This window comes from Streptomyces sp. NPDC001348 (genome assembly GCF_053597535.1).
The window spans coordinates 1-113936 of record NZ_JBSFIK010000008.1; the positions used below are offsets into that span (position 1 = coordinate 1).

101 protein-coding genes and 3 pseudogenes (1 of these 104 running past the window's edge) are annotated in these 113936 nt (G+C 71.2%); 46 read left to right on the forward strand and 58 right to left on the reverse strand.

From position 1 onward, the window contains the following. From ACWC21_RS10635 to ACWC21_RS10685, 11 genes and pseudogenes are all read right to left on the reverse strand, one after another. Positions 1-123, reverse strand: a pseudogene (locus ACWC21_RS10635) (DNA-directed RNA polymerase subunit alpha); the annotation flags it as partial. 278 nt (positions 124-401) lie between these two features. Next, entirely contained in the window at positions 402-671 is a 270-nt protein-coding gene (locus tag ACWC21_RS10640) for an acyl carrier protein (protein WP_450880233.1), read from the reverse strand. Positions 672-812: 141 nt separating this feature from the next. Further along, entirely contained in the window at positions 813-2408 is a 1596-nt protein-coding gene (locus tag ACWC21_RS10645) for an acyl-CoA ligase (AMP-forming), exosortase A system-associated (RefSeq protein WP_450880235.1), read from the reverse strand. A 181-nt stretch (positions 2409-2589) separates the two neighbouring features. After that, a complete protein-coding gene (locus ACWC21_RS10650; RefSeq protein ID WP_450880237.1) occupies positions 2590-3597 on the reverse strand; it encodes a TauD/TfdA family dioxygenase in 1008 nt (335 codons plus the stop codon). Positions 3598-4041: 444 nt separating this feature from the next. Further along, positions 4042-7134 (reverse strand): Pls/PosA family non-ribosomal peptide synthetase, encoded by a 3093-nt coding sequence (locus tag ACWC21_RS10655; protein WP_450880676.1) that lies wholly within the window; start codon positions 7132-7134, stop codon positions 4042-4044. Positions 7135-7725: 591 nt separating this feature from the next. Continuing rightward, positions 7726-7884 carry an integrase gene (locus ACWC21_RS10660; RefSeq protein WP_450880239.1) on the reverse strand — a complete coding sequence of 53 codons (159 nt, stop codon included), beginning with the start codon at positions 7882-7884 and terminating at the stop codon, positions 7726-7728. A 207-nt stretch (positions 7885-8091) separates the two neighbouring features. Beyond that, positions 8092-11466, reverse strand: a complete 3375-nt coding sequence (locus ACWC21_RS10665) for a S8 family peptidase (protein WP_450880241.1) — start codon at positions 11464-11466, stop codon at positions 8092-8094. After that, positions 11467-12552: a CU044_5270 family protein gene (locus ACWC21_RS10670; RefSeq protein WP_450880243.1), complete on the reverse strand. Its 1086-nt coding sequence runs from the start codon at positions 12550-12552 to the stop codon at positions 11467-11469. Beyond that, on the reverse strand, positions 12549-13193 hold the full coding sequence (locus ACWC21_RS10675; RefSeq protein WP_450880245.1) for an RNA polymerase sigma factor: 645 nt from the start codon (positions 13191-13193) through the stop codon (positions 12549-12551). Before ACWC21_RS10675 ends, ACWC21_RS10670 begins: the two co-directional genes overlap by 4 nt. A gap of 581 nt (positions 13194-13774) precedes the next feature. Continuing rightward, a complete protein-coding gene (locus ACWC21_RS10680) occupies positions 13775-13963 on the reverse strand; it encodes a hypothetical protein (protein ID WP_450880247.1) in 189 nt (62 codons plus the stop codon). A 273-nt stretch (positions 13964-14236) separates the two neighbouring features. Then, a complete protein-coding gene (locus ACWC21_RS10685; protein ID WP_450880249.1) occupies positions 14237-14524 on the reverse strand; it encodes a hypothetical protein in 288 nt (95 codons plus the stop codon). A 192-nt stretch (positions 14525-14716) separates the two neighbouring features. On the opposite strand from ACWC21_RS10685, the gene ACWC21_RS10690 reads away from it, so the two are divergent. Together ACWC21_RS10690 and ACWC21_RS10695 are read left to right on the forward strand one after the other, a co-directional pair. Next, on the forward strand, positions 14717-15130 hold the full coding sequence (locus ACWC21_RS10690) for a hypothetical protein (RefSeq protein ID WP_450880251.1): 414 nt from the start codon (positions 14717-14719) through the stop codon (positions 15128-15130). 32 nt (positions 15131-15162) lie between these two features. Beyond that, a complete protein-coding gene (locus tag ACWC21_RS10695) occupies positions 15163-17139 on the forward strand; it encodes an NACHT domain-containing protein (RefSeq protein WP_450880253.1) in 1977 nt (658 codons plus the stop codon). A gap of 18 nt (positions 17140-17157) precedes the next feature. Here the strand turns inward: ACWC21_RS10695 and ACWC21_RS10700 are convergent. Continuing rightward, positions 17158-17517 (reverse strand): annotated as a pseudogene (locus tag ACWC21_RS10700) (NmrA family transcriptional regulator); the annotation flags it as partial. A 282-nt stretch (positions 17518-17799) separates the two neighbouring features. On the opposite strand from ACWC21_RS10700, the gene ACWC21_RS10705 reads away from it, so the two are divergent. Both ACWC21_RS10705 and ACWC21_RS10710 read left to right on the forward strand, forming a co-directional pair. Beyond that, positions 17800-18150 carry a hypothetical protein gene (locus tag ACWC21_RS10705; protein WP_450880255.1) on the forward strand — a complete coding sequence of 117 codons (351 nt, stop codon included), beginning with the start codon at positions 17800-17802 and terminating at the stop codon, positions 18148-18150. Positions 18151-18435: 285 nt separating this feature from the next. Further along, entirely contained in the window at positions 18436-18879 is a 444-nt protein-coding gene (locus ACWC21_RS10710; protein ID WP_450880257.1) for a peptidase inhibitor family I36 protein, read from the forward strand. Positions 18880-19020: 141 nt separating this feature from the next. On the opposite strand, the gene ACWC21_RS10715 is transcribed toward ACWC21_RS10710, so the two are convergent. The 4 genes from ACWC21_RS10715 to ACWC21_RS10730 form a co-directional block, all read right to left on the reverse strand. Continuing rightward, positions 19021-19761: an alpha/beta hydrolase gene (locus ACWC21_RS10715; protein ID WP_450880259.1), complete on the reverse strand. Its 741-nt coding sequence runs from the start codon at positions 19759-19761 to the stop codon at positions 19021-19023. Positions 19762-19964: 203 nt separating this feature from the next. Then, positions 19965-20303, reverse strand: a complete 339-nt coding sequence (locus tag ACWC21_RS10720; RefSeq protein ID WP_450880261.1) for a hypothetical protein — start codon at positions 20301-20303, stop codon at positions 19965-19967. A gap of 658 nt (positions 20304-20961) precedes the next feature. After that, a complete protein-coding gene (locus ACWC21_RS10725; protein WP_450880263.1) occupies positions 20962-21528 on the reverse strand; it encodes a hypothetical protein in 567 nt (188 codons plus the stop codon). Continuing rightward, positions 21491-22039, reverse strand: coding sequence for a hypothetical protein (locus tag ACWC21_RS10730; RefSeq protein WP_450880265.1), 549 nt, complete (start codon positions 22037-22039; stop codon positions 21491-21493). Before ACWC21_RS10730 ends, ACWC21_RS10725 begins: the two co-directional genes overlap by 38 nt. A gap of 282 nt (positions 22040-22321) precedes the next feature. Between ACWC21_RS10730 and ACWC21_RS10735 the strand changes: the two genes are divergently transcribed. Genes ACWC21_RS10735 through ACWC21_RS10745 form a run of 3 tightly spaced genes read left to right on the forward strand, consistent with a single transcriptional unit; the run spans position 22322 to position 25072 of the window. Next, positions 22322-22990 carry a DedA family protein gene (locus ACWC21_RS10735; RefSeq protein ID WP_450880267.1) on the forward strand — a complete coding sequence of 223 codons (669 nt, stop codon included), beginning with the start codon at positions 22322-22324 and terminating at the stop codon, positions 22988-22990. Between the two features lie 23 nt (positions 22991-23013). Then, positions 23014-23676, forward strand: a complete 663-nt coding sequence (locus ACWC21_RS10740; protein WP_450880678.1) for a response regulator transcription factor — start codon at positions 23014-23016, stop codon at positions 23674-23676. 13 nt (positions 23677-23689) lie between these two features. Beyond that, positions 23690-25072 (forward strand): sensor histidine kinase, encoded by a 1383-nt coding sequence (locus ACWC21_RS10745; RefSeq protein WP_450880269.1) that lies wholly within the window; start codon positions 23690-23692, stop codon positions 25070-25072. Here the strand turns inward: ACWC21_RS10745 and ACWC21_RS10750 are convergent. Next, entirely contained in the window at positions 25053-25964 is a 912-nt protein-coding gene (locus ACWC21_RS10750) for a COG4705 family protein (protein ID WP_450880271.1), read from the reverse strand. The genes ACWC21_RS10745 and ACWC21_RS10750 overlap by 20 nt on opposite strands. Before the next feature lie 442 nt (positions 25965-26406). On the opposite strand from ACWC21_RS10750, the gene ACWC21_RS10755 reads away from it, so the two are divergent. From ACWC21_RS10755 to ACWC21_RS10765, 3 genes are all read left to right on the forward strand, one after another. Beyond that, entirely contained in the window at positions 26407-27210 is an 804-nt protein-coding gene (locus ACWC21_RS10755; protein WP_450880273.1) for a COG4705 family protein, read from the forward strand. A 206-nt stretch (positions 27211-27416) separates the two neighbouring features. Continuing rightward, positions 27417-28520 carry a hypothetical protein gene (locus tag ACWC21_RS10760; protein WP_450880275.1) on the forward strand — a complete coding sequence of 368 codons (1104 nt, stop codon included), beginning with the start codon at positions 27417-27419 and terminating at the stop codon, positions 28518-28520. A 167-nt stretch (positions 28521-28687) separates the two neighbouring features. Then, positions 28688-29008, forward strand: coding sequence for a GYD domain-containing protein (locus ACWC21_RS10765; protein WP_450880277.1), 321 nt, complete (start codon positions 28688-28690; stop codon positions 29006-29008). 97 nt (positions 29009-29105) lie between these two features. Here ACWC21_RS10765 and ACWC21_RS10770 read toward each other — a convergent pair whose 3' ends face one another. The 4 genes from ACWC21_RS10770 to ACWC21_RS10785 all read right to left on the reverse strand — a co-directional run bounded on the left by ACWC21_RS10770 (position 29106) and on the right by ACWC21_RS10785 (position 32123). Beyond that, a complete protein-coding gene (locus tag ACWC21_RS10770) occupies positions 29106-29402 on the reverse strand; it encodes a GYD domain-containing protein (RefSeq protein WP_450880279.1) in 297 nt (98 codons plus the stop codon). 110 nt (positions 29403-29512) lie between these two features. Beyond that, positions 29513-30610 (reverse strand): AI-2E family transporter, encoded by a 1098-nt coding sequence (locus ACWC21_RS10775; RefSeq protein ID WP_450880281.1) that lies wholly within the window; start codon positions 30608-30610, stop codon positions 29513-29515. Positions 30611-30673: 63 nt separating this feature from the next. Further along, on the reverse strand, positions 30674-31288 hold the full coding sequence (locus tag ACWC21_RS10780) for a sigma-70 family RNA polymerase sigma factor (RefSeq protein WP_450880283.1): 615 nt from the start codon (positions 31286-31288) through the stop codon (positions 30674-30676). 166 nt (positions 31289-31454) lie between these two features. Further along, positions 31455-32123: a hypothetical protein gene (locus tag ACWC21_RS10785; RefSeq protein ID WP_450880285.1), complete on the reverse strand. Its 669-nt coding sequence runs from the start codon at positions 32121-32123 to the stop codon at positions 31455-31457. Positions 32124-32468: 345 nt separating this feature from the next. Here ACWC21_RS10785 and ACWC21_RS10790 point away from each other — a divergent pair, with 345 nt between their 5' ends. The 3 genes from ACWC21_RS10790 (at position 32469) to ACWC21_RS10800 (ending at position 35685) form a co-directional block, all read left to right on the forward strand. After that, positions 32469-33557 carry a chitinase gene (locus ACWC21_RS10790; RefSeq protein ID WP_450880287.1) on the forward strand — a complete coding sequence of 363 codons (1089 nt, stop codon included), beginning with the start codon at positions 32469-32471 and terminating at the stop codon, positions 33555-33557. Positions 33558-33709: 152 nt separating this feature from the next. Further along, complete coding sequence (locus tag ACWC21_RS10795) at positions 33710-34570, forward strand: SCO2400 family protein (RefSeq protein WP_450880289.1); 861 nt, start codon at positions 33710-33712, stop codon at positions 34568-34570. Between the two features lie 179 nt (positions 34571-34749). Next, positions 34750-35685 (forward strand): slipin family protein, encoded by a 936-nt coding sequence (locus ACWC21_RS10800; RefSeq protein WP_450880291.1) that lies wholly within the window; start codon positions 34750-34752, stop codon positions 35683-35685. Here the strand turns inward: ACWC21_RS10800 and ACWC21_RS10805 are convergent. Beyond that, positions 35639-36826: an MFS transporter gene (locus ACWC21_RS10805; RefSeq protein WP_450880293.1), complete on the reverse strand. Its 1188-nt coding sequence runs from the start codon at positions 36824-36826 to the stop codon at positions 35639-35641. The two genes, ACWC21_RS10800 and ACWC21_RS10805, sit on opposite strands and share 47 nt — an antisense overlap. 71 nt (positions 36827-36897) lie before the next feature. Between ACWC21_RS10805 and ACWC21_RS10810 the strand changes: the two genes are divergently transcribed. The 3 genes from ACWC21_RS10810 to ACWC21_RS10820 all read left to right on the forward strand — a co-directional run bounded on the left by ACWC21_RS10810 (position 36898) and on the right by ACWC21_RS10820 (position 39337). Continuing rightward, positions 36898-37899 (forward strand): ArsR/SmtB family transcription factor, encoded by a 1002-nt coding sequence (locus tag ACWC21_RS10810; RefSeq protein ID WP_450880295.1) that lies wholly within the window; start codon positions 36898-36900, stop codon positions 37897-37899. Next, the gene (locus tag ACWC21_RS10815; protein ID WP_450880297.1) at positions 37896-38405 is read left to right on the forward strand and encodes a glutathione peroxidase; all 510 of its coding nucleotides are present in this window, start codon (positions 37896-37898) and stop codon (positions 38403-38405) included. Before ACWC21_RS10810 ends, ACWC21_RS10815 begins: the two co-directional genes overlap by 4 nt. Before the next feature lie 65 nt (positions 38406-38470). Further along, entirely contained in the window at positions 38471-39337 is an 867-nt protein-coding gene (locus ACWC21_RS10820) for a MerR family transcriptional regulator (protein WP_450880299.1), read from the forward strand. Between the two features lie 115 nt (positions 39338-39452). Here ACWC21_RS10820 and ACWC21_RS10825 read toward each other — a convergent pair whose 3' ends face one another. The 3 genes from ACWC21_RS10825 to ACWC21_RS10835 all read right to left on the reverse strand — a co-directional run bounded on the left by ACWC21_RS10825 (position 39453) and on the right by ACWC21_RS10835 (position 41734). Continuing rightward, positions 39453-39644: a DUF397 domain-containing protein gene (locus ACWC21_RS10825; protein WP_389150580.1), complete on the reverse strand. Its 192-nt coding sequence runs from the start codon at positions 39642-39644 to the stop codon at positions 39453-39455. A gap of 191 nt (positions 39645-39835) precedes the next feature. After that, positions 39836-40693 (reverse strand): helix-turn-helix domain-containing protein, encoded by an 858-nt coding sequence (locus tag ACWC21_RS10830; protein WP_388802656.1) that lies wholly within the window; start codon positions 40691-40693, stop codon positions 39836-39838. A 285-nt stretch (positions 40694-40978) separates the two neighbouring features. Further along, complete coding sequence (locus ACWC21_RS10835; protein ID WP_450880301.1) at positions 40979-41734, reverse strand: GOLPH3/VPS74 family protein; 756 nt, start codon at positions 41732-41734, stop codon at positions 40979-40981. A 253-nt stretch (positions 41735-41987) separates the two neighbouring features. On the opposite strand from ACWC21_RS10835, the gene ACWC21_RS10840 reads away from it, so the two are divergent. Together ACWC21_RS10840 and ACWC21_RS10845 are read left to right on the forward strand one after the other, a co-directional pair. Further along, entirely contained in the window at positions 41988-44873 is a 2886-nt protein-coding gene (locus tag ACWC21_RS10840) for a D-alanyl-D-alanine carboxypeptidase (protein WP_450880303.1), read from the forward strand. Positions 44874-45062: 189 nt separating this feature from the next. Further along, positions 45063-46925: an MFS transporter gene (locus ACWC21_RS10845; RefSeq protein ID WP_450880305.1), complete on the forward strand. Its 1863-nt coding sequence runs from the start codon at positions 45063-45065 to the stop codon at positions 46923-46925. A 13-nt stretch (positions 46926-46938) separates the two neighbouring features. Here the strand turns inward: ACWC21_RS10845 and ACWC21_RS10850 are convergent, their stop codons facing one another. Continuing rightward, positions 46939-47778, reverse strand: a complete 840-nt coding sequence (locus tag ACWC21_RS10850) for a hypothetical protein (RefSeq protein ID WP_450880307.1) — start codon at positions 47776-47778, stop codon at positions 46939-46941. A gap of 90 nt (positions 47779-47868) precedes the next feature. On the opposite strand from ACWC21_RS10850, the gene ACWC21_RS10855 reads away from it, so the two are divergent. Together ACWC21_RS10855 and ACWC21_RS10860 are read left to right on the forward strand one after the other, a co-directional pair. Then, on the forward strand, positions 47869-48657 hold the full coding sequence (locus ACWC21_RS10855; RefSeq protein ID WP_450880309.1) for an SDR family oxidoreductase: 789 nt from the start codon (positions 47869-47871) through the stop codon (positions 48655-48657). A 221-nt stretch (positions 48658-48878) separates the two neighbouring features. Next, positions 48879-50450 (forward strand): sodium:solute symporter family protein, encoded by a 1572-nt coding sequence (locus ACWC21_RS10860; RefSeq protein WP_450880311.1) that lies wholly within the window; start codon positions 48879-48881, stop codon positions 50448-50450. A gap of 10 nt (positions 50451-50460) precedes the next feature. Here ACWC21_RS10860 and ACWC21_RS10865 read toward each other — a convergent pair whose 3' ends face one another. The 3 genes and pseudogenes from ACWC21_RS10865 to ACWC21_RS10875 form a co-directional block, all read right to left on the reverse strand. Then, the gene (locus ACWC21_RS10865) at positions 50461-51579 is read right to left on the reverse strand and encodes an ADP-ribosylglycohydrolase family protein (RefSeq protein ID WP_450880312.1); all 1119 of its coding nucleotides are present in this window, start codon (positions 51577-51579) and stop codon (positions 50461-50463) included. Between the two features lie 127 nt (positions 51580-51706). Beyond that, the gene (locus tag ACWC21_RS10870) at positions 51707-52045 is read right to left on the reverse strand and encodes a DUF6247 family protein (protein WP_450880314.1); all 339 of its coding nucleotides are present in this window, start codon (positions 52043-52045) and stop codon (positions 51707-51709) included. A gap of 343 nt (positions 52046-52388) precedes the next feature. Continuing rightward, positions 52389-52607: pseudogene (locus ACWC21_RS10875) on the reverse strand (ATP-binding protein); the annotation flags it as partial. A 113-nt stretch (positions 52608-52720) separates the two neighbouring features. On the opposite strand from ACWC21_RS10875, the gene ACWC21_RS10880 reads away from it, so the two are divergent. The 3 genes from ACWC21_RS10880 to ACWC21_RS10890 are packed head-to-tail and all read left to right on the forward strand — an operon-like array spanning position 52721 to position 54318. Beyond that, complete coding sequence (locus tag ACWC21_RS10880; protein WP_450880316.1) at positions 52721-53530, forward strand: helix-turn-helix domain-containing protein; 810 nt, start codon at positions 52721-52723, stop codon at positions 53528-53530. Beyond that, complete coding sequence (locus tag ACWC21_RS10885) at positions 53527-53715, forward strand: DUF397 domain-containing protein (protein WP_450880318.1); 189 nt, start codon at positions 53527-53529, stop codon at positions 53713-53715. Before ACWC21_RS10880 ends, ACWC21_RS10885 begins: the two co-directional genes overlap by 4 nt. Before the next feature lie 57 nt (positions 53716-53772). Beyond that, positions 53773-54318, forward strand: a complete 546-nt coding sequence (locus tag ACWC21_RS10890; RefSeq protein WP_450880320.1) for a DUF2165 domain-containing protein — start codon at positions 53773-53775, stop codon at positions 54316-54318. 29 nt (positions 54319-54347) lie between these two features. On the opposite strand, the gene ACWC21_RS10895 is transcribed toward ACWC21_RS10890, so the two are convergent. The 4 genes from ACWC21_RS10895 to ACWC21_RS10910 form a co-directional block, all read right to left on the reverse strand. Further along, complete coding sequence (locus tag ACWC21_RS10895; RefSeq protein WP_450880322.1) at positions 54348-55478, reverse strand: FAD-dependent oxidoreductase; 1131 nt, start codon at positions 55476-55478, stop codon at positions 54348-54350. Between the two features lie 151 nt (positions 55479-55629). Next, a complete protein-coding gene (locus ACWC21_RS10900) occupies positions 55630-58215 on the reverse strand; it encodes a bifunctional FO biosynthesis protein CofGH (RefSeq protein ID WP_450880324.1) in 2586 nt (861 codons plus the stop codon). A gap of 65 nt (positions 58216-58280) precedes the next feature. Next, the gene (locus tag ACWC21_RS10905) at positions 58281-58487 is read right to left on the reverse strand and encodes a hypothetical protein (protein WP_450880326.1); all 207 of its coding nucleotides are present in this window, start codon (positions 58485-58487) and stop codon (positions 58281-58283) included. Positions 58488-58627: 140 nt separating this feature from the next. Beyond that, positions 58628-59467, reverse strand: a complete 840-nt coding sequence (locus ACWC21_RS10910) for an LLM class F420-dependent oxidoreductase (protein WP_450880328.1) — start codon at positions 59465-59467, stop codon at positions 58628-58630. A gap of 142 nt (positions 59468-59609) precedes the next feature. Between ACWC21_RS10910 and ACWC21_RS10915 the strand changes: the two genes are divergently transcribed. Continuing rightward, on the forward strand, positions 59610-61133 hold the full coding sequence (locus ACWC21_RS10915) for a CehA/McbA family metallohydrolase (RefSeq protein ID WP_450880330.1): 1524 nt from the start codon (positions 59610-59612) through the stop codon (positions 61131-61133). Positions 61134-61213: 80 nt separating this feature from the next. Continuing rightward, positions 61214-61609 (forward strand): nitroreductase family deazaflavin-dependent oxidoreductase, encoded by a 396-nt coding sequence (locus tag ACWC21_RS10920; RefSeq protein WP_450880332.1) that lies wholly within the window; start codon positions 61214-61216, stop codon positions 61607-61609. 3 nt (positions 61610-61612) lie between these two features. On the opposite strand, the gene ACWC21_RS10925 is transcribed toward ACWC21_RS10920, so the two are convergent. From ACWC21_RS10925 to ACWC21_RS10960, 8 genes are all read right to left on the reverse strand, one after another. Beyond that, positions 61613-62158, reverse strand: a complete 546-nt coding sequence (locus ACWC21_RS10925) for a DUF3455 domain-containing protein (RefSeq protein WP_450880334.1) — start codon at positions 62156-62158, stop codon at positions 61613-61615. 191 nt (positions 62159-62349) lie between these two features. After that, on the reverse strand, positions 62350-63801 hold the full coding sequence (locus ACWC21_RS10930; RefSeq protein ID WP_450880336.1) for an aldehyde dehydrogenase family protein: 1452 nt from the start codon (positions 63799-63801) through the stop codon (positions 62350-62352). After that, entirely contained in the window at positions 63798-65528 is a 1731-nt protein-coding gene (locus tag ACWC21_RS10935; protein WP_450880338.1) for an N-acyl-D-amino-acid deacylase family protein, read from the reverse strand. The genes ACWC21_RS10930 and ACWC21_RS10935 overlap by 4 nt, the downstream gene beginning before the upstream one ends. Positions 65529-65537: 9 nt before the next feature. Further along, positions 65538-66656, reverse strand: a complete 1119-nt coding sequence (locus tag ACWC21_RS10940) for an LLM class flavin-dependent oxidoreductase (RefSeq protein WP_450880339.1) — start codon at positions 66654-66656, stop codon at positions 65538-65540. Between the two features lie 123 nt (positions 66657-66779). Beyond that, positions 66780-67550, reverse strand: a complete 771-nt coding sequence (locus tag ACWC21_RS10945; RefSeq protein WP_450880341.1) for an SDR family NAD(P)-dependent oxidoreductase — start codon at positions 67548-67550, stop codon at positions 66780-66782. Positions 67551-67585: 35 nt separating this feature from the next. After that, a complete protein-coding gene (locus ACWC21_RS10950; RefSeq protein WP_450880343.1) occupies positions 67586-68551 on the reverse strand; it encodes an LLM class F420-dependent oxidoreductase in 966 nt (321 codons plus the stop codon). Between the two features lie 115 nt (positions 68552-68666). Then, the gene (locus ACWC21_RS10955; RefSeq protein WP_450880345.1) at positions 68667-70136 is read right to left on the reverse strand and encodes an FG-GAP repeat protein; all 1470 of its coding nucleotides are present in this window, start codon (positions 70134-70136) and stop codon (positions 68667-68669) included. Between the two features lie 139 nt (positions 70137-70275). Beyond that, entirely contained in the window at positions 70276-71544 is a 1269-nt protein-coding gene (locus ACWC21_RS10960; protein ID WP_450880347.1) for an amidohydrolase family protein, read from the reverse strand. 232 nt (positions 71545-71776) lie between these two features. Between ACWC21_RS10960 and ACWC21_RS10965 the strand changes: the two genes are divergently transcribed. From ACWC21_RS10965 to ACWC21_RS10975, 3 genes are all read left to right on the forward strand, one after another. After that, complete coding sequence (locus tag ACWC21_RS10965) at positions 71777-74743, forward strand: AfsR/SARP family transcriptional regulator (RefSeq protein WP_450880349.1); 2967 nt, start codon at positions 71777-71779, stop codon at positions 74741-74743. A gap of 204 nt (positions 74744-74947) precedes the next feature. Next, on the forward strand, positions 74948-75130 hold the full coding sequence (locus ACWC21_RS10970) for a hypothetical protein (protein WP_450880351.1): 183 nt from the start codon (positions 74948-74950) through the stop codon (positions 75128-75130). A 228-nt stretch (positions 75131-75358) separates the two neighbouring features. After that, on the forward strand, positions 75359-76288 hold the full coding sequence (locus ACWC21_RS10975) for a hypothetical protein (RefSeq protein WP_450880353.1): 930 nt from the start codon (positions 75359-75361) through the stop codon (positions 76286-76288). 814 nt (positions 76289-77102) lie between these two features. Here the strand turns inward: ACWC21_RS10975 and ACWC21_RS10980 are convergent. Then, entirely contained in the window at positions 77103-78695 is a 1593-nt protein-coding gene (locus tag ACWC21_RS10980) for a FadD3 family acyl-CoA ligase (RefSeq protein WP_450880355.1), read from the reverse strand. A gap of 84 nt (positions 78696-78779) precedes the next feature. Between ACWC21_RS10980 and ACWC21_RS10985 the strand changes: the two genes are divergently transcribed. From ACWC21_RS10985 to ACWC21_RS10995, 3 genes are read left to right on the forward strand one after another with little or no spacing between them, the layout of a single operon-like run. Further along, complete coding sequence (locus tag ACWC21_RS10985; protein ID WP_450880357.1) at positions 78780-79934, forward strand: lipid-transfer protein; 1155 nt, start codon at positions 78780-78782, stop codon at positions 79932-79934. 7 nt (positions 79935-79941) lie between these two features. Further along, on the forward strand, positions 79942-80349 hold the full coding sequence (locus tag ACWC21_RS10990; RefSeq protein WP_450880359.1) for a Zn-ribbon domain-containing OB-fold protein: 408 nt from the start codon (positions 79942-79944) through the stop codon (positions 80347-80349). Continuing rightward, positions 80346-81137, forward strand: a complete 792-nt coding sequence (locus ACWC21_RS10995; protein ID WP_450880361.1) for an enoyl-CoA hydratase/isomerase family protein — start codon at positions 80346-80348, stop codon at positions 81135-81137. Before ACWC21_RS10990 ends, ACWC21_RS10995 begins: the two co-directional genes overlap by 4 nt. A 9-nt stretch (positions 81138-81146) precedes the next feature. On the opposite strand, the gene ACWC21_RS11000 is transcribed toward ACWC21_RS10995, so the two are convergent. The 3 genes from ACWC21_RS11000 to ACWC21_RS11010 form a co-directional block, all read right to left on the reverse strand. Continuing rightward, complete coding sequence (locus ACWC21_RS11000) at positions 81147-81743, reverse strand: hypothetical protein (RefSeq protein ID WP_450880363.1); 597 nt, start codon at positions 81741-81743, stop codon at positions 81147-81149. Positions 81744-81882: 139 nt separating this feature from the next. Continuing rightward, positions 81883-84231, reverse strand: coding sequence for an outer membrane protein assembly factor BamB family protein (locus ACWC21_RS11005; protein WP_450880365.1), 2349 nt, complete (start codon positions 84229-84231; stop codon positions 81883-81885). 178 nt (positions 84232-84409) lie between these two features. Beyond that, the gene (locus ACWC21_RS11010) at positions 84410-85132 is read right to left on the reverse strand and encodes a VOC family protein (RefSeq protein ID WP_450880367.1); all 723 of its coding nucleotides are present in this window, start codon (positions 85130-85132) and stop codon (positions 84410-84412) included. Between the two features lie 122 nt (positions 85133-85254). Between ACWC21_RS11010 and ACWC21_RS11015 the strand changes: the two genes are divergently transcribed. Then, positions 85255-85902 (forward strand): TetR family transcriptional regulator, encoded by a 648-nt coding sequence (locus tag ACWC21_RS11015; protein WP_450880369.1) that lies wholly within the window; start codon positions 85255-85257, stop codon positions 85900-85902. A 146-nt stretch (positions 85903-86048) separates the two neighbouring features. Here the strand turns inward: ACWC21_RS11015 and ACWC21_RS11020 are convergent, their stop codons facing one another. Beyond that, positions 86049-86501, reverse strand: a complete 453-nt coding sequence (locus tag ACWC21_RS11020; protein ID WP_450880371.1) for an Lrp/AsnC family transcriptional regulator — start codon at positions 86499-86501, stop codon at positions 86049-86051. A gap of 82 nt (positions 86502-86583) precedes the next feature. Between ACWC21_RS11020 and ACWC21_RS11025 the strand changes: the two genes are divergently transcribed. Together ACWC21_RS11025 and ACWC21_RS11030 are read left to right on the forward strand one after the other, a co-directional pair. Continuing rightward, positions 86584-87243, forward strand: coding sequence for a LysE family translocator (locus ACWC21_RS11025; protein WP_450880373.1), 660 nt, complete (start codon positions 86584-86586; stop codon positions 87241-87243). Positions 87244-87275: 32 nt separating this feature from the next. After that, the gene (locus ACWC21_RS11030; RefSeq protein WP_450880375.1) at positions 87276-87689 is read left to right on the forward strand and encodes an ASCH domain-containing protein; all 414 of its coding nucleotides are present in this window, start codon (positions 87276-87278) and stop codon (positions 87687-87689) included. On the opposite strand, the gene ACWC21_RS11035 is transcribed toward ACWC21_RS11030, so the two are convergent. Further along, the gene (locus ACWC21_RS11035; RefSeq protein WP_450880377.1) at positions 87686-88162 is read right to left on the reverse strand and encodes a nitroreductase family deazaflavin-dependent oxidoreductase; all 477 of its coding nucleotides are present in this window, start codon (positions 88160-88162) and stop codon (positions 87686-87688) included. The two genes, ACWC21_RS11030 and ACWC21_RS11035, sit on opposite strands and share 4 nt — an antisense overlap. Further along, positions 88159-89355 carry an acyl-CoA dehydrogenase family protein gene (locus ACWC21_RS11040; protein WP_450880379.1) on the reverse strand — a complete coding sequence of 399 codons (1197 nt, stop codon included), beginning with the start codon at positions 89353-89355 and terminating at the stop codon, positions 88159-88161. The genes ACWC21_RS11035 and ACWC21_RS11040 overlap by 4 nt, the downstream gene beginning before the upstream one ends. Before the next feature lie 114 nt (positions 89356-89469). Here ACWC21_RS11040 and ACWC21_RS11045 point away from each other — a divergent pair, with 114 nt between their 5' ends. Further along, positions 89470-90651, forward strand: a complete 1182-nt coding sequence (locus ACWC21_RS11045; RefSeq protein WP_450880381.1) for a thiolase C-terminal domain-containing protein — start codon at positions 89470-89472, stop codon at positions 90649-90651. A 50-nt stretch (positions 90652-90701) separates the two neighbouring features. Beyond that, a complete protein-coding gene (locus tag ACWC21_RS11050) occupies positions 90702-91370 on the forward strand; it encodes a pyridoxine/pyridoxamine 5'-phosphate oxidase (protein ID WP_450880383.1) in 669 nt (222 codons plus the stop codon). Positions 91371-91446: 76 nt separating this feature from the next. On the opposite strand, the gene ACWC21_RS11055 is transcribed toward ACWC21_RS11050, so the two are convergent. Genes ACWC21_RS11055 through ACWC21_RS11070 form a run of 4 tightly spaced genes read right to left on the reverse strand, consistent with a single transcriptional unit; the run spans position 91447 to position 93832 of the window. Further along, entirely contained in the window at positions 91447-92313 is an 867-nt protein-coding gene (locus tag ACWC21_RS11055) for a GNAT family N-acetyltransferase (RefSeq protein WP_450880385.1), read from the reverse strand. Between the two features lie 40 nt (positions 92314-92353). Beyond that, a complete protein-coding gene (locus ACWC21_RS11060) occupies positions 92354-92956 on the reverse strand; it encodes a GNAT family N-acetyltransferase (protein WP_450880387.1) in 603 nt (200 codons plus the stop codon). A 27-nt stretch (positions 92957-92983) separates the two neighbouring features. Continuing rightward, complete coding sequence (locus ACWC21_RS11065) at positions 92984-93382, reverse strand: Zn-ribbon domain-containing OB-fold protein (RefSeq protein WP_450880389.1); 399 nt, start codon at positions 93380-93382, stop codon at positions 92984-92986. Then, the gene (locus tag ACWC21_RS11070; RefSeq protein ID WP_450880391.1) at positions 93383-93832 is read right to left on the reverse strand and encodes a DoxX family protein; all 450 of its coding nucleotides are present in this window, start codon (positions 93830-93832) and stop codon (positions 93383-93385) included. 253 nt (positions 93833-94085) lie between these two features. Here ACWC21_RS11070 and ACWC21_RS11075 point away from each other — a divergent pair, with 253 nt between their 5' ends. From ACWC21_RS11075 to ACWC21_RS11095, 5 genes are all read left to right on the forward strand, one after another. Beyond that, the gene (locus tag ACWC21_RS11075; RefSeq protein ID WP_450880393.1) at positions 94086-95273 is read left to right on the forward strand and encodes a flavin-containing monooxygenase; all 1188 of its coding nucleotides are present in this window, start codon (positions 94086-94088) and stop codon (positions 95271-95273) included. Between the two features lie 503 nt (positions 95274-95776). After that, positions 95777-96310, forward strand: a complete 534-nt coding sequence (locus ACWC21_RS11080; RefSeq protein WP_450880395.1) for a hypothetical protein — start codon at positions 95777-95779, stop codon at positions 96308-96310. A gap of 255 nt (positions 96311-96565) precedes the next feature. Next, on the forward strand, positions 96566-98794 hold the full coding sequence (locus ACWC21_RS11085; protein WP_450880397.1) for an acetate--CoA ligase family protein: 2229 nt from the start codon (positions 96566-96568) through the stop codon (positions 98792-98794). After that, on the forward strand, positions 98794-99588 hold the full coding sequence (locus tag ACWC21_RS11090) for an enoyl-CoA hydratase/isomerase family protein (RefSeq protein ID WP_450880399.1): 795 nt from the start codon (positions 98794-98796) through the stop codon (positions 99586-99588). The genes ACWC21_RS11085 and ACWC21_RS11090 overlap by 1 nt, the downstream gene beginning before the upstream one ends. 41 nt (positions 99589-99629) lie before the next feature. Further along, positions 99630-100226 (forward strand): flavin reductase family protein, encoded by a 597-nt coding sequence (locus ACWC21_RS11095; protein ID WP_450880401.1) that lies wholly within the window; start codon positions 99630-99632, stop codon positions 100224-100226. A gap of 4 nt (positions 100227-100230) precedes the next feature. Here the strand turns inward: ACWC21_RS11095 and pglX are convergent, their stop codons facing one another. Continuing rightward, positions 100231-103713, reverse strand: coding sequence for a BREX-2 system adenine-specific DNA-methyltransferase PglX (pglX, locus tag ACWC21_RS11100; RefSeq protein WP_450880403.1), 3483 nt, complete (start codon positions 103711-103713; stop codon positions 100231-100233). Between the two features lie 191 nt (positions 103714-103904). Here pglX and ACWC21_RS11105 point away from each other — a divergent pair, with 191 nt between their 5' ends. Continuing rightward, positions 103905-104084 (forward strand): hypothetical protein, encoded by a 180-nt coding sequence (locus ACWC21_RS11105; protein WP_450880405.1) that lies wholly within the window; start codon positions 103905-103907, stop codon positions 104082-104084. Between the two features lie 190 nt (positions 104085-104274). After that, the gene (locus tag ACWC21_RS11110) at positions 104275-105672 is read left to right on the forward strand and encodes an AAA family ATPase (RefSeq protein WP_450880680.1); all 1398 of its coding nucleotides are present in this window, start codon (positions 104275-104277) and stop codon (positions 105670-105672) included. Between the two features lie 88 nt (positions 105673-105760). Here the strand turns inward: ACWC21_RS11110 and ACWC21_RS11115 are convergent, their stop codons facing one another. Further along, entirely contained in the window at positions 105761-107077 is a 1317-nt protein-coding gene (locus tag ACWC21_RS11115) for an MFS transporter (protein WP_450880407.1), read from the reverse strand. 71 nt (positions 107078-107148) lie between these two features. Between ACWC21_RS11115 and ACWC21_RS11120 the strand changes: the two genes are divergently transcribed. Together ACWC21_RS11120 and ACWC21_RS11125 are read left to right on the forward strand one after the other, a co-directional pair. Continuing rightward, the gene (locus ACWC21_RS11120; protein ID WP_450880409.1) at positions 107149-108144 is read left to right on the forward strand and encodes a GlxA family transcriptional regulator; all 996 of its coding nucleotides are present in this window, start codon (positions 107149-107151) and stop codon (positions 108142-108144) included. A 543-nt stretch (positions 108145-108687) separates the two neighbouring features. Next, positions 108688-108861 (forward strand): hypothetical protein, encoded by a 174-nt coding sequence (locus tag ACWC21_RS11125; RefSeq protein ID WP_450880411.1) that lies wholly within the window; start codon positions 108688-108690, stop codon positions 108859-108861. A 353-nt stretch (positions 108862-109214) separates the two neighbouring features. Here ACWC21_RS11125 and ACWC21_RS11130 read toward each other — a convergent pair whose 3' ends face one another. From ACWC21_RS11130 to ACWC21_RS11145, 4 genes are all read right to left on the reverse strand, one after another. Then, positions 109215-109790: an RICIN domain-containing protein gene (locus tag ACWC21_RS11130; RefSeq protein ID WP_450880413.1), complete on the reverse strand. Its 576-nt coding sequence runs from the start codon at positions 109788-109790 to the stop codon at positions 109215-109217. 377 nt (positions 109791-110167) lie between these two features. After that, complete coding sequence (locus ACWC21_RS11135; RefSeq protein ID WP_450880415.1) at positions 110168-111217, reverse strand: Zn-dependent alcohol dehydrogenase; 1050 nt, start codon at positions 111215-111217, stop codon at positions 110168-110170. A gap of 13 nt (positions 111218-111230) precedes the next feature. Next, positions 111231-112373 carry an acyl-CoA dehydrogenase family protein gene (locus ACWC21_RS11140; RefSeq protein WP_450880417.1) on the reverse strand — a complete coding sequence of 381 codons (1143 nt, stop codon included), beginning with the start codon at positions 112371-112373 and terminating at the stop codon, positions 111231-111233. A 110-nt stretch (positions 112374-112483) separates the two neighbouring features. Continuing rightward, the gene (locus tag ACWC21_RS11145; RefSeq protein WP_450880419.1) at positions 112484-113398 is read right to left on the reverse strand and encodes an SDR family oxidoreductase; all 915 of its coding nucleotides are present in this window, start codon (positions 113396-113398) and stop codon (positions 112484-112486) included. An 86-nt stretch (positions 113399-113484) separates the two neighbouring features. On the opposite strand from ACWC21_RS11145, the gene ACWC21_RS11150 reads away from it, so the two are divergent. Next, positions 113485-113936: the start of a cyclase family protein gene (locus tag ACWC21_RS11150; RefSeq protein ID WP_450880421.1), read on the forward strand. It continues 484 nt past the right edge of the window; only the first 452 of its 936 coding nucleotides appear in the window; it begins with the start codon at positions 113485-113487; its stop codon lies beyond the right edge, outside the window.

Sequence of the window (113936 nt, forward strand, 5' to 3'; positions counted from 1 at the left end):
GGTGCGGCGGAGCGAGTTGCCGAGGGTGTAGCCGAAGCCCGGCTCCAGCGGCTCGATCACGAACCGGGAGCGGAACTCGTCGACGACCTCTTCGGCCAGGGACGGACGCTGAGCGATCAGCACGAGGTATTGCCTCCAGTGTTTGGCGCCCGCTATGTGACGCTGTAGACACCACGAAGGGTACGGGCTCGGCCTCCTACGAGACCGAACCGCCCGGTCCAGCCAGGGCACCGCCTCCAGCCCGACGCATGATGACGCCTCGCCAGGAAGGCATCCCTGCGGAACACGTTCGGCGCACACGAGGACGGGAAACCCCGTGAACAGCTGAGAACCAAGGAGGGGCGTTTTCCACGCGGGTCACATTGCGCCCGGTTTCGGTACTCGACTCCGCGGAGCGGATCTCAGCGCACCTTGGACTGCACGAAGGCCGCGAGCCGCCCGAGGGTGTCGAAAGTGTCACCGACGACCTCCATCCCGATCTCGATCCCGAACCGTTTCTGCAATGCGACGATGAGCTTGACGACGGTGAGCGAGTCGAGCTCGGGAAGATTGCCGTACAGGCCCGTCTCCGGCCCGAGGTCATCGGCCCGGTCCTCGATGTCCAGCGTGACCACCACGACGGCTTTGACCTCCTCGAAGATCGCCTGCGAGATCTCTGGCGAGCGAGTCAACGGCTTCTCCTCATCGGTAGGTGCGGAACGGGGTGGCACCGGCGCGCTCAGCGGGCAACCCGACCGGGAGGCCGCCGAGCGGAACGTTTCGCCGGCGATCGCGGACCGGCTGATCGTTGGGGTGCTCGTAGGCGCCTGCGGTCATGCGGGCTCCTGAGGGCGGGAGGCGGTGAGCTCGTGGCGAAGGAATGCCCGGTCGAACTTGCCGTTCGGCGATCGAGGCAGGACACCGAGGACCACCACCTCGGCGGGCACCATGTAACCGGGTAGTTCCTGCCGCAGGCGTGCGGTCACCGCGGCCGGGTCGAAGCCGGCGGGATCGCAGGGTGTCACGACGAGGACGATCCGGTGGCCGAGTGCCTCGTCCTCGAGGCCGAGCGCGACGGCGTCGTGGACCAGACCGGTCTCGTACGCCACTTCCTCGATCTCTTGCGGGCTGACCCGGTATCCCGATGTCTTGATCATGTCGTCACGCCGTCCGACGAAGTACAGGAAGCCCTCCTCGTCGCTGACGACGACATCGCCGGACCAGACCGCCGGCTCGGGCATACACAGCTCGACCGGACGGTTCGGCGGCGGCCGGAACCGCTCGGCCGTGCGCTCCGCGTCGTTCCAGTAACCCAACGCGACAAGCGGACCTCGGTGCACCAGCTCACCCGGCTCTCCCGGACCACACAGGCCGCCGTCCTCCCGGACGACGAGGATCTCGGCGTTCGGGATGGCCTTGCCGATCGAATCGGGCCGCCGGTCGACCTCGCTGGGATCGAGGTAGGTGGAGCGGAACGCCTCTGTGAGGCCGTACATCAGGTATGGCGTTGCGGTCGGGAAGATCGCTCGCAGTTGTTGCAGGGTGACGCGCGGGAGTCGCCCCCCGGTGTTCGCGAAGTAGCGCACCCCGGCCACGGCCTCGGACGGCCACGTCTGGGCTGCGAGCTGGATCCACAGCGGGGGTACGCCCACCATCCCGGTGATGCGGTGCTTCGCGCACAGCCGGACGACATCTCCCGGCAGCAGGTAGTCGGCGAGCACCACATGGGCGCCGACGCAGAAGCCGGTCGTCAGTTGGCTCAGCCCGGCGTCGAAGCTCAGCGGGAGAACGGCCAGGATTCGGTCCTCTGCCGTGTTGTTCAGGTAAGTGCTGACGCTCTCCGCGCCGACGACGAGATTGCGGTGCGACAGCACGACGCCCTTCGGGGTCCCGGTGCTCCCCGACGTGTAGAGGATCGCGGCCACATCCGTGTCGACGCCGCCCGTCGGAGGACACACGGCCTGGCTCGCGGGCTCGGCGACCTTCGACCAGGGGAGCACGCGGTAAGGGGCTTCCTCGTCCGGAACAGGCGAGTCGCCCAGCACGAGGACGTAAAAGAGTGACTTGCAGGCGGCGAGCTCGGCGCGCAGGGTCCGCAGCCGGTCCGGGGAGGTCACCAGTACCCGCACGGCGCAGTCGTCGAGGATGTGCCTCACTTGCCGGGCCCGCAGCACGGGATTCACCGGGACGAACACGCCACCGGCCCGCGAGCAGGCGAACAGCGCCACGACGGTCTCGATCCTCTTGTCGAGGTAGACCGCGACGCGCTCGCCACCATCGAGGCCGAGGTCGCGCAGGCCGGCGGCCGCGCGCTCCGTCCGCTCGTGCAGATCGGAGTAGGAGATCGTGGTCGTGCGTGCGGTCACAGCGGGCGCGCCGGGGTTGCGTTGGGCGGACCTCGCAACGAGGTCCGGCAATCGGATGATCATTTCGGCGGATTCCTTTCTGCCCCTTCGCCCGGCAGCCGGCGAATCCCAGCGCTCTGCCCTGCGCCGGCTCGTCTCCGAGCGCGGGGCCGGGATCGCCCGGGCACTGGACGCGGGGTTCGACGACTCGCGCGGGGGACCCGGGCACCGGAGATGACCGCGAGCGGTCGCCCGACGGACGTGATCACCAGGCGTTCACCTCGACGGTCGGCGAGCAGTCGGCCAGGCGCACCGGGTCGGCCATCCCGACCAGGACTTCACGCGGTCCGGTGAAGGGCTCCCTGCTGTGTGCGCTGCGGATGTTGTCGACGAGCATCAGATCGCCCGCCTGCCAGGGCTCCCGCAGGGTCTTGGCCTTGTACACCTCGTTGAGCAGCTGCACGACGTCCTCGCCTATCGGTTCGCCGCCCCCGAAGCGGGTGGTGAACGGCAGCCCCTCGGCGCCGTAGGTGTCGACCAGGAACTCGTGCACCTCGGGGTCGAGCGTCCACTCGTTGAGGAAGGCGATCTGGTTGAACCAGCAGCGCCGCCCGGTGACCGGGTGCCGCACCACCGCGCTGCGGCGCTGCCAGGTGCACAGCCCTCCATCGGGTCGCCACTCGAACTCGATGGCATTGGCGCGGCAGTATCTCTCGACCGCGTCACGGTCCTCGGTACCGAACGCCTCGGCGACCGACGTGCCGATCTCCTCGTTGTAGTTGCGGACGAGAATCCAGCCCTCCCGCTCGAACCGTTCGACAAGGTCACCGGGCAGCGCGTCGAGCACGGCCGTCGAGTCCGCCACACCGGTCGCCCCGCCCGTGGTGGGCGCGGACAGGCACGCGAAGACCATCAGGCCGGGAAACTCGAGCCGGTAGCTCAGTTCGTGGTGCATGCACATCGGCTGGTTCGGCGGCCACTTCGAGGAGGAGTACACCCCCTCCGCGTAGGTCCGCCGGGAGGCGAAGGCCTCTCTCTCGGTCATCGGACCGGTGCGGGCCAGTGGGTGGAAGACGGCGACGGTCTCGGCCGCGTCGTGCAGCCCGAGGCCGCGGACCAGTACCGATCCGTGCTCGGCGACCACCGCGCGCAACGCCACGCGGTGCTCGGCTGCCCAGCGCACCGCGTCGCCGGCAGGCCTGGTGTGCAGGATCGGCGGTTTGCCAGGTTGCAGGTCCACCTCGAGCAGCGCCGCGTGGGAAGAGGCCGACATCTCGTTTCTCCTTGATTCCTCGATGTCCACTCAGTAAGGAGCCACCGATTCGGTGACACACGGCACGCACGCCCGGTGCCGTCTCGAGCCTGTCGTCGGCCGGCACGGCCGGATCGGCGAGGCCCGGGTGAGGTCCTCGAGGGAGACTGCGCGGTCCGGGGCGATCGCCGGCCGCACCGCCGAACAGCGCCGTCGGCACCTTCGTGTGCGTGGCCGGCGCCACCGAGTACAGCGGCAGCTCCAGCTCATGGACCAGCCGGCGCACGCCTGCCGCGAGGTCGTCATCAAGGGGCGCGATGTGCCCGGCGGCGCCCGGTGCCGGGGCGAGCGTCCTCCGCGGATCGCGGTCGCGCCGCCCGCGCGCGGGACAGCCCGCCGGAACTCCCGGCCGGTTGCAATCCGATTGCCCATGGAGTCGTCCCTACGTTCCACGTTTGCCGGGTGTCAGTCGTCGCGGACGAGCACGGCGGCGCGGTCGTCGAGGCTGATCCCGCGCGCCTGGAGTTCAGCCGGCTTCTCGCGCATCCTCTTGGCCGGGTTCCCGCCCCACAGTGCGTGCGGTGGCATTTCCTCGCCCTTCATGAGGAAGGATCCGGTGGCGAGCACCGCACCGTCGCCCATCGTCACGCCGTAGTGGACGAGTGTGCCGACACCGAGCGTGCAGCCGGCACCGATCACGATGTGGTCCGACTTGAATCCTCCGTCCTCCTGCGAGTGGCACTGAAGGACGGTGTCCACATTGAAGGTGCAGTCGTCCCCGATCGTGGTGAACGTCCGCTCGGGCACGCGGAGGCCGTCGTCGAAGACCCGGCGGCCGATCCGCAGACCCAGCAGCCGCCAGATCACGTTCTTGAGCGGGGTGCCGTTGAAGAGGAGGACATAGCCGAGGCTGGTCACTTTCCAGAAGCGTTCGTGCCGCCAGAAGGCGCGGTCGTAGATCGAGCAGCCCTGCGGCCGCAAGGCCTGCAGCGGAATGATCATCCGGTCGACCAGGACGTTGTAGACGACGGTGAAGACGAAGACCGCGGCAGTGGCCAGTGCGAACGCGAACGCACCCAGGGAGGCCCAGAGGTCGACGGCCGCCAGGTAGAACACGGCGACGAGGAAGACGAGGAGCCAGCGCGCCAGCAGGAACAGCGCCATGCTGATGGTGTTGTAGACGTTCTTGGCCCGGAGGCGGCGGCGCACCTCGTCCTCGTTCGCCACGTCGAGCTGCCTGTCACGCCTGACCGACCGCGGGATCTCGAAGCTGGGCGCGCCCAGCAGACCCACACCTTCCCGCACCTGTCCGTCGACGGGAGCCATGACCTTCGTCGCGAGGAGGCAGTTGTCGCCCGTCTTGCCCTGCGCGGGATAGGCGATCTGGTTCCCAAGGAAGTTCTCCGCCCCGATCGACACGCGGGACAGCCGGAACGACGTGTTCGAGAAATCGGCGTTGATGATGGACAGGCCGTCCGCGACCATCGTTCCGCTGCCGACCGCGCTGAGGAACGGGGTGTCGTGCTTGACCATTTCACCGAAGTTCGAACCGGTCTGCCGCACCCCGCGAAGGTCGTAGCCCAGCCACCGCAGGTAGGGGATGACGTAGGAGGTGCCACCGAAGAGATTGAGGTGGAACTTGCTGTTGCTCGTGCGGGCGATCGCGCGGTGGATCCAGTAGTGGAATCCGTACAGCGGGTAGACCTTGTCCGGCTTGATGAAGAGGTTCAGCAAGCGTGGAACGGTTCCCAGGAACACGAGGCCGACGAGCGCGGCGCCGAAGAAGGTCACGGCGGATATGACCAGCGCGTCGTCGCGGTAGAACGCCCAGCTCGTGAAGGAGACCGGTCCCGCGGCCGACAGCTTGACGAGCTGCGGGATGTTCCTGAGCGCGAGGACGGCGATGACGAACGCCAGCGGCGTACCCACCAGAAGCAGGTTCAGCAGCTGCACGGTCGCGAAGACCACCCGTCGCCGGGTGCTGACGTCCATCGTGGGGATCCGCTGGCGGTCGACGTCGGTCGGCTGTGCGGGGGAGCCGCGCCAGTACTCCCCGTCGGGCACGGTCTGTCCGGAGTGCAGCGAGGAGGAGTGCCCCAGTTGGGCCCCGTCACCCAGCGAGGTACAGATGTCGAGCACCGTCATCTCGCCGACGAGCGCGTCCTTGCCGAGGCTGACCGGGCCCGTCTGGATGACGCCGTCGTAGGCCCGGTAGCCGTTGAAGAACGAATCCTTCCGGATCACCGCGCCGTCGCCGATGCTGAGCAGGTCGGTGCACACGGGCACGTTCCTGGAGAGGACGACGGCGCCGCGCCCGACCTTCGCGCCCAGTGCCCTCAGGTAGAGCACGTAGAGCGGTGAACCGACGAACAGCGCCATCGGGTTCCGCTGGACCAGGGTCTTGACGAGCCAGAAGCGGAAGTACGCCATGTTCCAGACACGGAGCTGCTGCCGCTTCCACCGGCCGATGAGCAGCCACTTGAGCAGGATCGGAAGGGCGCAGAGGCCGAGGAACATCGCGGCGCCGTACGCCACCGCCCGCAGGTAGATGTCGACCGGATTCGGGCCGGCCGAGACCCATTCATAGCCCTTCACCGCGACGACCGCGGTAAGACCGGGGTAGCCGAGGAGGAACAGGAGCTGCAACGCCCCGCAGAGGACGTACTCACCGTTCCGCGCCCGCCGCGGCGGCTCACTGAGAGCCGGCGTAGTTGCCGACTGCGCGGCGGGCCTGGTTTCGGTGTCGGTTTTGGTGTTGGTGTCCGTGAGGGCGGCTGCGAGCCTTCGAACCGTCGGGTGCTTGTACACATCCGGCATCGACACCGACGGCAGATCCGCCTGCTTGCGCACCCGCGCGCAGAAACGGGCCATCAGCATCGAGTCGGCACCGAGATCATCGAAGAAGTGACTGTCAACCGACACATGCCCGCTACCCACGATATCGGCCAGCACCTCAGCGAAACGTTGCTCGCATTTGGCCTCGGCGCTCCGATTGCCAGCCGGATCAGCGGCCAAGACATCGTTGACGAGGGCGGCTGCAAGCCTTCGAACCGTCGGGTGCTTGTACACATCCGGCATCGACACCGACGGCAGATCCGCCTGCTTCCGCACCCGCGCGCAGAAACGGGCCATCAGCATCGAGTCGGCACCGAGATCATCGAAGAAGTGACTGTCAACCGACACATGCCCGGTGCCCACGATATCGGCCAGCACCTCCGCGAAACGTTGCTCGCATTTGGCCTCGGCGCTCCGATTGCCAGCCGGATCAGCGGCCAAGACATCGTTGGCGAGGGCGGCTGCAAGGCTTCGAACCGTCGGATGCTTGTACACATCCGGCATCGACACCGACGGCAGATCCGCCTGCTTCCGCACCCGCGCGCAGAAACGGGCCATCAGCATCGAGTCGGCACCGAGATCATCGAAGAAGTGACTGTCAACCGACACATGCCCGGTGCCCACGATATCGGCCAGCACCTCCGCGAAACGTTGCTCGCATTTGGCCAGAGTGATCAGATCGCCAGCCGAATCAGCGGTAAGGACTTCGTGAGAATTTCCCATCAGCTGGGTCCCTTGCACAATGTGAGCAATCGATGCAGGCGCGCTGAAATACGTGAACAAGGTCAACGCGCGTGCATGGACTGCTATGGAAGCTGGGTCCGGAACAGAGCGACCCACCTGGACCGTGGCGGTTTTGGCTGGCCTTATCCAACGGTCTGATCCGGCCGACTAGATCGACAATATTGCTCGCGCGCAACACTTCCCCGGACCGCAGCGGCAACCCGAACAGTGGCCGCCAGAACAGAAAACCACGGTGTTTTTTCAGGGTACGACTGTGCGCGGTACGTGCAAGGGGGCGGGCTGACGCCCGCCGGGCTCGGAGAGGCGGGAGCGGGTGCGGCTGGAGGCGGCCGAGTGGTTCGAGGCCCGGGGAACGATCAGACAAGGACGGAAGACCGCATCTCGCTGACCAGCAGGAAGAGCGAAGCCAGGGAAAGGCCAGGCCAAACAGGGTGATCAATGGGGTCTCTCCTGAAGCGGGTGTCGCAGGTTCGAATCCTGCCGGGGGCACAGACAGAAGGGCCGGCTCAGGAGGGTTTCCCTCCCAGGCCGGCCCTTGGCCGCTTCAGGCCCCGTGCCCCACGCGTGCCGCTACGGGCCCGCCGGGTCCTTCTCGGAGGGCTCGGAAGCCACTCCCCCACCACCCCGGAGCATGGCCCCGAGCCGCTCGGCGATGGCCCGGTCCCGGTCGCTGGTCATGTGCTGGCGGATCAGGGCGGCTCGGGAGCTGCTGCGGCCCATGCGGGTCATCAGTTCCCGGGTGCCGGCTCCGGCCGTGGAGGCGAGCGTCTTGCCCGTGTGCCGAAGGTCGTGGAGGTGCGGCTCGGCTGAGACGCCCGCAGCCTTCCGTGTCCTCGCCCGGTCGTCCCTCCGCCGCGGTTGCCCGCCTCTGCCGACCGACGAAGACGGGTGTCGCTGTCGGCAGCGGCGAAGTGCTCCAGATGGTGCGTGACCACGTCAGGTCAGGAGGTATGCCTTCAGGATCGTCACCGCGTAGGTGTTGCCGGTGGTGTCGGTCAGGGTGGATTCGAGGGAGACCGAGCGGGCGTTTGCCGGGTGGGTCAGGGTGAGGGTCCTTTTGCCGTGGGTGGTGGTCACCGGGGCGGGGGACCAGGTCTTGCCGGCGTCGTAGGAGACCTTCACCGTCAGGGACTTCAGGTCGGTGGCCGCCGGACCCTGGAGGGAGAGGGGGATCGTGGCGCGGCGCCCTGCGGGGGCCGTGCCGGTCGGGGTCAGCTTCGGGTGGAAGCGGACCGTGGAGAGGGGCAGGGAGCCGGAGTCGGACGGGCTGGACGTGAAGGTCCAGGCCGCTGTCAGGCGGCTCGTGGTCGTGGCCACGCCTGGCGGGCGCGTCAGGTCCGTTCGGATCGTGTAGCGGGCCGGGACGGACGGGAGCTTCTCCACGGTCTGGCAGAGGTCGCCGTCGTTGTCGAGCAGGGTGCTGCCGTCCGCGGTGACCGTGGTGTGGCGTTTCGCTGTGGAGAAGGCGGGGTGTCCGGTCCCGTCGGCGAGGTCGGGGACGCACAGGTCGAGGGTGTCGCCGTCGCGCCGTGCGCCGTACGGGCCGCCGGTGATCGGGCTGAAGACACCGACGTTGTACGTGGCCGCGTAGGTCCGGCCCGCCTGGTACGACTTCGCGCTCTCCGTGCCGTAGAAGACGTCATCGTCGTCTCCGGAGGCGTTTCGCTGGCCCAGGTTGGCCGTCCACTTGAAGCCCTTGGGCGTGGTGACGTAGATCTTCGCGGTCGCCGGCAGCGGGAAGGGGTCGCTCACCGTGCCCAGCGACAGGGTGGGGCCGCTCCACAGGACGTTGACGATGCCCTTGCGGTGTGCGACGGAGGAGCCGAAGTTCCGCTTCAGCAGGGCCAGTTCGTTCATGCGCGTGGTGTGCCGATAGCCGGTGGGGAAGCGGTCGGGCAGGTTGTAGAGCAGGTGGTAGGTGGTGCTTCCCTTCTGCCACAGGCCGCCGAGCTGCGTACTGAGCCTCCCGGCCGGGGAGGCGGGGCCCAGGGTCGCGGTGCGCAGGTTCTTGAACGCCCCCAGGAACAGGGTGGTGTTGTGCGGCTCGCTCCCGGTGTCCCCGGTGCCCACGGCGAGGTTGAGCTGGCCGTCGGACATCTTCGCGCCCTGCGGCGCGGTGATCCCGACCGGCTTCGCCTTGCGCGCGTCGAAGACGACCGTGGTGTCCCCGGTCAGCGAGAGCCGCGGCCGGACCAGCGCGGAGGTGCCCCTGGCGTCTTCCATCAGGGTGTCCACGACGTAGTCGCCCCGCGGGACCCGCACCCGGTACACGCCCTTGGAGATCTGCTCGGAGTCCTCGAGGTTCGTGGTCCAGTACTTGCCCGAGTACCCGAGGATCTCGGTCAGCGGCGCGCTCACGGGCTTGCCGCCGCGGTCGAGGAACTTCAGGGTGAGGTCGTGTGCCTCGGCCTCGCGTACGACGCCGAAGGCGGTCCGTACGGCCGCGGGGTCGGCGCCGTTCCGCGCGGTGGCGACCAGCGTGCCCGAGTAGGCGCCGTCCGCCGCCTCGACGCGGGTGTCCGCGGTGAGGTCGACTCCGGCGGTGCCGCCCGCCGGGACGGTGAGCCGAGTGGTGCTCAGCGTGAACATGCCTTCGGGGGACGTGCTGCCGCCGGGGCCGGTCGCGGTGGCCGTCAGGTCCAGGGTGACGGGGTGGTCGCCGTCGTTGCGGTAGGTGATGTGCTGGGTGACCGGCCGGTCGTCGGTGTGGGGCCACAGCTGCTTGCCGAAGGACACGGAGGTCTGTTCGCTCGCCACCGCCCCCTCCAGTGCCCTGGACACGTCGACCCGTCCCGTCCCCTGCTGGTAGCCGGTCGCGCCGGTGGTCGGGGTGGTGGACGCGGTGAGCGCCTGCTTGATCCGTGCGCCGGTCCAGTCGGGGTGCCGCTGGGCGAGGATCGCGGCCGCCCCCGCGACATGCGGCGTCGCCATCGACGTACCGGACATGGAGACGTAGCCGTCGGCGGCCGGGTCGCCCATGTGGCCGTGCGCCGCCCTCGCCGAGACGATGTCCACGCCCGGCGCCGTGAGGTCCGGTTTCAGCGCGCTGTCGGCGGTCGGGCCGATGCTGGAGAAGTCGGCGAGCCGGTCCTCGCCGTCGACGGCGCCCACGGTGAGCGCCGACTCCGCGGCCCCCGGGGAGTCGACGGTTCCCGCGTCGGGGCCCTCGTTGCCGGCCGCGGCGACGGTGAGCATGCCGGTGCTCTTCGAGAGGGCGTTCACCGCCGCCTCGACCGGGTCCTCCCCCGGGGTGTCCTCCTGGCCCAGGCTGAGGTTGGCCACCTTGGCGCCCTGCCCGGCGGCCCACTCCAGGCCGGCGATCACGCTGGAGTCGCTGCCCTCGCCGCTGTCGTCCAGCACCTTGGCGTTGAGGATCCCGGCACCGGGCGCGACGCCCTTGTACCGGCCGCCGGACCGTGCGCCCGAGCCCGCCAGCGTCGCGGCCACATGGGTGCCGTGGCCGGCCATGTCGTCGGTGCTGCCGGTGCCGGTGAAGTCCTTCGACGCCTTCACCGCCGAGGCGAGGTCCGGGTGTGTGGTGTCGACGCCGGTGTCCAGGACGGCGACCTTGACGCCCTTGCCGTCGTATCCGGCCGCCCAGGCGGCCGGGGCGCCGATCTGCGCGACGCCGCCGCCCGCCTCCCCGGCCTTCGCGCCGTCTTCGTCCGCCGACGCCTTGAACCGGCCGTCCAGCCAGACCCGCGCGACTCCCTTCCCCTCGGTGAGGGCCTGCCACATGTCGTCGGCCCCGGCCTTGGGCACGGTGATCGCGGCGCCCGCCACGCTGGGCAGCTCCCGGCGCACGGTGGCGTCCGCGTCCGCGAGCAGTGACTTCTGGGTGCTCCTGCGCTGGGCGGACTTGCCCTCGTACGACACGATCAGCGGGAGCGTGCCGCGCCGGGTGTCGTCGTAGCCGGCGCGTATCAGGCCGCTGACGTCGAACAGCCGTTTGTCCAGGAGGCCTTGGCCGATCAGGGCTGCGGCGTCGGCGGGAACGACGTACTGATCGCCCCCGACGCCGCGCACGGACACCGGGACGTGCTCGCGGCCCGGTGCCCGCCGTACGCCCGTCACCCGGCCCCGGGCGTCCAGCCGGACCCGGTCGCCGGTGAGGAGGGTGACGTACCGGCCGGCCGCGGAGACGGAGCCCGCGGTCCGCGCGCCGAGGGCGGAGCCGCCGGGCGCCGCGACGGTGGCGGTGTCCTGCGTCCGTACGCCGAGGCCGGAGCCCGTGGCCGCCACCGAGACGCCCGTCATCAGCCCCGCCACCAGCAGGGCGGCCAGCGAGGCGCTTGTGGTTCTGTCGCGCATTCAGCTCGCCTGCCCGGGGAGCTGCTTGTTGGCGTCGACGACCGCGCGCTCGGTGATCGCGCTGGTGTGCGTGACGGTACCGACCTTGAGGGGATTGTCCGCCGTGGCCTTGACCACCACGATGCGCTCGCCGAGGAACCGCAGCGTCTTCTTGTCGAAGATCCACTCGGTGCGCTCGCCGTTGCCGGAGTCCTCCCGCGCGATCGCGACCCCGTGCCGGCCCGTGGCGTCGACCGCGTCGTTCACCGCGACGACGCCGGGGATCTTGGCCGCGGCCTTGTAGAGGGCGGCGCCGACCTCGGCGGGCGGGTAGCTCTCGAACAGCAGATCGCCGATCGCGACGAAGGCGGCCTGGTCGCGCGGGACTTCGGGGTCCCGGACGGCGTCCGACTCGCGGTAGATCCGCTGGAGCAGCGCGTCGGGGTCGGTCGGCAGCCCGGCCAGGGCGTTGTAGGCGCCGCTGAACGGGGTGTCGCCCTTCAGGGTGATGCCCTTGTCGCTCGTCTTGCCGGCCTCGATCAGCCAACCGTCCCTGCCGTCGAGGGAGTTCCAGACCTGGCGGGAGTGCAGCTCGTCGCTGACCGCCTCGCTCTTGTCGCCGACGGTCTTGATGTAGCTGTCGGCCACCTTCGAGGCGATGTAGATGTACTGGCCCTTGCGCGGGGCGGGCGCGGAGGTGTCGGCGGCGGCCAGGGAGATGCGCTCCAGGAGCTGGGGGGCGCCCTTGGCATCGGCGGCGCCGATCCTGGTGGTCAGTGCGGGGCCGGTGGCCAGGGCGGTCCCGCCGTCGTCCGCGCCGCCGCCGGTGAGGGCGAGGCCGCCCGCGACCGCGCCGGCCAGGGCGAAGGCCGCGGCGGGCAGGAGGATCGTACGGCGCAGGAACGGGTTGGAGCGCTTCACGGGCGCGACCGGAGAGGTACCGGACGTACGGGAGGAGGTGCGGAGGTCTTCGTGGATCCGGGCCATCATCTGCTCCTTGTGGAACTGGTGGCGGCCCGCCGGCAGATCCCGCTCGGCGGAGGGCAGCAGACTCTGCGTCTCCGTCCACTCGGCCGGGTGGGGCCGGTGGGAGGGGCTGGCGTTCATCGGTTTCCTTCCTGTGCGGACCGGACCGCGTATCCGCGATCACCTGTTATCTGCCGGTTCGTGCGGGTGAGTTCCCGTTTTTCTCCGAGCAGTTGTGCGTCGGCGAGCTTGCGCAGCTTGGCGCGGGCACGGGAGAGGCGGGAGCGGACGGTGCCGACCGGGACACCGAGGGCGCGGGCCGCCTCGGCGTACTCCATCCCCTCCCACAGGCACAGCGTCAGGACCTCACGCTCGGGGCGCTTGAGCAGGCTGAGGGCGGCGAGCGTGGCGTTGATACGGCGCCGGTCGTCCAGGCGTCCGGCGGTCTCCTCGGCGTGGTCCTCGACCCGTTCCTCGGCGGCGTGCGCTGCGGCCGCGGCGCTCGCCGCGTTGCGGTAGCGGCGGTTGCTGCGGTGGTGGGAGCGGGCGACGTTGGTGGCGATGCCCAGCAGCCACGGCCGCAGCGAGCCACCTTCCGCCTCGACCGAGGCCCGGCGCCGCCACGCCTCCATGAAGGTCGTCGACATCACGTCCTCGGCCAGCGACCAGTCGGCGGTCAGCCGGAAGGCGTGGTTGTACACCGCGCGGGCGCACTCGTCGAAGAGTTCCGCGAAGGCGTCCGGATCTCCGTTTCGCACCCGGGTTCGCATATCTGTGGTCACGTCTTGAACTGACGGTCGGTGCGGGCGAGTTCCGGTGAGACACGTCACAGCCGTCGCACAGGTCACCGGGGCGGTGACCTGTGCGAGGACTCGGTGGACATGGCAGCCGCTCAGCCGCGCACCGCTCAGGCCGCGAGGCCCGCAACCGAATGTGTAGAGGGCCGGTTCGACGAACCAACGGCAAGAGTTCGGGTCAGGGCCGTGGACGGCTGCGGCCGGCAACGGAGCGAAGAACTCCTCGGGCAGGCCGGCGCGTTCGAGTAGTGGTTTGCGCGCCGCATGCGCCAGGTGTCGCGCGCGTCGGTCTTCCGGCACGCCGGACGCGTCGCCGACGTCCAGCAGTCGAGCCGCTTCGGCCACGGATGACGGGAACGTGGGTGCCTGTGCCTCGTGGCGCTCTTCATCGGCCATGGGCCGCGTTCTGGGCCGAGCCGGTGGGCCGGACCACGGTGATCGCGGACGGGGCGGCGGTCAGCCGTTGTCGCGATCAATTGAGCAGGACGGGAAGCGCGCGGACCGACTGCTCGACGGGCCGCGAGCAGGGCGCTGCAGCAGAGCCGTGTGCGCTGCGAGCCGTCAGGTCAGTTGCCGGTCTTCTTGTCGAACCAGCCGAGCGACCGGACGACGGACGAGCCGATGAAGAGGATGCCGAGAGGAACGATGGTGAACCAGATGGCAGCGGCTTTCATGGCCGCGAGCAGGGCGATGGCGCCGATGGCCAGTGCCAGGAGCAGGAGCATGCCCACGAGGACACGAATCTTGGAAACCAACGGAGGACTCCCCCATGTTCGGCTGGGCTCTACGGACCGGACGGCGTTCGCTCCCCGTTGGACCGCCGGCGGCGGTTGCCCGGCGGGGAGGCAGCAAGCTCCCGGGGCGGCACCACGGCTCCGGCAGGAAGCTCGTGGGGCCAAGTCTCCCAACGCTGTCTTCCGGAGGGGCCAGTAGAACTACGTAATCGAGTACGTAGGTTCACCGGCCGGGGCGGGGCGACCGGAGAGCGGTTCCCCTGGATTGACCACTGCCCGACTTGCGCCTTTTGATCAGCCGAGACCACGATGGGCGGCCCACAACTCCCCGGCACGGCCGGCGGCGTCGGAGACCAGAGCCGCCAGTTCGGGTTTGTCGGGAACGGGGAACGAGACGTATGCGCCCCGGCCACCACCGACCGGTCTGCCATACGCCTTCACGGCGAGGTGACCGTCCGGGAGAAGCCTGACGTTGAGCGTGGTCAGCGTGAACGCTTCACCGCGCCGGGTGTCCGTCCAGCGGAGTTCCTGCGGGATCACGACATTGATCGCCAGAGCACTTACTTCCAGATCACCGCTCATGGACGGATGATCCCACGCGCGTCGACGCGGATGGCCCCAACCGGCTTGCGCGGCAGGCAGTTTGCTCACGACTCGATACGCACCCCCGGCGGGAACGGGTGGCTGGACTTCCGGCATATCGACCACGAGGCGTAGTGGCTTCCCTACACTGAGTTCCGGCAACGTGTGCGAAAGATGCGGGTTGGGGCGGGGATGAGTACCGAGATCGTGCAGATGGTGCAGCAGGCGGGTCCGTATCTGTCGGCGGCGCTGGCGGCGTATGGGGACGCGGTGCTGGTGCGGGCGGAGAGTGCGGCGGTGGACGCGACGGCCGATGTGGGGCGCCGGATCCTGGGCCTGGTCTGGCGCCGCCGGGACGAGCCGGGGCGTACAGCGCTGGAGGAGGCGGTGCGGGAGGCGGCCACCGATCTCGAGGACGAGGACGCCGCCGCGGCGCTGCGCCAGGAGATCAAGCGCACGCTGCGGGAGGATGCCCGGCTGCTGCGGGAGGTCGCCGCTCTGCTGCCCGCCGCCGGGCCGGTGACGATCACGGCCGGGAAGGGGGCGATCGCCGCGCAGCACATCGGCATCGCGGTGACGGGCGACCACAACGAGGTCAACAGGTGACCGCCGCACCCCCACCAGGAGGACCGGGCTCGGTGACCGCCTCCGGGGAGCGTTCGATCGCCGGGCAGAGCATCAACATCGCGGTGACCGGCGACAACAACCGCATCCTCGCCGGGAATCCGTCGAGGATCGACGCGACAGCGGCTGAGCTCGCGGGCGCGGTGCTGGCCATGGAGACCCAACAGGTGAGCAAGCTGCTCGGTGAACGCGGGAAACGCATCGACCTGGTGTACCAGTACGTGCCGGAGCCCGGGAACACGGCCGCCGGAGCGGACGCCCAAGGCCAGCTCACCGACATCCTGGGCTACTACAGAAAGCTGTGTCCGCGCCGGCTGGTGATCACCGGTGCGCCAGGTGCCGGAAAAACGGTCCTCGCTCTGCAACTCATGCTGGACAATCTGGACTCCCGCGACGCGCTACGGGTTCCGGTGCGGTTCTCCCTGACGGGCTGGGACACCGTCCTCCCCCTGGAGGACTGGCTCGCCGAGCAGATCAGCGTCCGTTTCGGTATCGCGGCACGGCATGCGAAGGCGCTCGTGGGACAGCGCCGGGTACTGCCGGTCCTGGACGGCCTGGACGAGATGGATGCTCCTGGCACCCCCGTCGAGAACCGTCGTGCCGCTCGCGCCCTGGATCACCTGGACTTCTATCAGGATGCCGAGGGAAGCGCTCCGGTGATCCTCACCTGCCGTACTGACCAGTACAAGGAACTGGCGGATTCCGAAGCGGGGATGCGTGACGCGGCGCGTGTGGAGATCCGCCCGCTCAGGCACGAGCAGATCATCGCGTACTTGACCGACCGCATCGCCAACCCGACCCGCTGGCGACCGGTGCTGGAAGCCATCGCCGACCGGGACCGCGTACTGACGAAGGCGCTCAACAGCCCTTGGCGGCTCAATCTGGTGACCGCTGTCTACGAACGAAACCGTCTCGTCTCAGAGTCTCACCACCTTGCCGATCCGGCTGAACTGCTCACCTTCGCCTCGGCGGCCGACATCCGGGACCACCTGCTGTCCCACTACATGTCCGCGACCCTTGGGCGGCACCCGGACGGGGACCGGTACAGCCCGCAGCGGACACACCGCTGGCTCGCCGAGCTCGCCACCGGGCTCGCCGCGGCGGAGTCCGCGGGCAGGGGCGGAACGGACATCGCCCTGCACGAGTTGTGGCCCCTTGCGGGAGTCCATCGCGTCCGCCTCGTCGACGCGCTCCTGACCAGCCTGCTGTGCTTGACCGCTCTCGCGTCGGTCCAGGGCATGCTCAGTCTTTTCCCACGGCCTGGAGTCCTCGCACCCCCCGTGGAACTGTTCTGGCTGCCGACCCTGTGGAGAGCTGGGAAGGCATCCGTACCGGCACCGAGAACCCTGCAACTGCACCGGCTGCGCTTCCGGATGCAGCGTCGGCACATGCGTCTCCCCCTTGTGATCGGACTGCTCGGCGGATCGCTCGCCGGTCTTCTCGGAGCAGTCGAGATCTCCTACGCCTTCGACTGCCCCTGGGGGGTGGCCGGCGCCTACGGTCTCGCGGGCGGCTCGGTCGTGGGATGTGCGCTGGGTCTGGCGGCGGCGCTCACCGCTCCCGTGGCCGACGCGGCGCCCACGAAAAGCTATGTGCAGCCCACCGATCCCCGTCAGCTGGTCAGGGAAGACCTGGTCACCGGTCTGCTGGTCGCGGCGTCCTTCGGAGCGGCGGTAGGGCTGGGGCTCGGGCCGGCCCTGGGACTCGCCGTGGCCTGCACCTTCGGGCTCGCGGTGGGGCTGATGTTCGGCCTCTACTGGTGGGCAGGCGCCGGCCGCCGCTACCTGGTGGCACTTTTCTGTCTGCGCGGGCGAGTGCCGTGGAGACTGGGTGCTTTCCTGCACTGGGCGGCCGAAGCGGGGCTGTTGCGGATCTCCGGCGCGGCTTATCAGTTCCGTCACCGTGAACTGCAGGATTGGCTGGTGGGCCACCCCGACCCGCAGGAACACCGGCAGCCGCCCGCCGGGACGTCCTTCCGTGCCCACTCCTGAAGAGGGTGTCGCCGGCAGCTACGTGAAGGCCGCTACGTTGCGTGCGGCCCACTCGGCGAAGGTGCGGGGCGGGCGGCCGAGGACCTGCTCGACGTCGGGGCTCACCCGCTGCTCGGCGGCTTTCGGCTGGCCCAGGATGTCAAGGGTGGTCTCCACGATCGGCTCGGGCATGAACCGCAGCATCCGCGCCCGAGCCTCCGCGCGGCTTTGCTCGACGAACCGCACCGGCTCGCCCAACGCGTCCGCGATGGCCATGGCCTGCTGCCGAGGTGAGATCGGCGCCGGCCCGGTCAGCTCGTACACCCTGCCGACGTGGCCGGCGTCCCGCAACGCCACGGCGGCGACCTAGGCGATGTCGGCCGGGTCGATGGCCGGCAGTGAGCAGGCCCGGCAGGACTACGAGGCCAGGGAGCTGCGGCCCCGTAGCCGTCGGGACTGAGCGGGTGCTGACGGTGTCCACCACCGCCAATGAGACCGGGGACGCGGCAGCCGGCCTCGCCCCTCTCGAAGGCACGAGCCCCTTCCGGGTTCCGTCCTCTGCCCGGCTGGGTGCGGCAGCCGCGAGCACTGACGTCGATGCTGATACTCAGGTCCCGGGGCCGTGGCTCTGAGTAGCCGTACTCGGGCCTGCGGCCGTCCGTCCGCCTCAGCATGGTGACCATGGTGGAGTGGGTTCTGGACCTTGGCCTGACGGTTGTGACGGCAGGGCTTGAAGTGGCGGCCCTGGTCGCCTTCTGGTTCGTCGAAAGCGTGAGGAAGTGGGCTGCCCAGGGAGGGCCGGTTCCCGGTGCGACGAGTCGCCTCTTCCTGGTACTGAGCGCGGGCTCGGCTTCCTCGGCGCTGATCGGCTACGGCTTCGCTCGGGCCGGTCTGCCGCTGGCCTGCGTGTCCCAGGCGGTCCTGGCCGCACTTCTCGCGCTGCTGCTGGTCCTCGGCGCGGCAACCGAACTCCGCCGGCGGATCAGCGGATACCGGTTACGGCGTCGTGTTCGGCGAGAAGAATGCGGCTGACACCCCAGCGGAGGGCTCCAGAGTCGGACCTGCCGCTCAACTCCCCCGTTTTGAACAATCCTTGACGAGTACTCGGAAATCACTTGATCGGAAACTGGCCAACTCCTTAAGCTGCCGACCGGTCGTCTTCGGTCACCCCATGCGCAACCGGGGTCACAGCCGAAGGCGCCCGAGCAGGAGTTCCGTCGCCCATCGGCCGGCGGCGCTCCGTCCGGAGCCGCCCGGCAACGCGGCGCAGCGGCACCAGCGGGACCATCGGTGCCTCGTGACAAGGGGGAGCAGGACATGGCAGGTACGAAGACGAAGAAGAAGACCCTCGTGGGTCGCCTCGGTCGCGGCGCGGCCCTCGGGTTCGCCATGACGTCCGCGATCGTCGCCCTCGGCGCCGTTCCGGCTCAGGCGCAGGAGGGCACCGCGGTCACGGTGAAGGACTGGAGCTGCGACTCCGGCCGCATGTGCATGTACGAGGACGCCAACTACACCGGCAGCAAGTACGTCAACTGGAAGCCCACCGGCACCAACCAGAAGTACCAGATCGACGGTTGGGACGGTGACAACGAGATTTCGTCGCTGATCAACAACACCAACTACAAGATCCGCGTCTACGACAACGACGACTACACGGGTTACTCGATCTGCGTCCAGGCGCATACCTCCATCAACAACCTGAAGAACGGCTGGGTCTTCAACGACGAGGCGGAGAGCGCCAAGACCGTCGCCAGCTGCTAGGTCGTGTCCGGCAGCGCGGGCCTCTGCCGAGTCGGCGGAGGCCCGCGGCTTGAGCAGCGGAGGAGCGCCGGGACCTGCCCTGGAGGAGCAGCGTCCTGGCCGGCATGACTTACCGTCTGCTGTCGGCCCGGCCGCCCGGCCTCACCTCAGGTGACGGGTGAAGAACCGGGCCGCGGCGTCCCCCGCGAACCGGGGGACGCCGGTGTGTCCGCCCATATGGGCGTGCAGGGACTTCTCCTGGGAGCCGAAGGCGTCGAACAGGTCCAGGGCCGCCTGCCGGTCGTTTCCTTCGTCGTCCCACTGCAGCAGGACGTGCAGGGGAATGGTGACCTGGCGGGCCTCCTCGAACACGGCGCGGGGCACCAGGCTTCCGGCGAAGAGACCGGCGGCCACGATGCGCGGCTCGACCACCGCGAGGCGAACGCCGATGGAGATCACTCCTCCCGAGTACCCGACCGGACCGCCGATCTCGGGCAGCGACAGCAGGGCGTCAAGGGCGGCCTGCCACTCGGGGACCGCCTTGTCGACGAGCGGGAGGACGAGGGCGTCGATGATCTCGTCACCGACCGGCTCGCCGGCTTCCCTGGCCCGGCGCAGGTCGGCGCGGGCCTGGTCGACGGCGGCCCAGCGGGGCCGGTCACCGCTCCCGGGAAGCTCGATGGTGGCCGCGGCGAAGCCGTCCGCGGCGGCGTGCCGGGCCCGCCCCACCAGCCGGGGGTACATCTTGTGCAGTCCGAGCGGGGGGTGGCCGAGCAGGATCAGCGGCGCCGGCGCGGAGGCGGACGGGGGCGTCCAGAGGATGCCGGGGATCTCGCCGAGGGTGAATTCGCGTTCGAGGACGCCGTCGTCGAGGTGTTGTGCGGAAGTGAACTGAAGGGCCATGGTCGTGCCTTTCGGGAGTGCGCTCGAACGGCGCTCCCGGGCGACCTATCGCCCGACCGTGACCCCGGAGGAGAGCACCCACGTCGATACGTTCACGGGTACCACCTCCTCGTTCTCTCGCACGGCCTCCGTGAAGGTAGCAGCGGCCGCCGTGGTCCGCCAATCGTTTTCCGTACGGGCTCCATTGGCGCCGTAGGCGGTACTCAGGCCGCCTGTCCTCGCTCCCCGCCGGTTGCCGACGGGATCGCCCGGAGCTTCGCGTGGAGCCGCACCCAGGACAGGTCCGGGCCCTCTAGCACGACGGCGGCACTCCAGACGGGGGGCAACTCGGTGAACTCCATCAACGGCTCGCGGTGCATACGGACCACCCGGGCCGCACGGACCACGGCTCCCGGCGGGGTGTCGACCGGGAGCACCGAATCCCCGAGGAAGACGCCCCGCTCCAGACTGACACTGCGGGCGTGGCAGACCACCCGGTGCGCCGAAGGACGCTCGTAGATGATCAACACGTCCAGCAGCCCCTCGGGCTCAGTGCTCGTCATGGTGCGGGTGTCTCCGTCTGGGCCTGGGCGGATGGGGCGGCGACGCCGACTGCGCCCATCACCCAACCTCGCTCCTCATCCGGTTGTCCAGCGCGCTCACCGACTCCGCATGCGCCGGAACCCTTCGGCGGTGTGGATGTCCGGTCGCCCGAGCAGCGAAAAAGCAGGTGCCGCGATGGCGGCGGTGCTGACAGGCTGCGCCCATGACCGGTGAGGCTCTATGAGGACGCGAACCCTTGGGTTCGGCCTGTACGCGGACGAGCAGGGACTGGCATGGGTCAGGGAACTCGTCGCGGATGCCGTGGGTGGCCGGAGCGCCCGGATCGTCAGCGAGACCGTCGCGCGCACCTTTCCCGGCAACGGGCTGTCGACCGCTGACGTGTACGGCTTCCTGGCGGAACAGTGGGCCTTGGAGCGCCCTGGTCGGAACAGTGGTGCGCGGGAGCCGGTCGAGCTGCGCTTCCGCTTGGTGTGTTCCCTGCGGACGTGGCGAGCGGTCCGCCGGACAGTGATCAGGACCTTGTGTCCGGATGGCATGGCGCCCCACACGTGCCGTGTTCCCTGGTTCGCCGCCTGAGCCGGTCTGCGGTGCCCCGCCGTCCATCGGTTCGGACCGTACCGTCGGCCTGACCCGCCGCGAGCGCCGGCCGGGACACGCTCAGTTCGTGCGGGTGTTGGGCAGGTGCGGCCCGATGTAGCCGACGATCACCTTACCGGTGGCACCGGATGTGTCGTCGTAGAAGTGTATACGCGGCGCGATCCTCCCCTTGTTGTCGATCTTTATGTGGGCTTCCATGAAGACCCTGCGGGAGGCGTCGACCTCCGGCGGCACGAAGAGCATCCTCTGCTGCCGGAACCTCCTGTCGTTGCGCACGGAGTCGGACTCCACCATGGCCACCCGTGTCACCGGATAGGTGCGCATGCCCTGGGGAGCGGCCTCGCAGAAGTCCCGGAAGGTCCCGCCGAAGCCCTCGTCGCCGGCGCTGCTCGCGCTGTAGGAATCCAGGGCGAGCAGCGCGCCCCATGCTTTCGACGCCCAGGTGGAGCTCTTCAGGTCGTCGTCGAGGTCATCCGCCTTGCTCTTGTCGTAGGTGAGGATCAGATGCTTCATCCGGTCGTGAACGAGCTCGTTCAGTTCCGCGAAGGAAACGGGCACCGACTCCTCGGCCGGAGGCATGTACGTGCCCTCAGTCCGGCCGGACTTGACCAGTCGCTGCCGCAGCACCGTCTCGCGTACCTTGTCGAGACAGGGTTTTCTGGACCAGGATTTCAGAACCGTTTACCTTGTTCAGAGCCGGCGCACTGCCGGCGTTTTCCGCGACGACCCATTGTAGGATTTCATTCACGCCGCGAGAATCCACCAAGCGCACCTGGAGGTCGGAGACATCGGGCAGCGGGGTGATCCTGCAGCTCCACTGTCCCGTTTTGCCGGCGACGGAACACGGCTCATGCGACGGCCACAGCGTGTCGTTCTTGACGTTCCTCACGAAAGCCCAGAGGGATCTGCCCTGCAGCGCGCCGTCGAACCTCCCCGAGACCTCCAGCGTCGGATCCTGCGAGATCTCGCTGCCGGCAGGTGTCACCACTTCTGCCGTGACCTTCTGCGGGTAGGACACCTCTTTCGCGCCTCCCCCGGGATCGTCGTGCGTCTTTATCGTCAGGACGGCGGCGAGCAGCGTGAAGACCGCGGACAACAGTCCTGCGATCGCGATGGCCAGCGGGGTGTGATTCTGCACCCACACCGAGACACGCCCCCCGCTCCCCTCGGAAATACCCGCGGGTCCGGCCTCCCCCTCCGAGGATGCAGTCATTTCACTTCCCCCCATCCGCCCTCCGTGCCTGGAAAATACCAATCCAGAAGCACGGACGGACGGTCGAGTCGGAAAATGCAATCTAATGCCCTTGGCTGTTCACATTTTTATGCGTCCAGACCGATGGGAACGCCCCTCGCCCGCCACTCGTCTACAGTGGACGAAACGTCTACATGACTGTAGTCACTCATAGGAGGCTCCAGGCCGATGACCACACCGCTGCTCCTCGCGTCGCAGTCGGCCGTCAACCCGCTGGACGCCCGGTCGCTGCTGGCCGCCTTCGGTGTCCTGGGCGTCGGCGTCGTGATGTTCGCCGAGACCGGGCTGCTGGTCGGCTTCTTCCTCCCCGGGGACTCGCTGCTGTTCACCGCGGGCCTGCTGTGCACGGGTACGGCCGACCGGACGGTGCAGTTCACCCTGGCCCCCCTGCTGGTCGCGGCGGCGGCCGGCGCGCTGGCCGGCGCGCAGTGCGGGTATCTGATCGGCCGGAAGGCGGGCGGAGCCCTGCTCGCCCGCAACCGCTCGCAGCGGCTGCACGAGGGAGCGCAGCGGGCGGAGGAGCTGCTGGAGCGGTACGGATACGCCAAGGCGGTGGTGCTGGCGCGCTTCGTGCCGGTGGTGCGGACGGTGCTCAATCCGCTGGCGGGCGCGCTGGGTGTGCCGGTGCGGACCTTCACCGTGTGGCAGGTGACCGGTGGCCTGGTGTGGAGCGTCGGCCTCACCCTGGCGGGGTACGCGCTGGGTTCCTCGATCCCGAACGTCGACCGTTACCTGCTGCCGCTGGTCGCCTTGATCGTCGTGGTTTCGCTGGTGCCCCTGGCGGCCGAGGTTGTCCGTTCCCGCCGGGCCGCCGGGACGCGGGAGGAGCGCGGATGACCACGGCCCCGAACGGGTCCTCCGTGCGCCACAGGATCCTGGTCGTCGAGGACGATCACGCGCTGCGGGACGTGCTGCACCGTGGTCTGGACGACGAAGGGTACGACACCGTCCTCGCCTCCGACGGCGCGACCGCCCTGCGGCTGGCCACGGCCGACATCGCGGCGGCCGTCCTGGACGTCGGGCTGCCCGACGCCGACGGGCGGGACGTGTGCCAGGCGATGCGCGCCAACGGCTTCCTCGCCCCCGTGCTCTTCCTGACCGCACGGCACCGGCTCACCGACCGGCTGTCCGGCTTCTCCGCCGGCGGCGACGACTACCTGCCCAAGCCCTTCCACCTCGCCGAGCTCGTCGCCCGGCTGCGTGCGGCCCTGAGACGGGCCGCACCGGCCACGGCGGCCACGACCGGGGACCTGGTCCTGGACGCGGTCGGGCACAGCGTCGCCGTGCACGGTGTGCGGTTCGCGCTGACCCCGACGGAGTTCCGGCTGCTCGCCACACTCGTCGCCGCGGCCGGCAGCACCGTACGCCGTCGCGAGCTGGTCAGGGCCGGCTGGCCCGAAGGCGCACAGGTGAGCGACAACACTCTGGACCAGTACCTGACCCGGCTGCGCCGCAAGCTGCGCGAGGCCGGCAGCGCGCTGACGATCCGTACCGCACGCGGGGTCGGACACCATCTCTCATGAACCCCGAGCCGTCATGAACGCCGGCCATGTACTGCGCCGCCTGGCGCCCCGCACACTGCGCGGGCGGCTGTCCCTCGTGGCACTGACCACCGCCGCGCTGCTGATGGCCGTCCTGACCGTGGTGTTCAACGCCGTGATGGACCGTCACCTGCAGCACCAGGCGGACGACGAACTGCGCAACCGGGCCGCCGCCGTGGCCACGACCGTCGACACCAGCGGTCCCCGGGTGCGCGTCCTGGAGACCGTCAACGACCGGCTCCTCGACGCGAACGTGTGGATCTACGCCGGAACGCGACTGCTCGAGAAGCCTCCTTCGGCCATGGCGGACAGCCCGCTGACCCCCGCCGTCGCCCGGCTGGCCGGACAGCGCGGGCATCTCTGCGAAACCGTGCACGCCCACGGTCTGCGGCCCGTCCGGCTGTGTTCCCGGCCCGTCCCCGGCCCTCGCGCCACCGCCACCGTCGTCACCGCGCTGGACCTCGGCCCCTACCGCAGTTCGGCCGACACCCTGCTGCTGGGGTCGCTGATCCTGGACGCGATCATGCTCGCCTGCACCTACGCACTGACCCGCCTGGCCGTCGGCCGGGCCCTTCGCCCCGTACGGACGATGACCGACCAGGCCACCCAGTGGAGCGCCGTGGGCTCCGACGACCGCTTCGGCGCGGCCGAGCACCCGGTCGAACTGGCCCGTCTGGGCGCGTCACTGGACGCGCTCCTGGACCGCATCCGCACCGTGCTGCGCCACGAACAGCAACTGACCGGTGAGCTGTCCCACGAACTGCGCACCCCGCTCACCCGGATCATCATCGAACTCGACTGGTGGCGCTCCCGCCCCCGCACGGAGGCCGAGACCCGCGCCACCCACGAGACGATCGCCGACGCCGCCCAGTCCATGCGCACGATATGCGACACGCTCCTGGACGACGCCCGCGAGAGCGCCCTGAACGCGTCCACGGCCCCCGGAACGACGGACATCGTCCCCGTGCTGAGCCGCCTGGTCCAGCACGTGGACGCGGCGGGCCGGGTACGGACCGCCGTGGAGACCGGAGCGCCGGTGCTGGAGGCGGGGGTCGCCCCCGCCCTCCTCGAACGGATCGTCAGCCCTCTGCTCGCCAACGCCGCCCGCTACGCCCGCTCCAGCGTGACCGTGTCGGCGCGGCGCGGTTCGGGCGCCGTACTGATCGATGTCGTCGACGACGGGCCCGGGGTGCCGGAGTCGTTCACCGGCGAGCTGTTCCAGCCGGGCCGGCGTGCGGAACCCGGTGACGGTCACGACGGCGCGGGCCTCGGGCTGCCGCTGGCGCGACGCCTGGCCCGCGCCGCCGGCGGTGACGTGTCCTACGACCCCGTGCACACGCCGGGAGCACGGTTCACGGTCAGCCTTCCTGCCGGGTGACCGTCTCCTCCGCACCGGCGCGCGGGGCGTTGGTCCGGCGTTCCTGCACCTGGGCGTAGGCCATCAGGCCGAACAGGACGGCGAGCAGGACGGCGGACGAACCCGCGGTGCCGAGGTTCAGGCCGCCCTTGGCGACCGGCTTGGTGAGGAAGTCGCCGGCGGTGGCACCGAGCGGGCGGGTGAGGACGAAGGCGATCCAGAACAGCAGCACGTTGGGGACCGCGGGCACCTTCATCAGGGCGAGGAGCACCAGCAGCACGCCGGTCACCAGGGCCGCGCCCCCCAGGTAGCCGAGGCCGGAGCTGTCGGACAGGAAGTCGCCCATGGAGGTGCCGAGGGTGTTGGAGACGAGGATCGCCGCCCAGAACAGGGCCTCACCGCGGAAGCTGACGATGTCCCGGATCTGGAACGTCATCCCGGACACCTTCCACACCGCGAAGATGACCAGCAGGATCGAGATCAGGATGGCGGCGCCGGTCGGGTAGCCGAGGCCCAGGCCCTGCGGGCCCCAGCCGAGTGACTTGGCGCCGTTCGACAGGAACTTGGCGCTCGCGTCGCGGTTCATGAAGTCGGACATCGTGGTGCCGGCCATGCTGGTCGACAGGATCACGGTCCAGTAGAAGAACGGGTTGTAGTGCGAGGAGCGGAGCTGGACGACCAGGGTCACCACGAAGATCAGGAACAGGGCGATCGTGGTGAGGAAGTAGCCGATCTTCAGGGTCTGCGCGAACAGGTCACCCGCGGTCTCACCCAGGGTGGTCGCGGCGATCTTCATGATCCAGAACGCCAGGGTGACCTCGGGCAGTTTCTTCATCACCGACTTCGTTCCGCTCGCCGCCGACCGGTGCGTACTCGCGACGTCGAGATCGGTGAGGATGTCCGGATTCTCCAAGGCTGGGCACTCCTGTTTCCGTGGGGGGTACGGCAGGGCGCCCGTTCCCCGGAGGGAAACGGGCGCCCTGTGACATGAGCCGGCCGTGAGCGACGGCCATGGCCAGCTGACTCTGCCAGTCAGATCCTGAAAACATCCTGAACGCCTGCGGCACTGGTCAGGCCACTGGAGGGGGCGACGCTCTCCGGCTCGGCCGCGCCTTGCGCGTCAGAAGCCTCCCGACCGGACGGAAGCCGCGCTCGGGGGCCGGAGAGCCGTCCGGGCGAAGCGGTCGACGAGCCCGCGGCCGATGCGCGGGGCGCGCACGGAGTTCCCGGACACCGGCGCCGTTCAGGTTGCTTTCAGGCTCGGGGCCGCCTGCGGCAACTGATGCCACAGAAGCGCAAAAACAATGGCAAAGGGACCTGGGCGACGCGGCGTTCACCGTGTCATCGTGCGGATCATGACCGCGAAGCACGCCCTTGACGACCGGCCCCCCGTCTCCCTACGGCAGATGGTGAGCAAGGTGCCGGAAGTGACCGTCTACTTCTGGATGATCAAGGTACTGACCACCGGCATGGGCGAGACGGCGTCGGACCTCCTCGCCCGTGTCCTCGGCCCGGTGCCGGCGGTCGCGCTCGGCGGCCTCGCCCTGGTGGCCTCCCTGGCCGTGCAGTTCACCCTCCGCCGGTACGTCGCCTGGGCCTACTGGACCGCCATCGTCATGGTCAGCGTGTTCGGCACGATGGCCGCCGACGTGCTGCACGTCGGCCTCGGCGTGCCCTACACCGTGTCGGCCCCCGCCTTCCTCGTCGCGCTGGCCGCGGTCTTCGGCCTCTGGTACCTGAGCGAGGGGACGCTGTCCATCCACAGCATCCACACCCGCCGCCGGGAGATGTTCTACTGGGCGGCCGTCCTCGCCACCTTCGCGCTCGGCACGGCCGCGGGCGACCTCACCGCCACCGCCGGACTCGGCTATCTGGGGTCGGTCGTCCTCTTCGCGGCCGCCATCTGTGTGCCCGCCCTGGCCCACCGCTTCGGCGCCCTGACCGCGGTGACCTCCTTCTGGACCGCGTACGTCATCACCCGTCCGCTCGGCGCCTCCCTCGCCGACTGGATGGCGATCGGTCCCGTCCGCGGCGGGCTCGGTCTCGGTCTGGGGCCCGTCACCCTCGCGTGGACGGTCGCGATCATCGGATTCGTCGGCTTCCTCGCGGTCTCACAGCGCGATGCGCAGCGCGACGTGCGCGACAACCCCGTCATCTGACCCCTGAGCCCGCCGACTTGCCCGGTCACCCGCGCCGGCCCCGCCCCGCCCTCGATCGTCGCCCCGAACTCGACGGCCACCGCGCGCCGTTGCCGGATCCGCGCCGGGCCCGAGCCACGACGGCGATCCCCTTCCCCGTGTGATGATGCACTGACAACGACCGGGCCCTGGGGAGGGGTCGGGCGCGGGAAGGGGCGGCAGCGCGCATGGGCAAGGGTGGGGCGTCCATACCGGACGAGGAGTGGGAGCGCTTCCTGAGGGAGGCCGAGGCCGGGAGCGAGGGGGCGCCCCGGGAGCCGTCCGCGAGGGCCCGGATGGTGGGGCGGCGACTGCAGGAGGAGACCGGCCCGGCGGACGGGTGGCGGACTCACCGACCGGTCCCGCGGACCCGGCGCAAGCTGGGGTACGCGGCCGGTGTGCTGGTCGCGGTCGCACTGCTGGTGGTGGCACTGGCGCCGGGGCGGCTGGCCGGCTGGTTCGGAGTCGGGGACGCGGACGGCGGGAACGCGCCGCTCGCCGCGGAGTCGCAACGCCCGGACAAGCCGCCGGCGACCGAGGCGGCGGCCCAGCCGCCCACCCTCGACCAGCCGTTCCGGGGCTCGCCCGCGGTGCGGTGGGCCGACGGGACGGCGGGGATCAGCATGCCCGCGGCACGGGCGACCGGCTGGATGAGCAAGGCGCGGGTCGCGCAGGCGCTCCAGCGGTCCCGGGACTTCCTCGCCGAGTCCAGTCTGGACCGCGGTGTGCTGGGCGGGGAGCGGCCGCGGAAGGCGATCGCGTTGATCAATCCGCATCAGCGGGACGTCCAGGACTACCTGGCGACCGCGTTCCGCGCGCCCAGTCGCGAGAACGATCCCCTGCTGCTGTTCAGCCGGTTCGAGAAGGCGAAGGTGCGGCTCGTCGGGGACGTGGTCAAGACCCGGGGACGCGTCACCTACCGGGAGGGCCGGCGCGGTGCGCTCGAAGTCGCCACGGATGTCACGTACGTCTATCCGGTGGTGCGCGCCGCGGCGGGCAGCGACGAGGTCGTACGCACCATCGTGCGCCGCGAGGTCGTGATGAGCTGGGACGACCCGGCGAAGGTGGTCACCGAGCCGGGGACGTTCTCCCTGGTCTCCTACAAGGTGGACACCACCAACGGCGGCTGCGACACCTTCACCGGCTACCTCACCCCGAAGTTCGGCAGCGACCGCGCCACCTCGAGCCCCGGAGACGGAGCCGAGATCGATCCGTACGACCGCAGCAAGTCGTTGGACACACGCATGCGGGAGAACGGCGACGCCGGATGCGGGACCGCCACCCGGTCGTGAGCGGCGGCCCGCCGGCCGGTGGGCGAACGCGCCGCGGTCCGGCCGCCGGCCCGGGGCCCGGGGCCCGGGCCGGTCGGGTGAATCCAGCCGTCCGGTGAGTGGCGGCCGAGGTGAGAGCGGGAAGGCCCATTCGGAACACCGGACCAGCGATGGGCGGGAGCGTCCCCATGCCGAAGTTCCTCATCCAGGCCACCTACACGCCCGAGGGCAGCAAGGGGCTGCTCAGGGAAGGCGCGAGTGGCCGCCGCGCCGCCGTGGAGCAGGTCGTCACCGGCCTCGGCGGCAAGGTCGAGGCCATGTACTACGCCTTCGGGCAGGACGACATCGTCCTCGTCATCGACCTCCCCGACCCGGTGTCCATGGCCGCCGTCAGCCTCACCGTCAAGGCCGGCGGGGGCCTGCAGACCCGGGCCACCCCCCTCCTCACCGTCGACGAGATCGACGCGGCCGCCCGCCGGCAGGTCGACTTCCGTGCCCCCGGGGCGTGACGCGTGACGGGCGGTCCTGAGCGGGGCGGGAGCCTCCCTCGGCCTCATCCCTGCCCTCGGCCCGGGATGAAGGGAGCGCCCTGCATCGCCAAGGCCGTCAGCCGGCGGCCTTGGCGATGATGCCCTCCATCTCCTCCCGGCCGAAGGCCCGCAGGGTCGTGGTACGGACGTTGCCCACTCCGCCGAGCTGCAGGAGTGCCGCGGTGGCCGTCTCGTCGTCGGGCGCCTCGACGACGGCCACGAGGTCGTACGAGCCGACGGTCCAGTAGATGTTCACGAGCTTCGCGCCGAGCTTCTGCACGGCGGCGCCGAAGGCCTCGGCTCGCTTCGCGGTGTCCTTGTAGTTCCGGACTCCCTGGTCGGTCCAGTTCAGCAACGCGATAAACGTCGGCATCTTCTTCCGCCTTCACGTGGGAAACACCTCGCGAGGCCCATCCTCGGCATCCCGGACGGGACGCGCATGAGGTGTGCGTCCGAACGAGCGCCTGCGACGCGAGCCGGTCCTCACTCCTTCGGGGCGGGACGCGCGGACGGGGCGTCGTCGCCGCCCATGGGCAGTCTCAGGGGACGGCCACCGCGGTGCTCCCAGATGTCCTGGAGGACCACTTTGATCATGCCGGCGACGGGAATGGCGAGGAGGGCGCCGAGGATCCCGGCGAGTTCGGCGGCGAACAGGATGGCCAGCAGCACGGTGAGCGGGTTGAGCTGCACCGTGCGGGACAGGATGACCGGCTGCAGGAGATGGTTCTCGACCTGCTGGTAGACGATGAAGAAGGCGACGACGCCGATACCGGCCGGCACCGAGTGGACGAAGGCCGCGAGGCCGGCGACGACGGCACCGAGGGTCGCGCCGACCAGGGGGATGAGGTCGGCGATCGCGACGAAGAGGGCGATCAGCGCGGCGAACGGAACCCCGACCACCCGTAGCGCGGCGTATGTCAGCAGCCCGCAGATGAGACTGATCAGCAGGTTGCCGGTGAGGTAGCCGGTGACCGTCCGGGCGCAGGCGGCGCCCACCCGGCGGATGCGGGCCGCGCTCGGTTCGTCGACCAGGGCGAGGGTGCCGTCGACGACCTTGGGTCCTTCCAGCACCATGAGATAGGCCAGTACGAAGATCGTGACGGCGCCCGCCACGGTGGTCGCGGCGCCGCGGACGAAGGCCAGGGCGGGCGTGCCGAGGCCGGTGGCGAAGTTCCGGATCTGCCCGCGGTGCTCCCGGACGTACTTCAGGGCGTGGGTACGTTCGAGCAGGTCCCCGATCGGTCCGCGGCCGGCGCGGGCGTCCTCGATCAGGCCGGGCAGTCGGGCCGCCAGCCGGCTGCCCTCCTGGGCGAGCGGGGTCACGAACAGGGCGATCAGTCCCCCGATGACGACGGCCGCGACGAGGAACACCAGCAGGGTCGCCGGCGCCCGGCGGCAGCGGGACATGCGCCGCTCGACCAGGTCGACCGCGGGGTAGACGGCGACGGCGAAGAACAGCGCGACCACGGTCCACACCAGTACCCGCCGGACCTGCACCACCAGCTCCAGCGCGAGGTAGGTGGCCAGTACCAAGCCGATCGCCGTGAGGATGGTCCGGGCCGGCACGGGTCGGGACTGCATGGACGACTGAGTGCCCGCCGTTCCCGGAGGCAAACGGCCCACGGCACGAACGTCCAGGGCTGCTCAGGCCGCCACGGCGGCGGGTTCCCCGGACTCGTCCAGCAGGTCCATCAGGGTGGCGCGGGCCCGTGCCACGCGGGAGCGGACCGTGCCGACCGGGCAGTCGCTGACCTCGGCGGCCTCCGCGTAGGGCAGGCCGAGCATCTGGGTGAGGACGAACGCCTCCCGCCGCTCGTCGGGCAGCGCGGTCAGCAGGTCCAGCAGGGCGATGCCGTCGTCGAAGCCCGGCAGGTCGCACGGCTGGGCCCGCTCCACGGCCAGCTGCCAGTCGGGGGCGTCGGCCCGGCGCGGGCGGGCGGCGGCGAGCCGGTAGCTGTCGATGACCGCGCGGCGCGCGATGGACAGCAGCCAGGTCCGGGCCGAGGAGCGCCCCTCGAAGCGGTGCAGGCTGCCGAGCGCCCGCAGGAACGTGTCCTGGGCCAGATCGTCCACGGCCTGGGGGTCGCCGCAGAGGTGGGCGACATAACGCCGGACGTCCCGGTCGAGGGCGCGCACGAACTGCTCGACCGCGTCGGCGTCACCGCCCCGGGCGGCCAGCGCCCATGCGGTGATCGATTCGTCGCGCGTCGCCGTCCTGTCGCTTGTCGCGGGCACGGCGGGCAGGGCAGAGGTCATCACCTGGTGTCCTTCTCGGGTCGACCGTGATCCGGAGGGCGCGCGGCAGCGCACGGTCCGGTGAAGTGGGGGAGACGGCCCTACGCCGGTGCGGCGCCGTGACGCCGGTGCGGTCGTACGGCCGTGGCCCGAGGCGCGCCGGGGAGGCGGCCTCGGCGGGCAAGCCGTCTCAGACGGCTGCCGTGCCCACGGGCGGACCCCGAGAAGTGAGGGAACGGACGAGCAGAAGGCCGCGCGGCGCCCGGTCCGAGCGGCGGCGCCGCATGCGGACGCGGGGGCGGTCCGGGGTGACGGGCAGGGCCAGCAGCAGACGCAGCGGTGCCGCCAGCCGTCCGGCCACGGCCCGCAGGATCCGGAAGGCGGCCTTCTCCCCGTGGGCCAGCCACAGGCCGCACAGCAGCGCGGCGAGCAGGTGGGCGGCGAGCATGCCGAGCGACGGCGAGCCGATGTCCGGGGAGAGGCCCGTGCCGCTCGCGCCCATGTGCGTCATGGTCACGGAGTCCATCCGTGCGGAGCCCATGTCCATGGGGCCCATGCCACCCATGCCCATGCCGCTCATGCCCATGGCGAACGAGCCGCCGGAGGCCGGCCGGGCGTGTGAGAAGGCCTCGTGCAGCACCGCCTGCGCGGCGACCACGACCGCCACCACCGACGGCAGCCCGCGCTCACGCCCCGCCAGACACCAGCCCGCGGCGCCCGTCACGACGCCCGAGCCGGCCAGCGTCCACGCGGGCACGTCGCTGCCGGACATCAGCACGTGACCGAGGGCGGCGAGCAGCACGCACACCGCCGCGAACACCGCGGCGCGCAGCGTGCGAGCACACCACCCAGCTGTCATGGCGCCTCATCCTGGCATCCGGACTCCGGTCGTCACACGGGTGTACGGAAAGCCACGGGCGACCGCACTCAACCCACGGCCGGTGATCCGGGTCACGGCAACTCGCCGGAACTCACCGGCACTTGGATCCGACCCCTATGGGGGGCCGTGTTGCCTTCCCGCGTGCGCGGCGGCCGGTTCGGTCAGCCAACCGTAAAGAACCTTGACAGGGGATTGGTCTAGTCCAACTATGGTCGCTGTTCGCCCCTGGTCAGGGAGAACCCTGACGCCCCACCGGTCCGGCGGACGTTCTCAGTGCTGCCCTTCCGCTGTCTTCGCCTGCTCGTCCTCACTCTGGGAGCGTCAATGAGACGACCTGGTCCCGTCCGCCCGCTTCGCGCCCTGCTGTCCGGCGCGACCGTATCCGTCCTGTCAGCCGGGCTGGCCGCCCTCGGCGGTGGTGGCGCGGCCGCCGCGCAACCGGCCCCCTCGCCGACCGCCCGCCCCATGCCGGCGCACGTGGCGGCGCCGTACTTCGAGTCGTGGACCGGCGAGAGCCCGGCCGCGCTCGCCGCCCAGTCGGGCAACAAGTACCTCACGATGGCGTTCCTGCAGACCGCCGCCGCGGGCTCGTGCACGGCCTACTGGAACGGCGACACCACACAACCCGTCTCCCCCGCGGCCTTCGGCGGCGACATCGCCGCGATCCAGGCGCGCGGCGGCAACGTCATACCGTCCTTCGGCGGCTACGGCGCCGACACGACCGGCACCGAACTCGCCGACAGCTGCACCAGCGTGGACTCCATCGCCAAGGTGTACGAGCGTCTCGTCACCACCTACGGCGTCACCCGGATCGACCTCGACGTCGAAGCGGACTCCATCACGAACTCCGCCGGGATCGACCGCCGCAACAAGGCGATCGCCCAGGTCCAGCACTGGGCCGAACGCACCGGCCACCGGGTGCAGTTCTCCTACACCCTGCCGACGACGAACACCGGCCTCGCCCCCAGCGGTGTCGCCCTGCTGCGGAACGCCGTCGACAACGGCGCGCGCGTCGACGTCGTCAACATCATGACGTTCGACTACTGGGACGGCGCCACGCACGACATGGCCGCCGACACCGAGACGGCCGCCGCCGGTCTGCACTCGCAACTGGCCGCCCTCTACCCGAAGAAGAGCCCGGCGAAGCTGTGGAGCATGATCGGTGTCACCGAGATGCCGGGCATCGACGACTTCGGCCCCGAGGAGACCTTCACCACCCAGGACGCGGTCACGGTGAAGGACTGGGCCGTCGCCAAGGGCGTCAACGCCCTCTCCTTCTGGGCGCTCCAGCGCGACAACGGCGGCTGCGTGGGTACCGCCGGCGCGAACGGCTGCTCGGGCATCGCCCAGGACACCTGGTACTTCAGCCACGCCTTCGAGCCGTTCACCCGCGGCGCCGGGGGCACCGGATGACCCCCGGGGGATCCTCGCAGGAGCATCACACAGACTGCACACAGTCTTGCGTTTGACTCGTTAGCGTGCCTGTTATCCGATCCCACGTGCGAACGTGACCTGTTCGCGATCCGGTGGGACGACTGCACGTCAACCGAGGAAGACCGGAACAGATGGACTACTGCTCGTCGTGCCGCCGGCATCTCAACGGCGCCCTGATGTGCCCCGGATGCGGCGCGTACGCTCCGGACATCGCCCCGGTCATCCCTCCCACCGCCACCGACGGCTACCCCGTCCCGGGCCTGGCCGCGCAGGCGGCGCCGGGCACCGCGGCCTGGGAAGCCATGGACGAGGCGCCGCGGTCCGGCCCGTCCGACGGTCTCGAGGACGTGCCGCCCGCTCCGCAAGGACGGGCGGCACGGCGCCGTCAGCTCGCCCGCTGGAAGAAGAACCAGCGCCGGGCCGTGGTCGCGACCGCCGTCGCCCTGGTCGGAGGCGGCCTCACCGTCTCCGCCATGGACCGGCAGTCCACCCACCGGGACCAGGCCTCCACGGCGCCGGAGACCCCGACCACACCGGCCGTCGAGGAACCGACGTCACAGCACATCCGCCCGGCGGCCCCCGGACCCGCCACCCACCGGTCCACCCCCGCGGCCGGCCTCCCGCGGACCCGCTCCGTCCCCGCCCAGCCCGGCACCACCCCGCCGAGCACGCACGTGGACGCCGCGCCCGCCGCGCACGGGCCCTCCACCGCGTACACGGTGCACACGGCCCCCACCCGTCGTACGGCGGCCACGCCGGCGCCAGCACAGGGCAACGGCTCCTCTTCCTCCGGCTCCTCGTCCTCCGGCTCCACGTCCTCCGGCTCCACGTCCTCGGGCGGGACGACCACCGGCACCAACGACACGGCCCCGCAGCAGACGTCCGCACCCGCTCCCGCGAACGGCACGGACCAGGGGACGTCCCAGACGGACCCCGCCACCTCGACGCCGTCCTCGCCGCAGCTCTGCCTGCTGGTGGTGTGCGTCGGCTGACCGCGGACGGGACTCCGTCGAACTGCCGGAGTCGCCCGAGTCACCGGAGTCGCCGGCCACGCCGAGGAGTTCGTGATTCCTTTACGCATTTCTGACGCCCCGCACCGCATCCGCGGGCCTTCTCCGGATGTCCTCATCCGTGTCTCGTACTACCGAGTCAGCAGAAGGAATGGAGTGCCATGGAAGGCACCGTCGTCGCAGTCGTGTTCGTGGCCCTGCTGGCCCTGCTCGTGCTGCGCAGTGGGATGCGTGTGGTCAACCAGGTGGAACGCGGCGTCGTGTTCCGCATGGGCAAGGCGCTGCCGGAGTACCGGCAGCCGGGCGTCACGTTCCTGATCCCGTTCGTCGACCGCATGCGGAAGGTGAACACTCAGGTGGTGGCCATGCCGGTGCCCACACAGGAGGGCATCACCAAGGACAACGTGTCGGTGAAGGTGGACGCCGTTGTCTACTTCCGGGTGGCGGACCCGCTGCGGGCCGCCATCGAGGTGCAGGACTACGTCTTCGCCGTCGGACAGGTCGCCCAGTCGTCCCTGCGGTCCATCATCGGCAAGAGCGACCTGGACGACCTGCTCTCCGACCGGGAGCGGCTGCACGAGGGCCTCGCGCTCATGATCGACAGCCCGGCCGCCGGCTGGGGCGTCCACATCGACCGCGTCGAGATCAAGGACGTACAGCTGCCGGAGTCGCTGAAGCGGTCCATGTCCCGGCAGGCCGAGGCCGAGCGGGAGCGGCGGGCGCGGGTCATCACCGCGGACGGTGAGTTCCAGGCCGCGCAGCAGCTCGCCAACGCGTCCCGGATCATGTCCGACACCCCGGAGGCCATGCAGCTGCGTCTGCTGCAGACCGTCGTGGAGGTCGCCGCCGAGAAGAACTCGACGCTGGTGATGCCCTTCCCGGTGGAGCTGCTGCGCTACTTCGACAAGGCGGCCCAGCAGTTCGCGGCCCCGTCGGCCCCGGCGACCCCCGCGAACCCCGAGCCCCCCGCGAGCCCCGAGGCCCCGGCGAACCCCGAGGCCCTGGAGGCCGGCGCTCCCCCGGCTTCCCCCGCTCCCGTGCTCCCGCCCGCTACGCCGGCTGAAGCCGTTCCGGCGCCTGCCGCCGAGCAGCCGTAGCCAGCGCCAGCGTCACCCCGGTCGACGCCAGGGCCATGACCGTCATCGCCGTGGCGGGCGAGGTGATTTGCGCCACCGAGCCCGCCAGCGAGGCGCTCACGCCCTGCATCGTCAGCATGCCGGCCGAGTGCAGCCCGAGGGCGTGCCCGCCGAGCTCGTCCGGGGTGAGGGCCACCAGGCGCTCCTGCTGCACCAGACCCGCGCCGAAGCCGACGGAGGCGACGGCGGCGAGGGCCGCGGCGAGCGGCAGGGGCGGGTGGCCGAAGAAGACGAGGTACGGCGCCGCCAGCAGCAGGAGCAGCGGTACGGCCATCCGTGCCCGCACCCCGGGCGGCAGCAGCCGGCCCACGGTCACGTCCCCCACGAGCATCCCCAGCGCGGCGCAGGCGAACAGCGTGCCGGCGGCGTCGGGGGCGTAGGAGACGAAGAGGGACTCGCAGCCCACCACCAGGCCGTTGGGGATCCACAGGCCCAGATAGACCAGCCGGCGCGGGCGGTCCGACCACAGCAGGGCGTTGGTGCGCCAGGTCGCGGCGACGGAGGGGCGGCCCGCGGTGCGCGGCGGGCGCCGGGTCAGGCCGAGGCGGGCACCGAGCGCCGCCGCCGTGTACAGGGCCGCCGACGTCAGCAGGGTCACGCGCGGGGACAGCGCGGCCACGAGGACGCCACCGGTCGCGTACCCGGTGATCTGCGCGACGCCGCTCATCATGTTGAAGACCGAACGCCCCAGCAGATAGCCGTCCTTGGCCAGGATCTCGTTCAGCAGGCCCCAGCGCACTCCCCCGCCGAGCGAGGCGACCAACCCCTGGACGAGGAGGACGGCGAAGACCGCCGCCACCGGCAGTCCGGGAAGCGCCAGGAGCGCGGTGCAGGCGGCGAAGAGCAGGGGGATGCCCGTCATCGCCGCCCGCGGCGGCAGCCGGTCCGCGCCCGACAGGAAGAGGGACGCACCGAGCACCTGTGCCAGGGAGGGCCCGAACATGCTGACGGCGGACAGCAGCGGCGAACCCGTCGTCCGTAGCACCAGTGTCCCGAGCGCCAGCCCGCCCACCGTCTGGGCGGCGGTGTGTACCGCGCCGGACAGGAAGAGCGGGGTGAACTCGGGCGTGCGGAAGAGGTCTCGGTAGCTGCGGGAAGTCATGCGGGGAGTCTGGGAGGAGCCGTTCGGCGGGCGTTACAGTTTCGCGTCTGCGCGAAACGTCCGGGGGTGTCATGGGCTGGTGGCAGGTCAACGCGGACACGCTCGCCCGCAGCCGGTTCGTCGTCTCGCCGCTCGCCGAGACCTTCGCGAGCCTGAATCTGCTGCACACGGGCACCGGCGGGCATCCGGGTGAGCAGCGGTGGCTGCGCGACCACCTGCCCGGCTACCGGGAGCGGCTGGCCGCCGACCCGGTGACCGCGCTGCTGGTACGGGCCGGTCTCGGCCGGGACTGGATCGCCGACTTCCTCACCCCCACGCCCCGGGACGGCGAGAGCGCCGAGGAGGGCATCGCCCGGGTGGAGGCCGCCCGGCCAGAGGAGGCCCGCGCCCATCTGCGGGTCTCGCTCGCGGGGCCGCTGCCCGACGTCCTGGACCGCGACGACCTGCCCGCCCGCGCGGCCGGACTGCTGGAGTACGTCTGGACCGAGACCGTGCGGCCGTACTGGGAGCGGCGCCGGCGGGTGCTGGAGGCCGACGTGGTCGCCCGTACGGACCGGGTGAGCCGGGGCGGCTGGGCGGAGGTGCTCGACTCGCTGCGGCCCGGCCGGACCCGCTGGCTGGGCGCCAACCGCCTGCAGGTCAACCTCCACGAGTATCCGCCCCGGGAGATATCCGGCGCGCTGTACTTCGTACCGGTGACCCCGAGGACGGGCTGGGTGTCCTGCGAGGAGCCGGACCGGTACGCCCTGGTCTACTCCTGTGACGGTGTGCTCGCCGGCCGGGACGACCGGGCGGTGCCCACGGCGCTGGGCGCGCTGCTGGGGGCCGCCCGGGCCGGGGTGCTGGTACTGCTCGACTCCCCCATGTCCACCACCCAGTTGACCGCCGTGACCGGCCAGGGGCTCGGTTCGGTGGGCCGGCATCTGAAGGTGCTGCTGGAGGCGGGGCTGGTGCGGCGCCGGCGGGCGGGACGCTCGGTGCTGTACGCGCGGACGGCCGCCGGGGAGGTGCTGGTGGAGGCCGCGGGGGCGCGGGATCCGCGGCCGGCCGGCGGGGCTAGCATCCGCCCATGACGACTACTGACCACACCGGCTCCGTACTGGACACCGGGATCGGCGCCCTCCAGGGCGGTTCCGCGGACCTCTCCCAGTACGCGGGCAAGGCCGTGCTCATCGTGAACGTGGCCTCCAAGTGCGGGCTGACCCCGCAGTACTCCGGGCTCGAGCGCCTCCAGGAGCGGTACGCCGAGCGGGGCTTCACCGTGCTCGGGGTGCCGTGCAACCAGTTCCTCGGGCAGGAGCCCGGCAGCGCCGAGGAGATCGCCGAGTTCTGCTCCGCGACGTACGGCGTCACCTTCCCGCTGACGGAGAAGGTCGAGGTCAACGGCGAGGGGCGGCACCCGCTGTACGACCGCCTGACCGGCTTCGCCGACGCGGAGGGGCACAGCGGGGACATCCGCTGGAACTTCGAGAAGTTCCTGGTCGGCCGGGACGGCCGGGTCGTCGCCCGGTTCTCGCCGCAGACCGAACCGGAGTCCGCGGAGGTCGTGGCGGCCATCGAGGCGCAGCTGTCCCGATGACCTGTTGACCTTGCCCCTGGGGCAGGGCCGAGCGTCCCTGTCACCGGGCGGAAAGGACCCGCCCGGTGACGGAGGATGCTCTCGTGGACGACGAACTGCTCACCATCGGCGCGTTCGCGGCGCGTTCGCGGCTGTCGGCCAAGGCGCTGCGGCTCTACGACCGCCTCGGGCTGCTGTCCCCGGCGCACGTCGACGAGGCCAGCGGCTACCGCTACTACCGCGCCGAACAGACCGGGCGGGCCCGGCTGGTGGCGCTGCTGCGGCAGCTGGACATGCCGCTCGCCCGGATCGCCGAGGTGGTCGGGGCGGACGGGGCCGAGGCGGCCGGGCTGCTCGCGGCGTACTGGGCGGGCGTCGAGGCGCGGGTGGCGGGGCAGCGGACGCTCGCCGAGTACCTCCGTGGACGGCTGTCGGGGAGGAGCTCCGAGATGTACGACAGGTTCGTGGTGGAGACGGTGGACGTGCCCGAGCAGGTGGTGCTCACCGAGAAGCGGCACGCGTTGGCGGACGAGCTGCCGGCGTGGATCGGGGCGTCGCTGGGGCGGTTGGAGGAGGCGGCCCGGGAGTGCGGGGGTGTGGCGGGGGCGCCGTTCGTCGTGTACTACGCCGAGGTGTCCCTGGAGAGCGACGGCCCCGCGGAGTCGTGCGTACCCGTCGCGGACGCGGCGGCGGCCCGGGAGTGGGCCGAGCGGCGGGGCCGGGCGTGGGAGACGGCGGTACGGGTGGAGCCGGCCCGGCGGCTGGCGTACACCCGGATCACCAAGGCGCAGGTGGCCAACCCGCAGATCCACGCCGCGTTCGAGGCGGTGGAGGAGTGGATGGCGAGGCAGGGCCTCGAGCCCGTGGGGCCCTGCCGTGAGGTGTACTTCGCCGACTGGGACGCGGCGGGGCCGGGGGACGCGGTGTGCGATGTGGCGTTTCCGGTGAAGTGACGGCAAGGGCGAGCCCCCTCGGCAAGGACGGCGGGCTGGTCGAGAGGGCTCTGGGTGGTGCTTGTGGAGTTGTGGTCGTCGGGGCCTGGCGGGCGACGTGGGTCAGGGAAGCCCCCTACGCCTTGACCGAGGCCACGAAGGCGTTCCAGGCAAGGGCGGGGAAGGCCAGGGTGGGGCCCTCGTGGACCTTGGAGTCGCGAACGACGAGTTCCGCGGTCGCGGGCGACTTGACCTCGACGCACGCCCCGTTCCCGGCGGAATAGGAGGACTTCGTCCACGTCTCCGTGGCGCCCTGAAGCAGTGCCATGTCCACTCCTGTTGCAATTGCTCTGTAGTGCGATTCACGCCAACCGTGTCGACCGGTTGGCGTGATCGACGCTACTCGGCAACAGCCCCTCCTGGAGTACTCGTTCACTCATCCGGATGGCATATTCCAATAGGGACTTACGCTGAGACGTGACATCGGTGTAAGATCCGGCGCCCCATGTGCCCAAAGAGTCAGCGAGCGTAGTCTTTGGCCGCGTCGGCGATGAACTGGCGGGATTGCTCCACATTCAGGGACTGTGCCCGCAGATGCTCGTACATCACGGCGTACTTCTGCACGTCCTGCGCCTTCTCCAGGTACAGGTCGCTGGTGACGCCCTCGAGGTACACCACGCTGGAGTCGGCCGCGTCGGCGAACTCCAGGATCGCGTACTGGCCGTTGAGCCCGGGATGCGCGCCCACCTCGAACGGCAGCACCTGCACGGTGACGTGCGGCAGCTGGGACATCTCGATGAGGTACTCCAACTGCTCCCGCATCACCAGCCTGCTGCCCACGACCCGGCGCAGCGCCGCCTCGTCGAGCACCACCCACAGCCGGAGCGGGTTGTTCTCGGCGGTGATACGTTCCTGTCGCCGCAGCCGCACCTGCACGCGCTTGTCGATGTCCGCCGTCGAGGTCTCCGGCAGCGCCCCCTGCACGAGCGCCTCCGCGTAGGCCCGGGTCTGCAACAGGCCGGTCACCAGCTGGGGTTCGTACACGCGCAGCGACTCCGCGTCGGTCTCCAGACCGATGTAGACGCTGTACGGGATGTCACCGAACGCGTGCCACCAGCCCTGCTGCCGGGAGTCACGGGCCATCTCCATCAGGGAGTCGACGATCCGCTGGTCCTCGACCTCGTACACCCCGCACAGGTCACGGACGTCGCGCTGGCTGATGCTGCGCCGGCCGTTCTCCAGGCGGCTGATCTTCGACTGCGACACCAGCAGTCTCTCCGCCACCTCCTCGGCCGTCATGCCCTTGAGCTCACGGAGCCTGCGCAGCTCCTGGCCCAGCCGGCGCCGCCTGACGGTGGGATTGACATTGGACGCCACGAGACGTGCACCTCCGGCTGACTGCCTGTACCTACCACTTTGCGTATCTGCTGTTGAGCAGACTGCCACCAAGGGGCTTCCTACCGCTGGGAAACGGTGGATATGCGGCGCGTACGCGTCAGTTCGGGCAAAGAAACGGGCGGACATGCGGTCGAGCGGGGTGGCGAGACCCCTGAGGTCTCACCACCCCGCTCGAACCAGCGGCTCCCGAACCGGGTCTGGGGACAGCGGTGCGGCGGTGCGTCTGTGCGGCGGTGCTGTGGTGCGTGGGCGCCGTGACCGCGGCTAGTGGGCCACGACGCGTGCCATGGATCCGCGGTGCGGCTGCATCGGAACGCCACGAGCGGGTTCCGGCGCGGTCCTGGCTCCTGGCCCGGCCTGGCGGCCGGCCGGGGCCGGGCTGCGGCGCGGCTGGGCGGCGGCGCCGTTCTGGACGTCCATCACGGCGTGCGCGACGAGACCGCCCATCGGGTCGTGCCTGATCAGGTCCCTGAGCCGGGACCTGGAGGAGCGTCCCTCGTTGCCCGGGTACAGGTGCTTGCCGAGGCCGACCGCGTGCGCCAGTGCGGCGAGCGCCGCGGTCCGCGGGTCCGGCGGTACGCCGGTGCGGATCGCGGAATCCAGCCGGGACCTGATCTCCCGACTGATGGCGGTGTCCGTCGCCTGGTAGCGAGTCGTCGGCAGCACCCCGCACATCTGACCCGGCACGGCGGCGACCATGCCGCACCGCTCCAGATGCGAGAGGTAGATCTGGCGGAGCCCGAGACGCGGCCCGCCGATCCAGTGGACGGCCCGTACCGGAGCGCCGCGCCTTCGCAGCAACTCCAACGCGCAGTCCAGTGTCGGATCTCCAGTCGGCCGTGGTGCCACCACGGCGATACGATCCCCGTCTGGGGCTATCCGTCCGGCCAGCGCCAGCTCCACTAGCTGTGCTCCGGCCAGACCTAGATCGAGCGACTGCGGCTGTGCAGTGGTACCCGTGGCCGGGTCCAGTGCCAGCAACAGAAGCTCCTCCGGAAGTGTTCTGCGGCTCCTGCCCATCCATGCCTCCCCGCGTGGATGAATGACAGGGTGACCCCTCTCACATTGGTCTGTCGAGAGCGCGTGACCGGTTCGTAGTGGAACCGGTAGGTATGTCGTTCTCGTCTACTGCAGGGGACATGCCCGCACACAGGACACTGGTACATGGTTCGGACAGTGGTGGGGGAGGCGTTGTCCGGGTCGGTGGCCGGTCGTCGTACGGCGGTCGGCTATGAAGGCGCATGACAGTCGTGCGGCACATGAGGAGGCATCGGTGGCGGGCGAGTCCCCCGACAGGTCGAAGCAGCGTGAGTCGTCGGTCGAACCGACGTCGGGGAAGGGGGGTCCGGTTCCCGAGGCACGCGATCCGCGGCTCGCGGTGTCCCGGAAGTCCGAGAAGCGCGGCGGCGTGGACACGGCCACCAGGGTGCTGTCGACCCGGAACCTGACGCCCGACGCCGAGGACTCCGCCGAGGACGCCGCCGCGGACGACGCCGAGGGTTCCGCCCCCCAGGACGACACCCGCCTCCGGGAGGCCGTGGCCGCGTGGGTGCGGTCGGGAGACTCGGCCGGCGAGGAGAAGGCGACCGGGGACGCCCCGGAGGCGGAGAACGCCGCGGACGACGCGACGGAGGAGCCGGAGGACGCGACCGGGGCCGCCGACAGGCCCGAGGACGCCACCGGGGAGGCCGACGAACCCGAGGACGCCGTCCCGGCCCCCGCCGAGCCGAAGGCCGCCGACCAGCGCGCCGACGCCGAGCCCGAGGACGCCTCCGCGGACACGGAGAAGCCCGAGGACGCCTCCGAGCCCCAGTACGCCACCGGCGACACCGACGAACCCGAGGACGCCGTCCCGGCCCCCGCCGAGCCGAAGGCCGCCGACCAGCGCGCCGACGCCGAGCCCGAGGACGCCTCCGCGGACGCGGAGAAGCCCGAGGACGCCTCCGAGCCCCAGGACGCCACCGGCGACACCGACGAACCCGAGGACGCCGTCCCGGCCCCCGCCGAGCCGAAGGCCGCCGACCAGCACGCCGACGCCGAGCCCGAGGACGCCTCCGCGGACGCGGAGAAGCCCGAGGACGCCTCCGAGCCCCAGGACGCCGTCCCGGCCACGGACGACGAGCCCACGGACGCCGTCCCGGCCAAGGACGGCAACGAACCCGAGGACGCCGTCCCTGCCAAGGACGGCGACGAACCCGAGGACGCCGTCCCGGCCAAGGACGACGACGAACCCGAGGACAGCGCGCCCGAGGACACCCCGGAGCCGCAGGACGCCGTCCCGGACCTCGACAGTCCGGAGGACGCCGATCAGCGTGCCGACGCCGGCGACGCCGAGCGGAAGGCGGAGACGGCGTCCGGTCCGGAGACCGACGCGGAGCCGGCCCCCGGGCCCGCCCGGGACACCGGCACGAAGGCCGACGCGAAGCCCGGCGCCGCCGCAGCAGCGGACGCGACGGCAAAGCCGAAGGCGGACGCGAAGGCGGACGCCACCCCGGAGCGGCCCGCCACCGACCGCGATTCCGGCCCGGACGCGTCCCCCGCGGCCGACGACGAGAGCCGCACGGACGGTGCTGGCGGGGACGAGAAGGCCGAAGACGACGCCAAGGCCGTGGATCAGCCCACCGCCGTCTTCAAGGCCCCCAAGCCCAAGCCGCGGGTCGACCAGCCCACGACCATGCTGAAGCTGGGCGGCAAGTCCACCGCGCCCGGGACCCCCGTGCCGGAGGCCGAGCGCACCAGCAAGTTCGTCGCGCTCAAGCCCCTCGACGACCCGTCCACCCGGAAGCCCGCCGCCAAGTCCGGCGCCGGGGCGGCTCCCGCGGACGCCACCACCCCCGTCCCCCAGCTCGGCCCCGAGCGCACCACCCAGCAGCCGCTCCCGCCCAAGCCGCCGCTGGACCTGCTCGCCGAGCTGACGAACACGCCTCCGCCGCCGGAGACCCCGGTCCGCACGATCGTGCGCCGGGTCAAGATCTGGACCCCGCTGGTCCTGCTCCTGGCCGTCGTGTTTGCGGTCGTACAGGCCGTGCGCCCGCTGCCCGCCCCCACCCTGGCCCTGACGGCCGAGGACACGTACCAGTTCAAGGGCGACAAACTCGCCCTGCCCTGGCCGACCGAGGGCCAGGGCTGGATGGACGTCAACGGCGTCGGCACGATGGGCACCTTCGGCAAGCAGACCCCGGTCGCCATCGGCTCCGTCGCCAAGACGATGACCGCGTACATCATCCTCAAGGAGCACCCTCTGAAGCCGGGCGCCGAGGGCCCCTCCATCACGGTCGACGCCACCGCCGAGAAGGAGGGCGGCTACAACAAGGCCGGCGAGTCCACCCTCGACACGGTGAAGAAGAACGACAAGCTCACCGAGAAGCAGGCGCTCTCGGCCGTCATGATCCCGTCCGCGAACAACATCGCGCGTCTGCTGGCGCGTTGGGACGCGGGCTCCGAGGCGGCGTTCGTCAAGAAGATGAACGCCACCGCGAAGAAGCTCGGCATGACGCACACCACGTACACCGACCCCTCGGGTCTGAAGGAGACCACCGTCTCCACCGCCGAGGACCAGGTGAAGCTCGGCAACAAGGTCGTGCAGATCCCGGCCCTGACGGCCATCACCAGCGCGGCCAGCTGGGACGACCCCACCGGCAAGAACTGGCCGAACCCCAACACGCTCCCCTACGTCATGGGCGCGATCGGCATCAAGACCGGCAGCACCACCGCGGCCGGCGGCAACCTCCTCTTCGCCGCGCGGAAGGAGGTGGGCGGTGAGACGGTCACCGTCGTCGGCGCGATCCTCGGCCAGCACAAGCCGGACATCCTCGCCACCGTCAACGCGGTCAGCAAGACCGCGCTGGTCGCCGCGAAGGGCGCGCTGACCTCGGAGAAGATCCTTGAGAAGGGTGACGTCGTCGGTTATGTGGACGACGGTCTCGGCGGCCACACCCCCATCGCCGTCACCCAGGACGTCACCGCGGTCGGCTGGGCCGGGCTGAAGGCGAAGCTGTCCTTCGACGCCGGCGCCGTACCGCACACCGCGAAGGCCGGCACCAAGGTGGGCACCCTCACCGTCGGTGACGGCAAGAGCGGCGCGGTGAAGGTCCCGGTGGCCCTGCAGAAGCAGCTCGGCGAGCCGGGCCTCGGCAGCAAGCTGACCCGCCTCGGCTGACCCGGGGCACACCGGTCGCCACCCTCGCACCCCGCCGACGAAGCCTCGCGGCGGGGTGCGTGCTAGCGTCACGAAACGGGGCGGGTTTCGCCGGTCGAGGGGACGCGGCCGCGAACCGGACAGGAAGCGGCCGGGTACACCGTGAAACGCGGCCGAGAACAAAAGACGGGACACGGGGAGTGCCTTCAGGTGGCCACTGCGGAGCCGACACGCGCCGACGACGCCGAACCGGGCCCGGGAACCGGCCCGCGAATACGCGCGTCCGCGGCCGACGGACCCACGGACGGCCCGTCCGGACGGCGGGACCGGCTGCGCGCCGCCGCTGAGGCGCTCCGGCAGCGGCTGCTGCTGCACCCCGCCCTGTCCATGACCGCGCTCGCCGCGGTGCTGCACGTCATCTGGTTCTTCACTTTCGCCAACAGCGGCGGCGACCTCGCGGCCCAGGACGCGTGGGCGGAGTTCGTCGGCCGGCACCCGGACTCGGCGTACAACCTCGCCTGGTACGGCGGCATGCACCCGGTGTCGTACAGCGTGGTGTCGCCGTACCTGATGTCGCTGCTCGGCGTCCGTACCACGATGATGATCGCGGGAACGGTGTCGGCGGGTCTGCTGACGGTGATCCTCATCCGCAGCAGGGTGGTGAAGAACCCGCTGTGGGCCGCGTCGGCCGGCGTGTTCGCCCTGGTCTGCAACGCGATCTCGGGCCGGGTCACCTTCGGTCTCGGCACGGTGTTCGCGCTCGGCGCGGTCGCGGCCGTGTTCTGCTGGCCGCACCGCTGGCGTCACAAACGCCGGGCGAAGGCGGCGGTCGCGGCCTCCCTCGCCGCGCTCGCCACGATGTCGTCGCCGGTCGCGGGCCTGTTCCTGGGCCTGGTCGCGGCGGCGCTGTTCCTGCAGAAGCGACGGCCGGGCGCCTGGGCGCTGGGGCTCGCGCCGTCGGCGGTGGTCGCCGTGTCGACGTTGCTGTTCCCCTTCTCCGGCACCCAGCCGATGACCATCGGCTCGGTGGTCATGCCGCTGCTGTACGGGCTGCTCTGCCTGTTCCTCGTCCCCGAGGAGTGGAAGACCGTGCGACTGACCGCCGCCGTCTTCAGCCTCGCGGTGGTACTGGTCTGGCTGTTCAGCTCGCAGATCGGGTCGAACATCTCGCGGTTGCCGATGCTGTTCGCGGGGGTGACACTGATCGCGGCGCTGCCGTTCACGGTGCCGCGCTCACGCAAGTGGTACACGACGGTGCTGGCGTTCCTCGGCTTCGTCGGCTGGATCGGCTACAAGTCGGTCGACGACATCATCCACACGACCCCCGACGCGGCCTGGGCGCGTGAACTCGCCCCGCTCGTCAACGAACTGCAGAAGGTGGGCGCCGAGAAGGGCCGCGTCGAGGTGGTCCCGGCCCGCTCGCATCGCGAGGCCTCCGCGCTCGCACCGTACGTCAACCTGGCCCGCGGCTGGCTGCGCCAGGCCGACATGGAACGCAACCCGCTCTTCTACGACGGCACCCTGAACTCGGCGAACTACCACGAGTGGCTCCAGCGCTGGGCCGTCCACTTCGTCGTCCTGCCCAAGGACGACCCGGACGTCACCGGCGGGGAGCGGGAACGGGCGCTGGTGCAGCGCGGCATGCCGTACCTGACGCAGATCTGGGGCGACGCCGACTGGCAGTTGTTCAAGGTGACCGACCCGACGCCGCTCGCCGAGCCGAACGCGGTCGTCGACCGGGCGGAGCAGGGCGAGATGACGATCGAGGTCCGCAAGGCCGGCCGTATCCTCATCCGCATCCCCTACTCGCCGTGGCTGAGCATCGTCGACGAGCACGGCAAGAGTCTGAAGCCGCCGCAGGAGACCAAGGCCTCCAAGCACCGGGCCGACGGCACGCCCAAGACGTACGACAACGTCAACGGCTGTCTGTGGGAGACGCCGGAGGACGCCAAGGGCGACAAGTGGACGATGCTGCTCGCGCCGAAGGCGGGGATCTACCGGCTGGCGGCGCCGTACCAGCTGCCCAGGGGGACGCCGTGCCCGGACGAGCTGAAGACCCCCCTGAGCCACTGAGCCGCCGGCTGTTTCAGCGGAGCCTGTCGACGTACATGTCCGTGCCCGGCACCGTGGGGACGAACGGGGCCACCAGTTCCACCCTGCCCAGCCCCGACTCGCCCACCTGTTCGTCCAGGCCCGTGAAGTACCGCTCCCAGCACTCCCGCGGGTCCGTCTGCAGGAACCACAGCAGGGTCAGCCGGGTGTCGACGCCCTCGACCTGCTTGACGTACGTCATACGGTCGCCGGGCAGGGGGGTGGGCCGGAAGACGGTCACCAGGGCGGCCGGGGAACCCGCGACGCGCCTGGGCAGGTGGCGGGAGCGCAGCCACTCCAGCAGTTCGGCGCGCTGCCCGGCGCTGTCGGCGTCGACGACTTCGAGGACCAGGCCCGCGTAGGGGTGGTCGAGGGCGTGGAAGTCGCGGGGTCCGGCCGCGCCGTCCCGGTAGACGGTCACCTCGTGGTCCTGGAACGCCGTGAAGACGTGGGTGCGGTCCTGGTAGACGCGGGCGTCGCGGTTGAGACGCTTGTTGATGGCGACGGTCCACTTCATGTGGTCGTCGTAGCGGCCGTCGGTGACCCAGTAGGTGGAGAGGTAGCAGCCGGCCGTGACGGGCTGGGCCACCGCCGACTTCTCCGGGTAGCGCAGGAGCTGGAGGTCCCGGGTCGCGACCCAGCGGCGGCCCGCGTACATCCAGGGCATGGCCATCGCACCGGCGTAGTAGTGGTCGTCCTCGTACCAGCGGTTGTACGCGTACTCGTGCCCCGGATGGGGCTCGACCATGGTGATCAGGGCGTGGCCGGGGTGCACCCCGTACGGCCCCAGGGCAGCCAGTTCCGCGTATGTGTCGCTGCGGGTGTCCTCGCTCATGCCGTTCCCCTTCCTTCCTCTTCCTTCCACCGCCGGACGCCCATACTCTGACGCCCCGTCAGGTAATTAGCCATCCCCCGGGAGGCCCGGATGTCACTGCTCGAGGGCAAGACGGTCGTCGTGTCGGGTGTCGGGGCCGGGCTCGGCCACCAGGTGGCGGCAGCCGTCGTACGGGACGGCGGGAACGCGGTGCTCGGCGCCCGCACGGAGGCGAACCTCGCCAAGAGCGCGGCCGAGATCGACCCGGAGGGGGCCCGGACGGCCCACCGGGCGACCGACATCACCGACGAGCGGCAGTGCGAGGCGCTGGCGGGGCTGGCGCGGGAGAGGTTCGGCGGGCTGGACGCGGTGGTCCATGTGGCCGCCTGGGACTCCTACTTCGGGGGGCTGGAGGACGCCGACTTCACGACCTGGCAGTCGGTCATCGACGTGAACCTGCTGGGAACGCTGCGAATGACCCGGGCATGTCTGCCGGCCCTGAAGGAGGGGGGCGGCGGATCGGTGGTGTTCATCGGCACACAGTCGGCGGTGGCCGCGCCCACGCAGGTCGCGCAGGCGGCGTACGCGGCGTCCAAGGGCGCCCTGACCAGTGCGATGTACTCGCTGGCGCGCGAACTCGGCCCGCACCGCATCCGGGTCAACACCGTGCTGCCGGGCTGGATGTGGGGTCCGCCCGTCCAGGCGTACGTCCAGTTCACCGCCCACACGGAGGGCGTGCCGGAGACCGAGGTCCTCGGTCGGCTCACCGGACGCATGGCCCTGCCGGACCTCGCGACGGACGGCGACGTGGCCGACGCCGCCGTCTTCCTGGCCTCGGACCGGGCGAGGGCGATCACCGGCCAGTCGCTGCTGGTCAACGCCGGGGAGCTGATGCGCTGACCACCAGCTGTTTCCAGCCACTCGCATTGTTCATATAGATGAACCCAGGTCAGTGAGCCGAACATTTTTACCCGCTCTTGACCCTACGCTCGCTTGTCGTGCCCGCGTAACCCCACCCACGATGAGCGGGCACTTCGCGGCCTTCCCCGTCCACGCTCCGCTTATGCGAAGTGCCAGCCAGCTGAGCGGAGTTCACAAGGCGGACCCTGGAAGGGGGGCGCATGAACAGTCTCGACTGGGTCGTGCTCATCGGCTACTTCGGCGTGATGATCGCGATCGGCGTCTGGTCGCACAAGCGTGTCGACAACGTCAGTGACTTCTTCACGGCAGGCGGCAAGATGCCGTGGTGGCTGTCCGGCATCTCGCACCACATGTCGGGCTACAGCGCGGTGTTGTTCACCGGGTACGCGGGCATCGCGTACACCTACGGCGTCACCTCCTTCGTCACCTGGTCCTTCCCGATCGCCCTCGGCATCGCGATCGGCTCCAAGGTGTTCGCCCCGCGCATCAACCGGCTGCGGTCCCGGCTGCGGGTGGCCTCTCCGCTGGAGTACCTGAAGAACCGGTACGACCTGAAGACCCAGCAGGCCCTGGCCTGGTCCGGCATGCTGCTGAAGATCGTCGACGTGGGGGCGAAATGGGCCGCGATCGCGACCCTGCTGTCCGTCTTCACCGGGGTGAGCCTGAACCAGGGCATCCTCATCACCGGCGCGATCACCGCCGTCTACTGCACGATCGGCGGCCTGTGGGCGGACGCACTCACCGAACTCGGCCAGTTCGTCATCCAGTTGCTGGCCGGCGTCTCCATGTTCGTCGCGGTCGTGCTGAAGCTGAACGACAAGGGCATCGGCTTCTTCGACGCCTGGGACCAGCCCGCCCTGCACGGCCACGGCAAGGGCCTGACCGGCCCGTACGGAACCGTCTTCCTGCTCGCCTTCCTCTTCATCAAGCTGTTCGAGTACAACGGCGGCATGCTCAACCAGGCCCAGCGCTACATGGCGACGGGCAGCGCGCGTGAGGCCGAACGCTCGGCCCGTCTGTCGGCGGTGCTCTGGCTGGTCTGGCCGGTCGTCCTCTTCTTCCCGATGTGGATGTCGCCGCTCCTCGTCCACGCCAAGAAACCGGACGGTTCCGACTCCTACGGCCTGATGACCGAACAGCTCCTCCCGCACGGCCTGCTGGGCCTGGTCATCGTCGGCTTCTTCTCCCACACCATGGCCATGTGCTCCTCCGACGCCAACGCGATCGCCGCCGTCTTCACCCGGGACGTCGCACCGGTGGTGTCGCCGCGGGCCCGGGCGTGGGGCGAGCGGTCGGGGCTGATCGCGGCCCGCGTCACCACGGTGGTCTTCCTCGGCCTGTCCATGGCGGTGGCGACCCAGGTCAACTCCCCCGCCTTCAAGGACATCATCACCGTCGTCATCAAGTGGGTCGCCGGTCTGATGGGCCCGATCGCGATCCCGATGATGCTGGGCCTGCTGCGCCCCTTCCGCCGCTCCGGCCCGACCGCCGCGCTCACCAGCTGGTCGATGGGCCTGCTCGCCTTCTGGCTGGTCAACTACCCGATCAACTGGAACGTCGACGGCGGCGTCCCGCTGCAGTACCAGGTCTCGGTCCCGCTGGCCGTCTCCCTGGTCCTGTACGTCCTCGTCGGCTACCTGAAGCCCGAGGACACCCCCGAACGCCTCGCCGTCCTCGAGCGGATCAACACCGACGGCGACGGTGCGACGGCCGCGGTCCCGGCACCCGCCGACGCGGGGGACGACATGGTCGGCACCCCGGTCAAGGACTGACCGCCGCCGGCTACCCGCCCCTCGGGTAGCGGGCCAGCCACCCCGGAGACGACCCGGCCGGACCGTGCAGCGCGGGCCCCTGGGTCATCTCCATCGCGAAGTCGTCGGCCAGCTCCAGGATCGTGGGACGGCCCTCCAGCTCGGCCAGCCAGGCCGGCGGGAGGGCCGTCTCACCGTGCAGGGCGCCGAGGAGTCCCCCGGTGAGCGCACCGGCGGCGGCCGAGGGCCCCGCCTGGTTCACGGCGAGGCACAGCCCGTGCCGCACGTCCTCGGCCACCAGCGCGCAGTACACCGCGCCGGCCAGCATCCCGTCCGCCGCCCCGTCGCCCACCAGCTCCTCCACCCGGGCCGGCGTCGGCATCCCCTGCCGTACCGTGCCCAGCGCCTGCTGCAGCGCGTCCGAGACGGGCTGGTGCCCCGGCCGCGCGGCCAGCATGGCCAGCGCCCGCTGCACGGCAGCGTCCAGGCTCTCGCCCCGCGCCAGCGCGTGCACGATCAGCGCGTACGCGCCCGCCGACAGATAGGCGGTGGGATGGCCATGGGTCTGCGCCGCGCACTCCACGGCCAGCTGGACCACCAGCTGCGGCTCCCAGCCGACGAGCAGCCCGAACGGCGCCGAGCGGGCAACCGCCTCGGGGCCGAGCTCACCGGGATTCCTGGGCTTCTCGAGCGTGCCCATGTTCTCGTCCCCGAACCCGAGCAGCAGCGCCCGCGTGGGATCCCGCCGCGCGTACAGCCACTCCTCCCGGGCCAGCCACCCGTCCTCCTTCCGCCGCTCGTCGGGCCCCCAGTCCCGCTGCGTCGCCGCCCATCTCAGATAGGCCCGGTGCAGATCGGTCGGCGGGTGCCAGGCCCCGGTGTCCCGCCGCACCTGGGCACGTATCAGCCCGTCCACGCTGAAGAGGGTGAGCTGGGTGTGATGCGTGACGGCCCCCCGCCGCCCGTACCCCACCGCCAGGTCGACCAGGCCCTCCACCCCGTACCCGGCCCGGATCTCCTCCGTCCCGAGCTCGTCGACGGGCGCCCCCAGCGCATCCCCGACGGCCACACCGAGCAACGTCCCACGCACCCGGCTGCGGAAGTCCTGCTGCTCGACCCGCCCCCAGACGGCCCCGGACGTCGCACCCATCCTGACCTCCCACGTGGCACCGTCCGTACGTACGACGCTGAGCACTGTAATCGAACGGGGACGGTCGGTAGAGGGCCGGATCGGTGGGTGGGGTGTGGGTGGCGTGAACGCGGGCGGTCGGTTCCGGTCATGGGTGGGGGTGCTGGGCTGCCTCTGCCTCCGCCGCCTCCCGAATGGCGTGAATCTCGGCGATGGCCTCAGTGGGATCCAGTTCACCGGCGTCCACGATCCGCTCCAGCTCCCGCAGCCGGGCGGCTCGACCGGGGTAGCGTTCGATGGCGACGAACACGGCCCAGGAGTGCACGAAGGCACGCAGGGGCGCCAGGCTCTGGGTCTGCTGTGCATTGGTCGTGGCTTCGAACAGGTGCCGCGTGAGTGCCGGGAGCCGGCTGGGCGCGATCCGGGCCACCGCGTCCCGAAGTGCGTCCGGAGTCGGAGCACCGGCCGCACTGTTCGTGCCCCGCACGACTACGCCGCTCTCCCTTCGATGATCCGGCAGTCCCGGCAGCGGCCCGGGGCGGGGGCGCGGAACGCGCGGTCGCAACCGTCGCAGGTCTGCAAGGGGGCGGGCCTGGCCGGCTCCGGCACGGGTTCGAGAACCGGAGGAACGAGAGCCGTGAGGCGGTGCGCCAGGAAGCCCGCCGGATGGCGCACGCCTTCCGGCGGGAGCCCGGCACAGAGCGTTCGCTGCACGTCCTCCGGATCGACACCGCGTTCCAGCCAGGCGACCACGGCGGGAACGAGACGGCGTACGTCGCGCTCGGCCAGGTGGAGGCGACGGTCACGCAGGCGCAGGCCTGGTCGAGCCGAAGCGTCAGCCGGAAGTCGCGGCCCGCTACGCGCCCGTGCAGCACGGCGTTGGCGGCGAGCTCGGCCACGACGTGCAGGGCGGGGCCGTACGGCTCACCCCAGTCCGCGAGTTGACGCTCCGTGAGAAGGCGGGCGAGTCGGGCGCCTCTGCGGGTCGAGGACAGCAGCACGGTGAAGTGGCGCACGTGGAGGGCGGTGTGGGTGATTTCCGGGTTCACATCACTCAGCGTGGTCGCTCCCTTCTACTCTGAACAGCACTTAAGCGGGTACGGAGAGCGACTGTCCGGGTACGTTCCGGGGTCGTCCGGCCGGGTACACGGAGGTGGGCGGTATGGAGGACGAGGAGGCCACGGCCGTACTCAAGGCGGTCGGACGGCAGATCAAGGTCTGGCGCGAGGCCGCCGGGATGCGGCAGGCGGAGTTCGGGGCCGCGATCGGGTACGGCGAGGAGATGGTCTCGTCCGTGGAGCGCGGACGGCGGGTCGCCAAGCCGGAGTTCCTCGACAAGGCGGACGAGGTGCTGGGCGCGGGCGGGAAGCTGTCCGCGATGAAGGAGGACGTGGAGAAGGCGCGTTATCCGAAGAAGGTGCGGGATCTGAAGGAGTTGGAGGACGAGTCGGTTGAACTCGGGGCGTACGCCAGCCACAACATGCACGGCCTGCTCCAGACGCCGGAGTACGCCCGCGCGTTGTACGCGATGCGGCGCCCCGCGTTCACGGAGGAGGAGATCGACCGCCACGTCGCCGCGCGTATCGCCCGGCAGCACGTTTTCGAGCGCCTGCCCGCGCCGCTCCTCACGTTTGTCCAGGAAGAGGTGACACTGCGGCGGCCGATCGGAGGCAGAATGGTGTTGCGGCAACAGCTCGAACACCTGCTGGAGATCAGTGCGTTGCGGCATGTCTCCATTCAGGTGATGCCTACGGACCGCGAGGATCACGCGGGCATGGGTGGCCCGATCAGGCTGTTGAAGCTCCGGGACGGCAAGACGCTCGGGCACTCGGAGGCCCAGCTGCACAGTCGTGTGATCAGCGATCCCCGGGAAGTCCAGATCCTGGAGATGCGCTATGGCATGATCCGGGCGCAGGCTCTCCCGCCACGGGAGTCTCTGGCCTTCATCGAGAAAGTTCTGGGAGAGACATGAGCGACCTCGACTGGTTCAAGAGCAGCTACAGCAGCAACGACGGCCCCGACTGCGTCGAGGTAGCAATACCCCCCACCGAAGCCACCGTCCACGTACGCGACTCCAAGAACGAGCGCGGCGCCCGCCTCGCGTTCACGGACACCTCGTGGGCCGAGTTCGTGGCGTTCGCGGGGCGTTCCGCGTAGCGCATTCTGGCTCAATGTGCACGAGACCGGGCGGCTGAGCCGGGGAAGAAACCGGCCATGACCACATCAGCCTCACGCACCCCATGGCTCGCCGCCACCCTCCTGACCGGCACGGTCGCCCTCTATATCGCGCTCGTCGCGTTCGGTAACATCACCGACTTCGGCACCAACCAGCAGTTCGTCCGGCATGTCCTCGCGATGGACACGACGTTCAAGGACGACGACCTGATGTGGCGTGCCATCACCTCCCACGCCTGTCAGGACGCGGCGTACGTCGGGATCATCGTCTGGGAGACCCTGGCGGCACTGATCCTGATCGCCGCGACGTACCTCTGGGCCCGCCACCACCCCCGCGCCCGGCAGGCCTCCACCATCGGTCTGCTGATGCTCCTGCTGCTGTTCGGGGCCGGGTTCGTCGCGATAGGCGGGGAGTGGTTCGCGATGTGGCAGTCCAAGACCTGGAACGGGCTGGACGCGGCCACCCGGGTGATCGTCCTGACGGGGGTGGCACTGCTGGTGACGTACCTGCCGGGGGCGGCCCAGGAGAACAGTCCTGCGGGGTCCGCCGCCCCAGCAGGACGAACTTCACGGCTCGGTCGGTGAGCAGAGCTCCGGTTCGGGGCTCGAGTGGCTCATTCACCCTTCCCGGTGAACAACTTGATCAGGTCGTGGGCTGTGTTGTGTTCGGAGTCGATCCGGTAGCCCCCGCCGTCTTCGAGAGCGGCGACCTCGGCGCTGCGGGAGAACATGGCCTGCTCGTACGCGGCGAGCGCGGCCTCGGTGTCGTCGGGGTGCGCGGCGAGGGCCCGGCCGAGTTCCGCGCCGTCGAGCATGGCCAGGTTGGCGCCCTCGCCGTTCGGAGGCTGCACGTGGGCGGCGTCGCCGAGCAGGGTCACCCCCGGCACCCGGTCCCACCGGTGCCCGGCCGGCAGGGAGTGGAGGCGGCGCAGGACCGGCGCGGTGTCGGCGTCGGTGATCAGCGCGGTGAGCTCCGGCGCCCAGCCGTCGAACTCCGCCGCGATCCGGGCGGTCGCCGCGACCGCATCGGTGAAGCCGACGGCGGCGAACCACTCCAGCGGCCTGGACAGCGCCACGTAGGCGTGCAGGGTGTCGCCGCTCTCCCGGTGGGCGAAGATCTCCCTGCCCGGCGTGGGCGCCATCATCGAACCGCCGCCGACCGCCTTGGCGGTGGCCGGGTGCCGGGTGTCGGCGTCGAACAGGTAGGTCTCGACGATCGACGTGCCGACGTACTCGGGTACGGCGTCGGTGAGCAACGGCCGCACCCGTGACCAGGCGCCGTCCGCGCCGACCAGCAGACCGGTCTCGACGGTGCCGCCGTCGGCGAAGGTCACCTCGTGGCGGCCCTCGCCGAGGGCACGGGCGCTGCTCACCTTGTGTCCCCAGCGGACGGTGCCGGCCGGGAGCGAGTCGAGCAGGATCCGCCGCAGCTCGCCGCGCATCGCCTCGGGGCGTCCGCCCGTGCCGTCGTCGGCCTCTTCGAACAGGACGGTCCCGTCCGGGTCGAGGATCCGCATCGCCTGGCGGCCCTCCAGGACGATGGCGCGGAACTCGTCCATCAGACCGGCCGCCTCGAGGGCGAGCTGCCCGTTGTAGTCGTGGATGTCGAGCATCCCGCCCTGCGTGCGAGCCGCCGGGGAGGCTTCGGCCTCGTACACGGTGGCCGGGATGCCGTGGACGTGCAGGACGCGGGCCAGCGTGAGTCCGCCGAGTCCGGCGCCGATGATCGTGACTGGAGTGTGCATGATGGCTCCTCGGGATCGGGCCGCCCGGCGAACTCCGGCCGGCCTTCACCCCGAAAAGTGCCACCCGCCACCGACGGGCCGCCGACAACGACCGACAGCCCTCCGACAGTCCTCCGACACGCGGCCCGCACCGCGGGTCGCGTGTCAGTGGTCACTCCAACACCGGCAGCAACTCCGGCAGATGCCCGTCCGAAGCCGTCGCCGCGTGCTGCCGTTCCTCCGGTACCTCCCCGTACAGGGTCGTGCGGGGCCTGGCCGGGCGGCCGGCGGTTTCGGCCACGGCGATCAGGTCGCGTACCGATTTGTAGGAGCCGTAGGAGGAGCCCGCCATGCGGGAGATGGTCTCCTCCATCAGGGTGCCGCCCAGGTCGTTCGCGCCGGAGCGGAGCATCTCCGCGGCGCCCTCGGTGCCGAGTTTCACCCAGCTGGTCTGGATGTTGGGGATCCAGGGGTGGAGGAGGAGGCGGGCCATCGCCGTGACCGCCCTGTTGTCCCTCGTGGTCGGGCCCGGACGCGCGATGCCCGCCAGGTACACCGGTGCGTTGGTGTGGATGAACGGGAGGGTGACGAACTCCGTGAAGCCGCCCGTCCGTTGCTGGATGCGGGCGAGCGTGCGCAGGTGGCCCAGCCAGTGGCGGGGCTGGTCCACGTGGCCGTACATCATCGTCGACGAGGAGCGGATGCCGAGCTCGTGGGCTGTGGTGACCACCTCGATCCAGGTGGCCGTGGGCAGCTTGCCCTTGGTGAGCACCCAGCGGACCTCGTCGTCGAGGATCTCCGCCGCCGTGCCCGGGATGGAGTCCAGGCCCGCCTCCTTGGCCGCCGTCAGCCACTCGCGGATCGACATCCCGGTGCGGGTGGCGCCGTTGACGACCTCCATCGGGGAGAAGGCGTGCACGTGCATGCCGGGGACGCGGGACTTCACCGCCTTCGCGATGTCGAAGTACGCCGTGCCCGGCAGGTCGGGGTGGATGCCGCCCTGCATGCACACCTCCACCGCGCCGACCTCCCAGGCCTGCTGGGCGCGGTCGGCGACCTGCTCCAGGGAGAGGGTGTAGGCGTCGGCGTCCGTGCGGCGCTGCGCGAAGGCGCAGAAACGGCAGCCGGTGTAGCAGACGTTGGTGAAGTTGATGTTGCGGGTGACGATGTAGGTGACGTCGTCACCGACCGCCGACCTGCGCACGTCGTCGGCGATCCGGGTGAGCGCGTCCAGCGCGGGGCCGTCCGCGTGCAGCAGGGAGAGGGCCTCCTCGTCGGTGAGCCGCGTCGGGTCGTCGGCCGCCGTGCGCAGGGCCTCGCGTACGTCCGTGTCGATGCGCTCCGGCGCCATCCCGGGTGCGGCGGCCTCGCGCAGGGCGGCCCAGTCGCCGTACACCTCGTCGAAGTCGTCACGCCGGTCGGACGTGCGGCCCTCGGTGTCGATCGACGCGTGCAGGTCCGTGCGGCCGGACGCGACGAAGGCCTCCTCCGGCTCCTGCCACGGGTGTCCCTCGACCACGGCGTCGGGACGCGCCAGCCCCGTCTCCGGATCCGCCAGCGCCCGCACGTGCGGCAGCAGCCGCGGGTCCAGCCAGGGCTCGCCGCGCTTGACGAACTCCGGGTACGCGCAGAGACGTTCGCGCAGCTCGAAGCCGGCCGCCGCGGACTTCTCCGCCAGTTCCTCGATCTGCGGCCAGGGGCGTTCGGGGTTGACGTGGTCGATGGTGAGGGGCGACACCCCGCCCCAGTCGTCGATGCCGGCGCCGATGAGCCGCTCGTACTCCGAGTCGACGAGGTTCGGCGGGGCCTGCAGGCAGGCGGAGGGGCCGAGCAGGTGCCGGGCGACGGCCACCGTGGCGACGAGGTCGTCCAGTTCGGCGTCCGGCATGCCGCGCATCGCCGTGTCCGGCTTGGCGCGGAAGTTCTGGATGATCAGTTCCTGGATGCCGTGGTAGGCCCTGGACACCTTCCGCAGTGCGAACAGGGACTCGGCCCGCTCCTCGTACGTCTCGCCGATGCCGATCAGGATGCCCGAGGTGAAGGGGACGGAGGAGCGGCCCGCGTCCTCCAGGACCCGCAGCCGTACGGCCGGTTCCTTGTCCGGGGAGCCGTGGTGCGGGCCGCCGGGCTCGGACCACAGCCGGGTCGCGGTCGTCTCCAGCATCATGCCCATGGACGGGGCGACCGGCTTCAGGCGCTGGAAGTCCGTCCACGACATGACGCCGGGGTTGAGGTGGGGCAGCAGGCCGGTCTCCTCCAGGATGCGGATGGAGATGGCACGGACGTAGGCGATCGTGTCGTCGTAGCCGTGCGCGTCGAGCCACTCGCGCGCCTCCGGCCAGCGGTCCTCGGGCTTGTCGCCGAGGGTGATCAGGGCTTCCTTGCAGCCGAGGGCGGCGCCCTTGCGGGCGATGTCGAGCACCTCATCGGGGGACATGAACATGCCGTGACCGGCCCGGCGCAGCTTGCCGGGCACGGTGACGAAGGTGCAGTAGTGGCACTTGTCCCGGCACAGCCGGGTGAGGGGGATGAAGACGCTCTTCGAGTACGTGATGACACCGGGCCGGCCCGCCGCCTCGAGGCCCGCGTCCCGCACCCGGGCGGCGGACGCGGTGAGGTCCTCGAGGTCCGCGCCACGCGCCTGGAGCAGGACCGTCGCCTCGGAGACGTCCAGGGCGACTCCCTCGCGGGCGCGTTTGAGAGCGCGACGCATGGAGTTCTCGGTCGGGCCGGTTCCGGGGGTCGCGGAAGTCGTCATCCTTCGAGCATACGAGTGCGGTGATCAGGGCGGTCGGGCCGTCCCCGCGCTCCCCGCCGCCGCGCTCAGTGGAGGGCGAGCCAGCCGATACCGACGGCGCACACGAGGCCGCCGGCGATCATGTCGGCCGGTGTGTGGCGGCGCAGCGCGGAACCGGCCAGCAGGGCGCCGAGCAGCACGGCGACCGTGCCGACCGTGCCGAGCAGCGGGCCCTTGCTGTAACCGAACTCGTTGATGCGCAGGACGAGGCGCACCAGCCAGTAGAGCCTCATGACGCGACCGTGCCCATGTGAAGTGTCCCCCTACCGCGCTCCCCTGCCTGCCGGGCGATGCGCCACGGCAGGACGAACGGGCCGCACCCTTCGACCGGCGAGGGTCAGGCGCCGGTCCGATGTGAACCCGACCCGACATCTTACGGTTGGATCGCGTCGAGCGCGCGCAGTACCTCAGCCTCTCCCACCGACGGCAACTGCACCACGACCTCCTCGATCCCGAGCTCGGCGTAGTGCGCGAGCTTGCCCGGGCTCGGCTGCACGGCGTACGGCACGACCTGCAGGGCGGCCGGGTCGCGGCCCGCGTCCGCCCAGGCGGCGCGCAGCACCGGCAGGGTCCCGGTCAGCCCGCGCCCGCCGATCGGCAGCCACCCGTCCGCGTACTCCGCGATGTGCGCGAACAGCTTGGGCCCGGCGGCCCCGCCGACGAGTGTCCGGGGCCCGACGACCGGGCCGCGCGGTTTCCGCACGGGCTTGGGGTGGGCGTGGCTGGCCCGCACGCCGCCGAACTCCCCCTCGTACCCGGCCGGCTCCTGAGCCCACAGTGCCCGCATCAGCGCCATCCGGTCCCGGACCAGCTCCCGCCGCGTACCCCACTCCACCCCGTGGTCGGCGGCCTCCTCGACGTTCCAGCCGAAGCCGACGCCGAGGGTGAACCGGCCGCCGGACAGGTGGTCCAGGGTGGCGATCTGCTTGGCGAGGCCGATCGGATCGTGCTGGGCGACGAGCGTGATCCCGGTACCGAGCCCCAGCCGCTCGGTCACCGCCGCCGCCTGTCCCAGCGCGACGAAGGGGTCGAGGGTGCGGCCGTACTCGCGCGGCAGCTCGCCGCCGGCCGGGTACGGAGTGGTCCGCTCGACGGGGATGTGGGTGTGCTCGGGCAGATACAGCCCGGCGAACCCACGCTGCTCCAGCTCACGGGCGAGTCGGACGGGCGTTACGGTCTCGTCGGTGAGGAAGATCGTGACGGCGATACGCATGTCCCAGGTGTACCGAGGTGGAGGCGCGGTGTCCATACCGACTGGTCGGCACATTCACTCAGCATCACGTGCATGACAAGCTGTCAGCTCGCGATTCCCTTGCATATGAGGCGAGTTCACGCCCATACCGGACGGTGACCCCATGTGTGAAGACGCGCACGGCATCGGAAGACGTGCCCTGTTGGTGACGGGAGCGGCGGCCGCGCTTACGTTGGGAAGCGTGAGCTTCGCCGCCGCGGACGAGCAGGGCCAGGAGACCCGGACGGTACGCGGCACACTGCCGCCCGGCTCCCCGGACTACGTGTACGTACCCGTCGAGGTGCCCCCGGGGGTGCGGGAGCTCAAGGTCTCCTACACCTACGACAAGCCGCCCGTCCCGGCCGGCACCCAGGGCAACGCCCTCGACATCGGCATCTTCGACCAGCACGGCACCGAACTCGGCGGCCGGGGCTTCAGGGGCTGGTCGGGCGGGGCGCGCACCGAGTTCTTCATCCGCGCGGACGACGCCACGCCTGGCTACATCCCCGGACCGGTGCGGGACGGCACCTGGCACATCGCCCTCGGCCCCTACACGGTGGCACCGCAGGGCCTGACGTACGAGCTGACGATCACGCTGACCTATGGCGAGCCGGGGACAGCGGTTCCGCCGACGTACCCTCCCTCCCGGGCCAGGGGCCGGGGCCGGGCCTGGTACCGGGGCGACTGCCACCTGCACTCCTGGCACTCCGACGGCCGCCGCACCCCGGCCGAGATCGCGGCCCTCGCCCGGGCGGCGGGCCTGGACTTCATCAACACCTCGGACCACAACACGCACTCCTCCCACGCCCACTGGGCGGACGTCGCCGGGGACGACCTGCTGGTCATGCTCGGCGAGGAGATCACGACGCGGAACGGCCACGTGGTGGCCCTGGGCACCGACCCCGGCACGTTCGTCGACTGGCGCTACCGGGCGCGGGACGACCGCTTCGGCCGTTTCGCGAGGCAGATCCGCCGGGCCGGCGGCCTGGTGGTCCCCGCCCACCCGCACGCCACCTGCGTCGGCTGCGGCTGGAAGTTTGGCTTCGGCGAGGCGGACGCCGTGGAGGTGTGGAACGGCCCCTACACACCGGACGACGAGGTCACCCTGGCCGACTGGGACAACCTGCTCGTCGCCTACGCACGGGAAGGGCGGGAAGGCGGCCGGACATGGCTCCCGGCGATGGGCAACAGCGACGCCCACCGCGACCCGGACGTGGTCGGCAGCCCCCAGACCGTCGTCCTGGCCGACGACCTGACCCGGGAGGCCGTCCAGGAGGGGATCCGCGCGGGCCGCTCGTACATCGCGGAGTCCAAGAACATCTCCCTGACCTTCACGGTGTCGGACGACCGGGGCCGGCACGCGGGCATCGGTGAACGGCTGGAGTCCGCCGCGGACACCCCCGTGACGGTCCGCCTGGAGGTCTCGGGCGCCCCGCGCTGCACGGCCCGGATCATCACCGACCAGGGCGTCCTGCTGACCAGCGACCCGCTCCCGGTCTCGGGCTCGGGGGTCGTGGAATGGCGCACGACCCCGGCCTACGCGGCGTACGTCCGGGCCGAGCTGCGCCACGAGACGGCGGCGGGACCGGTACCGGGGGCGCTGGCCGCGCTGACGAACCCGATCTTCCTGGGGCGGTGGGGCGGGTAGGTGCAACGCCGGTTGATGCCGGGCTCTAGCGTGGGGAAAGCACCTCCCGGTCACGCCTAGCAAAGGGAGCCCCACGGAAGATGTCCCGCCTCGCCGACCTCCGTTTCCGCGCCGCCACCGCCTTTCAGCGCCACCTCGCCAACCCGGTGACGCGCCGCCTGCCCCTCCAGACCCTCCTGGAGACCACCGGCCGCGTCTCCGGCCTGCCCCGGCGGACCCCGGTCGGGGGTCGCCGGGTCGGGGACTCCTTCTGGCTGGTGTCGGAGTTCGGGGAGAGATCGCAGTACGTGCGGAACATCCAGGCCGATCCGCGGGTGCGGGTGCGGATCGGTGGGCGGTGGCACCACGGCACCGCCCACCTGCTGCCGGACGACGACCCGGTCGCCAGGCTGCGCGCCCTGCCGAGGGGCAACAGCGCGGCCGTCAGGATGCTGGGGACTCAGCTGCTGACGATCCGGGTCGATTTCACGGGCTGAGCGTCACTCGGCCGCCTTGTAGAACGCGTACGTCGCGGTGTACCGCACCCCCACCTGCTCCGTACCGGTGCAGGCGTCGGTCGGCGCCACACCGCCCGTCGTGTTCAGGCGCTGGACGTAGGTGACGTCCCCGAACACCCCGGTGCCCCGCGTGGCGGTGGCCTTGAGGAGCAGCTCGGGGATGGTGCCGTCCTTGGGGGACGACGCGACCGACGAGGCGTTGACGGCGCTGCCGTCGACCGTGGACACCCACACGGGACCACGGGAGTGCAGGGCGACCGGACGGTGGGCGCGGTCGGAGAGGACGGCGCCGGGCTCCAGGAACTTCCAGGCGCCGTCGGTGCACGTGTAGGTCTGCACGCCGCGGGCCGAGAAGACCGCGGTCAGCTTGTTGCCGGCGGGCACCTTCAGCGCGGCGGGTGCGTGGACGGCCGGCAGGGGGGTGTGCTGCGGGGCCGCGGCGTTGCCGACGCTCGTGTTCAGCAGGGTGCCGGCGGCTCCGGCGACGATCACCGTGGTGGTCAGGGCGAGTCTCTTGGCGAGCTGCATGGAGTGGTCTCCGAAGGATGTCGTCCGTGTTCGAGCAAGGGAGCGGCCGGACGTTGGCCGAACCGGAAACCGGCCGTCTGCCCTCGTGCCCCGGACGTTACGGCTCCGCCACCGGCTCCGGGACCGGTTGGCCGATTTCTGCCCGTACGGAACTCCTTGAGCTCCCAAAAGGGCAAGTCCCGGTCGACATCTCACCCCGGCCAGACGATCGCCTGCACCTCGCTGTAGGCGTGCAGGGCGTACACCCCCACGTCCCGGCCGACCCCGCTCTTCTTGACCCCCCCGAACGGGGCCTCCATGTTGCGGCCGACGGTGTTGATCCCGACCCCGCCGGCCCGCAGCCGCCGGGCCACCCGGAAGGCGCGGGCCACGTCGCCGGACCAGACGTAGTCGATGAGGCCGTAGTCGGAGTCGTTGGCGAGGGCCACGGCCTCCTCCTCGTCGTCGAAGGGCACGACCGACACCACCGGCCCGAAGATCTCCTCGCGGACCGTCCGCATGTCGTTGGTGCAGTCGGCGAGGACGGTCGGGGCGACGTAGAAGCCCCGGTCCAGCGGCGGGCGTTCGCCGCCCGTGACCACCGTCGCGCCTTCCTTGCGGGCGAGTTCCACGTACGACTCCACACGGTCGCGGTGTGCCGCGGAGATCACGGGGCCCACCACCGTGTCCGGCTCGCACGGGCTCCCCACCTTCAACCGCCGTGCGTACGCGGCCAGTCCGTCCACAAGATGGCCGTACACCCGCCGCTGCGCCAGCACCCGCGTCGGTGCCGTGCAGATCTGCCCGCTGTAGAAGGAGAAGGTGGTGCCGATGCCCGCCACCGCCGACGCGATGTCCGCGTCGTCGAAGACGACCGCCGCGCCCTTCCCGCCGAGTTCCATCAGCTGCCGTTTCATGTCCCGCCCGCACACCTCGGCGATGCGCTGCCCGACCGCCGTGGAGCCGGTGAAGCTCACCATGTCGACGTCGGGTGAGGCCACGACCGCCTCGCCGACGGCCACTTCGCGTCCGGAGACGACGTTCACCACGCCGGGCGGCGCCCCGGCGGCTTCCAGGGCCTCGGCCATGCGGTAGACGGACAGCGGGTCCTGCGGGGCGGGTTTCACCACGACCGTGTTGCCCATGGCGAGCGCCGGGGCGACCTTGCCGGCCGGGTTGGCCCACGGGTTGTTGTAGGACGTCACGCAGGTGACGACGCCGACCGGCTGGCGCACGGCCAGCGCGCCCATCACACCCGCCTTGCCCATCGGCCCCGCCTCGTTGATCTGGGGCGGGATCGCCCACTCGGCGGGTTCCACCCGGGCGTAGCGGTGGAAGCGGGCCGCGGCGACCCCGACCTGCATGGCGCGGGCGGTGCCGGTGGTGGCGCCGGTCTCCGCGCGGGCGAGGTCGGCGTAGGGCGCCAGGTGGGCGCGGATGTGGTCGGCGGCCCGGGCCAGGACCGCCGCCCGTTCCTCGGGCGGGGTGCGGGACCAGGGGCCGAAGGCCTCGCGGGCCGCGGCGCAGGCCGCCTGTGCTTGGTCCCGGGTGGCCTCCGGGGCCAGGCCGACGCTCTCCTCGGTCGCCGGGTCGGTCACCGCGTAGTGGCCGGCGTCCGGTTCCACCCACGCACCGCCGACGAACAGCCGCTGCCCTTCGCTCACTTGGTGCTCACCGTCCGGGTGTCCCGCCCCGAGCGCAGCACCCGTCCCGGTACCGCCCCGGTCACCACGTCGTCCCGGATCGCCTCGACCCCGTTGACCCGGACGGACCGTATCCCGATGGCCTTGGAGTCCAGCCGTGGGCTGTCACCCGGCAGGTCGTGCACCAGGGTGGCCCGGCCCGCGTCGATCCGCTGCGGGTCGAACAGGACGAGGTCGGCATGCCAGCCCTCCCGGATCCGGCCCCGCTCGCGCAGGCCGAAGAGGCGTGCCGGGTCGTCGGTGAGCATCTTCACCGCCTGCTCGAGACCGACCAGTTTCCGGCCGCGCAGGCAGTCCCCGAGGAACCGGGTGGTGTACGGCGCCCCGCACATGCGGTCCAGGTGGGCGCCCGCGTCGGAGCCGCCGAGCAGGACGTCCTCGTGCTGCCAGGTCTCCGCGCGGAGGGCCCAGGACGCCGGGTCGTTGTCGGTCGGCATGGGCCACAGGACCGTACGCAGGTCGTCGGCGGCGCAGATGTCGACGAGGCAGGCGAAGGGGTCCTGGCCGCGTTCCTCGGCGATGTCCCGGACGACGCGGCCGGTCAGTCCGCGGTTGGCGTCGCTGTAGGTGTCCCCGATGACGTACCGCCCGAAGTTCGCCAGCCGCCGGAAGACGCCCGCCTCCTTGGAGTCGGCGCGGCGCAGCATCTCGGCCCGGACGTCCGGGTCGCGCAGACGGGCGATGCGCTCGGGGACGGGCAGGCCGAGGATGTCGCCCCAGCCGGGGATCAGGTTCAGCGCGCAGAAGGTGCCCAGCGACATGTTCATCGGGGTGAGGATCGGCATGGTGAGCGCCACGACCCGGCCGCCGGCCTCGCGGGCCCGTTCACTCGCCGACAGCTGCCGGGGCACGCGTTCGGGGACCGACGCGTCCACCGTGAGGACGTTCCAGTTCAGGGGGCGTCCGGCGGTCGCGCTCATCTCGACGAACAGGTCGATCTCGGCGTCGCTGAACTGGTCGAGGCAGCCCGCGACGATCGCCTCGATCTGGGTGCCCTCGTGCTCGCCGACGGCCCGGGCGAGGGCTAGCAGTTCCTCGGGGCGGGCGTGGCGGGAGGCGACCGGGCGGCCGTCGCCGTCGGAGTGGGTGGACGACTGGGTGGTGGACAGGCCCCAGGCGCCCGCCTCCATCGCCTCGTGGAAGAGGCGCAGCATCCGCTTCAGCTGCTCCGGTGTGGGCTGCCCGCCGACCGCGTCCGGGCCCATCACGTGCCGGCGGAGCGCGCAGTGCCCCACCATGAAGCCCGCGTTGACGGCGATCCGGCCCTCCAGGGCGTCCAGGTACTCGCCGAAGGTGTGCCAGTTCCAGGGCGCCCCTTCCTCCAGGGCGACCAGGGACATGCCCTCCACCTTGGACATCATCCGGCGGGTGTAGTCGGCGTCCTCGGGCCGGTCGGGGTTCAGGGGGGCCAGGGTGAAGCCGCAGTTGCCGGCGGCGACCGTGGTCACGCCGTGGTTGAGCGAGGGGGTGGCGTACGGGTCCCAGAAGAGCTGGGCGTCGTAGTGGGTGTGCGGGTCGACGAAGCCGGGGGCGAGGACGAGGCCGTGCGCGTCCTCGGTGGTCCGGGCTCCCTCGGTGATCTGTCCGACGGCGGCGATCCGGCCGTCCCGCAGCCCCACGTCGGCGGTGCGGGCGGGGGCGCCCGTCCCGTCGACGACGGTCGCCCCCTTGATGACGTGATCCAGCACGGTCCCCCCTTACGCCGCTTCCCGGAACCGGGTGGTCCGGTGGACCGGGTCCGTGTCGATCTTGGGGATGACGTGCTCGCCGATCAGCCGGATCGTCTGCAGCGTCTCCTCCTTGGGCACCCCGACCGGCAGTCCGAAGCTCAGCTGGTCGGCGCCCGCCTGCTCCCACCGCTTGCACTGGCGGAGCACCTCGTCGGGGTCGCCGCAGATGAGCAGCTCCTCCTCGACGAGGAGTTCGACGAACTCGGGGGTGTACTCGGGGAGGGTCTCCGGCCACTCCGGGAAGCCCTCCGGGCGCGGGAAGGTGTCGTGGTAGCGGAAGACGAGGGAGGGCAGGTAGTGCAGGCCGCCGGCGGCCGCGATGCGGATGGCCTCGTCGTGCGTGGGCGCGCAGATCGCGGTCGTCGTCACCATCACGTTGTCGTTGACGAAGTCCCCGACGGGTTCCGCGTTCACGACCGCCGTCTTGTACTGCTCCAGCACCCATTCCATGTCGGAGACCTTCTGGATGCTGAAGCCCAGCACCCCGAGCCCCTTCTTCGCGGCCATGCCGTACGAGGGCGGGGACCCGGCCGCGTACCACATCGCCGGATGCGACTTCCCGTACGGCTTGGGCAGGACCTTGCGCGGGGGCAGCTGCCAGTGCTTGCCCTGGAAGCCCACGTACTCGTCCTGGAGCCACATCTTGGGGAACTCGGCGATGGTCTCCTCCCAGATCTCCTTCGTGTAGTTCATGTCGGTGATGCCGGGGAGGAAGCCGAGGATCTCGTGGGAGCCGGCGCCGCGCCCGCTGCCGAACTCGAAGCGGCCCTCGCTGAGGTGGTCGAGCATGGCGACCTTCTCGGCCACCTTCACCGGGTGGTTGACCTGCGCGAGGGGGTTGAAGATGCCGGAGCCGAGGTGGATGCGTTCGGTGGCGTGGGCGAGGTAGCCGAGGAAGACGTCGTTGGCGGAGAGGTGGGAGTACTCCTCCAGGAAGTGGTGCTCGGACGCCCAGGCGTACTTGAAGCCGGACTTGTCCGCCTGGATGACGTACTCGGTCTCCTCCATCAGTGCCTTGTGCTCGGCCAGCGGGTCGGTCTCGGCTCGCTTGCCCACGTATCCCTGTACAAAGAGCCCGAATTCCAAGGCGGATCACCGTCCCTACGGTTACTGACGGACCGTCAGATTGTCTGCCGCCCGACTGTTGCACCGCCCGCATGCACCGTCAATAGCTGACGGCTCGTCAGGTCAAATGTGCGGGTGACGGCGTCAGATGACGGTCACTCCCGCGAGCCACCCCCCGTCGATCACGAACGGCTGCCCGGTGATGTAGGAGGAGTCGTCGGAGGTGAGGAAGAGCGCCAGCCGGGCCACCTCCTCCGGCCGTCCGACCCGGCCCAGCGGTACGAGCTTGCGGTAGAGCTCGTCCAGGGCGCGGGTGGTCTCCTCGGGGTCGGCGTCCGGGTCGAGGCGGGCCGGGTTGGACATCGGGGTGTCGATGGCGCCCGGGCAGATGGCGTTGACGCGTATCCTCCGCTGCGCCAGCTCCAGGGCGGCGACCCGGGTGAGCCCGAGGACCGCGTGCTTGGTGGCGGTGTACGTGCCCACGGCCGCCATACCGGTCAGCGCGGTGTAGGAGGCGGTGTTGACGATCGTCCCGCCCTCGGCCATCGCCGGCGCGACCACCTTCATCCCGAGGAAACAGCCGACCTGGTTCACCTGCACCACCTGCATGAACTCCTCCAGCGGGGTGTCCACTAGGGCGTTGAAGCGCAGGATGCCCGCGTTGTTGACCAGCCCGTCGACCCGCCCGTACGCCTTCCGCGCGGTGGCCAGGGCGGCCTGCCAGTCCTCCTCCCGGCTCACGTCGAGGTGGACGTACGGCGCCCCCAGCTCCTTGGCCAGCGCCTCCCCCTGGTCGTCCAGCACGTCCGATACGACCACCCGCGCGCCCTCCGCCGCGAAGAGCCGCGCCTCCTGCTCGCCCTGCCCGCGTGCCGCCCCGGTGATGATGACGACGCGTCCGTCCAGCTTGGCCATGTCTCTCCTCGGTCGAGTCGGTGGAGTACGTGGAGTCAGTAGAGTGCGGGGGCCACCTCGGCCCCGAAGGCGCCCATCTGGTCGGTGAGTTCGGTGCGGCTCCGGCAGCGGAAGCGCACCTGGATCTGCTGCACACCCATCGCGCGGTAGGCCCGGAGCGACTCGGCGAGGGCCTCGGGAGCGCCGGTGAGGGTACGGCGGCCGGTGTCCCAGGCGGGCCGGCCGACGTACAGGGGCTCGGTGATCGCGCCGATGGTCAGCGGTGCCTCGATCCCCGCGCGGTTCCTCAGGTCCCGGATGCGGGCGATCTGGGCGGGCAGCCGGTCCCGCGGATCACCCTGCGGCAGCCAGCCGTCGCCCTTGAGGGCGGCCCGGCGCACGGCGGCGGGCGAGGACCCGCCCACCCAGAGGGGAACCCGGGGCTGGGCGGGCCTGGGCAGCTGCCCGAGCCCCTCGAAGTCGTATTCCTTCCCGTGGTGCTCGGGGTACTCCTCCGGCCCCAGGGCGGCCCGGAGCGCGTCGATCGACTCGTCGAGCAGGGCGCCGCGCCGCTCGAAGTCCACCCCCAGCGCCTCGAACTCCTCCCGTACGTGCCCGGCCCCGACCCCGAGGATCAGGCGACCGCCGCTGAGGTGGTCGAGGGTGGCGTACTGCTTGGCGGTGACCAGCGGGTGCCGTAGGCCGACGACCGCGACATGGCTGAGCAGCCGGACGCGCTCGGTGACGGCCGCGAGGTGGGCGAGGGTGGCGACCGGGTCGTACCAGACCGTGCTCATCGCCGGGGCGAGACGCCGCGGGATCGCGACGTGGTCGCAGCAGGCGATGTAGGCGAAGCCGGCGCGGTCGGCGGCGCGGGCGATCTCGACGAGATCGGCGGGAGACGCGTCGGCCTCCCAGGCTTCCGCGTAGAGGGTGCTCTGGGACTGGACGGGGAGCTGGATGCCGTAGGCGAGGCGCTGTTCGGGGCGTTCCTCGCGGCGTTCCTCGGATGGGGCGGGCACGATGACCCCCTCTGCAATGGCTGACGGACCGTCAGTCGACGACCGCTGGGCACATCGTCGTAGCTGACGATCCGTCAGACAAGGGGGCTGCCGCCATGGAACCGTGCGGCCCGCGTCAGCGGGCGAAGCCGTCCCCGAAGTTGGCGTCGGAGACGGGCGCACCGAGGGTGGTGGGCCCGAAGGAGAAGGACCCGGCGGCGGTCGGACCGTTGCCGGTGGAGCGGAAGCCCCAGACGGCGCCGTCGAAGGTGTTCTCACCGTGGGCGGCGGCGTACAGTTCGGCGCGGCCGTCGTGGTCGGTGTCGACCAGCGCGGTGTGGCTGCCGAAGAAGTCGTTCTGCTCGGCCGTGCCGGGCACCCCCGCGGTGTTCTGGTCGAAGGACACGGCACCGGCCCCGGTCAGCCCGCCCTTGCCGCCCCGCAGCACGGTCACGGCGCCCGCCGAGGCGACCCTGCCGATGGCCTCGTTCGGGGAGCCGACGGCGACGTCCCCGTAGCCGTCGCCGTCGACGTCGGCCACGGAGACGCCCCACCCGAAGCCGTCACCGGGCTCGGCGGTGCCGGGCACGCCGGCCGTGTTCTGGCCGATGGTCGTGGTGCGGGAGATGTCCGGCCCGGCGGCCGAGCCGTACACCACCCCGACCTGACCGCCCACGAGCGCCGGGTCCGTCGCGTCCCCCTCGGAACCGTCGAGGGGACGCCCGATGACCAGGTCCGCGTACCCGTCCTTGTTCACGTCGCCGATGCCGAGACTGGCACCGCCGGGGACCCGGCTGCCGCCGGCCTTCTTCAGGATGACCGGGGCGTCGAATCCCTGCCTGGTGCCGTGCAGGTAGGCCACGCTGTGGAACTCGGGCTCCCCGTCCTCGCCGTAGTAGTGGATGAGTCCGACGAGGTCGGTGATGCCGTCGTGGTCCACGTCCCCGGCGGCGATGTCGTCGGTGGCGTAGTCCAGGTCGAACGAGACGCGGCCGGAATGCGCGGCGCCGGCGGTCCGGGTGAACGGACCGCCCAGCAGCCGGGTGTCCGTGGCCAGGTCCAGGTGACCGTCACCGTTGTAGTCACCCACGGCGAGATACCGGGCGTTGATCCGGTCGCCCGCGACACCGGTGGCCACCACCTTCCCGCCGGACAACCCCTGCTTTCCGCCCCAGACGACCGTCAGCGTGCCCGCGTTCTGCACGGACCCGACGTCCTCCCCGCCCGCCCCGACGACCAGGTCCGTGTACCCGTCGCCGTCCAGGTCACCGAGGGCGAGGCCGGAACCGAAGTAGTCGTCGGCCTCGGCGCCGCCGGGTATGCCGGCCGTGTCCTGGCTGATGAGCTGCCGGTGCGAGGTGTCCAGCCCCTGCTTGGAGCCGTACACGACACTCACGTAGCCCGCGCGCGCGTGCCCGCCGACCTTGCCCGAGGAGGCGGCGACGGCGAGGTCCGCGTACCCGTCCCCGTTGAAGTCGGCGCGCACGCTCCGCGCACCGGCGGCCTCCGTGCCGGCCGCGTGCGCGCTCACCGGGCCGACGACGGCCCCGGCGACGGCCACGGCGGCCACGAGTCCGAGACGGGAACGAAACCTGCGCTTGCCCATGTGGAACCCAACTCCCGTTTTCTGTCGGTCGGTGACAGACGGGAGATCCAACGTCCCCAAGATCCCCACGCCGTCGCCCTGTACGACTCGCCGGGCGGCGACGGGGTTGCCCCGGAGGGCGCCGGGAATTCCCCGGCCGTTAACCGGCACCCTTCGCACCGCTCCCGGGCCACAGCCCGTCCTCCGTGAGCCCCAGCAGCCCGATCGCGTTGCCCCGTACGATCCGCTCGACGACATCGGCCGCCAAGTGCCCCATCTGCGCCTCGCCCACCTCACGGGACTTCGGCCAGGTGGAGTCGGAGTGCGGGTAGTCGGTCTCGTACAGGACGTTGCCGACACCGATCGAGTCCAGGTTCCGCAGCCCGAAGGCGTCGTCGAAGAAGCAGCCGTAGACGTGCTCGGCGAAGAGCTCGGAGGGCGGCCGGGTGACCTTGTCGGCGACCCCGCCCCAGGCGCGGTTCTCCTCCCACACCACATCGGCCCGCTCGAGGATGTACGGGATCCAGCCGATCTGCCCCTCCGCGTACATCACCTTCAGGTTCGGGAACCGCTCGAACTTGCCGCTCATCAGCCAGTCGACCATCGAGAAGCAGCAGTTGGCGAAGGTGATGGTGGAGCCGACGGCGGGCGGCGCGTCGGCGGAGGTGGACGGCATACGGCTACTGGAGCCGATGTGCATGGCGACGACCGTGCCCGTCTCGTCGCACGCGGCGAGGAAGGGGTCCCAGTCGTCGGTGTGGACGGAGGGCAGCCCGAGGTGCGGGGGTATCTCGGAGAACGCGACGGCCCGGACCCCGCGGGCCGCGTTCCGCCGGACCTCGGCGGCGGCCAGCTCGGCGTCCCACAGGGGAATGAGGGTGAGCGGTATGAGCCGCCCCCGCGCCGCGGGCCCGCACCACTCCTCCACCATCCAGTCGTTGTAGGCCCGCACGCACAGCAGCCCCAGCTCACGGTCCTTCGCCTCGGTGAAGGTCTGCCCGCAGAACCGCGGGAAGGTGGGGAAGCACAGGGCCGACCGCACATGGTTGACGTCCATGTCGGCGAGGCGGGCGGGCACATCGTACGACCCCGGCCGCATCTGCTCGTACGTGATCACCTCGAGCCTGATCTCGTCCCTGCTGTAGCCGACGGCGGTGTCGAGACGGGTGAGGGGCCGGTGCAGATCCTCGTACACCCACCAGTCACCGACCGGCCCGTCGTCGCCCGGCGCCCCCATGACGGGCGCGAACCGGCCACCGAGGAAGGTCATCTCCTTCAGCGGGGCGCGGACGATGCGAGGGCCTATGTCCCGGTACTTCCCGGGGAGCCGGTCCCGCCAGACGCGCGCGGGCTCCACGGTGTGGTCGTCGACGGAGATGATCAGCGGGAACTCGGGGCGTGTCTCCTGGGCGGCGCTGTCAGTGTCCATGACGGCCACCGTAGCGCTGATCTGACGCTCCGTCAGCAACGCTGGACCGCGCTCCTTCGTGATCGTCCGGGGGTCTCGATGGTGAGGTCTGTGCGGAACTGTGCGCAGAGCATGTGAGGGGGTTGTGCACTCCCGTGAGTCGGCCTGTGATCGGCGTCTCCCACGGCTGACGCATCCACCCCGAACAAGGCAAACTGACGTAGTTGTTCGGGATGCCTAGGGGGACCAACGCATGGACGGTGTACCGCGAGTACCGGAGCAGCGGCGCCCCGGCTCCTCCTCGGGGGAACCTGCGGCGTTGCGCTTCAGTGTGCTCGGTCCGGTGCGCGCCTGGCGCGGCGACGAACCGCTCAGCACCGGCTCCCCCCAGCAGCGCGCCCTGCTCGCCGCCCTGCTGCTGCGCGAGGGCCGCACGGCGACCGCCGCCGAACTGATCGACGCCCTGTGGGGCAGCGAGCCGCCCTCGCAGGCCCTGGCGGCGGTCCGCACGTACGCCTCGCGCCTGCGCAAGGTGCTCGACCCCGGCGTCCTGGTGAGCGAGTCCGGCGGCTACGCGGTCCGCGCGCCGGCCGAGGGCGCGCTGGACCTGCTGGTCGCTCAGGACCTCGCGGCGGAGGCGGAGAAGGCGCGCGGCGCCGCCGACCTGTGCCATGCGCGGGAGGTACTGAACCGGGCACTCGGCCTGTGGGACGGCGAGGCCCTGGCCGGTGTGCCCGGCCCGTACGCGGAGGCGCAGCGGGTCCGCCTGGAGGAATGGCGCCTGTCGCTGCTGGAGTCCCGCCTGGACATGGACCTGGAACAGGGCTGCCACGCCGAGGCGGTGTCGGAACTGACGGCGCTCACGGCGGCGCACCCGCTCCGGGAACGGCTGCGCGAACTGCTGATGCTCGCCCTGTACCGGAGCGGCCGCCAGGCGGAGGCGCTGGCGGTGTACGCCGACACCCGCCGCCTGCTGGCCGAGGAACTGGGCGTGGACCCCCGCCCGGACCTCCGCGAACTCCAGCAGCGCATCCTCCAGGCCGACCCGGCGCTCGCCGAGCCCTCGGCGCCGGTGGCGGAACCGGCGGTCGTACCGGTACGTCCGGCGCAACTCCCAGCGACCGTGCCCGACTTCACGGGCCGTGACGCCTTCGTGGGTGAACTGAGCGAGGTACTGGCCTCCGCGTCCGAGACGGCGGGCGGCGGCCGGGTGATGGCCGTGTCGGCACTGGCCGGCATCGGAGGCGTGGGCAAGACGACACTCGCCGTCCACGTGGCCCACCAGGCCCGATCCGCCTTCCCCGACGGCCAGTTGTACGTCGACCTGCAGGGCGCGGGAGCACGGGCGGCGGAACCGGAGACGGTACTGGGCTCGTTCCTGCGGGCGCTCGGCACGGCGGACTCCGCCATCCCCGACTCCCTGGAGGAGCGCGCAGCCCTGTACCGGTCGGTACTGGACGGGCGGCGGGTGCTGGTGCTGCTGGACAACGCCCGGGACGCGGCCCAGGTACGGCCCCTGCTGCCCGGCACCGAGGGCTGCGCGGCACTCGTGACATCCCGCGTCCGGATGGTCGACCTGGCGGGCGCGCACCTGGTCGACCTGGATGTGATGTCCCCCGACGAGGCGCTGTCGCTGTTCACGAAGATCGTGGGCGAGGAGAGGGTGGCGTCCGAGCGGGAAGCGGCGCTGGACGTGGTGGCGGCTTGCGGCTTCCTGCCGTTGGCGATCCGGATCGCGGCGTCCCGGCTGGCGGCCCGCCGGACCTGGACGGTGTCCGTACTGGCGGCCAAGCTCGCGGACGAGCGGCGACGACTGGACGAGCTCCAGGCGGGCGACCTGGCGGTCAAGGCGACCTTCGAACTCGGCTACGGCCAACTGGAGCCGGCCCAGGCCCGCGCCTTCCGCCTCCTGGGTCTGGCGGACGGCCCGGACATGTCCCTGGCGGCGGCAGCCGCGGTCCTGGACCTCCCGACGGAGGAGACCGAGGACCTGCTGGAGGCCCTGGTCGACACGTCCCTGCTGGAGTCGGCGGCGCCGGGACGCTACCGCTTCCATGATCTGGTCCGGCTCTACGCGCGTGCTTGTGCGGAGAGGGACGAGCAGCCGCCTAGCGAGCGGGATGCGGCTATGTCGCGGTTGCTGGACTTTTACCTGGCGACGACTGCGGGGGTGTATGCCATTGAGCGGCCGGGGGACCGGACAGTCGTTCACCTGGAATCGACCTCGTACCAAGGGCTCGATTTCAGAGACAGGAACGATGCCCTCGACTGGCTGTTCACCGAGGCGCAATGCCTTCTGGCCTGTGCCCAGCAACAGTCGAGGGACGGCAGACTGCGACGTGCCGTCGATCTGCTCTGGGCCGCCAAGGACCTGGCGGAGTCGGGTGCGAACGCCAAGCAGTACGAATCCGCCGCATTGGTGCTGCGGGACGCTGCGCTGGCTGCGGGGGACGTTCGTGCGGAGTGTCGAGCCCGCACCGCGCTCTCCAACGTCCACCTGGTCGCCGGGCGTTACTCAGAGGCTGACCAGGAGGCTGGGCAGGCCATCGAACTGGCCGACAGGGCAGGCGACATGACGCCCATCAGCTGGGCTTCCACCGACCGTGGGATCATCGCCCTCAACCAGGGCCGTTACGAGGAGGCGGAGCGCCTCCTGACCACCGCCCGAGACGGCTATCGGGCGGACGGGAATCGTCCGGGTGAGGCCAGCGCCCTCTGCAACCTGTCGCAGCTTCACCAGCGCATGAACCGTACCGAGAGCGCAATCGCCCTGGCCCAAAACGGCGTGGAAATCTTCCAGCAGCTGGGGCTCACCTTGCGCCTGGCCAATGGCCGCTACGCGCTAGGCGTCGCCCTCACACGAGCCGGGCGGCTGGCGGAAGGCCTCGCTCAGCTGACAGAGGCACTGGTGATGTTCGGCAGCAACCGGCAGCGCCTGTGGGAAGGGACCGCCCATTTCCGCATCGCGCAGTTGCACCTCGCCGCTCAGCGCCCCGCTCAGGCAGCCCAACACGCCGAGCAGGCGCTTGCGATCGGATTCATCGGCGGCGACCTGATCCGAGGTAGCGTGCTGAACACCCTGGGCAAGAGCCTCAGCACACTGGGCCAGTCAGACCGTGCCCGCGCTTGTTGGCTGGAGGCTCTGACCCTCCTTGAGCGGTCGGGCACCCCTGAGGCCTCGGAAGTGCGACGCCTGCTCACTCCCCTTGATGCAGCATGACCCCCTGTCCAGGGACGTTCATCGAACGTTTATGACCGCACGTCATGCTCAACCTGTCGATCCGTCGCCACGGGGGGCAGACGGGTCACCCAGGGGCTCACTGGGGGGTGAGCTCCAGCCCGATCCTCTGTCCGGCGATACTCGGGGGAGTCGCCGGACAGAGGCATCTGTCAACTCTTTCGCCACGCCTAGGGGGCCATTGCCGTGAGCAAGCCTGAGAAGAACCCGACCGAAGTCACCACGATGGAGAACCACTCGCCGGTCCCGCCCTCCGGTGCCGAGGCCACAGTGCTGGACAACCAGTCGCCCACGCCGGCCGAAGAGAAGATCACGACCCTCGAGAACCACTCGCCCGTGCCGCCCGCCCTGGACCTGGACGGCAAGTAGACCTCCATCCCGACGGGGATCGGCCGCGGCAGCGCGGAGGGGAGCTGCCGCGGCCGAGGCGTGCCCGGAACGGAAACCCAGGGCCGCGGGCGGCGGGTTCCGCCCGCACGCCAGGTGCTGCACTTCCGTCCCGCCCGCTTGGACCACCTTCCTCGGCTCCCTGAAGGACTGACCCGCCGGTTATCCACAGGCCAGGCGGCGAGCCGGGGATTCTGCGATCTTGGCCGGGTGGAACGGAGGGACTTACGAGCGCTGGCCGACAGGGGCGTCCTTCTCACCTCGCGAGCCGTCGCGGCCGGCTGGCCGCGACGGGACCTCACACGTGCGCTACGGAGCGAGGGCTGGACCAAGCTCCAGTACGGCGTCTGGGCCGAGCCGGGGCGGACCGTGGATCTCCTCACCCGGCTGCGGGCGGTGCAGCTCCTCGAACCCCGGCTGGTCGTGAGCCACCGCTCAGCGGCGCCGATCTGGCGGATCGAGACCCTCACCGGCGCCTCCGAAGCATCCCTGGAGTTCACCGACCCGCAGCTCACTCTCCGTCGTGAGGGCCGCGGCGTCCGCGTGTACCGGCTGCCGCTCGGCCCGCAGGAAGTGTGGGAACGACACGGGCTGCGGCTCACGCCCCCGGCCCGTACGCTCGCCGACCTGCTCCGCGCCGGCCCGAGGGACGAAGCGGTCGTCGCCGTGGACTCCGCCCTCTCCGAGCGGAGGGTCCGCGGGCTCCGCCGCGTCCCGATCATCGTGGCTGACGCGATCGCCAACGCCCTCTCGGAAACCTCGCTCGGTGCGGCCAGGGGCCGCGAGTGGCTGCGGCTGGCCGACCCTCTCGCCGGATCACCCGCCGAGACGATCGCCCGCCTGCGCATGCACGACGCCGGGCTCCACCCCGACAGCCAGGCGGAGGTACGCACCCCGAACGGCCGGCGCCGCTACCTCGACTTCCTCTTCCGGAGGGAGGGGCTGGGCGTGGAGATCGAGGGCTACGCCTACCACGGCACCCGCGACGCCCACCGCCAGGACATCGTCCGCTTCAACCAGCTCCTCCAGTGCCCGGAGATCCGCAGCCTCCTCCGCTTCAGTGCCGCGGACGTCTTCTACCGGCCCGACTACATGCTCGCGGAGATCCGGGCCGCCCTGGGGGCACTGGCCGCCGGTTGAGCGGTGACCGTGGGGCCGCCCGCTTCTTCGTGATGGTCGTGCTTCCACGACCCGAGTAAAGGGCGCTTCGCGTCGCCTTCGGCGATCGGCCTGCGGCCGACCCTTGACTCGGCTCGCTCCAGCCCGTGGAAGAAGCGAGCGGGCAGCCCGGGAAAGCGGGGGCCCGGGTGGGCGGTCCCACCGGTCGGCTGGACTCTGGACCGGGGTCGGGGACGCGATCGCGCCTCGCCAGCACGCCGGGTCGGCTCGGCGGCGATCGGCGAGTGGGGCCGCGCGGTCGGCTGGTGGAAGGGTGGGGCGTCTCTGGCGGCTGACGGTTGGCGGTTGGCGTCCGGTCGCCGACTCGCCGGCCCCCCACCCACGACCACCGCCCAGAACGAACAGATCCGCCAAGGAGGTGGGGGTCCTGGCGTGATTGGCAGGAATGGGCACCACCCCAGCCCCGTGGCCTGCCGGCTTGTCGTCCGCCCCGCGCCCATTCCTGCCAATCACCGAATGATGCGTTTCTGCTGGGACTTGTGGGACTCAAGTGCAAGGCGAGCCCCCCACTCGCCGATCGCCGCTTGGCCCACCCGGCGTGCAGGCGAGGTGCGCTCGCGCCCGCAATCCCGGTCCACAGCCCAGCCGACGGGAGGGGCCGCCCTACCCCGGGCCCCGCTTTCCTCGGGCTGCCCGCTCGCTTCTCATCCGGGCTGGAGTGGTCCGGGTCAAGGGTGGCCCGAAGGGCCATCGGCGCAGCCGACGCGCAGCGCCCTTGACGCGGGCCGCGGAAGCCCGACAATGCGAAAGAAGCGGGCGGCCCCACGGCAACCGCTCAACCGGGGCTGCGCAGTTCCCCCTTCAGCACCTTGCCGCTCGCGTTCCTCGGTAGGGCTCGGACGAACTCCACAGCCCTCGGCACCTTGTAGTTCGCCATCTCTCTGCGCGCCCAGGCGATCAGGTCGTCCCCGGTCACCACCGACCCCGGTCGGCGGACCACGAACGCCTTGCCCACCTCGCCCAACCGGGCGTCCGGGACGCCGATCACCGCGACGTCCGCGACGTCCGGGTGCAGGCCCAGGAGTTGCTCTATTTCCGCCGGGTAGGCGTTGAAGCCGCCGACTATGTACATGTCCTTGACGCGGTCGGTGATGCGGAGGTTGCCGGCGCCGTCCAGGACGCCCACGTCGCCGGTGCGCAGCCAGCCGTCCTCCGTGATCGCCTCCGCGGTGGCCGCCTCGTCCTCGTAGTAGCCCCGCATGACGTTGAAGCCCCGGACCAGGACTTCGCCCGGGGTGCCTGCGGGGGCCGGTGACCCGGCCGCGTCCACCACCTTCACCTCCGTCCCGGGTATCGCCCGGCCCGACGTCGACGCGATCAGCGACGGGTCGTCGCCACGGCGGCACATCGTCACCATGCCGCTCGCCTCCGAGAGGCCGTAGGCCGTGAGGACCGTGCCCACTCCCAGCTCACCGCGCAGGCGTTCCACCAGGCGCAACGGGACGACGGCCGCCCCGGTCACCACGAGCCTCAGCGTCGAGAGGTCGTGGGTGTCCCTCGCCGGGTGGTCGAGGAGGGACTGGTGGAGGGTCGGGGGGCCCGGCAGCACCGACACCCGCTCCGCCGCCATGTTCGCCAGTGCCGTGTCCACGTTGAAGACCGGCTGGGGGATCATCGTCGCCCCGCGCGTCAGGCAGGCGATCACGCCGGCCTTGTAGCCGAACGTGTGGAAGAACGGGTTCACGATCAGGTAGCGGTCGGACGAGCGCAGGCCCGCCAGGTCCGCCCAGATGTCGTACGCCGTCAGGGTCTGCCCGTGCGTGATCATCGCGCCCTTGGGGCGGCCCGTCGTGCCCGACGTGAAGACGATGTCCGAGAGGGAGGAGCCCGTCACCCTGTCGGCCCGGCGTCCGACCTCCGTCTTCCCGACCCCCTCCCCGCCCGCCAGGAAGTCCTTCCACGTATGGAATCCCGGTGGCGCGTCCTCCGACAGGACCACCACCCGGTCCAGTTCCGGCAGCCCCGGCAGCGGGCCCTCCCCCGGCCCTTCCCCCGCCGCCCGTCGCAGTGACGCCACGTACGACGTGCCGAGGAACGTTCCCGTCACGAACAGCATCCGGGCCCCGCTCCTCCCCAGCACGTCCGCCGCTTCCGTGCCCTTGAAGCGCGTGTTCAGCGGTACGAGCACCGCGCCCGCGGACACCGCCCCCAGGGCCGCGACGATCCAGTCGAGGGAGTTGGGGGCCCACACCCCAACCCGGTCGCCCACCTCCACCCCGCTCGCGATGCAGGCCGCCGCCGCGCGTTCCACCCGGGCACCCAGTTCCCCGTACGAGACCCGGCTGCGGCCGTCGACCACCGCCTCGGCGGTCGCGTACCGCTCGGCCGACCACCGCACCAGGTCCGGAATCGTGTCCCAGTCACCCACAGCAGACCTCCCCACACGGAGCTGACTGACCGTCAGATTAGCTGTAACCTGACGGCCTGTCAGCAGATGAGAGGCAGGTACACCGTGGCAGGACCAGGGCTGAAAGACGCCACCGCCATCGTGGGGATCGGGCAGACCGGCTTCGCCAAGCGGCTCCCCGAGGACGAGAAGACCCTCGCCTGCCGTGCCGTCCTGGCCGCCCTCGACGACGCCGGGATCGACCCCGGCGAGGTGGACGCCCTCGCCTCCTACACCATGGAGGAGACCGATGAGGTGGAGCTCGCGAAGGCCGTCGGGTTCGGGGACCTCACCTTCTTCAGCAAGGTGGGGTACGGGGGCGGCGGCTCCTGTGCCACCGTCGCGCATCTCGCCGCCGCCATCGCCTCCGGGCAGGCCACCGTCGGGGTCGCCTGGCGGTCGAGGAAGCGCGGTTCCGGGCCGCGGCCCTGGACCAACACCGCCGTCCAACTGCCCACGCCCGGTCAGTGGACCCGGCCCTTCGGCCTGCTCCGGCCCGCCGACGAGATCGCCATGCTCACGCGGCGCTACATGCACGAGTACGGCGCCACCCGGGACCACCTCTTCAACGTCGCCCTCGCCTGCCGGAACCGGGCCAACCAGAATCCGGCGGCCGTGATGTACGAGCGGCCCCTCACCCGGGAGATGTACATGACCGCCCGGTGGATCAGCGAGCCGCTCTGCCTCTTCGACAACTGCCTGGAGACGGACGGGGCCCTCGCCTGCGTGGTCGTCGGCAGGGAACGCGCCCGGGACTGCCGGCACGCCCCCGTCTACGTCCACTCCGCCGCCCAGGGGCTGCCCGCCCAGCACCACGGCATGGTCAACTACTGGAACGACGACCCGCTCACCGGACCCGCCTGGACCGCCGCCCGGCACCTGTGGAAGCACGCCGACTTCACTCCCGACGACGTGGACGTGGCGCAGATCTACGACGCCTTCACCGCCCTCATACCGCTGTCGCTGGAGGGATACGGCTTCTGCGGGAGGGGAGAAGGCGGGGCGTTCACCGAGGGAGGTGCCCTCGAGACAGGCGGGCGGCTGCCCATCAACACCGGCGGGGGCGGGCTCTCCGAGGCCTATGTGCACGGCTTCAACCTGATCAACGAGGGCGTGAAGCAGTTGCGCGGGACCAGTACCGCGCAGGTGCCCGGTGCCGCCACCTGTCTCGTGACCGCCGGTGAAGGGGTTCCGACGTCCGCGCTGCTGCTGAGGAGTTGATCGCACCGTGCTGCATCCCGTCATCGACAACGACGGCGCCCCCTTCTGGCGGTACGCCGCCGAGGGGGAGTTGCGTGTCCAGGCCTGCGCCGACTGTGGGGAACTCCGCTTTCCGCCCCGCCCGTGCTGTCCGCACTGCCGGTCCTTCGCCTGCGAGTGGCGGGTCACCTCGGGGCGCGGGCGGGTCTGGTCGTACGTCGTGCCGCATCCGCCGCTGCTGCCGGAGTACGCCGCGCAGGCGCCGTACAACGTGATCGTCGTGGAGCTGGACGACGCGCCGCGCGTACGGCTCGTCGGGAATCTCGTCAGCCGTGCGGGGGCGCCGCTCGATTCCTTGGATCCGCAGTCGGTGCGGATCGGCGCCCGGGTGCGGGTCGTGTTCGCCGACGGGCTGCCCCAGTGGGTTCTGGCGTGAACGCTCCACAGTGGAAGACGCTGCGTCTCGACACCGACAAGGACACCGGCGTCGCCGTCGTCACCCTCGACCGGCCCGAGCGGCTCAACGCCGTCGATCTGGAGATGGCTGACGAACTCCGAGCGCTGTGGCGTGGGTTGCGGTTCGACGACAGCGTGCGGGCCGTCGTGCTCACCGGGGCCGGTGAACGCGCCTTCTGTACCGGGATCGACCGGGACGTGGTCGTGCCGCAGCCCTCGTCGCCGTACATGCAGGACGATCCGTTGCTGACGGTCGGGCCGAAGGCGAACGACCTGTGGAAGCCGGTCGTGGCCGCCGTGCGCGGGATGGCGTGCGGTGGCGCCTTCTACCTGCTGGGCGAGTGCGAGTTCGTCGTCGCGGACGCGACGGCGGCCTTCTTCGACCCGCACACGACGTACGGCATGGTCAGCGCCTACGAGTCCGTGCTCATGGCCCAGCGGATGCCGTACGGCGAGGTCGCTCGGATGGTGCTCATGGGCAACGCCGAGCGGATCGGGGCGCGGCGGGCCCATGAGATCGGGCTCGTTTCCGAAGTCACCGGGGAGGGTGAGGCGTTGGCGGGTGCCGTGCGGTGTGCCGAGGTCATCGCGCGGTGTCCCGCCGAGGCGGTGCAGGGGACCGTTCGGGCGCTGTGGGCGGCCAAGGAAGCGGCGCGTGCGCAGGCGTTCGCGCAGGCGCCGCATCTCATCGCGCTGGGGAATCTGGCAGCGGAGCGGCAGGCCGAGCTGTTCGCCGGGAGGCGCAGTGGTGGGTTCCGGGTGCGGTGAACGCGGCGGTCACTCCACTTCGGCCTCCGGGGCCACCCGGCAGTGGTCGATCCCGGTTCCGACGCTCCCGGGGGGCTTCACCCGGACCTGCGTCGTGCCCTTCGCGGGGACGGTGACGTACTCGAAGCCGTGGTCGATCTCGGTGTCGGAGTGGTCGCGGAAGGAGACGTCGACGCTGAAGGCGGCCTTGCGGCCGTTCGGGTTCCTCACCTCGACCGTGGCGTACGGCCTCTTCTCGGTCGCGCAGCTGATCAGCTTCGTCTCGGCGTTCTCCAGCGGTTTGCCCCTCCCGCCGGAAGGGGTGGAGGTGGCCCGGTGGGTCGGGCGCCGCGTGTAGTAGCCCCCTCCGGTGCTTCCGCTCGTGCCGCTGCTGCCGTAACTGTCGTCGTCCGAGTCGCCGTACGAGCCGTCGCCCGAGTCGCCGTACGATCCCCCGCCCGACGTTGAGGTGGAGGTGTCGTGGTCCTGGCGGTCACTGCTGCACCCGCCGCCCCCGCCGCCGCTTCCGTGACGGCTGTGGTGGCGGCCCGTGGAGAAGCCAGTGAGGCTGAGCACCAGGAAGGCGAGTACGGCCGTGAACCTGAGCGTGCGCGTTCGTCCGGTCATGTGGTCAGCGTATCCAGCCGTGTGCACCGCGTGGCGGCTGCCCGGCGCCGGGGGTAGCGTCAGCCGTGGACGGCCGCCGTCCGCAGCCCCTTCCGTGCGACTACTGGCACGGCGGCCGTCCCCGAGAAGCCACGTCAGGTCACGCCGTCCGCGCGGTCCCCGTCCCCTTCTCCGCGTCCAGCGCGTACACGCAGCGGTCCTTGCTGCAGGCGTACACCACCCCGTCCTTGACGACGGGGGAGCCGGTGATCTCGCCGCCGGTGGCGAGTTTCCAGCGCAGGCGGCCGTCGTCGGCCTTGAGGGTGTACAGCAGGTGGTCCGTCGAGCCGAAGTGGATGCGGCCCTCCGCCACCGCGGGGGCGCCCACCACGTCGCCGCCCGCCTGGAAGCGCCACTTCGGCGTGCCGGTGACGGCGTCCAGGGTGTAGAGGCCCTTGCCGCTGCCGACGTGGACGTGGCCCGCGGCGACGAGCACCGGCTCGATCGACGCACGGGACTCGGTGGCGATGCGCCAGCGGTCGCGGCCGTCGGTGGCGTCGAGGGCGTAGACGGTGCCGAGGTAGTCGGCGAGGTAGATGCCGCCGCCGGTGACCGCGGGGCCGGGGGCGAAGGTGGGCGGGCACAGGAAGGCGGCGGGGGCCTCGAAGTGCCAGCGCACCATGCCGCTCAGGACGTCGACGGCGAGGACGCGGGTGCCGGCGGAGATGTAGACGTGGCCGTCGGGGGCGTGGGTGAGCCGGACCGGTACGCCGCCGCAGGAGGCGGCGTCGCCGATGGGGTACGACCAGCGTTCCTCGCCGGTGCGGGCGTCGAGGGCGCGCAGCCGGGCGTCCTGCCAGACGAAGGCGGTGCCGTCGTGCAGGGCGGGGCCGGCCTCGGGGGACTCGAAGTCGGTCTGGCAGCCGGTGATCTCCCACAGCTTCTGCCCGTTGGAGGCTTCCCAGGCCTGTACGCCGCCACCGCGGGTGCCGGTGAGGACGGTGCCCCGGTCGGCCGCGAGGGAGTACACCCAGGCGTCGGTGGACAGCCGCCACAGGTCGGTGCCCTCGCGGCAGTCCAGGGCGAAGAGGGTGGGGCCGTCGGAGGCGTGGATGCGGCCGTCGGCGACCGCCATGGACCAGGCGACGTCCCGGGTCTTGAAGCGGCGGCGGCCGGTCGCGACGTCCAGGGCGTGCACCTCGAAGGAGGTGACGTAGACGAGGTCGCCGTCGACGGCGGGGGTGCCCCAGACGTCGTTGGACATGCGGAAGCGCCAGGGCCGCCAGCCGGACGCCGTCTCCGGCGGTGCGGGCGGGGGCGCCGGTACGGCGGGGTCGGCGCCGTTGACGCCGGGGCGGGGGCGGGACCAGCTGGAGACCAGGCCGGCCTCGGGCGGGGGTGCCTTGACGGCGGCGGCGCGGGTGTCGGAGACGCGGGGGCCGGGGCCGATGGGCACCTTGGCGCCGGCGAGCCGGACGGGGCCGGTGTCGGGGGCGCCGACGGGGGCCGGTGCGGGGCCGGGTGCCGGGACGGCGGGGTCGTACGACGGCGGCGGGGGCAGTGCGGGCCGGCCGCCGCTGAGGGGGCCGGCCGGGGACGGCTTGGCCGCCGGGCGGCCGCCGCGCCGGGACTCGATGAGGGCGACGGCCTTCTCCGGCAGCCAGGCGGAGGCGGTGCCGCTGTCGTCGGAGCCGGAGCCGAAGAGGTGGGGGGCGAGCTGGGCCTGGAGGTCGGCGGGGTTGGGGCGGGCCGTGGCCTCCATCTGCATGCAGGACTCGATGAGCGGGCGCAGCTCGTCCGGGAGGCCTTCGAGGTCGGGGCCCTCGCGCAGCAGCATGAAGACGGTCTCGACGGGGTTGGCGCCGTGGAAGGGCGGGTGTCCGGTGGCGGCGAAGACGAGCATGGAGCCCAGCGAGAAGACGTCGCTGGCGCCGGTGACGCTGCGGGAGTCCTTCGCCTGCTCGGGGGACATGTAGGCGGGAGTGCCGACGGCCACGTTCGTCATCGTCAAACGGGTGTTCGAAACGCCGGACGCGATACCGAAGTCGATCACCCGGGGGCCGTCCTCGACCACGAGCACGTTCGAGGGCTTCAGGTCGCGGTGGACCAGTCCCGCGCCGTGGATCGACTGCAGGGCCTCCGCGACGCCCGCCGCGAGCCAGCGCACCGCCTGGGCCGGCAGCGGCCCGCAGTCGTTCACTATCTCCTCGAGGGAGGGCGCCGGGACGTAGGCGGTGGCCAGCCACGGCACGGCGGCGCGCGGGTCGGCGTCGACGACCGCGGCCGTGTAGAAGCCGGAGACCGCCCGGGCCGCCTCCACCTCACGTGTGAAGCGGACACGGAACAGCTGGTCCTCGGCGAGCTCCGTACGGACCGTCTTGATCGCCACGCGCCGGCCGGACGCCGAGCGCGCGAGATAGACCAGCCCCATGCCGCCGGCACCCAGCCGGCCGAGCACCTCGAACGGCCCGATCCGCCGCGGATCGTGCTGCGTCAGCTGATCCACCACTTGCCTGCCACCTCCCCGTACGAGCCGCGTCACCCACATATGTACGCGACCCCGTGCAGCGTCTCACCACCGCACCGCCATGGCGGCACGCACCCCGATTCTTCCTGGCCGGGGACCATGTTGCGAACCCGGCGACCAATCGGGATGTCTCCCGACAAAGAGGGCGAAAACCCTGTTTTCAGCGGGCGAGCAGTGCGAAGGACGCCCCCTGATTGTCGGTGACGACGGCCACGGTTCCGTACGAAGCCTCGAAAGGGCCGGCCTGTACCCGCCCGCCGAGCCGCTGCACCGCCCCGAGCGCGTCCCGGAGGTCGTCCACCCGGAAGTGGACGAGGAAGTGCGGGGGCATCTCGGCCGGGAAGACGTCGGAGACCGGGGCGCGGCCGAAGTCGGGCTCGGCGTCGGTGCCGAAGAGGGCGTCGTGGAAGAGACCGCCGTAGAAGGCGTTGGCCCGCTCGGTGTCGCGGGTGTAGAGCTCGGCCCAGACGAAGGTGCCGGGTGCGTGGCGGCGGACGAACCCGGGGTGGACGCCCGGCTGCCAGAGGCCGAAGACGGCGCCCCCGGGGTCGGCGGCCAGCGCGGCCGTGCCCAGGTCACCGAGGCGCAGGGGCGCCATGACGACCTGCCCGCCGGCCACGGCGATCCGCCGGCAGAGGGCCTCGGCGTCCGGGGTGGCGAAGTACACGGTCCAGACGGTGGGCATCCGGCCATCGGTCTTCGGCGCGAGGGCAGCGACGGGCCGGCCCTCCAGCCGAGCCCATACGGAGGTGCCGTACGCCTCCTCGAAGGCCCACCCGAAGAGCTCCCCGTAGAACCGCTCCCCGGCCGCCACGTCGGACAGCTGCGCGTCCACCCAGCACGGGACGCCCTCTCCGTACACCGATGCCCTGTTTTCGGCCATGCCGCCAAAGTAGCCCCGGCGCGCGCACCGCGCAGACCAGGCACACCACCCTTCTCACGCCCGTGCACCCCATTTGCAGTCGGCCGAATAGCGCTGGAGTCCCCCCTCGGTAAGCTGACGTCATGACAGGACAAGTGCGTACCGTCGACGGCCGCGTGGCCGGTCGGCGTGGGCAGGCGACCCGGCAGAAGCTGCTCGACTGCCTCAGCGAGATGCTCAGCTCCTCCCCTTACCGGGACGTCAAGGTCATCGATGTCGCCCGGAAGGCGGGCACTTCGCCCGCGACCTTCTACCAGTACTTCCCGGACGTCGAGGGCGCCGTCCTGGAGATCGCCGAGCAAATGGCCGCGGAGGGAGCCGGGTTGACCGAGCTGCTCGCCGGACGGTCCTGGGCGGGCCGGTCGGGCTGGCAGACCGCGCAGGAACTCGTGGACGGCTTCCTCGAGTTCTGGCGCAAGCACGACGCCATCCTGCGCGTCGTGGACCTTGGTGCCGCCGAGGGGGACAAACGGTTCTACAAGATCCGCATGAAGATCCTGAACTCGGTGAACAACTCCCTGGCGGAGTCCATCGCCGAACTCCAGGCCAAGGGCAGGGTCGACAAGGACGTGAACCCGGCGGCGATCGCGGGCTCCCTGGTCGCGATGCTCGCGGCGGTGGCCGGACACCAGAAGGGCTTCTCGTCGTGGGGCGTGAAGCAGGCCGAACTGAAGCCGAACCTGGCGCTGTTGGTGCACCTGGGCGTGACGGGCAGAAAGCCGACGAGATAGACCGCCCGGCGGTCCTCTCTTCCCCCCCGGCTTCAAGTCCTGTCTGCCAGGCGGTGGTCCACGCGAGTGGGCCACCGCCTGTCGCGCTTTCCGCCCGGGCAAACGCTTGCACCGGCGGGCGAACGCGCACCCCGGCGGGCGAACCCTCACGCCGACAACGGCCGGTCCTCCACCACGTGCTTCATCACCAGCGTGGACGTCAGCCGTTGCACGCCCGGCAGGGTGGCGAGCCGCTCGTCGTAGAGCCGCTGGAAGGCGGCGAGGTCCGCGGTGGCGACCCGCAGGAGGTAGTCCGGGTCGCCGAAGAGGCGCTGGGCGTCCAGGACGTACTCCACCTCGCTCACCGCCCGTTCGAACTCGGCGACGGTGTCCCGGTCCTCCTGCCGCATGGACACGAAGACCAGCGCCTCGAAGGTCAGGCCGACGGCCGCCGGGTCCACCACCGCCCGGTAGCCCCGGATGGCGCCGGACCGCTCCAGTTCGCGCAGCCGCCGGTGGCACGGCGAGACGCTCAGCCGCACCCGTGCGGCCAGCTCGGTGACGGTCAGCCGCCCGTCCTGCTGCAGCTCGGCAAGAATCTTCTGGTCGATCTCGTCCATGAGGAAGATATTTGCCCATCACTCGCGATCATGGGCAAATTCCGGGAACACATTCGGGCCGTTCGCGCCTAATGTCCCCACCATGGACTCCGCAAGCCTTCTCTCCTTCCTCGCCGTCGACCTGCTGCTGGTGTGCGTACCGGGCGCCGACTGGGCGTTCGTGATCGCGGCCGGACTGCGCGGCCGCCGGGTGACGGGCGCGGTCGCCGGCCTGGTCGCCGGGTACGCGCTGCACACGGCGCTGGCGACGGCGGGCCTGGCGGTCCTCGTGGCGGGCTCGCCCCGGCTGCTCACGGCGCTGACGGTGGCGGGAGCCGGTTACCTGTTGTGGCTGGGCTGGGGTGTCCTGCGCAGCCCGGGCGCGCCCGGCGCGGCGGCGGACTCCCAGGACCGCCCGGACTCCCAGGTCTCCCGGGACTCGCGGGGCTCGCGGGACTCGCGGGTCTTCCTGCGCGGCGCCGCGATCAGCGGCCTCAACCCCAAGGGCCTGCTGCTCTACCTCTCCGTGCTCCCGCAGTTCCTCACCCTCCGGGGCGACCACCTGCCCGTGCCCGTCCAGACGGCCACGCTGGGCGTGCTCCACATGGCGTGCTGCGCGGCCGTGTACCTGACCGTCGGCGCCCTCGCGCACGCCGTTCTCGCCGCCCGCCCCACCGCCGCCCGGGCGGTCACCCGCACCTCGGGGGCGGCGATGCTCGGAATCGGCGCGTTCCTGCTGGTGGAGCGACTGGCGACACTCTAGGCCGGACGCCCGAGCGGTTGTACGTTCGCGCGATGGGACACGAGGACCTTCCGACGCTCGAACTCGCCTTCCCCGGCCCGGAGCGTGACCGTGGCGTGGCGGCGATCATGAAGGGGGAGAAGACGGCGCTCACCGGGCTCCTGGAGATCTACGAGCACGCCGGGGAAGCCGTGCCGCGGCCCGGCCGGCGCTTCTGCGTGCTCGACTCCGAAGGCCGTCCGGCGGTCGTCGTCGAACTCGTCGAGGTGCGGATCGTTCCGGTCAAGGACGTCGACGACGCCTTCGCCCGCGCCGAGGGACGCGGCTACGCCGATGCCGCGGAGTGGCGGACGGCCCACGAGGAGTTCTTCCGCGGCGAGGGCGTGAGCGAGTTCCTCGGCCGCACCCCCGTCATCGACGACGAGACGCTCGTCGTCGCACAGCGTTTCCGGGTGGTCGATCCCTAACCACCCTTTCTGCTCAGCCGGAACACGCGGATCTCGCGGGTCACCCGTGCCTGGTAGGTGGCGTACGGCGGCCAGAACTCCAGCAGCGTCCGCCAGGCCTCGGCCCGCTCCTCCCCCTCGAGCAGCCGGGCCTCGACGGGTATGTCCTCGCCCTTCCAGCTGATCGAGGCGTCGGGATGGGCGAGGAGGTTGGCGGTCCAGGCCGGGTGGGCGGTGCGCCCGAAGTTGGAGCCGACGAGCAGCCAGCCGTCCTCCCGGGGCATGCAGGCGAGCGGCGTGCGGCGGGGCAGGCCGCTGCGGGCACCGGTCGAGGTGAGCACGACCCCGGGCAGCATCTGGGCGCTGAGCAGCACCCTTCCCCGGGTCAGCCGGTGCACGGCCCGGTCGAGGGCCGGTATCACGTGCGGGGCGGCCTTGGCGAAGCCCCGGGTGGACGACACTTTCTGTACCAGACGTACTCCCACGGCCGTCATCGGGCCGTCACCTCCTCGTGTGCGAAGAGCCGGGCCGCCTCCGCCGCCCGTGCCCGCAGCCGGTGCACCGGCCCGAACAGCAGCTCGTCCCCGGCGGCCCGCTTGAAATACAGGTGCGCCTCGTGCTCCCAGGTGAAACCGATCCCGCCGTGCAACTGGATCGCCTCGCCCGCCGCGCACCGCAGCGCCTGCAGGGCCTGCGCCAGCGCCAGCCCGCCGGCCTGTTCGCCGCGCTCCCCGTGCGCGGCCGCCCAGGCGGCGTAGTAGGCGGCCGAGCGGGCCGCCTGCACTTCCACGTACACGTCCGCGAGGCGGTGCTTGACCGCCTGGAAGGAGCCGATCGCCCGGCCGAACTGCTCGCGCTGCCCGACGTACTCGACGGTCCGCTCCAGGGCCCGGTCGGCGGCCCCGACGGCCTCGGCGGCGAGCACGGCGGCGGCCGTGTCCCCCAGGGCGGCGAGGGCGGCGAGCACGTCGGCGTCCTCGTCCCCCAGCAGTTCGGCCCGTACGTCCCGCAGTTGCACCCGCCCCTGCGGCCGGGTGGCGTCGAGCGAGGTCTGCCGGGTCCGTACGACCCCTGCCGTGTCCCCCCGCACCAGGAACAGCAGGGTCCGGGACCGCGCGTAGCCCCCGGTGTGCGCGGCGACGAGCAGCAGCCGGGCGCTGTGCCCGTCCAGCACCTGGTCGGCCTGCCCGTACAGCCGCCACCCGGTCCCGTCCCGGCGGGCCTGCACACCGCCCGCCCGGCCCCCGCCCGCCCACGCGCCGCCGTTGCCGCCGGTCAGGGCGAGGGCGGTGGTGAGGGCGGTGCCGGGGACGGCGAGGGCGGCGGTGAGCGCGCCGGAGGCGAGGCGGGGCAGCAGGTCGGCGCGCTGGGCATCGGTGCCGAGGGCGAGGACCAGCGGGGCGGCGAGCACGGAGGTGGCGAGCAGCGGGGAGGGGGCGAGCGCCCGTCCGACCTCCTCGCAGGCGAGGACGAGGTCGGTGACGGGGCAGCCGACACCGCCGTACGCCTCGGGGAGGGCCAGGCCCGGCAGGCCGAGCTGGTCGGCCAGCGCGCTCCACAGGGTGGAGTCGTGTCCGGCCGGGCTGTCGAGGGCGGCCCTGAGTTCCTCAGCGCCGCAGCGTTTGTGCAGCAACTCGCGCAGGGTGCGGCGGATTTCGTCCTGCTCGGCGGTGAGGCGCGTGTCCATGGCTGGTCCCTCCCGACCTGATCTGACGGGGCGTCATGTTAGGGCGGCGGGGTGCCGATGCCCAGAGGTACGCGGTCTGCCGTGAGACAGGTCATCTGATGTACCGTCAGATCCATGACGCGAGGGACGCGAGGAAGCCGGCGGGTCGCCGTGGTGGGCGCGGCCCTCTCCGACTGCGGCCGCGTCGACGACGCCACGGCGTACACCCTGCACGCCCAGGCGGCCCGTCGCGCGCTCGCGGACGCGGGACTGGACCGGGCGCAGGTGGACGGCTTCGCCTCGGCGGGGCTCGGCACGCTGGCCCCGGTGGAGGTGGCCGAGTACCTGGGCCTGCGCCCCACCTGGGTGGACTCCACCTCCGTCGGTGGCTCCACCTGGGAGGTCATGGCGGCGCACGCGGCGGACGCGATAGCGGCCGGCCACGCCAACGCCGTGCTGCTGGTGTACGGCTCGACGGCCCGCGCGGACATCAAGGCGGGCCGGCGGACCGGCGACCTGTCCTTCGGCGCCCGCGGTCCGCTGCAGTTCGAGGTCCCCTACGGCCACACACTGATCGCCAAGTACGCGATGGCGGCCCGCCGTCACATGATCGAGCACGGCACGACCATCGAGCAGTTGGCCGAGGTCGCGGTGCAGGCCAGGGCCAACGCGGCGCTGAACCCGGAGGCGATGTTCCGCACGCCCATCACGGTCGACGACGTGCTGTCCGGCCCGGTGATCGCCGACCCCTTCACCAAGCTGCACTGCTGCCTGCGTTCCGACGGCGGCGCGGCGGTGCTGCTGGCGGCCGAGGAGTACGTGCGGGACAGCCGCCCGGCCCCCGTCTGGATCCTCGGCACCGGCGAGCACGTCTCGCACGCCACCATGTCCGAGTGGCCCGACTTCACGGTGTCCCCCGCGGCGGTCAGCGGCAGGCTGGCCTTCGAGCGGGCCGGTGTCCGACCCGAGGAGATCGACTTCGCGGAGATCTACGACGCCTTCACCTACATGACCCTGGTGACCCTGGAGGACCTCGGCTTCTGCGCGAAGGGCGAGGGCGGGGCGTTCGTGGAGAAGGGACGGCTGCTGGTGCGCGGCGGGGAGCTGCCGGTGAACACCGACGGGGGCGGGCTGTCGGCCCAGCATCCGGGCATGCGCGGGCTGTTTCTGCTGGTGGAGGCGGTCCGGCAGTTGCGCGGGGAGGGCGGGGAACGGCAGGTGCGGCGCCCGGACGGCGGATTGCCGCGGCTGGCGGTGGCCTCCGGGACCGGGGGGTGGTTCTGCTCTTCGGCGACGGTGGTCCTGGGACGGGGGTGAGGGAGGACTCACTGCGGCATGACCGGGACCGGACCGGCGATACTCGCCCCATGGCACCAACCGATCTCCACGAGCTCCTGAGGTCGCTGCGGGTCTGGGCCCCCGAGGTCACGGAACTGCCGGCCTTCGACCCGACGACCGCGCCCCCGACCCCGCTCCCCCTGTTCACCGCCTGGTTCGCCGAGGCGGTGGCCGCCGGGCAGGTCGAGCCGCACACGATGTCGCTGGCGACGGCGGACGAGGACGGGCACCCGGACGTGCGGATCGTGATGCTGCACGGCGCCGACGCCGACGGCTGGTCCTTCGGGTCCCACGCCACCAGCCGAAAGGGCCGGCAGCTCGCCGACCGCCCGCACGCGGCCCTCGCCTTCTACTGGCCGGTGCTCGGCCGCCAGGTCCGGGTCCGGGGGACGGTGACGGCGGCGCCCTCGCAGGAGAGCCAGGCCGACCTGCACGCCCGCTCCACGGGTGCGCTCGCGGCGGCGCTGACCGGCCGGCAGAGCGAGGTCCTGCCGTCGGTGGAGGAGTTGCGGCGCGTCTCGCAGGAGGCCTGGGAGCAGGCGCGGGCGAACCCGGCCACCCCGTCCCCGACGTGGACGCTGTACCGGGTCCGGCCGGAGGAGGTGGAGTTCTTCCAGGGAGACGCCGAGCGGCGGCACGTACGGCTCGCCTACCGGCGCACCGGGTTCGGCTGGGAGCGGACCCTGCTGTGGCCCTGAACCCGTGGCCCTGAACCCTTGGCCCTGGCCCTGGCCCTGAACCCTTGGCCCTGGCCCTGGCCCTGCCTCTATGCCTCTATGCTCCCGACCCGAACCGGTACACCGCGAAGTCGGCCACGGGCCGGTAGCCGATCCGCTGGTACAGCCCGTTGCTGGTCGGATTGGCGAGGTCCGTGTAGAGCAGCACCTCGGCCCCCGCCTCGAGCGCGGCCCGGCTCACGTCGGCGGTCACTGCCCCGGCGTAACCGCGTCCGCGCACGGCGGCGGGGGTGTAGACGGGGCCCACGCGGACCTGCCCGGCGACCTCGGGGGTCACCCCGGCCATGGCGACGGGCTCGCCGTCGGGGGTCTCCCAGAACGTGACGCCGCCGTGGGCGAGGCGGGCGTCGGCCCAGGAGGCGGCCTCCTGGCGCACGCCGTGACCTACGGCCTCGGCGAACTCCCCGTACCAGCGGACCAGCAGCTCCCGGTCCGCCGGCCCGGCCACCCGCGCCCGGCCGGCGGGCACCGGCTCCGGTACGGTCAGGCCGGCGAGGCGGTACAGCCGCTCGCGCCGGCGCAGCTCACCGGGGTTGCCCGTGCGCCGCCGCCACGCCGCCGTGAACGCGGCCGCCGTCTCCCGCTCGGCGGAGACACCGGGGAGGTCGTGGCCGAGGGCGAGGAGCCGGGCGGCGAGCGCGTCGGCCTCCTCGGCGGTCACCGGCGTGATGTTCAGCGGGTGCGGGGGCGTGCGGAACAGCACCGCGCGTACGGCGCCGTCGGGATCCGCCAGCCACCCGAACCGGGGCGCCTCCCGCCCGTAGAGGTGCGGCCCGCGTCTGCGCAGCGCATCGGTCACCGTGAGCGGCACCGTGTGCAGCGCGGGGCGCGCGCGCAGGAAGTCGCCGGCGCGGGAGAGGAAGTGGTCGAGGTCTTCGGTGAGGTACCAGTCGTCGGGCCGCATGCCCCATGGTCCCGTCCCGCTCCCGTGCTCCGCCTCCCATTTACCGCACGGTCGGCTCGGGGTCCGTGGCGATCCGCGCGTGCAGGTGGACGTCCCGGAACGCGTCCCGCCGTCCGGCCTCGAACATCGCCCCGCGCAGCGTCCCCTCGTGGGGGAACCCGCATCTCTCCGCGATCCGGCACGACGCCTCGTGCCCCAGGGCGTGCCCCAGTTCCAGCCGGTGCAGGCCGATGTCGTCGAACGCCCAGCGGGCCGCGAGGGAGAGCGCCCGGGCGGCGACCCCGTGGCCGCGGGCCTCCGGGAGGACCCAGTAGCCGACGCGGGCGAGGCGGAGGACGGGGTCGATGGCGTTGACGCCGACGTGGCCGAGTGTCGTACCGGTGTCCGCGTCGGTGACGCGGAAGGGCGCACAGCCGCCGTTCGCGGCGTTCGCAGCCAGGGTGCGCAGGGACTCCCGGGCGCTGTCGAGATCCGTGACCGGATGCAGCGGGGTGTTCCAGCGCCGGAAATCAGGATCCTTCCGTACCCGCAGCCAGTCCGCCACGTCAGCGTCGCGGTCGGCGTCCCAGTGGAGCAGGCGCAGGCCGTGGCCGCACGGCTCGGCAGCGGGAGGGAAGGCGAGGCGATCGCTCAGAGGGGCCATGGGAGCCATTCAATCCCCTGCCCCGGCTCATGCCGTGACCGGCCGGAACACCGGCACCCCCGCCCGGAACACCACCTCGACCGCCATCCCGGCCCGCAGCTCCCCCGCCGTGCACTCCACCACCTCGGTCATCATCCGGGGGCCCTCGGCGAGTTCGACGACCGCGGCGACGTAGGGCGTGCGCCCGCCGAACGGCGGCAGGTCGTTGCGGTGGACGACGGACCAGGTGTAGAGGGTGGCGCGGCCGGTCGCCCGGTCCCAGGTGACGTCGTCGCTCCAGCAGTGGGGGCAGAACTCGCGGGGGTAGTGGTGCGCCCGGCCGCACGCTCCGCAGCGGCGCAGGAGCAGCCGGCCCTCGGCCGCCGCGTCCCAGTAGGTCCGGGTGAAGGCGTCCGGCTCGGGGACGTCGAACCGTGCCGTCGCCATTCAGAACCACCCCAGGGCGTGGTCGACGGACCACACCTGCCAGGACATGCCGAACAGCGCGACCAGCGAGATCAGCGCCATCATCGAGTTCTGCCCCTGCTCGGCCCAGTCGTGGATCATGAGGGTGAGGTAGAGCAGGTTCAGCAGGAGGCCGCCGGCGAGGGCGACCGGGGTGAGGAACCCGGCCACCAGGCCGAGGCCGAGCGCGAGTTCCGCGTACACCACGACGTACGCCATCACCCGTGGCCGGGGCTCGACCACGGAACGGAAGCCGGAGCGGACCGCGGTCCAGCGGTGCTTGGCGGCGACGTCCGCCGCCCAGGCGATGCCGGTGCCGCGCTCGAACCAGGCCTTCTTGTCCTTGTGCCGCCAGCTCTCCAGCCACCACAGGCCGAGCCCGATGCGGAGCACGGCCAGCCACTCTGCACCGCTGAGCCAGATCGCGTCCATGACATCTGACGGTACGTCAGATACGAGCGGTTGTTGAGAGGGTGGTAGCGAAAACCTGCGCACACCCGGTCGCGAGAGACACCCGCCGGGTTCACATCCGCCCGGACGAGCGTCACGCGCGCCCACCGGAGCCCGAAGTCACGGCCGTTTCCGCACCGGTTCCACCCACACCCCCCACAGCCGTGACCAATCCGCAACCAATTCCGGTCTTGACCGATACCCATCAACCCTGTGCGTGATTACGCTCGCGCTCATGGCCGACTCTCCCCTGTCCGCGACCCCCGCCGACCACCCCGTCTACGTCATCGGCGCCGGCCCCGGCGGGCTGGCCGCCGCGTACTCGCTGCGCGCCCGCGGGATACGTGCGGTCGTCCTGGAGAAGTCCGACCGGGTCGGGGCGTCCTGGCGGCGCCACTACGACCGGTTGCACCTGCACACCACCCGCCGGCTCTCGGCCCTGCCCGGACTGCCGATGCCCCGCCGGTTCGGGCGGTGGGTGTCCCGCGACAACGTGGTGCGCTACCTGGAGAAGTACGCGGAGCACCACGGGCTGGAGATCGTCACCGGTGTCGAGGTCTCCCGGATCGAGCGACTGCCCGACGGCACGGGCTGGCTGCTGCACGCCTCCGGCGGGCGGGAGCTGACCGGCGGCGCGGTGGTCGTGGCCACCGGCTACAACCACACCCCGCGGGTGCCCGACTGGCCGGGCCTGGAGGGCTACGGCGGCGAGTTCCGGCACGCGGGCGAGTACCGCAACGCCGAACCGTACGCCGGGCGTGACGTGCTGGTCGTCGGGGTCGGCAACACCGGCGCCGAGATCGCCGTCGACCTGGTGGAGGGCGGCGCCTCCCGGGTACGGCTGTCCGTGCGGACCGCACCGCACATCGTGCGCCGGTCGACCGCCGGGTGGGCCGCGCAGTACTCGGCCGTGCTGGTACGGCGGCTGCCCGTCGCCCTCGTCGACCGGCTCGCCCGGCCGATGGCGAAGCTGAGCGTGCCGGACCTGTCCGCCCACGGGCTGCCCCGCCCCGAGACCGGCCTGTACAGCAGGGTCGAGGAGGGGTCGATCCCGGTGCAGGACGTCGGCCTGGTGGACGCCGTGCGCAAGGGGAAGGTGGAGGTCGTGGCCGCCGTCGAGGCGTTCGAGGAGGGCAAGGTCGTCCTCGCCGACGGCACCCGCGTCTCACCCGACGCGGTGATCGCCGCGACCGGGTACGTGCGCGCCCTGGAGGGCCTGGTCGGCCATCTCGACGTGCTCGACGCCCGCGGCAAGCCGGTCGTGCACGGCGGCCGCTCCCCCAGGAACGCCCCGGGCCTGTACTTCACCGGGTTCAGCAACCCGATCAGCGGAATGTTCCGCGAGCTGGCCATCGACGCGGAGAAGATCGCGAAGGCGGTGGAACGGCAGGGCGCCGGCCGGCTGCCGGGGCTGCCGGGCTGAGGCCCACGCCCCCGGCCGGGGCGCCGGTCGACCCGGCACGAACGGCCGGCGAACGGATGCGCGGGCCGTCGATCCGTCCGGGTCCGGTCCTGAGCCCGTGGCGGTACGCCTGCCCGGAGCCCGCTCACACGCGGCTCGGTCCCGACGGTTCGCGGGCAGGGGCGCACCCCCGCATATGAAGGCACGCGCTTCACGACTTTTCGTGCGCATGCCAGTGGTTCCGTTTCCCCGGCAGACGCATGGTGTGCTCGCCGGTCGTCGATTCCGCTTACCTGGCGACCGGGGGCACCTTCTGGCATGCCAGCATCAAATTGTCTTGCGCCCCCAGGTGACCGTGTGCCTAAAGTGGCGGCCTGCTCCCGGCCAGTTGGGGAACCGCCGGCCCGTATCGTCCGGGCGGGACGGGAGCGGACGACCATGACAAGCCCAGCGCAACGGGGACCACACACGCGTGCCAGCACGGGTCGGCCCCCTTGCGTCTTCAACACTGGGGGAACACCGCCATGCGCAAGTGGCTGCCCGCTCTCGCCCTGTCCACCGCCGCCGTCTCTTCGGTCTTCACAGCTCCGCAAGCCCTCGCCCAGGAGTCGACTCCGGCTCCCGCGAAGGCGTCCAGCACCGTTGTCGCGCCGACGGCGAACGCACACACACGTGCGATCGCGGCAGCGCACCCCGAGGCGGTACGTGCCGCCGCCACGCTGTGCGGAAGCGGATACACACTGGCGCGCGCGGAACAGCTTCCGGACTCCCGTCGGTTTGGAACCCTGTTCACCTACGCGAAGTACACGGTGGGTGGGACGGACGGCGCGTGCGCCGTCTTCGACAACAACACCGGGGCCCGGAAGCACATGAAGCTGAAGCTGTGCTGGACCACGTGCAAGACCGATGAAGGCACGTACTCCGAGTACGCGGGGCCGGTCAAGTACGAGAGCAGCGCCTCCACCTTCCAGCCGAACTGCGTGGTGGTGAATGCCCTGATGTGGTCGGACGGTGTCGCGATCATCGACCGGCAGACGCACATCGACGCCTGCGACTGACCCTTCCCCTTCGCTCTCCTTCCGGGTACACGTTCGTGCCCGTGCGCAGGCCGGTCCCCATCGGGTCCTCGCCCTGTTCGCCGCCGCCGAAGCGACGACCACCGCGCGCGGGCACGAACAGTCATGTCCGGACGAGCACCCGCACTTCGGCGCCCGCCATCTTTGCGTGCAAGACCAGTTCCTGACAACTCGTCAGTTGAGTAATCTGACAGAGCGTCAGTTCAATGGCTGTCACTCAGGAGACGGGGCGGACCGATGCTTGGATCAACCCACGGCACCCTCACCACCGACTCCCGCCGGGCCCGGGTCATCGCCTGCGGCGAGCCCCGGCCCGGGCCCGCCGTACACGGCCGGGCGGCCGACGTGGACGAGCTGGACGTCAGCGGCCGGCCGCTGCACCGGGACGTCCCCGATCTCGACCGGTTCTTCCACCCCGAGTCCGTCGCCGTGATCGGCGCCTCGGACACGGAGGGACGGCCGAACACCGGCATCACCAGGCAGCTGCTCTCCTGGGCGGAGCGGGTGGGGGCGCGGGTGCACCCGGTGCACCCCAGCCGGCCGTCCGTGTTCGGCATCCCCTGCGCTCCGCGCGTCGCCGACCTGCCCGAACAGGTCGATCTCGCCGTGCTGCTGGTCGCCGACCCGCTCCCGGTGATCGAGGAACTCGCCGAGACCAAGGTGAAGTTCGCCGTCGCCTTCGCCTCCGGGTTCGCGGAGACCGGCGAGGAGGGCGTCCGCGCCCAGGCCCGGCTCGCGGCGGCCGTCCGGCGCTCCGGCCTCCGACTGCTCGGGCCGAACACGAACCTCAACGCCTTCGAACGGTTCCGGGACGACCTCGACGGCCCGGCCATCGCCCTGATCACCCAGTCCGGGCACCAGGGCCGGCCCGTCTTCGCCCTGCAGGAGCTCGGCATCCGGCTGTCCCACTGGGCACCCACCGGCAACGAGGCCGACCTGGAGAGCGCCGACTTCATCTCCTACTTCGCGCAGCGGCCGGAAGTCGGCGCCATCGCCTGCTACATGGAGGGCCTCAAGGACGGCCGTGCCTTCCTGCTCGCCGCGGACCGGGCCGCCCGCCGCAAGGTCCCGGTCGTCGCCGTGAAGGTGGGGCGCACCGAGGCCGGCGCACGCACCGCGGCCTCGCACACCGGCAAGCTGACCGGGGCCGACGACGTGGTGGACGCGGCGATGCGGCAGTACGGGGTCATCCGCGTCGACGGCCTGGACGAACTCCAGGACACCGCCGCCCTGCTGGCCCGCGCCCGCGCCCCGCGCGCCCAAGGGGTCGTCGTCTACTCGATCTCCGGCGGTACCGGTGCGCACGTCGCCGACCTGGCCGCGGGGGCGGGACTGCACCTGCCGGTGCTGTCCGAGGGCAGGCAGGCCGAGCTGCACCAGTGGATACCCGAGTACCTGAGCGTGGCCAACCCGGTGGACAACGGGGGGCACCCGGTCGGGGACGAACGCGGGCGCAAGATCATCGACGCGATCCTCGACGACCCCGAGGTGGGTGTGCTGATCTGCCCGATCACCGGGCCCTTCCCGCCGCTCAGCGACAGGCTCGTGAAAGACCTGGTGGAGGCGGCGGAGCGCACGGACAAGCTGGTGTGCGTGGTGTGGGGCTCCCCGGTCGGCACCGAGCCCGCGTACCGGGAGGTACTGCTCGGATCCTCCCGGGTGGCCACCTTCCGCACCGTCGGCAACTGCCTCACCGCGGTCCGCGCCTACCTCGACCACCACCGCTTCGTACGCGCCTACCGCTCGCCCTTCGACGAGGCGCCCCGCACCCCCTCCCCCTCCTTCCGCAAGGCGCGCATGCTGATGCGGCCCGGCGAGCAGCTGAGCGAGCACGCGGCCAAGCAGCTGCTGCGCGCCTACGGCATACGGGTGCCGCGCGAGCAGCTGGTGACCAGCGCGGCGGCGGCCGTTCGGGCGGCCGGCCAGGTCGGCTACCCGGTGGTGATGAAGGCGTCCGGCGGGCAGATCGCCCACAAGACCGAGCTGGGCCTGGTGCGGATCGGCCTGACCTCGGCCAGCCAGGTCCGGGACGCCTACCGGGAGCTGAACGACACCGCCCGCTACGAGGGCGTCTCGCTGGACGGCGTCCTGGTGTGCCAGATGGTCGAGCGGGGCGTGGAGATGGTCGTCGGCGTCACGCACGACGAGCTGTTCGGGCCGACCGTGACCGTCGGGCTCGGCGGGGTGCTGGTGGAGGTGCTGCGCGATGCGGCGGTACGGGTACCGCCGTTCGGTGAGGACCAGGCCCGGGACATGCTCTCCGAGCTGCGCGGGCGGGCCCTGCTGGACGGGGTCAGGGGTCGGCCGCCGGCCGATCTGGACGCCCTGGTGGAGGTCGTGCTGCGGGTGCAGCGCATGGCGCTGGAGCTCGGGGACGAGCTGGCGGAGCTGGACATCAACCCGCTGATGGTGCTGCCCAGGGGGCAGGGCGCGGTGGCGCTGGACGCGCTGGCGGTGTGCCGCTGATGGCCGAGGAGACGTGGGTGCTGCACGAGCGGGCCGGTCAGGTCTCGTGCATCACGCTCAACCGGCCCGAGGCCCTCAACGCCCTCACGCCCGGTCAGCGGGAACGGGTCATCGCGCTGCTGGCGGACGCTTCGGCCGACCCCGGGGTGCGGGCCGTGGTCGTCACCGGGACCGGACGCGGTTTCTGCGCGGGGGCCGATCTACGGGGCGGTGCGGAGGCGGGGGAGCGGATCCCCGGCGATGTGGCCCGCATGCTCCGCCTCGGCGCCCAGCGGCTGACCGCCGCCGTCCTCGACTGCGAGAAGCCGGTGATCGCCGCCGTGAACGGCACGGCGGCGGGGCTCGGCGCCCATCTCGCCCTCGCCTGCGATCTCGTACTGGCCGCGGAGTCGGCCCGGTTCATCGAGGTGTTCGCGCGGCGCGGACTCGTACCCGACGGCGGCGGCGCCTATCTCCTCCCCCGGCTGGTCGGCCCGCAGCGGGCCAAGGAGCTGATGTTCTTCGGGGACGCGCTGTCCGCCGCCGACGCCGAGCGGCTGGGGCTCGTGAACCGGGTCGTGCCCGACGGGGAGTTGGAGAAGACGGCCCGCGCGTGGGCGGAGCGGCTGGCCGCGGGCCCCACCCGCGCCCTCGCCCTGACCAAGCAGCTCGTCAACGCGTCCCTCGACGCCGACCGGGCCGCCGCCTTCGCCGCCGAGGCGGCCGCACAGGAGATCAACATGACGACACGGGACGCGCGGGAAGGCGTCCGCAGCTTCGTGGAGCGCAGAAACCCCGAGTACGAGGGCCGCTGACCCTTCCTATCTGACATGCCGTCAGCTTCAATGGGGATGTGATGGGACATGCAGGGGCGGCCGCCGCCGCCGTCCGTTATCTCAGCCCGGCCGGGATCCCGGCCCCCGTGGAAGCCCTGCCCCGCCCGCGGTTGCGCTGCGTCGGCGAGGACGAGCGCGCCCCCGTCGACCAGGCCGAGTTCCGGCGCGTCCTCGGGAACTTCGCGACGGGCGTGACCGTGGTCACCGCACCGCCGGCCGACGGGGACCCCGCACCCGCCGGCTTCGCCTGCCAGTCCTTCAGCTCCCTTTCCCTCGACCCGCCCCTGGTCGCCTTCATGGTCGGCCGTACGTCGACGACCTGGCCGCGCATCGCCCGCGCCGGCGCCTTCTGCGTCAACGTCCTCGCCGCCCGGCAGGACACCCTGTGCCGGGGCTTCGCGGTGAGCGGCGCGGACAAGTTCGCGGGCGTCGAGTACGACGCCGCCCCGGTCTCCGGCTCCCCCCGCCTGGCGGGCACGCTCGCCTGGATCGACTGCACGGTCCACGCGGTGCACACCGGGGGCGACCACCTGATCGTGGTGGGCCGGGTGGACGCGCTGGGGGCGGGGGACGGGGACGCGGCGCCGCTGCTGTTCCACCGAGGGCGGTTCCTCTAGTCGGCTAAGCGCTTTTGCGTGGTCTGCCTCTCTTCGGGGCGGGCGGACGCCATGAGCTGACATCCTCGGCCGACAGACCGAGGCGGGTGAGGTGCTCTGCGTAGGCGTGCCGAAGAGATCCGTCGTCAACTGCCGACTCGGTTTCAAGCCCGTCGTCGGCCGACGTGACCCAAGGCAGAAGGTCCGCGAATGCCCTGAGCAGCGGCAGGGCCGACTCCGGACGATGCGTATGGGCATGGAAATCGGCTTCGAGCAGGTCGAGCAACGCCAGGGCACGCTCGTACGCAGTCCAGCCCGCCCAGCCGATCGGCGTCGTGGGGGACAGGGGCGAGGCGGACGATGCGAAGGAGACGAAACGCTCGTTCGGGATGTCGAACTTGCCACGCTGTCTCCAGTAGGACGGCCTGAGAAAGTCTGCCGCCGTGAAACGTGGCGGGACCGGGTGAGGCACGTCGGCAACGGTGAGTCCCCACCTGTCGTCTCGGCGTTGCGCCTCCCACAGTTCCTCCCATCGACGTCGCTTCTCGAGACCGGACGCCTTGTACCGGAGAGGTGTCGACTCGGGAACGGTGTCGTCGGCGAGCAGTTCGAGCAACACCTCACTCATGGTCGCCCGGTGCGAGTAGAGCTCTGCCAGGGCGGTGAAGTCCTCGTCTGAAGCGAGCAGTTCGGCCAGTTTCCGGACCGTTCGGGCGACGGGACGCCGACCCTGGGGCGAGGGCTCGTGCCACAGCCGGGGCGACTCGCAGAGGTCGAGGAGACGCCGGCGAAGGATTCCGCGCATCAAGACGTCCCAGGCAGGAGCAGCCCAGCGGCGCTTGTACTCGGGCTGTTCCAGCAGCGCCGGCAGGGCGTTGTCCCGAATGGCGTTCACACGACGTTCCACCAGCTCCCGATAGGCCGAAGGCCAGTGCTGGGGGATCTCAGTGATCAGGGGTGTCGCATGGCGGTCGAACCACGTGGTGCGCGTCTCCCCTGCCATGACTCTCCTGGCCAGCGCGATTTCGAAGGCCCGCTCGCCCAGGGAGATCCCTGGCACGTCCCCCGGTGCCGTCAACTCTCCCTCGTCGGGGATCAGGCCGTATCGGGCGTACGCTTCCCAGTCGAGCTCCTCCTGGACTGCGATCATCCGCGCTCTCAGCGCGAGCCACCGGTGCTCGGCCGACGCGAGGAACCGGCGTGTGAGCCGGGTGCCCGGGGCGGCAACCTCCTTCAAGACCTGCCTCGACTCGGCCGCCAGGCGGTCCAGTTCCTCCGCCTGCCTCAGCGGGAACGTGCGGGGAAGCGGTAGGTCGAGGAGCCGGGTGGAGGTGAACTCGTAGATCTTCTCCCAGGCCTCACCGCCGCGGATCTGATCGGCGCGTGGCTTGCCCTTGCTCTGGCTCATCTGCTTGAGCCAGAAACACACGGCGGAACTGTTGAGGACACCGAGGAGCGCAAGATGGGATTCCTCGGTGTCACTCGGCGACAGCTTGATCTCTGGTGCTGAGTTGAGCGGGAGGGCGGAGCCCCGCAGAAGACTGAAGTGAGGGTGCGTGGCCACCCAGGGAAAGACGATCGACCATGGGTGCATGTCCCAGCCGGTCGCGATCTGGTGCCAGTCGTACCACGGCGCCGTTTTCTTCGCACCGGGCCGTTCCTGCAGAACCGTCCGGTACGGCCACAGGCGCCGGTGGTGTCCGGGCAGCTGGCGGAGGTCGACTGGGGTCCGGTCGTGTCCGGAGCGGGGAAAGAACGCCACGAGGGCCGGGTCCGCGGACCAGTCCCGCACTTCGGATCCGGTCAGCACCGGGACGGTGGCACTCTCTTCGGCACCGCAGCGCCGGAAGGTGCCGACAGTGGCGCAGAAGATGTCGTCGGAGCCGGTGTTGGCGGCGTATCCGATGCGAACCACGCGATCGCGGAGCCTTAGGCCGTTCTCCATGCGGCGCAGCGCGTCCCGGGCGTCCGACGGGGTGAGGGTCCAGGGGAAGACGAGCAGTTGCTCGCGGTCCTGAAGGTAGGACTCGGCCCACTCGCTCGTCACCCCGGCCTCGAACGCCAGGTCCCGCAGCGAGCGCCAGACGAGGCCCTGGTCGGGCTCCTTCGGTTGCGCGGGCTCTCCTCTGCGGCCCACGACGACGTGCACGGGCGTGGCCGGGCCGGGCACGCGGTTCTGGCCCACGAGGATGGCGGTAGGAGCGCCGTGCCCGGGAATGTAGGCCCCGGACGTGTCGATCACATGCGAGACCGCCACCTTGGGCAGGAAGCTCTCGATGAGGCTCCGCCCGAACTCGCGTTTCATGAAGGCGTTGGATGTCAGGAGTCCGACGCGACCGGCGGTCGTGCCGGGCAGCGCGAGTCGGAAGGCGAGCTCGGTGAAGGGGACTGGAAGAGTGTAAGGGCCACTGCAGCTCTCGTAGGCGTCCCGGTACGCCGTGAACAGAGCCTTGTCCTTGACGGAGACATACGGCGGATTGGTCGTCACCGCATGGTAGGAAAGCTCGGCGAGGAGCCCGTGACGATCTGCGTACGTGTCGACGTCGGCCGCGGAGTCCACGTCTGCGGGACTCGGACTGTTGTCCGCGCCGTGACTGCCGTGCAGGAGGGAGTCACCCGTGGCCACCACCAGTTGCAGGTCCGGAACGTCGTCGATGCGCCGCTCGCCTGTGCTGTTCATAGCGGCCAGCAGTAGGCGGAACCGTGCGACGAGCACGGCGCACGGGTCGATGTCGCAGCCGTGCACGGACCGCAGCGCCCGCGCCGCGTGCTGCCAGGGGCTCATCTCCGGCCTGACCTCGGTCCACCGCCGGAAGAGCCGTTCGTACGCGGCGAGGAGGAACGCACCTGTGCCGCATGCGGGATCGACGAGCCGGAAGCCGGACAGCCCCACCACGTCGGACGCGTGTTCGGCAAGAGCCGGTTCGACTGCCAGGTCGTGGATGAGGTCGACGACAAACGACGGCGTCGGTACCTGGCCGTACGACTGCCGCGCCGGCTCGTTGAGCACCGAGTGGAGATCCGCCAGGAACCCCGTGGAACGCGACGCGTCGGTGAAATCGTGCTCGAGGGCGCCGTCCGGTGTGCGGCGGCGCCAGAAGGCGAGCACTTCGGAGCATGCCTCGGGGCCGGGCCTCATCCGCCACAAGGCATGACCGTTCCCGCCGAAGACCGCCGCCATTGCAGGGTGGCAGCGGAGACGGTCGACGGCGTGGACGACGGCGTCGTCGGCGGGCCCGCCCTCGGCGAAGGAGATGTCGAGAAGGTCGTTGTCCTCGCAGAACCGGATCATCACGGTCGCGAGCACCCAAGCCGTCGCACTCCGGGAGATCCGCTCATCCAGCCAGGCCCGCCACGTCTTCGCCGTCGCGCCGCGAGTCCTTGCCCATTCGTACTCGTCATGCAGGGGCTCCGCAGCCGGGTCGGCTGAGGCACGTGCGGCCAGGTCGGACGCGACGCGGGCGGTGAGCTGCCACAGGTCCGCGGCCAGGCGGTCGTCGACGGGCATGGGTCCCCTCTTTTATTCCTTCTCAGTGCGCCTCGTCTGCAGCGACACTCTATCAGCGTGTGAGTGTCATAAATATTGGTGAGTGTTAGAGGATGCGCTACGCTCCTCTGTCATCGACCTCGGGTGAATCTCGACGAAAGGGGTGGGCGGCTCACATGGGCGGCGACAGCAACGGGATCAAAGGAGTATGGGTGGCGATCGTCTTGCTCGGCGCAGTGCTGATCGGCTGTATCGCGTCCGGTGTCTGTTGGGCTGCAAGGCACGGGCGGCCGGCCGAGGACCGCGTCATGGGGGCGCTCTCGGCGGGCGGGGTCACGTTCATCGGGGTGGCGACCCTGGGGATAGCGATCGGGAGTTTCCTGACCGGCTGACTTCTTAGGTGTACACTACTTAGGACTGCGCCCCTAAGAGTTGTGGTACAGAGGAGTGGCCGTGCCCCAGGCGAAGCTCGCCAAGCCGTCGCGCGTCTTCGATCGCGGTCCCGAATGGGACGCCCTCACCGCCTTCGTGAGCCGTCCCGTTCCGCATGCCATGCTCGGAATCGTCAGCGGCAGGCGACGCATGGGCAAGACGTATCTGCTGCGAGCACTCGTCGAGCAGTGCGGCGGTTTCTACTTCGGAGCCACTGACGCCACCGAGGCCGAGTCCCTGCGCCAGTTCAGCGCCGCCCTTGCCGAACACGTGGGTTCGCCGGTGGCCTTCTCCTTCAGCACCTGGCACGACGCCGTTTCGTACCTCTTCGGCCTCGCCGCCTCCGGACCCCGGACAATGGCGGGCCTGACGGCGGAGCCCTTCCTCGTCGTCATCGACGAATTCCCCTACCTGGTGAAAGCGGCTCCCGAACTGCCGTCCTTGATCCAGCGCGCGATCGACCGCGGTCAGGTGGAGGAAGGCCGGATGCGGCTGCTGCTGTGCGGTTCGGCGATGTCCGTCATGGGCGGGCTGCTGGCCAGCAGTGCCCCCTTGCGCGGACGGGCTCAGCTCGAGCTCGTCGTGCGACCCTTCGGCTACCGTGCGGCGGCGGACTTCTGGGGCGTCGCAGCCGAGCCAGAGCTCTCCGCCCGGCTGCACGCGGTCCTCGGCGGCACCCCTGCCTACCGCCGGCAGTTCCTGGCGGACGATGTCCCCGCGAACCTGAACGATTTCGACGACTGGATCTGCCGCACGGTTCTTTCGCCGTTCAGCCCTCTCTTTCGGGAGGCTCGTTACCTCCTGGCCGAGGAAGCCGACATCCGCGATACGGCGCTGTACCACTCGGTCCTCGCTGCCGTGGCGCAGGGCAACACGACGCGCGGGGGCATCGCGGGCTACATCGGCCGCAAGTCCGTCGACATCTCCCATCCGCTCAATGTGCTCGAGGACAGCCATCTCCTGGTCCGAGAAGCCGATGTCTTCAGGGCCGGAAAATCGCAGTACCGCATCACCGAACCCTTGATCAACTTTTACGAGGCCGTCATGCGCCCCTCCTGGACTCGGCTGGAAAGCGGTCAGGCTGCGGAGGTCTGGGCCCAGGCAGGGGAACGCTTCGCGGCACAGGTGGCTGGTCCGCACTTCGAGGCGATCTGCCGCGAGTACGTTCTCGGCCCCGGGCGCTCGATGCTCAGTGCATCCTTGGGCGAGGTCGGCGGCGGTGTCGTGACCGATCCGAAGGAGCGCCGACAGATCCAGGTCGATGTGGCCATGGTTGAACAGGGGTCCGGCGGGAACCGCCCGGCGGTGGCACTGCTCGGGGAGGCGAAATGGGGCACGGTCATGGGACTCGCCCACCTCGAGCGCCTCAACCGTGCGAAGGAACTGCTGGCCGGACGCGGGCTGGACACCTCCCATTGCGGGTTGGCGTGCTTCAGTGCGGCGGGCTTCAGCGAGGCATTGCGGGCCGAGGCGACGCGGGGTGGGGTGTTGTTGATCGGTCTCGACGAACTGTACGGACGGGCTATGCCCACCGGCTTCCTGATCTAGGGCTTGTCCCCCGGGCCAGCTCACCGCAGCGGAGACATCCACGCCCAGGGGCTGTTGCGAAAGTCCCGTCGTCCTTGGCAAGAGGCCGTCAGTCCACGGCTACAGGCTCCCTGATCTGAACATCCGGCCGGCGCCGGATCACCAGGGCCATCAGGGCCGCCGCCGCGCAGAGGGTGCCGGAGGCGTACCAGACCATGTCGTAGGAGCCGAAGGCGTCGCGGGCGACGCCGCCGAGGTAGGCGACGAGGGCGGCGCCGACCTGGTGGGAGGCGAGGACCCAGCCGAAGACGATGGCGCTGTCCTCGCCGTACTGCTCGCGGCACAGGGCGAGGGTGGGCGGGACGGTGGCGACCCAGTCGAGGCCGTAGAAGACGATGAAGAAGATCATCGGGGGGTGCACGCTCGGCGCGAGCAGCATCGGCAGGAAGAGCAGCGAGATGCCCCGCAGCGCGTAGTACACGGCGAGCAGGCGGCGCGGTTCGAAGCGGTCGGTGAACCAGCCGGAGGCGATCGTGCCGACCACGTCGAACACGCCGATGACCGCGAGCAGCGAGGCCGCCGCCGTGATCGGCATGCCGTGGTCGTGGGCGGCGGGCACGAAGTGGGTCTGGATCAGGCCGTTGGTGGAGGCGCCGCAGATCGCGAAGGTGCCGGCGAGCAGCCAGAAGGGGCCGGTGCGCACGGCGGAGGCCAGGACCGTGAGGGTGCGGCGGGCGGCGCCGCTGACCGGGGGCGGCTTGGGCACGAACTCCTTTGCGCCGTACGGTTTGAGGCCCACGTCCGCCGGGTGGTCGCGCAGCAGCAGCCAGACGAACGGGACGACCGCGAGGGCGGCGAGCGCGACGGTGACGGCGGCCGGGCGCCAGTCGTGGGTCTCGATGATCCAGGACAGTACCGGCAGGAAGATCAGCTGACCGGAGGCGGAGGCGGCGGTGAGGACGCCGCTGACCAGGCCGCGGCGCTCGGTGAACCAGCGGTTCGTCACCGTGGCGGCGAAGGCCAGCGCCATCGCCCCGGTGCCCAGGCCGACCAGCAGGCCCCAGCACAGCAGCAGTTGCCAGGCCGCCGTCATCCACACGGTCAGGCCCGAGCCGAGCGCGATCACGGTGAGCGCGGCGGCCACCACCCGGCGGATGCCGAAGCGGTCCATCAGCGCGGCGGCGAACGGCGCGGTCAGCCCGTAGAGCGCGAGGTTGATGGAGACGGCGGCGCCGATGGTGCCGCGCGACCAGCCGAACTCCTGGTGGAGCGGGTCGATGAGCAGTCCGGGCAGCGAGCGGAAGGCGGCCGCGCCGATGATCGTCACGAAGGTGACGGCGACGACGAACCACGCCCTGTGCACCCTGGGCTTGTCGGCGGGTGAGGTTTCCTCTGCGGTGGCCACGGCCTCGGTTGTCTTGGTCACGACATCAAGCTTCCGCCGGGGGCCCGCGCCCATCGAGTGGCCCGGAGGACAGTGTTCGCTAGGATCGGGCCATGGAAACGGCCACCGCCTTCCGCCCGCACCGCGTCGCCGTCCTCGCGCTGGACGGCCTGCTGCCCTTCGAACTGGGTATCCCGCACCGCATCTTCGGCCGTCCCCAGGACGCCGCGGGACGGCACCTGTACGAGGTCGTGACCTGCTCGGTCCGGCCACCCGGCCCGGTCGAGACCGACGCCGACTTCGCCATCCACGTCCCGCACGGCCCCGAGGCGCTGGCCACCGCCGACACGGTGATCGTCCCGGCCTCGTACGAACTGGGCCCGGTGTTCGAGGAGGGCGTGCTGACCGAGGAGCTGACCGCCGCGCTGGCCCGCGTCCGCCCCGGCACCCGGATGGCCTCCATCTGCACCGGTGTCTACGTCCTGGCCGCCGCGGGTCTCCTCGACGGCCGCCCGGCCGCGACGCACTGGGCCGACGCCGACCGCTTCCAGCGTCTCTTCCCCCGCATCAGGGTGGACGCCGACGTGCTGTTCATCGACGACGGCGACATCCTCACCTCCGCGGGCGTCGCCGCCGGCATCGACCTGTGCCTGCACATGGTGCGCCGCGACCACGGCACGGCCGTCGCCAACGACGTGGCCCGGCGTACGGTCGTGCCACCGCACCGCGACGGCGGGCAGGCCCAGTACATCGAGCGGCCGGTGCCCGACCCGCAGCAGGCCACCACGACCGGCGCCCGCGCGTGGGCGCTGGGCCGGCTGCACGAGCCGATCCAGTTGCGGGACATGGCCGCGCAGGAGGCCATGTCGGTACGGACCTTCACCCGCCGCTTCCGTGAGGAGGTCGGCATCAGCCCGGGCCAGTGGCTGGCCCAGCAGCGCGTGGAGCGGGCGCGGCACCTGCTGGAGTCCACGGACCTGTCCATCGACCAGGTGGCCCGGGACGCCGGGTTCGGCACGGCCCAGTCGATGCGGCAGCACCTGCAGACGGCGCTGGGGGTGACACCGACGGCGTACCGGCGGACCTTCCAGGCCGCCACCAGGGCCTGACCCGCCCTAGTCCCCGGGGCCATGACTCTGGCGCCGCCCTGTCTGGGCTCTCCTACGTCATCCGATCCGGGCGGCCGGCGCTGCGCTGTCCGTCCGGTGGGACGGGGGCTCTTAACGGTCGGGATGCGGCGAAGTGCGGGCGTGTACCGGACCGGTGGCGCTCATTCAATGCCTGGCGGTGAGGAAGTTTTGACGAACTTGCAGGTCAAAGCTATCGAATGGCGGCCGAGTGGGTGCCATGGTCAGGCCATCGGCGGCCGAGAGCCCCGTCCTCTGTGAAACCACGCCCGCCTGTAAATGGCCTGGTCAGAGCAGGGTTGCGGGGCTTGCCCCCGCGTCGAGCACTCTGAGTCGCCCTGTCCGGAGCGCCATCCCGGGACGCAAGGACCAGGGAGGCAACGGGCGCCCTCGCGCTGCGCCGTGTGTGCCGGGCTGCCCCTGGCGGTCCGGGTGGCCGCTGCCCGGCTGACGGCGCGGCCACCGCCCAACCACCGCATGCCCCACAGCTCCGGGGCGTGCCCGAATCCCGAAGGGGAACCGTTCGTGTCCACGCTCGCTCTGCTCGTGCTGCTGCTCCTGGTCGTCGTCGTGCTGTTGCTCGCGGCCGGCACCGCCTACCTCGTGCACCGCCACCCGTCATGGGGCCAGCCGCTCGCTGCAGCGTTCGGTGCCGTGACCGTCATGGCCACGCTGGTCGGCGTGATACTCGCCCGGTGAACCGGGCGTGCCTGTGCGCGGCTGGCGCGCAGTGCCTGTTTCTGAACCTCGTATCAGCAGGCCAAACCCACAGGACCGAAATGGGTACTTTGCGCAAGCGTTCGGGGAACGGTCACGGTGACCGTTCCCCGAACGGCAACTGCCGGGGATGGTGTGGCGCGAGCGAGAGAACGCTACGAACGCCGTGGCGCTGACGGTCATCAGCGTCACTGGGAGTCCACCAGGTGGCCGCGACCTTGATCGATCTCAAGGTGATGACGGTGACCTTGGCCTACCGCCCACCTGGCACCAGGCTACCGAGCCCGCGCCTTCCAGGGGTTCAGAAACAGGCACACACCCCGGCGAAGGCTGGTTCAGTAGCCCAGTTTCCACTTCGAGAACCCGGAGCCGTTGCACAGATCCATCAAGGCGCCATTCGCCCGGGTGCCGTACAGGCAGAGGTTCTTGCCGTCGACGTCGGAGAGTTCGACGTTGTCCCAGCCCGATCCCTTCGCCAGCCACGTGAGCTGCGGGTAGTTTGGAGTCCCCGAATTGACGTACTCGTTGGTGATTGGCTTCGTCGGGGACCAGTACAGGTACAGCCGGGTTGCCACATTCATGATCTTGACAACGTCGTAGGTCGTGTGATGGTCGTAGACCACAACCCAGTTTTGGTAGTTGTTCCCGAACTGGCAGGGGTTGGTGTAGACGCTGCCGGCCGCGTTGCTGTCCAGGCACAAGCCGGTCTCCCAGTTACGCAGGAAATTCGGCCCGAGGGTGTATGCCGAGGCGGGGCTGGCGTTGACGAGCGACAACCCCAGGGCCAGGCCGAGACTGACGATCGCTGCCCATCCGCGGCGCGTCAAAAGTCCCAGAGCACGGGGCCGGGTCGGCGCTAATGCGCTGCCCGCTCGGTCCTCGCCCACTCCCTGCATGTCAACTATTGCCATTTTCTCTGCCTTCCTCAGCTCCTGGCCCGGACTGCCAGACCCTGGTGGTCTTGGCTGCTGGGACCTTCAGCTCAGGGCAAGGAACCAGCGCGCCCTGAGTGAACTGACCAAAGAGACGGGACGACAGCGAAGCGCGTTGCAAAGGGAACGTAATGGGAAGGTAATGTATTGCGAGGGCGGTCTGTTCGGCGCCGTCGATCGCGTCGCCCCAGCGGGTCTTCGCGACCGGAAAGGTTTGCCGGGAAGCTCGCGGCGTCCGGTGCGGTGCCTCGCAAGGCGGAGCATCACCCGCGTACTGGATGTACTCGAGTGGTGCGACAACGCGGCGAGGTGCCGTGCCGGGCGTCGCGAGCCGGTGAACCTTTTCGGTCGCAGCCCTAGAAGGTGAGCACCGCCCGCGCCACCCGGCCCGCCTCCGCGTCCGCCCGCGCCTTCTCGAAGTCCTCCACCGGGTAGGTCGCGGTCACCAGCTCGTCCAGCAGCAGCTCGCCCCGCCGGTACAGCTCGGCGTAGAGGGCGATGTCGTGCTGGGGGCGGGAGGAGCCGTAGCGGCAGCCCAGGATCGCCTTGTCCAGGTACATCGAGGAGACCAGGAAGGACGCCTCCGCGGTGGCCGGGGGCACGCCGAGGAGGATCGCCTGGCCGTGCCGGTCGAGCAGGTCGATCGCCTGGCGGATCAGCTCGGTGCGGCCCACGCATTCGAAGGCGTGGTCGACACCGGTGGGCAGCAGGTCCTGCACGCCGTCGGTCGAGGTCAGGAAGTCCGTGGCGCCGAACCGCCGGGCGATGGCCTCCTTCTCCGGGTTGGCGTCGACCGCCACGATCCGCAGGGCACCCGCGAGCCGTGCGCCCTGCAGGACGTTCAGCCCGATCCCGCCGGTGCCGATCACCAGGACGCTCTCCCCGCGCGCCACCCGGGCCCGGTTGAGCACCGCCCCCACCCCGGTCAGCACCCCGCAGCCGATGAGCGCGGCGGAGGCCGGCGGGACGTCCTCGGGGATGCGGACCGCCTGCACGGCCTTGACGACCGTGTGCTCGGCGAACGCCGAGTTGGACGCGAACTGGTGGAGGGTGTCCCCGCCCCGCAGGAACGGCCGCCCCGGCCGTCCGATCGCCTTCCGGCACATCGTCGGGCGGCCCCGGTCGCACTCCGCGCAGGTCCCGCAGTTGGCCAGCGTGGACAGGGCCACGTGGTCGCCGGGCGCGACGTGCGAGACCCCCGCGCCCACCGCCTCCACCACTCCGGCACCCTCGTGCCCCAGCACCACGGGAACGGGGAACGGTATGGTCCCGTCCACCACGGACAGGTCGCTGTGGCACAGCCCGGCCGCCGAGACGGCCACCCGCACCTCGCCGGGGCCCGGATCCCGTACGGCCAGGTCATCCACCACCCGCACCTGCTTGCCGTCGAACACCACACCGCGCATCGCTCGTGCCCCCTCAGCCCTTCGGTTCCCTCGGCAGACCGAGCACGCGCTCGGCGATGATCGTGCGCTGCACCTGGTCGGAGCCGCCGTAGACGGTGTCGGCCCGGGAGAACAGGAACAGGTGCTGGAAGGCGTCGAGTTCGTACGGCGCCGACGGCGACCAGTCGGCCGGGCCCGCGCTCGCCGCCGCCCCGCGCACCGCCATGGCCAGCTCGCCGAGCCGCTGGTGCCAGCCCGCCCACAGCAGCTTGGCCGCGCTGGGGGCGCCCGGGTCGCCGGAACCGCCCAGCGTGCGCAGGGCGTTCCAGCGCATCACCCGCAGCTCGGCCCACTGCCGGACCAGCCGGTCACGCAGGACGGGATCGTCGGCGGCACCGGTGTCGAGGGCCGTCCGCACCACCCGCCCCAGCTCCTCGGCGAACCCGATCTGCTGGGCGAGCGTGGACACCCCCCGCTCGAAACCGAGCAGGCTCATCGCCACCCGCCAGCCGTTGCCCGCACCGCCCACGACGTGCTCCGCGCGGGCGCGCGCACCGTCGAAGAAGACCTCGTTGAAGTCGCTCGTGCCGGTCATCTGCCGGATCGGGCGGACTTCGATCCGGCCCGGCTGGTCCATGGGCACGAGCAGGAAACTCAAGCCCTGGTGGCGGCGGGAGGCCGGGTCGGTGCGGGCGAGCACGAAGCACCAGTCGGCCTCGTGCGCGAGGGAGGTCCAGATCTTCTGCCCGGTGATCAGGTAGGACGCTCCCTCGCGTACCGCCGAGGTGCGTACGCCCGCCAGGTCGGACCCGGCGCCCGGCTCGCTGTAGCCCTGGCACCACAGTTCCTCGCCGGCGGCTACGGGTGGCAGGAAGCGCGCCTTCTGCTCGCCGGTGCCGTGGGCGATGAGGGTGGGCGCGAGCAGGTTCTCCCCGATGTGCCCGGAGCGCGGCGGCGCCGCCGAACGCGCGTACTCCTCGGCCCAGGCGACCTGCTGGGTGAGGGTGGCGGTCCGGTTGCCGTACCCCGGCTCCGGCCACCCGAGCCCGATCCACCCGGCCGAGCCGAGGGTACGTTCCCAGGTCCGGCGGTCCTGGGAGGAACCGGCGTGCGTTGCGAGCCATGCCCTTGCCTCGCCGCGGAACGCCTCGTCCTCGGCGGTGAATCCGAAATCCACGGGGGCCTCCCTTGCAGTCGCCGGTCGGGATACGCGCCCCAAAGGGGCGCGGGGAACTGCGCGAACAACCACAACGGACTCGCAGCCGCCGAACCAGAAGCAGCCCCTGGCTATTGGGCGTTCGGCCGAGAACCATCCCGCGCAGCCCTCTCCATCGCCTCCAGCTGGGCCAGCATCGGCATGGGATCGACCCCGACCGAACCCGGCAGGATGTCGGCAAGGGCCTCCGGGGTCCAGGCCCCCTCCCGGTAGGCCGAGCGCAGCTCACGCGGCTGTGCCCACACCGCCAGCTTCGGCCCCGCGATCGTGTACACCTGCCCGGTGATCCGCTGCTCCCGCGCCCGCTCCGACAGCAGGTACACCACCAGCGCCGCCACGTCCTCCGGCTCCCCGATCTCCTTCAGTTCCATCGGCACTCCCGCGGACATCCGGGTACGCGCGACCGGCGCGACCGCGTTGGCGGTCACCCCGTACTTGTGCAACCCGAGCGCCGCGCTCCGCACGAGCGAGATGATCCCGCCCTTGGCGGCGCTGTAGTTGGCCTGCGAGACGGAGCCCTGGTGGTTTCCGCTGGTGAAGCCGATGAGCGTGCCGGACCGCTGTTCGCGCATGACCGCGGAGGCCGCCCGGAAGACGGTGAACGTGCCCTTGAGGTGGGTGGCGACGACCGGGTCCCACTCCTGCTCGGTCATGTTGAACAGCATCCGCTCGCGCAGGATGCCGGCGACGCAGACCACCCCGTCGAGACGGCCGAAGGCCGACAGCGCGGTGTCGACCACCCGTTGCCCGCCCGCCATGGTGGAGATGTCGTCGGCGACCGCGACGGCCTCGCCGCCGGCCGACTCGATCTCCTTGACCACGGCGTCGGCGACCTCGCTGGTGGGTGAGGTGCCGTCGGTGGAGACGCCGTAGTCGTTGACGACGACCTTCGCCCCCTCGGCCGCCGCCGCGAGCGCGACCGCCCGGCCGATGCCCCGGCCGGCGCCGGTGACGGCGACGGCCTTGCCTGCCAAGAAGTTCCCCACTCCCGGCCCCTTCCCGCGGTTTCTGACGGACCGTTAGATTTTATGGCGCGCCGGACGCGCGGAGACAACCCCTGGGGAGGACCGAGATGTCACTGGCCGCACTCCGTCCCGAGTTCCACGACATCGCGGGGCGCGTGAACAACTGGGGGCGCTGGGGTGCCGACGACGAGATCGGCACCCTGAACCTGATCACCGACGAGGTGGTGCGCGAGGCGGCGGCCACCGTCCGCACCGGACGCCGGGTTCCGCTCGCGCTGCCGCTGAAGGAGGACGGCGTGCAGACCGGGATGATCCCGGGCCGGGTGAATCCGCTGCACACGATGGTGCAGATCAATCAGGAGCTGTTCGGCCCGGGGACGGTGGCCTGCAGCGACGACGCGGTGACGATGGGGCTGCAGGCGGGGACCCACTGGGACGCGCTGACCCATGTGTCGCACTCGGGGAGGCTCTACAACGGCCGCCCCGCCGGCACGGTCACCGCGCACGGCGGCGCCGAGTTCTGCGGTATCGACAAGGCGCGGCACGTCGTCTCGCGGGG

Excerpts from the sequence above, each read along its gene's own strand:
- ACWC21_RS10645 (WP_450880235.1), bottom strand. The coding sequence starts at position 2,408 with ATGATCATCCGATTGCCGGACCTCGTTGCGAGGTCCGCCCAACGCAAC.
- ACWC21_RS10650 (WP_450880237.1), bottom strand. The coding sequence starts at position 3,597 with ATGTCGGCCTCTTCCCACGCGGCGCTGCTCGAGGTGGACCTGCAACCT.
- ACWC21_RS10655 (WP_450880676.1), bottom strand. The coding sequence starts at position 7,134 with ATGGGAAATTCTCACGAAGTCCTTACCGCTGATTCGGCTGGCGATCTG.
- ACWC21_RS10660 (WP_450880239.1), bottom strand. The coding sequence starts at position 7,884 with ATGACCCGCATGGGCCGCAGCAGCTCCCGAGCCGCCCTGATCCGCCAG.
- ACWC21_RS10665 (WP_450880241.1), bottom strand. The coding sequence starts at position 11,466 with ATGCGCGACAGAACCACAAGCGCCTCGCTGGCCGCCCTGCTGGTGGCG.
- ACWC21_RS10670 (WP_450880243.1), bottom strand. The coding sequence starts at position 12,552 with ATGAACGCCAGCCCCTCCCACCGGCCCCACCCGGCCGAGTGGACGGAG.
- ACWC21_RS10685 (WP_450880249.1), bottom strand. The coding sequence starts at position 14,524 with ATGAGCGGTGATCTGGAAGTAAGTGCTCTGGCGATCAATGTCGTGATC.
- ACWC21_RS10690 (WP_450880251.1), top strand. The coding sequence starts at position 14,717 with ATGAGTACCGAGATCGTGCAGATGGTGCAGCAGGCGGGTCCGTATCTG.
- ACWC21_RS10705 (WP_450880255.1), top strand. The coding sequence starts at position 17,800 with ATGGTGGAGTGGGTTCTGGACCTTGGCCTGACGGTTGTGACGGCAGGG.
- ACWC21_RS10710 (WP_450880257.1), top strand. The coding sequence starts at position 18,436 with ATGGCAGGTACGAAGACGAAGAAGAAGACCCTCGTGGGTCGCCTCGGT.
- ACWC21_RS10715 (WP_450880259.1), bottom strand. The coding sequence starts at position 19,761 with ATGGCCCTTCAGTTCACTTCCGCACAACACCTCGACGACGGCGTCCTC.
- ACWC21_RS10720 (WP_450880261.1), bottom strand. The coding sequence starts at position 20,303 with ATGACGAGCACTGAGCCCGAGGGGCTGCTGGACGTGTTGATCATCTAC.
- ACWC21_RS10735 (WP_450880267.1), top strand. The coding sequence starts at position 22,322 with ATGACCACACCGCTGCTCCTCGCGTCGCAGTCGGCCGTCAACCCGCTG.
- ACWC21_RS10745 (WP_450880269.1), top strand. The coding sequence starts at position 23,690 with ATGAACGCCGGCCATGTACTGCGCCGCCTGGCGCCCCGCACACTGCGC.
- ACWC21_RS10755 (WP_450880273.1), top strand. The coding sequence starts at position 26,407 with ATGACCGCGAAGCACGCCCTTGACGACCGGCCCCCCGTCTCCCTACGG.
- ACWC21_RS10760 (WP_450880275.1), top strand. The coding sequence starts at position 27,417 with ATGGGCAAGGGTGGGGCGTCCATACCGGACGAGGAGTGGGAGCGCTTC.
- ACWC21_RS10765 (WP_450880277.1), top strand. The coding sequence starts at position 28,688 with ATGCCGAAGTTCCTCATCCAGGCCACCTACACGCCCGAGGGCAGCAAG.
- ACWC21_RS10770 (WP_450880279.1), bottom strand. The coding sequence starts at position 29,402 with ATGCCGACGTTTATCGCGTTGCTGAACTGGACCGACCAGGGAGTCCGG.
- ACWC21_RS10775 (WP_450880281.1), bottom strand. The coding sequence starts at position 30,610 with ATGCAGTCCCGACCCGTGCCGGCCCGGACCATCCTCACGGCGATCGGC.
- ACWC21_RS10785 (WP_450880285.1), bottom strand. The coding sequence starts at position 32,123 with ATGACAGCTGGGTGGTGTGCTCGCACGCTGCGCGCCGCGGTGTTCGCG.
- ACWC21_RS10790 (WP_450880287.1), top strand. The coding sequence starts at position 32,469 with ATGAGACGACCTGGTCCCGTCCGCCCGCTTCGCGCCCTGCTGTCCGGC.
- ACWC21_RS10795 (WP_450880289.1), top strand. The coding sequence starts at position 33,710 with ATGGACTACTGCTCGTCGTGCCGCCGGCATCTCAACGGCGCCCTGATG.
- ACWC21_RS10800 (WP_450880291.1), top strand. The coding sequence starts at position 34,750 with ATGGAAGGCACCGTCGTCGCAGTCGTGTTCGTGGCCCTGCTGGCCCTG.
- ACWC21_RS10805 (WP_450880293.1), bottom strand. The coding sequence starts at position 36,826 with ATGACTTCCCGCAGCTACCGAGACCTCTTCCGCACGCCCGAGTTCACC.
- ACWC21_RS10810 (WP_450880295.1), top strand. The coding sequence starts at position 36,898 with ATGGGCTGGTGGCAGGTCAACGCGGACACGCTCGCCCGCAGCCGGTTC.
- ACWC21_RS10815 (WP_450880297.1), top strand. The coding sequence starts at position 37,896 with ATGACGACTACTGACCACACCGGCTCCGTACTGGACACCGGGATCGGC.
- ACWC21_RS10825 (WP_389150580.1), bottom strand. The coding sequence starts at position 39,644 with ATGGCACTGCTTCAGGGCGCCACGGAGACGTGGACGAAGTCCTCCTAT.
- ACWC21_RS10835 (WP_450880301.1), bottom strand. The coding sequence starts at position 41,734 with ATGGGCAGGAGCCGCAGAACACTTCCGGAGGAGCTTCTGTTGCTGGCA.
- ACWC21_RS10850 (WP_450880307.1), bottom strand. The coding sequence starts at position 47,778 with ATGAGCGAGGACACCCGCAGCGACACATACGCGGAACTGGCTGCCCTG.
- ACWC21_RS10855 (WP_450880309.1), top strand. The coding sequence starts at position 47,869 with ATGTCACTGCTCGAGGGCAAGACGGTCGTCGTGTCGGGTGTCGGGGCC.
- ACWC21_RS10860 (WP_450880311.1), top strand. The coding sequence starts at position 48,879 with ATGAACAGTCTCGACTGGGTCGTGCTCATCGGCTACTTCGGCGTGATG.
- ACWC21_RS10865 (WP_450880312.1), bottom strand. The coding sequence starts at position 51,579 with ATGGGTGCGACGTCCGGGGCCGTCTGGGGGCGGGTCGAGCAGCAGGAC.
- ACWC21_RS10880 (WP_450880316.1), top strand. The coding sequence starts at position 52,721 with ATGGAGGACGAGGAGGCCACGGCCGTACTCAAGGCGGTCGGACGGCAG.
- ACWC21_RS10885 (WP_450880318.1), top strand. The coding sequence starts at position 53,527 with ATGAGCGACCTCGACTGGTTCAAGAGCAGCTACAGCAGCAACGACGGC.
- ACWC21_RS10890 (WP_450880320.1), top strand. The coding sequence starts at position 53,773 with ATGACCACATCAGCCTCACGCACCCCATGGCTCGCCGCCACCCTCCTG.
- ACWC21_RS10895 (WP_450880322.1), bottom strand. The coding sequence starts at position 55,478 with ATGCACACTCCAGTCACGATCATCGGCGCCGGACTCGGCGGACTCACG.
- ACWC21_RS10900 (WP_450880324.1), bottom strand. The coding sequence starts at position 58,215 with ATGACGACTTCCGCGACCCCCGGAACCGGCCCGACCGAGAACTCCATG.
- ACWC21_RS10905 (WP_450880326.1), bottom strand. The coding sequence starts at position 58,487 with ATGAGGCTCTACTGGCTGGTGCGCCTCGTCCTGCGCATCAACGAGTTC.
- ACWC21_RS10910 (WP_450880328.1), bottom strand. The coding sequence starts at position 59,467 with ATGCGTATCGCCGTCACGATCTTCCTCACCGACGAGACCGTAACGCCC.
- ACWC21_RS10915 (WP_450880330.1), top strand. The coding sequence starts at position 59,610 with ATGTGTGAAGACGCGCACGGCATCGGAAGACGTGCCCTGTTGGTGACG.
- ACWC21_RS10920 (WP_450880332.1), top strand. The coding sequence starts at position 61,214 with ATGTCCCGCCTCGCCGACCTCCGTTTCCGCGCCGCCACCGCCTTTCAG.
- ACWC21_RS10925 (WP_450880334.1), bottom strand. The coding sequence starts at position 62,158 with ATGCAGCTCGCCAAGAGACTCGCCCTGACCACCACGGTGATCGTCGCC.
- ACWC21_RS10945 (WP_450880341.1), bottom strand. The coding sequence starts at position 67,550 with ATGGCCAAGCTGGACGGACGCGTCGTCATCATCACCGGGGCGGCACGC.
- ACWC21_RS10955 (WP_450880345.1), bottom strand. The coding sequence starts at position 70,136 with ATGGGCAAGCGCAGGTTTCGTTCCCGTCTCGGACTCGTGGCCGCCGTG.
- ACWC21_RS10960 (WP_450880347.1), bottom strand. The coding sequence starts at position 71,544 with ATGGACACTGACAGCGCCGCCCAGGAGACACGCCCCGAGTTCCCGCTG.
- ACWC21_RS10965 (WP_450880349.1), top strand. The coding sequence starts at position 71,777 with ATGGACGGTGTACCGCGAGTACCGGAGCAGCGGCGCCCCGGCTCCTCC.
- ACWC21_RS11000 (WP_450880363.1), bottom strand. The coding sequence starts at position 81,743 with ATGACCGGACGAACGCGCACGCTCAGGTTCACGGCCGTACTCGCCTTC.
- ACWC21_RS11010 (WP_450880367.1), bottom strand. The coding sequence starts at position 85,132 with ATGGCCGAAAACAGGGCATCGGTGTACGGAGAGGGCGTCCCGTGCTGG.
- ACWC21_RS11015 (WP_450880369.1), top strand. The coding sequence starts at position 85,255 with ATGACAGGACAAGTGCGTACCGTCGACGGCCGCGTGGCCGGTCGGCGT.
- ACWC21_RS11020 (WP_450880371.1), bottom strand. The coding sequence starts at position 86,501 with ATGGACGAGATCGACCAGAAGATTCTTGCCGAGCTGCAGCAGGACGGG.
- ACWC21_RS11025 (WP_450880373.1), top strand. The coding sequence starts at position 86,584 with ATGGACTCCGCAAGCCTTCTCTCCTTCCTCGCCGTCGACCTGCTGCTG.
- ACWC21_RS11030 (WP_450880375.1), top strand. The coding sequence starts at position 87,276 with ATGGGACACGAGGACCTTCCGACGCTCGAACTCGCCTTCCCCGGCCCG.
- ACWC21_RS11035 (WP_450880377.1), bottom strand. The coding sequence starts at position 88,162 with ATGACGGCCGTGGGAGTACGTCTGGTACAGAAAGTGTCGTCCACCCGG.
- ACWC21_RS11040 (WP_450880379.1), bottom strand. The coding sequence starts at position 89,355 with ATGGACACGCGCCTCACCGCCGAGCAGGACGAAATCCGCCGCACCCTG.
- ACWC21_RS11045 (WP_450880381.1), top strand. The coding sequence starts at position 89,470 with ATGACGCGAGGGACGCGAGGAAGCCGGCGGGTCGCCGTGGTGGGCGCG.
- ACWC21_RS11050 (WP_450880383.1), top strand. The coding sequence starts at position 90,702 with ATGGCACCAACCGATCTCCACGAGCTCCTGAGGTCGCTGCGGGTCTGG.
- ACWC21_RS11055 (WP_450880385.1), bottom strand. The coding sequence starts at position 92,313 with ATGCGGCCCGACGACTGGTACCTCACCGAAGACCTCGACCACTTCCTC.
- ACWC21_RS11060 (WP_450880387.1), bottom strand. The coding sequence starts at position 92,956 with ATGGCCCCTCTGAGCGATCGCCTCGCCTTCCCTCCCGCTGCCGAGCCG.
- ACWC21_RS11065 (WP_450880389.1), bottom strand. The coding sequence starts at position 93,382 with ATGGCGACGGCACGGTTCGACGTCCCCGAGCCGGACGCCTTCACCCGG.
- ACWC21_RS11070 (WP_450880391.1), bottom strand. The coding sequence starts at position 93,832 with ATGGACGCGATCTGGCTCAGCGGTGCAGAGTGGCTGGCCGTGCTCCGC.
- ACWC21_RS11075 (WP_450880393.1), top strand. The coding sequence starts at position 94,086 with ATGGCCGACTCTCCCCTGTCCGCGACCCCCGCCGACCACCCCGTCTAC.
- ACWC21_RS11080 (WP_450880395.1), top strand. The coding sequence starts at position 95,777 with ATGCGCAAGTGGCTGCCCGCTCTCGCCCTGTCCACCGCCGCCGTCTCT.
- ACWC21_RS11085 (WP_450880397.1), top strand. The coding sequence starts at position 96,566 with ATGCTTGGATCAACCCACGGCACCCTCACCACCGACTCCCGCCGGGCC.
- ACWC21_RS11090 (WP_450880399.1), top strand. The coding sequence starts at position 98,794 with ATGGCCGAGGAGACGTGGGTGCTGCACGAGCGGGCCGGTCAGGTCTCG.
- ACWC21_RS11095 (WP_450880401.1), top strand. The coding sequence starts at position 99,630 with ATGGGACATGCAGGGGCGGCCGCCGCCGCCGTCCGTTATCTCAGCCCG.
- pglX (WP_450880403.1), bottom strand. The coding sequence starts at position 103,713 with ATGCCCGTCGACGACCGCCTGGCCGCGGACCTGTGGCAGCTCACCGCC.
- ACWC21_RS11110 (WP_450880680.1), top strand. The coding sequence starts at position 104,275 with ATGGGCAAGACGTATCTGCTGCGAGCACTCGTCGAGCAGTGCGGCGGT.
- ACWC21_RS11120 (WP_450880409.1), top strand. The coding sequence starts at position 107,149 with ATGGAAACGGCCACCGCCTTCCGCCCGCACCGCGTCGCCGTCCTCGCG.
- ACWC21_RS11130 (WP_450880413.1), bottom strand. The coding sequence starts at position 109,790 with ATGGCAATAGTTGACATGCAGGGAGTGGGCGAGGACCGAGCGGGCAGC.
- ACWC21_RS11135 (WP_450880415.1), bottom strand. The coding sequence starts at position 111,217 with ATGCGCGGTGTGGTGTTCGACGGCAAGCAGGTGCGGGTGGTGGATGAC.